Source organism: Gammaproteobacteria bacterium (assembly GCA_032250735.1).
GTDB lineage: Bacteria > Pseudomonadota > Gammaproteobacteria > SZUA-152 > SZUA-152 > SZUA-152.
Map to the genome: position 1 here is coordinate 1 of JAVVEP010000013.1, position 93,162 is coordinate 93,162.

93 protein-coding genes and 1 tRNA gene are annotated in these 93,162 nt (G+C 56.7%); 39 read left to right on the forward strand and 55 right to left on the reverse strand.

Annotation, left to right across the window (positions count from 1 at the left end; genetic code table 11):
* Window positions 1-29: 29 nt before the first annotated feature.
* The 3 genes from RRB22_08965 to RRB22_08975 form a co-directional block, all read right to left on the reverse strand.
* Window positions 30-488 carry a hypothetical protein gene (locus RRB22_08965; GenBank protein MDT8384533.1) on the reverse strand — a complete coding sequence of 153 codons (459 nt, stop codon included), beginning with the start codon at window positions 486-488 and terminating at the stop codon, window positions 30-32.
* Complete coding sequence (locus RRB22_08970) at window positions 485-1,120, reverse strand: transcriptional regulator (GenBank protein ID MDT8384534.1); 636 nt, start codon at window positions 1,118-1,120, stop codon at window positions 485-487. Before RRB22_08970 ends, RRB22_08965 begins: the two co-directional genes overlap by 4 nt.
* Before the next feature lie 155 nt (window positions 1,121-1,275).
* Window positions 1,276-1,635, reverse strand: a complete 360-nt coding sequence (locus RRB22_08975; protein MDT8384535.1) for a hypothetical protein — start codon at window positions 1,633-1,635, stop codon at window positions 1,276-1,278.
* On the opposite strand from RRB22_08975, the gene RRB22_08980 reads away from it, so the two are divergent.
* Together RRB22_08980 and RRB22_08985 are read left to right on the forward strand one after the other, a co-directional pair.
* A complete protein-coding gene (locus tag RRB22_08980; protein ID MDT8384536.1) occupies window positions 1,634-2,044 on the forward strand; it encodes an MbcA/ParS/Xre antitoxin family protein in 411 nt (136 codons plus the stop codon). The genes RRB22_08975 and RRB22_08980 overlap by 2 nt on opposite strands.
* On the forward strand, window positions 2,044-2,742 hold the full coding sequence (locus RRB22_08985) for an RES family NAD+ phosphorylase (protein MDT8384537.1): 699 nt from the start codon (window positions 2,044-2,046) through the stop codon (window positions 2,740-2,742). The genes RRB22_08980 and RRB22_08985 overlap by 1 nt, the downstream gene beginning before the upstream one ends.
* Window positions 2,743-2,866: 124 nt before the next feature.
* Here the strand turns inward: RRB22_08985 and RRB22_08990 are convergent.
* A tRNA-Ser gene (locus tag RRB22_08990) sits at window positions 2,867-2,954 on the reverse strand.
* Window positions 2,955-3,187: 233 nt separating this feature from the next.
* Between RRB22_08990 and RRB22_08995 the strand changes: the two genes are divergently transcribed.
* Entirely contained in the window at window positions 3,188-3,859 is a 672-nt protein-coding gene (locus RRB22_08995) for a Bax inhibitor-1/YccA family protein (GenBank protein MDT8384538.1), read from the forward strand.
* Window positions 3,860-4,019: 160 nt separating this feature from the next.
* Here RRB22_08995 and RRB22_09000 read toward each other — a convergent pair whose 3' ends face one another.
* Window positions 4,020-4,613, reverse strand: coding sequence for a hypothetical protein (locus RRB22_09000; protein ID MDT8384539.1), 594 nt, complete (start codon window positions 4,611-4,613; stop codon window positions 4,020-4,022).
* 348 nt (window positions 4,614-4,961) lie between these two features.
* Between RRB22_09000 and RRB22_09005 the strand changes: the two genes are divergently transcribed.
* Both RRB22_09005 and RRB22_09010 read left to right on the forward strand, forming a co-directional pair.
* On the forward strand, window positions 4,962-6,059 hold the full coding sequence (locus tag RRB22_09005) for a hypothetical protein (protein ID MDT8384540.1): 1,098 nt from the start codon (window positions 4,962-4,964) through the stop codon (window positions 6,057-6,059).
* Between the two features lie 71 nt (window positions 6,060-6,130).
* Entirely contained in the window at window positions 6,131-6,559 is a 429-nt protein-coding gene (locus RRB22_09010; protein MDT8384541.1) for a tetratricopeptide repeat protein, read from the forward strand.
* A 101-nt stretch (window positions 6,560-6,660) separates the two neighbouring features.
* Here the strand turns inward: RRB22_09010 and RRB22_09015 are convergent, their stop codons facing one another.
* Complete coding sequence (locus tag RRB22_09015; GenBank protein ID MDT8384542.1) at window positions 6,661-6,858, reverse strand: hypothetical protein; 198 nt, start codon at window positions 6,856-6,858, stop codon at window positions 6,661-6,663.
* Window positions 6,859-7,520: 662 nt separating this feature from the next.
* Here RRB22_09015 and RRB22_09020 point away from each other — a divergent pair.
* Window positions 7,521-8,195 carry a Fe2+-dependent dioxygenase gene (locus tag RRB22_09020; GenBank protein MDT8384543.1) on the forward strand — a complete coding sequence of 225 codons (675 nt, stop codon included), beginning with the start codon at window positions 7,521-7,523 and terminating at the stop codon, window positions 8,193-8,195.
* A gap of 78 nt (window positions 8,196-8,273) precedes the next feature.
* Here the strand turns inward: RRB22_09020 and RRB22_09025 are convergent, their stop codons facing one another.
* The 5 genes from RRB22_09025 to RRB22_09045 all read right to left on the reverse strand — a co-directional run bounded on the left by RRB22_09025 (window position 8,274) and on the right by RRB22_09045 (window position 11,471).
* A complete protein-coding gene (locus RRB22_09025) occupies window positions 8,274-8,612 on the reverse strand; it encodes a TusE/DsrC/DsvC family sulfur relay protein (GenBank protein ID MDT8384544.1) in 339 nt (112 codons plus the stop codon).
* A gap of 105 nt (window positions 8,613-8,717) precedes the next feature.
* Complete coding sequence (cas6, locus tag RRB22_09030; GenBank protein MDT8384545.1) at window positions 8,718-9,404, reverse strand: type I-MYXAN CRISPR-associated protein Cas6/Cmx6; 687 nt, start codon at window positions 9,402-9,404, stop codon at window positions 8,718-8,720.
* 29 nt (window positions 9,405-9,433) lie between these two features.
* Window positions 9,434-10,141, reverse strand: a complete 708-nt coding sequence (locus RRB22_09035; GenBank protein MDT8384546.1) for a hypothetical protein — start codon at window positions 10,139-10,141, stop codon at window positions 9,434-9,436.
* Window positions 10,142-10,221: 80 nt separating this feature from the next.
* Window positions 10,222-10,449 (reverse strand): sulfur relay protein DsrC, encoded by a 228-nt coding sequence (locus tag RRB22_09040; GenBank protein MDT8384547.1) that lies wholly within the window; start codon window positions 10,447-10,449, stop codon window positions 10,222-10,224.
* A 107-nt stretch (window positions 10,450-10,556) separates the two neighbouring features.
* Complete coding sequence (locus tag RRB22_09045) at window positions 10,557-11,471, reverse strand: TauD/TfdA family dioxygenase (GenBank protein MDT8384548.1); 915 nt, start codon at window positions 11,469-11,471, stop codon at window positions 10,557-10,559.
* A gap of 726 nt (window positions 11,472-12,197) precedes the next feature.
* Between RRB22_09045 and dsrA the strand changes: the two genes are divergently transcribed.
* The 21 genes from dsrA (at window position 12,198) to RRB22_09150 (ending at window position 32,370) form a co-directional block, all read left to right on the forward strand.
* Window positions 12,198-13,421 carry a dissimilatory-type sulfite reductase subunit alpha gene (gene dsrA, locus RRB22_09050; protein ID MDT8384549.1) on the forward strand — a complete coding sequence of 408 codons (1,224 nt, stop codon included), beginning with the start codon at window positions 12,198-12,200 and terminating at the stop codon, window positions 13,419-13,421.
* A 76-nt stretch (window positions 13,422-13,497) separates the two neighbouring features.
* On the forward strand, window positions 13,498-14,571 hold the full coding sequence (gene dsrB / locus RRB22_09055; protein ID MDT8384550.1) for a dissimilatory-type sulfite reductase subunit beta: 1,074 nt from the start codon (window positions 13,498-13,500) through the stop codon (window positions 14,569-14,571).
* 26 nt (window positions 14,572-14,597) lie between these two features.
* Window positions 14,598-14,990, forward strand: a complete 393-nt coding sequence (tusD, locus tag RRB22_09060) for a sulfurtransferase complex subunit TusD (protein MDT8384551.1) — start codon at window positions 14,598-14,600, stop codon at window positions 14,988-14,990.
* Window positions 14,991-15,002: 12 nt separating this feature from the next.
* A complete protein-coding gene (gene tusC / locus RRB22_09065; protein ID MDT8384552.1) occupies window positions 15,003-15,410 on the forward strand; it encodes a sulfurtransferase complex subunit TusC in 408 nt (135 codons plus the stop codon).
* 48 nt (window positions 15,411-15,458) lie between these two features.
* Complete coding sequence (tusB, locus tag RRB22_09070) at window positions 15,459-15,767, forward strand: sulfurtransferase complex subunit TusB (GenBank protein ID MDT8384553.1); 309 nt, start codon at window positions 15,459-15,461, stop codon at window positions 15,765-15,767.
* A gap of 63 nt (window positions 15,768-15,830) precedes the next feature.
* Window positions 15,831-16,163 carry a TusE/DsrC/DsvC family sulfur relay protein gene (locus RRB22_09075; protein ID MDT8384554.1) on the forward strand — a complete coding sequence of 111 codons (333 nt, stop codon included), beginning with the start codon at window positions 15,831-15,833 and terminating at the stop codon, window positions 16,161-16,163.
* Between the two features lie 210 nt (window positions 16,164-16,373).
* Window positions 16,374-17,090, forward strand: coding sequence for a respiratory nitrate reductase subunit gamma (locus tag RRB22_09080; protein MDT8384555.1), 717 nt, complete (start codon window positions 16,374-16,376; stop codon window positions 17,088-17,090).
* Between the two features lie 15 nt (window positions 17,091-17,105).
* Window positions 17,106-18,608, forward strand: a complete 1,503-nt coding sequence (locus RRB22_09085) for a (Fe-S)-binding protein (protein ID MDT8384556.1) — start codon at window positions 17,106-17,108, stop codon at window positions 18,606-18,608.
* Window positions 18,609-18,677: 69 nt separating this feature from the next.
* Complete coding sequence (locus tag RRB22_09090) at window positions 18,678-20,654, forward strand: NAD(P)-binding protein (protein MDT8384557.1); 1,977 nt, start codon at window positions 18,678-18,680, stop codon at window positions 20,652-20,654.
* Between the two features lie 45 nt (window positions 20,655-20,699).
* Window positions 20,700-21,092 (forward strand): Hdr-like menaquinol oxidoreductase cytochrome c subunit, encoded by a 393-nt coding sequence (locus RRB22_09095; protein ID MDT8384558.1) that lies wholly within the window; start codon window positions 20,700-20,702, stop codon window positions 21,090-21,092.
* Complete coding sequence (locus tag RRB22_09100; protein ID MDT8384559.1) at window positions 21,089-21,859, forward strand: 4Fe-4S dicluster domain-containing protein; 771 nt, start codon at window positions 21,089-21,091, stop codon at window positions 21,857-21,859. The genes RRB22_09095 and RRB22_09100 overlap by 4 nt, the downstream gene beginning before the upstream one ends.
* A gap of 100 nt (window positions 21,860-21,959) precedes the next feature.
* Window positions 21,960-23,177 carry an NrfD/PsrC family molybdoenzyme membrane anchor subunit gene (gene nrfD / locus RRB22_09105; GenBank protein ID MDT8384560.1) on the forward strand — a complete coding sequence of 406 codons (1,218 nt, stop codon included), beginning with the start codon at window positions 21,960-21,962 and terminating at the stop codon, window positions 23,175-23,177.
* 116 nt (window positions 23,178-23,293) lie between these two features.
* Complete coding sequence (locus tag RRB22_09110; protein MDT8384561.1) at window positions 23,294-24,295, forward strand: glycosyl transferase family protein; 1,002 nt, start codon at window positions 23,294-23,296, stop codon at window positions 24,293-24,295.
* Window positions 24,296-24,447: 152 nt separating this feature from the next.
* Entirely contained in the window at window positions 24,448-25,866 is a 1,419-nt protein-coding gene (locus RRB22_09115) for a cobyrinate a,c-diamide synthase (GenBank protein ID MDT8384562.1), read from the forward strand.
* A 60-nt stretch (window positions 25,867-25,926) separates the two neighbouring features.
* A complete protein-coding gene (locus tag RRB22_09120) occupies window positions 25,927-26,259 on the forward strand; it encodes an iron-sulfur cluster assembly accessory protein (GenBank protein ID MDT8384563.1) in 333 nt (110 codons plus the stop codon).
* A gap of 40 nt (window positions 26,260-26,299) precedes the next feature.
* Window positions 26,300-27,913, forward strand: a complete 1,614-nt coding sequence (locus RRB22_09125) for a histidine kinase (protein ID MDT8384564.1) — start codon at window positions 26,300-26,302, stop codon at window positions 27,911-27,913.
* A 98-nt stretch (window positions 27,914-28,011) separates the two neighbouring features.
* Entirely contained in the window at window positions 28,012-28,668 is a 657-nt protein-coding gene (locus tag RRB22_09130; protein ID MDT8384565.1) for a response regulator, read from the forward strand.
* A 28-nt stretch (window positions 28,669-28,696) separates the two neighbouring features.
* A complete protein-coding gene (locus RRB22_09135; protein MDT8384566.1) occupies window positions 28,697-29,164 on the forward strand; it encodes a rhodanese-like domain-containing protein in 468 nt (155 codons plus the stop codon).
* Window positions 29,165-29,221: 57 nt separating this feature from the next.
* Window positions 29,222-29,935: a response regulator transcription factor gene (locus RRB22_09140; protein ID MDT8384567.1), complete on the forward strand. Its 714-nt coding sequence runs from the start codon at window positions 29,222-29,224 to the stop codon at window positions 29,933-29,935.
* Between the two features lie 41 nt (window positions 29,936-29,976).
* Complete coding sequence (locus RRB22_09145; GenBank protein MDT8384568.1) at window positions 29,977-31,530, forward strand: ATP-binding protein; 1,554 nt, start codon at window positions 29,977-29,979, stop codon at window positions 31,528-31,530.
* A gap of 168 nt (window positions 31,531-31,698) precedes the next feature.
* Complete coding sequence (locus RRB22_09150; GenBank protein MDT8384569.1) at window positions 31,699-32,370, forward strand: spondin domain-containing protein; 672 nt, start codon at window positions 31,699-31,701, stop codon at window positions 32,368-32,370.
* A gap of 206 nt (window positions 32,371-32,576) precedes the next feature.
* On the opposite strand, the gene RRB22_09155 is transcribed toward RRB22_09150, so the two are convergent.
* Window positions 32,577-33,551 (reverse strand): SUMF1/EgtB/PvdO family nonheme iron enzyme, encoded by a 975-nt coding sequence (locus tag RRB22_09155; GenBank protein ID MDT8384570.1) that lies wholly within the window; start codon window positions 33,549-33,551, stop codon window positions 32,577-32,579.
* A gap of 320 nt (window positions 33,552-33,871) precedes the next feature.
* On the opposite strand from RRB22_09155, the gene RRB22_09160 reads away from it, so the two are divergent.
* Window positions 33,872-34,732, forward strand: coding sequence for an HDOD domain-containing protein (locus tag RRB22_09160; GenBank protein ID MDT8384571.1), 861 nt, complete (start codon window positions 33,872-33,874; stop codon window positions 34,730-34,732).
* Window positions 34,733-34,773: 41 nt separating this feature from the next.
* On the opposite strand, the gene glk is transcribed toward RRB22_09160, so the two are convergent.
* The 6 genes from glk to RRB22_09190 all read right to left on the reverse strand — a co-directional run bounded on the left by glk (window position 34,774) and on the right by RRB22_09190 (window position 41,521).
* Window positions 34,774-35,823 carry a glucokinase gene (glk, locus tag RRB22_09165; protein ID MDT8384572.1) on the reverse strand — a complete coding sequence of 350 codons (1,050 nt, stop codon included), beginning with the start codon at window positions 35,821-35,823 and terminating at the stop codon, window positions 34,774-34,776.
* Window positions 35,820-36,596 carry a 6-phosphogluconolactonase gene (gene pgl, locus RRB22_09170; GenBank protein ID MDT8384573.1) on the reverse strand — a complete coding sequence of 259 codons (777 nt, stop codon included), beginning with the start codon at window positions 36,594-36,596 and terminating at the stop codon, window positions 35,820-35,822. The genes glk and pgl overlap by 4 nt, the downstream gene beginning before the upstream one ends.
* A 54-nt stretch (window positions 36,597-36,650) precedes the next feature.
* A complete protein-coding gene (locus RRB22_09175) occupies window positions 36,651-39,437 on the reverse strand; it encodes a response regulator (GenBank protein MDT8384574.1) in 2,787 nt (928 codons plus the stop codon).
* A 257-nt stretch (window positions 39,438-39,694) separates the two neighbouring features.
* Window positions 39,695-40,411 carry a tetratricopeptide repeat protein gene (locus RRB22_09180; protein MDT8384575.1) on the reverse strand — a complete coding sequence of 239 codons (717 nt, stop codon included), beginning with the start codon at window positions 40,409-40,411 and terminating at the stop codon, window positions 39,695-39,697.
* Window positions 40,412-40,446: 35 nt separating this feature from the next.
* Entirely contained in the window at window positions 40,447-41,001 is a 555-nt protein-coding gene (locus RRB22_09185; GenBank protein ID MDT8384576.1) for an AP2 domain-containing protein, read from the reverse strand.
* Window positions 41,002-41,146: 145 nt separating this feature from the next.
* Window positions 41,147-41,521: a hypothetical protein gene (locus RRB22_09190; protein ID MDT8384577.1), complete on the reverse strand. Its 375-nt coding sequence runs from the start codon at window positions 41,519-41,521 to the stop codon at window positions 41,147-41,149.
* 448 nt (window positions 41,522-41,969) lie between these two features.
* On the opposite strand from RRB22_09190, the gene RRB22_09195 reads away from it, so the two are divergent.
* Window positions 41,970-44,321, forward strand: coding sequence for a DUF1631 domain-containing protein (locus RRB22_09195; GenBank protein ID MDT8384578.1), 2,352 nt, complete (start codon window positions 41,970-41,972; stop codon window positions 44,319-44,321).
* A 110-nt stretch (window positions 44,322-44,431) separates the two neighbouring features.
* Window positions 44,432-46,009 carry a PAS domain-containing sensor histidine kinase gene (locus tag RRB22_09200; protein MDT8384579.1) on the forward strand — a complete coding sequence of 526 codons (1,578 nt, stop codon included), beginning with the start codon at window positions 44,432-44,434 and terminating at the stop codon, window positions 46,007-46,009.
* Between the two features lie 101 nt (window positions 46,010-46,110).
* On the opposite strand, the gene RRB22_09205 is transcribed toward RRB22_09200, so the two are convergent.
* From RRB22_09205 to ald, 9 genes are all read right to left on the reverse strand, one after another.
* Window positions 46,111-46,446 carry a DsrE family protein gene (locus RRB22_09205; GenBank protein ID MDT8384580.1) on the reverse strand — a complete coding sequence of 112 codons (336 nt, stop codon included), beginning with the start codon at window positions 46,444-46,446 and terminating at the stop codon, window positions 46,111-46,113.
* Between the two features lie 41 nt (window positions 46,447-46,487).
* Entirely contained in the window at window positions 46,488-47,891 is a 1,404-nt protein-coding gene (gene cysG / locus RRB22_09210; protein ID MDT8384581.1) for a siroheme synthase CysG, read from the reverse strand.
* 148 nt (window positions 47,892-48,039) lie between these two features.
* On the reverse strand, window positions 48,040-49,317 hold the full coding sequence (serS, locus tag RRB22_09215) for a serine--tRNA ligase (protein MDT8384582.1): 1,278 nt from the start codon (window positions 49,315-49,317) through the stop codon (window positions 48,040-48,042).
* A gap of 224 nt (window positions 49,318-49,541) precedes the next feature.
* Complete coding sequence (locus RRB22_09220) at window positions 49,542-49,853, reverse strand: DUF190 domain-containing protein (protein ID MDT8384583.1); 312 nt, start codon at window positions 49,851-49,853, stop codon at window positions 49,542-49,544.
* A gap of 11 nt (window positions 49,854-49,864) precedes the next feature.
* Window positions 49,865-50,236, reverse strand: coding sequence for a fluoride efflux transporter CrcB (crcB, locus tag RRB22_09225; GenBank protein MDT8384584.1), 372 nt, complete (start codon window positions 50,234-50,236; stop codon window positions 49,865-49,867).
* Between the two features lie 50 nt (window positions 50,237-50,286).
* Window positions 50,287-51,636 carry a replication-associated recombination protein A gene (locus tag RRB22_09230; GenBank protein MDT8384585.1) on the reverse strand — a complete coding sequence of 450 codons (1,350 nt, stop codon included), beginning with the start codon at window positions 51,634-51,636 and terminating at the stop codon, window positions 50,287-50,289.
* A gap of 71 nt (window positions 51,637-51,707) precedes the next feature.
* Window positions 51,708-52,355, reverse strand: a complete 648-nt coding sequence (gene lolA / locus RRB22_09235; GenBank protein MDT8384586.1) for an outer membrane lipoprotein chaperone LolA — start codon at window positions 52,353-52,355, stop codon at window positions 51,708-51,710.
* A 174-nt stretch (window positions 52,356-52,529) separates the two neighbouring features.
* Window positions 52,530-54,791, reverse strand: coding sequence for a DNA translocase FtsK 4TM domain-containing protein (locus RRB22_09240; GenBank protein ID MDT8384587.1), 2,262 nt, complete (start codon window positions 54,789-54,791; stop codon window positions 52,530-52,532).
* A gap of 112 nt (window positions 54,792-54,903) precedes the next feature.
* Window positions 54,904-55,968, reverse strand: a complete 1,065-nt coding sequence (ald, locus tag RRB22_09245) for an alanine dehydrogenase (GenBank protein MDT8384588.1) — start codon at window positions 55,966-55,968, stop codon at window positions 54,904-54,906.
* Between the two features lie 170 nt (window positions 55,969-56,138).
* Between ald and RRB22_09250 the strand changes: the two genes are divergently transcribed.
* Together RRB22_09250 and trxB are read left to right on the forward strand one after the other, a co-directional pair.
* On the forward strand, window positions 56,139-57,413 hold the full coding sequence (locus tag RRB22_09250) for an ATP-binding protein (GenBank protein MDT8384589.1): 1,275 nt from the start codon (window positions 56,139-56,141) through the stop codon (window positions 57,411-57,413).
* A gap of 171 nt (window positions 57,414-57,584) precedes the next feature.
* Window positions 57,585-58,541, forward strand: a complete 957-nt coding sequence (trxB, locus tag RRB22_09255) for a thioredoxin-disulfide reductase (GenBank protein ID MDT8384590.1) — start codon at window positions 57,585-57,587, stop codon at window positions 58,539-58,541.
* Between the two features lie 89 nt (window positions 58,542-58,630).
* Here trxB and RRB22_09260 read toward each other — a convergent pair whose 3' ends face one another.
* Complete coding sequence (locus RRB22_09260; protein ID MDT8384591.1) at window positions 58,631-59,308, reverse strand: flagellar brake protein; 678 nt, start codon at window positions 59,306-59,308, stop codon at window positions 58,631-58,633.
* Between the two features lie 78 nt (window positions 59,309-59,386).
* Between RRB22_09260 and RRB22_09265 the strand changes: the two genes are divergently transcribed.
* From RRB22_09265 to infA, 5 genes are all read left to right on the forward strand, one after another.
* Window positions 59,387-60,583, forward strand: coding sequence for a GNAT family N-acetyltransferase (locus tag RRB22_09265; protein ID MDT8384592.1), 1,197 nt, complete (start codon window positions 59,387-59,389; stop codon window positions 60,581-60,583).
* A gap of 29 nt (window positions 60,584-60,612) precedes the next feature.
* Window positions 60,613-61,380 (forward strand): leucyl/phenylalanyl-tRNA--protein transferase, encoded by a 768-nt coding sequence (gene aat / locus RRB22_09270; GenBank protein MDT8384593.1) that lies wholly within the window; start codon window positions 60,613-60,615, stop codon window positions 61,378-61,380.
* Window positions 61,381-61,399: 19 nt separating this feature from the next.
* Window positions 61,400-62,122, forward strand: coding sequence for an arginyltransferase (locus RRB22_09275; protein MDT8384594.1), 723 nt, complete (start codon window positions 61,400-61,402; stop codon window positions 62,120-62,122).
* Between the two features lie 361 nt (window positions 62,123-62,483).
* A complete protein-coding gene (locus RRB22_09280) occupies window positions 62,484-62,720 on the forward strand; it encodes a hypothetical protein (protein ID MDT8384595.1) in 237 nt (78 codons plus the stop codon).
* Window positions 62,721-63,137: 417 nt separating this feature from the next.
* Window positions 63,138-63,356 carry a translation initiation factor IF-1 gene (gene infA / locus RRB22_09285; GenBank protein MDT8384596.1) on the forward strand — a complete coding sequence of 73 codons (219 nt, stop codon included), beginning with the start codon at window positions 63,138-63,140 and terminating at the stop codon, window positions 63,354-63,356.
* A 117-nt stretch (window positions 63,357-63,473) separates the two neighbouring features.
* Here infA and clpA read toward each other — a convergent pair whose 3' ends face one another.
* From clpA to gspG, 11 genes are all read right to left on the reverse strand, one after another.
* Window positions 63,474-65,738, reverse strand: coding sequence for an ATP-dependent Clp protease ATP-binding subunit ClpA (gene clpA, locus RRB22_09290; GenBank protein ID MDT8384597.1), 2,265 nt, complete (start codon window positions 65,736-65,738; stop codon window positions 63,474-63,476).
* A gap of 123 nt (window positions 65,739-65,861) precedes the next feature.
* Entirely contained in the window at window positions 65,862-66,182 is a 321-nt protein-coding gene (gene clpS, locus RRB22_09295; GenBank protein MDT8384598.1) for an ATP-dependent Clp protease adapter ClpS, read from the reverse strand.
* 149 nt (window positions 66,183-66,331) lie between these two features.
* Window positions 66,332-67,588 (reverse strand): NADP-dependent isocitrate dehydrogenase, encoded by a 1,257-nt coding sequence (gene icd, locus RRB22_09300; GenBank protein MDT8384599.1) that lies wholly within the window; start codon window positions 67,586-67,588, stop codon window positions 66,332-66,334.
* A 248-nt stretch (window positions 67,589-67,836) separates the two neighbouring features.
* The gene (locus RRB22_09305; protein ID MDT8384600.1) at window positions 67,837-68,643 is read right to left on the reverse strand and encodes a type II secretion system protein N; all 807 of its coding nucleotides are present in this window, start codon (window positions 68,641-68,643) and stop codon (window positions 67,837-67,839) included.
* Between the two features lie 104 nt (window positions 68,644-68,747).
* Window positions 68,748-69,236: a type II secretion system protein M gene (locus RRB22_09310; GenBank protein MDT8384601.1), complete on the reverse strand. Its 489-nt coding sequence runs from the start codon at window positions 69,234-69,236 to the stop codon at window positions 68,748-68,750.
* Complete coding sequence (gene gspL, locus RRB22_09315) at window positions 69,233-70,564, reverse strand: type II secretion system protein GspL (protein MDT8384602.1); 1,332 nt, start codon at window positions 70,562-70,564, stop codon at window positions 69,233-69,235. The genes RRB22_09310 and gspL overlap by 4 nt, the downstream gene beginning before the upstream one ends.
* A gap of 14 nt (window positions 70,565-70,578) precedes the next feature.
* Window positions 70,579-71,583, reverse strand: a complete 1,005-nt coding sequence (gene gspK / locus RRB22_09320; GenBank protein MDT8384603.1) for a type II secretion system minor pseudopilin GspK — start codon at window positions 71,581-71,583, stop codon at window positions 70,579-70,581.
* The gene (gene gspJ, locus RRB22_09325; protein ID MDT8384604.1) at window positions 71,583-72,197 is read right to left on the reverse strand and encodes a type II secretion system minor pseudopilin GspJ; all 615 of its coding nucleotides are present in this window, start codon (window positions 72,195-72,197) and stop codon (window positions 71,583-71,585) included. Before gspJ ends, gspK begins: the two co-directional genes overlap by 1 nt.
* Window positions 72,194-72,628, reverse strand: a complete 435-nt coding sequence (gene gspI, locus RRB22_09330; GenBank protein MDT8384605.1) for a type II secretion system minor pseudopilin GspI — start codon at window positions 72,626-72,628, stop codon at window positions 72,194-72,196. The genes gspJ and gspI overlap by 4 nt, the downstream gene beginning before the upstream one ends.
* Before the next feature lie 4 nt (window positions 72,629-72,632).
* Complete coding sequence (gene gspH / locus RRB22_09335; GenBank protein MDT8384606.1) at window positions 72,633-73,208, reverse strand: type II secretion system minor pseudopilin GspH; 576 nt, start codon at window positions 73,206-73,208, stop codon at window positions 72,633-72,635.
* Window positions 73,209-73,267: 59 nt separating this feature from the next.
* Complete coding sequence (gene gspG, locus RRB22_09340) at window positions 73,268-73,714, reverse strand: type II secretion system major pseudopilin GspG (protein ID MDT8384607.1); 447 nt, start codon at window positions 73,712-73,714, stop codon at window positions 73,268-73,270.
* Window positions 73,715-73,903: 189 nt separating this feature from the next.
* Here gspG and rrtA point away from each other — a divergent pair, with 189 nt between their 5' ends.
* Entirely contained in the window at window positions 73,904-74,515 is a 612-nt protein-coding gene (rrtA, locus tag RRB22_09345; GenBank protein ID MDT8384608.1) for a rhombosortase, read from the forward strand.
* A gap of 28 nt (window positions 74,516-74,543) precedes the next feature.
* Here rrtA and RRB22_09350 read toward each other — a convergent pair whose 3' ends face one another.
* From RRB22_09350 to RRB22_09420, 15 genes are all read right to left on the reverse strand, one after another.
* Entirely contained in the window at window positions 74,544-74,918 is a 375-nt protein-coding gene (locus RRB22_09350) for a ClpXP protease specificity-enhancing factor (protein MDT8384609.1), read from the reverse strand.
* Window positions 74,919-74,939: 21 nt separating this feature from the next.
* Window positions 74,940-75,560, reverse strand: a complete 621-nt coding sequence (locus tag RRB22_09355) for a glutathione S-transferase N-terminal domain-containing protein (protein MDT8384610.1) — start codon at window positions 75,558-75,560, stop codon at window positions 74,940-74,942.
* A gap of 389 nt (window positions 75,561-75,949) precedes the next feature.
* The gene (locus RRB22_09360) at window positions 75,950-76,687 is read right to left on the reverse strand and encodes a cytochrome c1 (GenBank protein MDT8384611.1); all 738 of its coding nucleotides are present in this window, start codon (window positions 76,685-76,687) and stop codon (window positions 75,950-75,952) included.
* Window positions 76,684-77,919, reverse strand: a complete 1,236-nt coding sequence (locus RRB22_09365; GenBank protein ID MDT8384612.1) for a cytochrome bc complex cytochrome b subunit — start codon at window positions 77,917-77,919, stop codon at window positions 76,684-76,686. The genes RRB22_09360 and RRB22_09365 overlap by 4 nt, the downstream gene beginning before the upstream one ends.
* The gene (gene petA, locus RRB22_09370) at window positions 77,919-78,515 is read right to left on the reverse strand and encodes a ubiquinol-cytochrome c reductase iron-sulfur subunit (GenBank protein MDT8384613.1); all 597 of its coding nucleotides are present in this window, start codon (window positions 78,513-78,515) and stop codon (window positions 77,919-77,921) included. Before petA ends, RRB22_09365 begins: the two co-directional genes overlap by 1 nt.
* A 305-nt stretch (window positions 78,516-78,820) precedes the next feature.
* Complete coding sequence (locus RRB22_09375) at window positions 78,821-79,855, reverse strand: hypothetical protein (GenBank protein ID MDT8384614.1); 1,035 nt, start codon at window positions 79,853-79,855, stop codon at window positions 78,821-78,823.
* A gap of 66 nt (window positions 79,856-79,921) precedes the next feature.
* Window positions 79,922-80,461 carry a cytochrome c gene (locus RRB22_09380; protein ID MDT8384615.1) on the reverse strand — a complete coding sequence of 180 codons (540 nt, stop codon included), beginning with the start codon at window positions 80,459-80,461 and terminating at the stop codon, window positions 79,922-79,924.
* A complete protein-coding gene (locus RRB22_09385) occupies window positions 80,458-80,985 on the reverse strand; it encodes a quinol:electron acceptor oxidoreductase subunit ActD (protein ID MDT8384616.1) in 528 nt (175 codons plus the stop codon). Before RRB22_09385 ends, RRB22_09380 begins: the two co-directional genes overlap by 4 nt.
* The gene (gene nrfD, locus RRB22_09390; protein ID MDT8384617.1) at window positions 80,986-82,398 is read right to left on the reverse strand and encodes an NrfD/PsrC family molybdoenzyme membrane anchor subunit; all 1,413 of its coding nucleotides are present in this window, start codon (window positions 82,396-82,398) and stop codon (window positions 80,986-80,988) included.
* A gap of 72 nt (window positions 82,399-82,470) precedes the next feature.
* Window positions 82,471-83,313 carry a 4Fe-4S dicluster domain-containing protein gene (locus RRB22_09395; protein ID MDT8384618.1) on the reverse strand — a complete coding sequence of 281 codons (843 nt, stop codon included), beginning with the start codon at window positions 83,311-83,313 and terminating at the stop codon, window positions 82,471-82,473.
* A gap of 2 nt (window positions 83,314-83,315) precedes the next feature.
* Window positions 83,316-85,532: a molybdopterin-dependent oxidoreductase gene (locus RRB22_09400; GenBank protein MDT8384619.1), complete on the reverse strand. Its 2,217-nt coding sequence runs from the start codon at window positions 85,530-85,532 to the stop codon at window positions 83,316-83,318.
* 69 nt (window positions 85,533-85,601) lie between these two features.
* On the reverse strand, window positions 85,602-86,225 hold the full coding sequence (locus tag RRB22_09405; protein ID MDT8384620.1) for a cytochrome c3 family protein: 624 nt from the start codon (window positions 86,223-86,225) through the stop codon (window positions 85,602-85,604).
* 696 nt (window positions 86,226-86,921) lie between these two features.
* A complete protein-coding gene (locus tag RRB22_09410; GenBank protein MDT8384621.1) occupies window positions 86,922-87,359 on the reverse strand; it encodes a universal stress protein in 438 nt (145 codons plus the stop codon).
* A gap of 142 nt (window positions 87,360-87,501) precedes the next feature.
* On the reverse strand, window positions 87,502-90,573 hold the full coding sequence (locus RRB22_09415; GenBank protein ID MDT8384622.1) for a fused MFS/spermidine synthase: 3,072 nt from the start codon (window positions 90,571-90,573) through the stop codon (window positions 87,502-87,504).
* Window positions 90,574-90,909: 336 nt separating this feature from the next.
* On the reverse strand, window positions 90,910-91,074 hold the full coding sequence (locus RRB22_09420) for a hypothetical protein (GenBank protein ID MDT8384623.1): 165 nt from the start codon (window positions 91,072-91,074) through the stop codon (window positions 90,910-90,912).
* Window positions 91,075-91,853: 779 nt separating this feature from the next.
* Here RRB22_09420 and RRB22_09425 point away from each other — a divergent pair.
* The gene (locus RRB22_09425; protein ID MDT8384624.1) at window positions 91,854-92,819 is read left to right on the forward strand and encodes an alpha/beta hydrolase; all 966 of its coding nucleotides are present in this window, start codon (window positions 91,854-91,856) and stop codon (window positions 92,817-92,819) included.
* Window positions 92,820-92,828: 9 nt separating this feature from the next.
* On the opposite strand, the gene RRB22_09430 is transcribed toward RRB22_09425, so the two are convergent.
* On the reverse strand, window positions 92,829-93,162 hold a 334-nt coding region (locus RRB22_09430), incomplete at its 5' end, for an ATP-binding cassette domain-containing protein (protein ID MDT8384625.1).

Below are 93,162 nucleotides of genomic sequence, written 5' to 3' on the forward strand. Positions count from 1 at the left end.
CCTTCCTGTTTCAAAATTCCCGGTGGTTTTTACCCACTAATTCTGCTGAAGAGCCCTAATTTTGTTGCTACGAAAAATACCGGCGTGACCAGTTGAATCGTTAAATCTTTCTGTAACTCATATTTTTCTGCCGCTTCTAATGCTTTTCTATACCAACGATTACTGTAACCAAGGATTTCTTCATCATCAGGCATAAAATCTACAATTAAGCCATCAAGACGCATACGGCAGTTAATATCGTCTTCCATTGATTCTTTAAAACCGCGAGCTCTAAGTCTCTTTTGAAAATGAATCCATGCTGGATAACCGATTACATGGGTAATTAAATCCACATCGTCAGTATAACGAACGGCTTCTTTAGTAACCTCATCCGTTAACAAAAGTCCCGTTGTGCAACCTCCTAAAAAGGCAACCTCCTGTAGCAAATCATCACCAAGCGCCTTTGCCACCAGCACTAACATTCCTTGCGCCTGATTGTAAGCATTCATTCCCGTAATCTCTTTTCCAAATCTTCAACAGCAAAAGCGCTTTCACGACCTCCACCTAGGCGAATAGCATCAACCAATGCAAGGAACCCATAAAGGCGAGGATCTTGTTTAACTGCCATAGGCACAGTCTTATACAATGGCTCAACGGCTTGTCCCTTTTCTTTCCCTATAGCATCAGGCCACACATAAATGTACTCCCCTGCCGTCATCAATTTACCCTCAAGAACCGGAGCTGCAATCGAGGTCGGGATACCCCTGACTATTGCCGAAGGTCTAGCTGGGTACACATACTTAATTCCATGTGCGATAAACTCTAAAAGCGCACCAACATTGGCCTTAGGAAATCCGCTTTTTCTGTCCAGCTTGGCCATCCCCACAGAAATACTTCGTTTCAATGAGGCATTCACTTCAGATTTACTTACCCCGGTTGAGGCTGCAAGACCACGATTAGAATAAGCTTCTGAAAGCAATTGCTCATATCCTTGAGCAAGAAAATTTTCATCCAACTCCCAGCCCTCCCAGTCATAAACATAACCCTTCGCAGGCTGAACCATTCCACTGTCCAGGTATTCCTTGGACTGCTGATCCAAACTAACCAATTTAAGCAATATGAAAATATCTTGACTTTTCATAATTAATCAACTCCGTACGTCCTCCGTCCTCAAACAAAGGACAATCCTGACTAACAAGATAGGCATTGTCAAGCTATCAATAGGATACGGAATGACTACAACGCTGTGGCCAAAATTACTGGACCACTACAGTTTAAACGGGACTGAAAGCGATGTTAATTGATGGAAAGTGATTGAAAAATGTGGCGCAGAACGAGGGATTGATGCGCGCCATCCCTGGCGCCCACCCCGGCGGGGCCGCCTAAAGCGGGCTCAAGCCATCCTCTATCACATTTATTTATATAACCATTTACAGGAACCCTGAAATCTCTGGAATTCTTCATTCCACAGGATCCGGTAACATTGACGAATAAACACCCGGAATATCCCAAATCTTCCCCAAAGTTGCGCAACATTTGAACCGCAGGGACCACTTCATACCCCCTCCAATGCGTTGCAATTACAACAGCCTTTGCTATATTAAAAACAACCTTGTTACTTTTTGTAACAGCTTGTTCTTCAACGAGGTGTACCATGCTCGCTACTCAACATGCTCAAAAACAGAGAACAACAGAGCGTTCAGAACAGGATCGCACTGAATTAGCCAAAATGATCATGAGGCTGTTTGCCCACTGGGAACTCCCAGCAAGGGATCAGCTGGCCTTATTAGGCTTATCACCACGCAACCGCGCCGCACTGGTTAACTACCGGGCCGGAAAGCCCCTGGCCAACAGCCAGGATTTATTGGAGCGAGTCGGCATCCTCCTGGGTATCCACAAATCCTTACGCTTACTGTTTCCCCACAATCGCGAATTGGCCTATGCCTGGATGAAGCAGCCCAATAAGGCCTTCGATGGAAAAACACCAACCGATGTGATTACCGACTACGGTTTCGCTGGTTTATACATGGTACGTGCTTATCTTGATAAAGCACGCGGACAATAATGGACACGCTTTTTGACGGCATTACCATCACGGATTTTCATGATGATACCTTCCGCAACATTGTCTCCATGCGCGTGTCAGAAAACCTGTTTGATGACATTACCGATACGCCCGAAACTGCCGATTTAGCAACCGCTGTAGAAGTCGGCGCAAAACCGCACACACATACTTCACACCAGCCGATCATCGATCGCCCCTTCGAGGAAGCGACCTACCATGAAGCGATTAAGTATCCCTTCGACACCTGGACGAAGACACGATACTCCGATGGTACCTATGGGGTGTGGTACGGAACTGATTCACTGCAAACCAGTATTTATGAAACAGTACACCACTGGCGCAAAGGCTTACTTGAAGATGCTGGCTGGGAAGATGTTGAAGGCGTAATCAGCGAGCGCAAAGTTTATAACGTGAGAATTGATGCAGGCTTACTTAACTTCCTGCCCAGGCTCGACGCCTTCCCTTCACTCATAGACCCGGAGCATTACCACTATACCCACCAGATCGGCGCACGCATTAAACATGACGGGCATCCCGGCCTCATCAGTCGATCAGCCCGCTGTGAGGGTACTGTTTATGCCATCTTTAACGCACGAGTATTATCAAACCCAAGGCCCGCATGCTTTCTCTCCTATCGTATTGAATCCGGGTCGGTAAGCATTGAGCGCCAGCCAGGTGAAATCATATTGAGAATATAATCGTACGCGGCCACCTGCGGCTGTCCCGTTTGTCTTTCCTGACAAACGGTTGAACCCGGGTTCAAATCCAGATCCCGCCCTTCGCCGCATAAAAAAGGCCCCGACAGGCGGGGCCATTTTTATGTGGCGGAGAGCGAGGGATTCGAACCCCCGGAGGGTTGCCCCTCAACGGTTTTCAAGACCGCCGCTTTCGGCCGCTCAGCCAGCTCTCCGGTTTGATGCATTGTGACCTTGCCGGCGCTGATTGAGACGGGCGGCCACTTGAAATCGACGTATCCGCCCCCAGTTCAGGCAAGGCCGGCAATCATACTGAATCGACCCGGCTATTGCCAGAGCAATGCAGCGGGTTTGACCCGCATATAGACGGAACTTATACTCCCGCACTGGTCAAATTGGACTGAATAACAATACATTAGCACCTACAAACCGTGGAGGTTTACCCCTGATGAATCCGAATCCTACTGTTATCTCCGGCGCCTCGTCCTCGGCGTTGGCGACCAACAAGCTGATCCGAAATACCTACATGCTGCTGTCGATGACCCTGCTGTTCAGCGTCGTGACGGCGGGTGCATCGGTGGCCCTGAATCTGCCGCACCCCGGCCTGATCATTACCCTGGTCGGCTATTTCGGTCTGTTGTTCCTGACCCAGAAATTCAGCAACAGCGCCCTGGGTCTGGGCTTTGTGTTTGCCCTGACCGGCTTTATGGGGCTGACACTCGGCCCTATCATTGGCCACTACCTGAACATGCCTAACGGCACGCAGACGGTGATGACGGCGCTGGGCGGTACCGGTGCGATCTTCCTGGGTCTTTCCGGCTATGCGCTGACTACCCGCAAGAACTTCAGCTTCATGGGTGGTTTCCTGATGGCCGGTATCCTGGTGGCCTTCCTGGCCGGTCTGGGCGCGGTGATCTTTCAGATGCCGATGCTGTCGCTGGCCGTGTCCGCCATGTTCGTGATGCTGATGAGCGCCCTGATCCTGTATCAAACCAGCTCGATGATTCACGGCGGCGAGACCAATTACATCATGGCGACGGTGACGCTGTATGTGAGCATCTACAACCTGTTTACCAGTCTGCTACATCTGCTGAGCGCCTTCGGTGGTAGTGACGACTAAAAGCGACGACAGAGAGCGACGACCAAGCGGTCCTGGCTTGCCTTCTGAGGCGTAGTCAATACAGCACAATAAACAGCCGTTAATAAAAAGCCCCGCATCCCTATTCAGGCTGCGGGGCTTTTTTATGCCCTTTACTCAGGCGCGCTGGCTATGCTTTGGCTCAGGCCGGCTTTATCGAAAACACATCCCGCACCACGGGACGGATGCGCTCGACCAGTTCCGGTGCCTCAATATCCATCACCTGTTCCAGCACCCACTTGTCGTCACTGATCGCCATGATCTCGGCTACATTTTTTGCCAGATAGCGCAGGAAATCGTAGCCGGGGCCGTCGTCATCAAATCCGCATTCGGCATAACTCGCCAGACGGTCGTTGAGCCGGGCAATAAATGCCGCGCGGTAATCACCCGGCCCCAGCAGCTCAAGCTGGTTGGTCTCGATGGTGGTGGCAATTTCGTTGGCGATACCATTGATGAGCACGGCGCGGTCCTCCTCGGGCACCTCGCCGTAGATCATCCGGTCGGTGATGTGCAGCATAAAGATACAGAACTCGGCGATCACATCAATGGCCTGGGTGTCTTCGCGAAAACGGAAGTTCTGCTTTTCCATGCGCGTGAAAGCCTCCTTGGCCAGCTTCCAGATATTGATGGCCACCACGCTGCACAGGTTCGCCTGCGTCTTTTCCCGGGCAGAACCTTCACGATTGCGCGCCGAGCGTTTGGAACGATGCCAACGTGTCTTGAGTCTTACTGCCATATCTTTCCCCGGTTAATGGATCACTGCGGCTATTGTAAATCCGCGGGCGCAGATAAGGTAGTTTATCGGCCCTCTCATGGTGTCTGCGGCGCTCATCCCAACCTGCCGGAGGTGGCAAAAAGCCCTATAATTTGGTGGTTTGCAGTCACCCTCAGGCTCGCTAGACTGTAACCTGAGTCCGTGGTTTAAACGTGGATGCAGGGTGCAAGATATTGGTTTCACAGGGGATCAAAAAATCTTAGCTTCACCCTTAGGTTAAGCGGGCATTTTTTGATCCGCTGTGCAATCAAGAGCTTGTGCCAGGCGCCGCGGTTAAGCCACGGATTCAGGTGTAAGTTGAGGTCACCCATGCTCGATTTAAAAGCACTCACTGAGTCGGTTCAAAAAAACTGCCATATCTCCGATGCCCAGTACGCCGGGCATTACACCCTGTGTGTCTTCCTGCTGAAGATGCGCGAGTACTATCGCTGGGAGAAGGCGATCCCCCAGTCCCAATCGCTACCCAAAGAGGCCGTGGGTATCTGGCTGACCCAACGCGAACATGAGTGGGATGCACTGGACTCCCTGCCGCTCTCGGCGATCACCATTGGCGACGAGTCATTCGGGCCCTTCGAGTCCGCGGCCATCAATCAACGCCTGAATCCGCTGGGCTATGTCTACAGTGGCGGCATCGGGGTGTTTCATAAACCCTATTTTTTCCTGGGCAAACTGGAGAAAAAGGAAACGCAACACGGCATCACCCTGCTGGTATCCTCGGAGGAATATGCCCGCGACCTGGTCGCGCCCCCGGCCATGTTTCAGGACAACACCGTCTTTATCCGCAAACAGTGTTTGCGACGCGCGATCTGGGAGCGCATAGAGGAATGGCTGTTGAAAAGGCCGGCGGAGTCACCCGTCGCCCGCACCCTGGCGTGTTATGCCCCGCAAGGCCAGCTCGATGCGATCATCAAAACGGCGGGCGAGTTCTCTCCCGGCGCGCACAGTGAGGCGATGGAATCGATACTGGACCGGATTACCGAAAACGAGCTGGAATCCGTCTTCCTTCATGAGACTGGCGAGGCCCAGGCACAGCGACTGCTGGGGCCGCAATGGCAGGCCCTGCTCAGTGAGCTGCCACGTTCACAGGCGGAACTGATCGCCCGCGCGGTGCGCGATCATCTGGCCGACAGCCTCACCACCCTGCCCCGCCTGCTGGAGACCGAAAACGCGGCCTCCCTGCATTACTATTTCGCCAATTTTACGGGCATGCGCCGGGAACTGTTTCCACAGGCCGTACTGGCCTATCAGGCATGGGCCGAGTCTGGTAACCTCGAACCCCTCAAACGGCTCGGCCAGCATGGTCCCCAGCGCTGGCTATCATTGGCCCGGCAGATCCTTGCCCTGCACGATACACACCGGACTTCGCTGGCCGCGGACATTGAGGCGCTGTTGCTGACGAATCCTTAACAGGCTCTTTACCCGCCGTAATCCCAAAACCACTACACCCCGCAACCCACCACACACCAATGAGTACATCCATGAACGATACAGACCTGGAGTTACAAAGCGGTATCGCCGCCTTCGAAGCCAAAGATTTCACCAGCGCAATGCGCCTGCTTTCCACCCTCGCAGACCAGGGCGTCGCGGAGGCGCAATATCGCATGGGCATGATGCTGCAAAACGGCCTGGGCCGCGTCAAGAATACCGAGGCCGCCATCCGCTGGATGCGCGCCGCCGCCGAGCAGAATCACGCCTACGCACAGCATGGCATGGGGGTGATGTACCTGTACGGGGAAGGGGTCGAAAAGGATGAGGCTATGGCGGTGCAGTGGTTTCGCCGTGCGGCAGAGCAGGGGCTTCCCGGCGCGCAGATGACCCTGGGCATGATGTACGAAAATGGTCAGGGGGTGGAAAAGGATGAGCTCGAGGCCCGACGCTGGTACAAGCTGGCGGACGAAAACAGCTAGCTGCGCCCAGGTCGATACCAAAATTTCCGCTCAAAAAAAAGGCCACTCAGATTGAGTGGCCCTTTTTTTCGACAACTTTTCGACAGTTGAAACGGTGCGGCTTATTTATTTACCCATTCCGAAAAATTGTCACTGTTCTTGTCTTCGCCATCGGCATAACCGGCTTCGTAGGCGTCATTCACACGCTGCTCTTCCACTTTTGGATTTTGCAGATAACCACTGGCCCAACCAACAATATATTCACGGGAAACGCTGGCTTTTTCCATTTTATCAATGGCGGCGTAATAGTCTTGGTTCATTCGATTCTTCTCCCGGTCGTTCGTCGTTTGAATTACAGTAAATTAGATTATGCTTATGGTACCCTATCGAAACGATTTTGCAATCCGTTTTTCTCACTCCATTCCACCTATACATTCTACCTATAGAGGACGAATGTGAAAAACGACACGCTAATTGATTCAGGCCCCCAGTCCAGGGCATTGATTTGACCCGACGCGGCGACAAATTCATACTTTCTACTCGCAGCTATACCGGCATTTTAGCCTCGAAATCGGCCCGCTACCGAACAAGTTTGTTAACTTTAACCTGAATCCGTGGCTTAACCGCGGCGCCTGGCACAAACTCTTGATTGTTCACCACATCCATGTGGTTCACCCCTACGGGGCTTACGCGCCAAATCGCTCCTGGCGATTTGGTCCACAGCGGATCAAAAAATGCCCGCTTAACCTAAGGGTGAAGCTAATATTTTTTGAAACCCCTGTGGAATCAATATCTTGCACCATGCATCCACGTTTAAACCACAGATCCAGGTTGAATAAAATCAATAAGATAAAATATAAGGCTTTCATCCAAGGCCAAGGCGAAAACCCTGCTCTGAATGGGCCTATATCGATCACCCCGGGCCTTACAAACCGGACTCACGATTCCGGCCACCCACGGCCAGCACCTGCGGAAGGATCACATGCTACTCCAACTCGACAATATCCTCGATGCCGGCAAACTCAGCAATATCCAGGCGATGCTGGCCAAGGTCAGTTTTATCGATGGCAAGCACAGCGCCGGCCTGGCCGCGAGCCGCGTCAAGAACAACCAGGAAATGAAACAGGGCACACAGCAGGCGGAGTATCTCGATCATCTGCTGATGGGCAGTCTGGCGGAGAATGCCGATTTTCGTAGCGCCGCCCTGCCCTATCGGGTGGCCCAGCCGGTGTTTGCGCGTTACACCCAGGGTATGCGCTACGGTAATCATGTGGACGATCCGATCATGGGGGGCGGCGCGGAGAAGTTTCGCACCGATGTCTCCGTCACCGTGTTTCTCAATGAGCCCGAGGACTACGACGGGGGGGAGTTGATCATCAGTACCTCGTATGGCGAAAAGGCCGTGAAACTGCCGGCAGGGTCTGCGGTGATCTATCCTTCAGCGAGTGTTCACCGGGTGGCGGAGATTACTCGCGGTGAGCGCCTGGCGGCGATCGTGTGGCTACAGAGCATGGTGCGCGACCCCGCCCAACGTGAATTGCTGTATGAGCTGGATCAGGCCCGCAACACCCTGTTGGGCCGCGATCCCGATGCACTGGAAACCCAACAGGTCGACCACTCCTACGTGAACTTGTTGCGGATGTGGAGCGAGGTGTAGGAGTCTGTTAAGTATCGCCAATAAAAAAGGCCCGGCATCTGTCGATGACGGGCCTTTTTTACGCGAGCAGGCTAACAATCAATAGCCACCCTTGCGACGCGATTCCGGCAGGCCGGCAATACGTCCACCCTGCTTGCTCGGATCCTTGGGAAACAGTTCGTAAATATCTTTCTGCCCAATCTTTTCGTTCCATTTCTCGGACATCGCCTTGACGATAGCACGGGTATTGGGCTGGTTACCGGCGTTATTGATGTATTCGTCCCGCAAATACTCAATCAGGTCCCAGTGTTTATCCGTGAGTTCAACGCCCTCTTCTCTGGCAACATGCTCCGCCAGGGCCTTGCTCCAGTCTTCATGATTGATGAGGTAGCCGCCGGGAGTCGTTTCAATGCTCTTACCGTCAATCTCAATAGCCATGCTCTTTGCTCTCCTTTATTGGTCAATTGTTGAAAGTTAGTGGGTGTCAATAAATCCGGGGTTAAAGATCAGAGGTTAAAAAACCAGGGTTAAAAAAACCAGGAATTAATCATTTTGCTTGCGTAGATCATCAATGCCTTTATGCGGAATAAAGAGCCCGCAGCCCAGATGCCGATAGGGGCCTATGCCCTTCTGCTGCAAGCGCAGGGATTCGTCCACTTCCAGTCCCGCAATCATCAGGCTGCGGGTGCGAATACGGGCATCGGGCGTACCAATAAAGTGTTCTGTACCGCACATCATTTTACGCGGTTTGATATCCAGCGCCTGCAGCTGCGCATAGACCCAGTCCAGCACCTGTTCCTCTACCGCCATGTCCTGATCGGTGGCAATCGCGCGAGAAAACAGGGTGGTGAGGGTCACCAATGGGCGCTCGGTGGCGGACTTTACTTCCAGGGTATTGCCCGCCACATCCAGCACGGCGCCTTCCAAGATCTTGGCATCACTGACGCGATGTGCGGGCACACGCAGTTCCAGGCGCGTACGTTTCGACAGATGCAGCAGGGCATTGGGGTCTTCGGGCCTGATCCAGCCGTTACCAGAGGTGGCAACATTAATGGCATGCAAACCGGCCTCGGGCTCATCCACCAGCCAGGGCAGGCTTGCCTGCACGGCCTGGGACAATGCATAAACATGGTCTACCGGCAGGCTGCGGCAGTTCAGGCCGAACACCAGATCCACCACGGCATTATCCGTGTTGACTGTTTGCGGCTGTTCGTCGTCTTGCCAGTACATGTCTAACCTTTAATAGATTTCATTGGGTTTTACTGGTCAGGCAATGATGCCCAGATCGCATCACGATCCACCCACCAGTCATCCTGCACCAGTACATCCACGACATTACGCAATCGTGGCAGAAATTTTTCCGGCTCCTTGAGTTCCAGCTTGTCCAGCCAGTAATCAAATTGCTCCTGCTTTTCCACCTCACTGTGACGCCGCGCGACGGTTGCCAGCATATGGTTGGTGAATAACAGTAAATTGTCGCGTTGTTTGCCTTCCGATCTCAGATCAACCAGATAGCGTGCAACAATCGCGGCCACCGCCGCGCCATCGGAATCCGTCGGCGTTTCATCAATAATGTGTTGCAATAGGGCAACCGACAATTCGACATCAATGGGGAAGGTCACCGCCAGCCAGACGCCCTGCCCCAGGGCCGCCAGTGAATAGGGTTGATCGGCCAGAAACATGACATTGCAGGCAGCGGCGGCGGATTCCCAGTCCTGCCCGGCAACAAACACATCAAAGGCTTCGCGCGCGGTATCAAAGGCCTCTTCACGCCGCGCCAGCTCCACCAGAATTTCGGCGATACGCAGCAATACCGCGGCACGCTGTACCGGCTGATAGCCTGCCGGCAGCTCCATCAGCTCCTGACGCGCAGTCGCCAGATCATGTTCTAATTGAGGAATCGAGACAGCGGCCTCATCACCACTGTCCGCATCCCGCATGCCCATATTGTCATCCAGATATTTCATAATATTTCTCGCTCACTCAGGCCCGCGCGGCGATCACGGCCTGCCGACTCAATGCACATTCGAGGATGCAGGGCATCCCCCTAGTCTTCTTCGGTACAGCCTTTATAGGCACCCATCACAGAATGCACGCCGGCAAAGGCGCCTTCTACCTTGTCTTCCCAGTTGCCGGGCGTATCGGGATAGCTGGGCTTGATATCGATCTTGAGATGGATCTCGCCCTGCTTGGCCTTCTCGTCAATCAGCTGCAGCAACTGTTCAAACGATTCGTAGTGTGGATTCTGGATCAATAATTCACTCAGATAAATCATCGTGATTCCCAATGTTGATGTTGTCGATGCAAATAAAGGTACCATTTAAAGCTGATCCGGCGGTTCGCCTACTACATCCGGTTATACCACGTGATCATAGCATTCGGTCACAACACTCGATCATAATAACGGGCGCGATACATCAATCGCCCCGCTTCAGCATCCGCATCATTCTCAAAGGCGCTGCGGGTATGCAGGACATTGTTACTGATAATGCCTTCACCGGCGGCGAGACGCCTTTTAAAACAATATGGCGATTGCTCCGTCAACAGCCGCTCGACACATTTTACCGCCGCCTGTGTATCGGCATCGGCTTTCCACACTATGGACCGGGTGCGTGCAGTGTACCGCATGTGCAAATGGCCGCTGTGGGGATCCACTGAAAATACCGGCCCGGATTGGGCAGGACGAATTTCGGTGCCGGCCTCGATATTGGCAGGAATGGTCATCACGTCCTCCTGCATCAAGGCCGCAACATGGTTCGGGTTTTCATCACGCAGCTGCAGATACAACATCTCATGATCCATCAGGGCATTCTCGCCACCCCGTGCTGCCGGGCGGGCACAGTGCAAGACCATGGCGTGAATGGTGCGCGATGGCGGATTATAGTAACCGTCGGTATGCCAGCTAATGGCGCGATTACTATAAGGAATATATTCATGCTGGCGTGGCTGGGCGGAGACCTGCAGGGCAGAGATGCCGTCATCCTCGGCGTAGAGATTCTGGTCCAGACGCGACAGGCCAAATTGCCGCCCCATGCGGGCCACCGCCGAGCTGTCCGATATCCGCTCATCGCGAGGCCCTTTGCTCACATAAACCGCCATATTGGCGCGGGCACAGCTCCGGCGCAGGGCACTGCGCTCGGCGTCGGTCAAGTCAAACGGATCGGCCACCTCCACCACCAGCTGCTCCAGGTCGTGTGGATAAGACGACAATTTCTGCTCACGCCACGCGGCATAGGCGCGTTCGTCGCCCAACGCAAAGGGATTTCCATCCATGACGGGATTCAGCTTATCGACCATTTTATTGCAGCCTGTTTTCGACATATTTTTCAACATATGACATATGTAGTGTGATCCATTAAAGCATCGTCGCCAGGGCGCCGACATCACATCGCCTGACGGGCTTATAACCTACAACGGACCACATCTTAAAATTACCATATAATCATATTAGCGTCTGTTAATATTTAGAGAAATAGTCTACAGTATCCTGATGGGTGGTTGCATATACCGTTCGAGATGAATGCCGAAAGGCAACATCAACGAGCATGGGCCATCATTCTGCAACTATAGACAGATAGCTATAGACAGGCAGTTATAGACAGACAGGCGAGGGATAATATCCCGGGACATCGCGTTGCGGGCCCGAATTGGCCATGCATACCGGACGGATCTAGCAGGCCGAGGGGTCCCGCGTCCAGCTCCAACAGGGGCAGTATCACCAAAGGGATAGCCGCTACGCAAAGTCCCTTCCCCTTCTGGTCAATTTGCACCTTGGCGTCTGTCTCATACACTTCATTGCTACGAAACGAATCATTGTAAGGCGCTCTCCATGCCGACCAGCGGGTAGAGTGAAGAAAGTAACAGGCGGTGCGTCACCCTGATCGGTACGCAAAATGTCGAACGAGTTTGAATTCAAACGAGGAGAACTGGGCCATGGCCGAGCAAACACCGAAGAATCCTGAAGTACACAGCACTTATCTCCCCAAGGAGAAAAAGTCGACCAAACCTTTCCATGACACCCCCATGATCGACACGCTGGAATCCGGCCCGTGGCCAAGCTTCGTCACCGGCCTCAAGCGTCTGGCCATGGCAGAGACTCACGGCAACATGATGGTCGACCTGCTGGGTCAGCTCGAACACTCTTACAATACCCGTCTCGGTTACTGGAAAGGCGGTACCGTGTCCGTACTGGGTTACGGCGGCGGTATCATTCCCCGCTTCACCGAGCTGATGGGCGAAAATGGCAAGCCCATGTTCCCCGAATCCAAGGAATTCCACACCGTGCGCGTGCAGCCACCCGCCGGTAACCACTACAGCACCACCATGCTGCGTCAGCTGTCCAACTCCTGGAACAAGTACGGCTCGGGCCTCATCGCCTTCCACGGCCAGACCGGCAACATCATGTTCATCGGTACAACTTCTGACAATGTCCAACCCTTCTTTGATGAAATCAATGACTACGGTTGGGATCTCGGCGGCGCCGGCCCTTGCGTCCGTACCGGCATGTCCTGCGTCGGTGCAGCCCGTTGCGAACAGTCCTGCGCCAATGAACAGAAGATTCACCGGATGCTGGTGAACAACTTCCTTGACGACATGCATCGCCCCGCCCTGCCCTACAAATTCAAATTCAAAGTGTCCGGTTGCCCGAATGACTGCATGAACTCCATCCAGCGTTCCGACTTTGCCGTGATCGGTACCTGGCGCGATGACATGAAAGTCGATCAGGACGAAGTGAAGAAATTTGTTGCTGCCAAAGGCCGCAAATACGTCATCGACAGCGTAGTGAATATGTGTCCTACCAGCGCCCTGTCACTGAATGACGACGACACCCTGGCCGTGGACAACCGCAACTGCGTGCGTTGCATGCACTGCATCAACGTCATGACCCGCGCCCTGTCACCCGGCGACGACCACGGCGTCACCATCCTGCTGGGCGGCAAACGCACCCTCAAGATCGGCGACACCATGGGTACCGTGCTGATCCCCTTCAAGAAGCTGGAAACCGAAGAGGATTACGAAAGCCTGGTTGAGCTTACCGAGGAAATCATTGATTTCTGGGCAGAAAACGCCCTGGAGCACGAGCGCGTGGGCGAAACCATCGACCGCATCGGGCTGGTCAACTTCCTCGAAGGCATCAATGTCGATGTCGATCCCAACATGATCTCCGAGGCACGTCAGAGCAGCTATGTGCGCATGGATACCTGGGACGAAGAAGCCGAGAAGTGGAAAGAGCGGCAGGCAGGCTAACCCCTGGGCTCGCCTGAGCAGACTGTACTTGCACGCTAAACAACGCATCAACAAATTATTTGATTGGAGATAACAGATGAGCGCAAAACCACGCTTTCCCATCGAGAGTGGTGTACCGGATCCCTTCCAGTACATGCACCCGGCCTATATCAAAAACTACGGCAACTGGGCCTATCATGACCGCCCACGCCCTGGCGTACTGCATCATGTCTCTAAAACGGGTGATGAAGTCTGGACCGTGCGCGTGGGCACCCAGCGCCAATTAGGCCCGTACGAGATCAACCTGCTGTGTGACATCATCGACAGGCTGGCCGACGGTTATGTCCGTTTCACGATCCGCTCCAACATGGAAGTGACCGTCACCGACGAAGCCAAGGTACAGCCCCTGATCGACGCCTTTGAAGACGCCGGTTATCCGGTGGGCGGAACCGGTCCCTCCGTGACCATGATCTCCCACACCCAGGGCTGGTTGCACTGCGACATCCCCGGCACCGATGCCTCCGGCGTGGTTAAGGCACTGATGGATGAGCTGTACGAGGAGTTCAAGACGGAAAGCATGCCTAACCGCGTGCACATGACCACTTCCTGCTGCCAGATTAACTGCGGCGGCCAGGGCGATATCGCCATCAACGTGCAGCACACCAAGCCACCCAAGATTAACCATGACCTGGTCGCCAACGTCTGCGAACGTCCGACGGTGGTGGCGCGATGCCCGGTTGCGGCGATCCGCCCTGCCATGGTCAACGGCAAACCTTCACTGGAAGTGGACGAGAAGAAGTGCATCTGTTGCGGCGCCTGCTTCCCACCCTGCCCGCCGATGCAGATCAATGACCCGGAACATTCCAAGCTGGCCATCTGGGTGGGCGGTAAACACTCCAATGCCCGTAGCAAACCGATGTTCCACAAACTGGTCGCTGCCGGCATCCCCAACAATGCACCCCGTTGGCCTGAAGTGACCGCAGTCGTAAAAAACATTCTTCATACCTATAAGAATGATGCCAAAGACTGGGAACGTATTGGTGACTGGATCGAACGCATCGGCTGGCCGCGCTTCTTCGAGCTGACCCAGCTGCCGTTCACCAAGTTCCATATCGACAACTGGACCGGTGCCCGTAAAACGCTCAATGCCTCGACGCATATCCGTTTCTAACGTCTACAAGAGGCTAAGCGTAAACTATGAAATTTTCTGTAATGATCAGCGAAGGCCCGTACACGCATCAGGCGTCGGACACGGCCTATAACTTCACCAAAGCGGCTCTGGAGAATGGACACGAATGTTTTCGTGTCTTTTTCTACCACGATGGCGTCAACAACGGCACTCGCCTGTCGACGCCGCCAACGGATGATCGTAATGTGATCAACCGCTGGTCGGAACTGGCCGCAGCGCACAATCTGGATCTGGTGTTATGCGTTGCCGCCGCCCAGCGTCGCGGTATCGCAGATGCCGACGAGGCCAAGCGCAATGGCAAAGATGCCGACAACATCGCACCGGGTTTTCGCATTTCCGGCCTGGGCCAGTTAATCGAAGCCGGCATCCAGAGTGACCGTTTGGTCACCTTTGGCGACTAGGGGAAGTAAGCAATGTCTGAAACGAAAAAATTTTTATACGTCAATCGTAAGGCTCCCTATGGAACCATTTACGCGCTGGAATCACTGGAAGTGGTGCTGATCGGCGCCGCCTTTGAACAGGATGTCGCCCTCGCCTTTTTGGACGATGGCGTCTATCAGCTCACCAAAGGCCAGGCTACCGACGAGGTAGGCATGAAGAACTTTTCACCCACCTACCGGGCACTGGGCGATTACGACGTCAACAAAATCTATGTGGAGCAAGAGTCCCTGGATGCGCGCGGTCTAAGCCTCGACGACCTGCAAGCTCTGACCTATGAAGACGAAGATGACGATTATGCCGAAAAGGATTCCATCAAAGTGGTATCCGCAGCCGAGCTGGCCAAAATCATGGAACAGTCCGACGTCATACTGAGCTTCTAATTCGAGATTGAACGCGAGCTTAAACGAGCTTAAAGAAGGAAGAGATACATGTCACAGCTACACACGGTAAACAAATCGCCTCTCGATCGCAATGCGCTGGAATCAGCGATCAGACACGCGACGAAAGGCAACGCCGTCCTCATGATCGAAGATGGCGTTTACGGTGCCATGAAAGGCACACAAAAGTCGGCAATGGTATCCGATGCAATGGGCGATATTTCTTTTTATGTCATGGGGCCCGACCTCAAGGCGCGAGGAATTGATGAAGGCCGCATTATAGATGGCGTCAAAGTGGTTGATTATAGCGGTTTTGTAACGTTGGTTGCAGAACACGGCATAACACAATCCTGGCTCTAGCATTTTAGTCATTAAGCAAATCCAACCAAAATTAACTGAAAATAAACTGAAGGAGAGATTAACATGGCCCTAGAAGTAGCTGGCAAAACCGTCGAGACCGATGAAGAAGGTTACCTGGAAAACCGTGACGAATGGGACATGGATGTTGCCAAAGCCATCGCCGCAGCAGAAGGTCTTGAAATGACCGACAGTCACTGGGAAGTGGTGAACTTCCTGCGTGAATATTATGAAGAATACCAGATTGCGCCTGCGGTTCGCGTGTTGACCAAGGCCATCGGCAAAAAACTGGGCAAGGACAAAGGCAACAGCAAATATCTGTACGAACTGTACCCTTACGGCCCTGCCAAGCAGGCATGTAAGATTGCCGGTCTGCCCAAGCCTACCGGTTGCGTGTAATTACGCAGCACTGAGTTGTTCGCACTATCTGACCGGGCTGGTTTTATTTGCCAGCCCGGTTAGCGAACCACCACACAACAGGTCACGTTACTAAAAATCAGTCTGTTATCGACAATGTTTTGTATCGCGATAGCGCGCTTATTTTTATTTGCAGCTTGTTAGCAATCAAGATTCATTAATTAAACCCTTTTGTTAACCACAGGTTTACTCATGACGCTTTCAGTGGTTTTTGCCATCTTGTTTTATGCTGCAGCACTGCTACTAATTGGCGGACTGGCACGCAAAATAATGGTTTATTCGCGCACACCTGCGCCACTCAAGATCCCCACCACACCCGCCCCCACCACCAAATCCGGCGTGGTCTGGCGCATGACCAAAGAGGTCACGGTCTTTCAAAGTCTGTTCAAGTCCAACAAATGGATCTGGTTGTTCGGCTGGGTGTTTCATGTCGCCCTGGCCCTGGTGCTACTGCGTCACCTGCGCTATTTCCAGGAACCCGTGTGGACCGTTGTCACCCTGATTCAACCCTTCGGCAAGTATGCCGCCTTTGCCATGCTGATTGGCCTGGGCGGATTGTGGGCGCGGCGTTTTCTGGTTGACCGCGTTCGCTACATTACCAATCTGTCTGACCACCTGATGTTAGCACTGCTAGTGGCCATCGGACTCAGTGGTCTGGGCATCAAGTATCTTGCACACACCGATATCGTTGCGCTGAAGACCTACATGTTAGGGTTGCTGTATTTCGACCTGCAACCACTCCCCAGCGACGGTTTTGTGTTACTCCATTTGAGTCTGGTGATCATCCTGATGGTGATATTTCCCATCAGCAAACTGCTGCACGTACCAGGGCTGTTTTTCATGCCAACGCGTAACCAGGTCGATAACCCCCGCGAAGTTCGCCATACGGCGGGCTGGACGGCAGAATAAAAACGAGGTTTAAACGTGGCAGCCGACTTCGACACACCCGAGCTATTCAACAATATCGAGATCATCGATACGCCCAAATATGAGGCGGACACGATGGCTCATAGTAGCCCCTATGTGGCCAAGGCCGTCCACAATGAAAAACTCGGCTTCCCCGGCGAGCTGGTGGATAACTGGGAACAAAAAGCCGTTAGCCGTCTGGGAGAACTGGTGGATGGCTCACGGGCCCTGCGCACCTTTCTCGACAGCTGCGTGAAGTGCGGCGCCTGCACCGACAAATGCCACTACTACCTCGGCACCAAAGATCCGAAAAACATGCCGGTGGCACGCCAGGATCTATTGCGCAGCATTTATCGCCGCTACTACACCGTGTCCGGCAAGTATTTTCCCAAACTGGTGGGCGCGCGCGACATGGACAAGAGCGTACTGGACGAATGGTACAGCTACTTCCATCAGTGTTCGCAGTGCCGCCGCTGCTCCGTATTCTGCCCTTACGGCATAGATACCGCAGAAATTTCCATGGCCGCACGCGACATCATGGACACGGTGGGCAAAGGCCAGAAATACTGCAATGAAATCCTCGGCAAGCTGCAGACCGTCGGCAATAACCTCGGCCTGCCAAAACCGGCCCTGCTTGATACGCTGGAAGGCCTGGAAGAGGAAGTGGAGGAAGATACCGGCGTCGCCGTCAAATATCCGTTAGATGTTAAAGGCGCCGATGTACTGCTGATCACGCCGTCGGCCGACTTCTTCGCCGAACCCCATATTGACGGGCTCATCGGTTACGGCAAGGTCTTCCATCAGGCCGGCATCAGCTGGACGCTGTCCTCATATGCCTCGGAAGCCGCCAACTTCTCCATGTTCATCGGCAGCGGCGACAACCTCAAGAAGGTTGCCCAGCGTATTCGCGATGCCGCCGAAGAGCTCGGCGTCAAGCGCATTATCGTCGGCGAGTGTGGCCATGCCTGGCGCGTGGCTTACAGCTTCTGGAATACCCTGATCGGTCCCTTCGACTTTCTGGACCCCCGCTATCCTGCACCACAGCACATCGTTGAATTTACCTACGATCTGATTCAGCGCGGCGCATTGAATCTTGACAAGGAGGCCAACGATCATCGGCGCATCACCTTCCACGATTCCTGCAATGTGGCGCGCGCCTCACGCATGGGTAACATCCCCGGCGGACAGTTCATTCTGCCGCGCGCATTGATCAAGGCTTCCGCCAACCACTTTTTTGACATGGCGCCCGAAACCATCCACGAAAACACCTTCTGTTGCGGTGGCGGCGGCGGCCTGTTGACCGACGATCTGCTGGAGCTGCGCATCAAGGGCGCGATGCCGCGCATGCAGGCCCTGAAGCAGGTGGTGGATGAACACAATGTAAATTCCATGGTCGCCATTTGCGCAATCTGCAAGGCCCAGTTCAATAAGGCATTGCCGGCGTACCAATTCCCCATGGATATGATTACCAGTTTGCACCAGGTGGTGGGCGACGCCATCCAGCTGGGCACCAAAGACTAGATTTCGACCATTTTATAAACGATAACGATTTGAACCAATCGACACCCAGTGGATTAGGAGACTGACGCTATGGCTACGCCGGCAGACGAAGTAAAAAAAGACTACACCTTCCGCAAATTTAAGGATGGCGACCATGAGATCACCCGTTGGAGTGAGCAGATCTTTGTTGCCGATCACTCGCACAAATGTCCAACCTATGTACACCAGACTCCACCCTGCCAGGGCAGCTGTCCCTCGGGCGAAGACATTCGCGGCTGGCTGAACATTGTACGCGGCATTGAAAAACCCACGGAAGGAATCGACTGGAAAGAATACGCCTTTCGCCGTTCAACCCAGGCCAATCCCTTCCCGTCGGTCATGGGCCGCGTCTGCCCCGCCCCCTGTCAGGATGGCTGTAACCGCAACCAGGTTGACGACTTTGTGGGCATCAACGCCGTCGAGCAGTTCATCGGTGACAGCGCGCTGGATGCCGGCCTGAAATTTACACCGGGCCCGGATACCGGCAAAAAGGTCGCCATCATCGGTGGCGGCCCCTGTGGCCTGGCGGCCGCTTACCAGCTGCGCCTGCGCGGCCATGCCTGCACCATCTTCGATGACCACGAAGACCTGGGCGGCATGATGATGTACGGCATTCCAGGGTATCGTACCCCGCGTGACGTGCTGCACGGCGAGATGAATCGCATTATCGAGATGGGTGTGGAAACCCGCCTGAAGACCCGCGTGGGTGAAGACATCACCCTGGCCGAACTGGAAAAGCAGTTTGACGCCGTGTTATTCGCCATCGGCGCGCAGTCCGGTCGTGACCTGCCGGTGGACAACTTTACCGAAGCCAGCAACTGTCTGTCGGGTGTTGCCTTCCTCGCCGCCTTTAACCAAGGCCGCCTGAAAGGCGTGGCCGGCAAAGTGGTCGTTATCGGTGGTGGCGATACCTCCATCGACGTGGCATCGGTGGCCCGCCGTATCGGTAAGATCACCGATATCCACGAAAATGATCGCCCGGAAAACATCATTCTGGGCCAAACGGCTCACGATGTTGTCGGTGTTGCCAACCGTGAAGGCGCCGAGGTTGCACTGCTTTCCCGCCACCCCATCTCCAGCATGACGGCCGCCAAACATGAAATTGACGATGCGACCCGCGAAGGTGTCGAAATTATCGATTCCATCGACCCGGTCGGCGTCATCATGGGCGCCAATGGCCGCGCCACTGCATTGCGCGTGCGCAAGCTGCAGTGGGAAGGCAGCAAGATGACGCCTATCGAAGGCTCTGAATATGATATCGAAGCCGATCTGATCGTCTCGGCGATCGGTCAAACCGGCAACCTGAAAGGCATGGAAGAGTTTGGTAACGCGCGCGGCCTGATCGACGCCGATGCAAATTTCCAGGTGCCGAATAAACCCGGCTTCTTTGTCGCGGGCGATATCGTGCAGCCGCATTTGCTGACCACGGTGATTGGCCAGGCATCGGTGGCTGTGGAAAGCATCGACCACTACCTCAACCATAAAAAACAGGGTAAACGTCCGAAGGTTGATGTACATCACTTCGACCTGTTGAACAAGTTGCGCGAAACTCACCACGAACCTGCCCACTTCGACCCTGAGGGCGATGCCAAGGTACGCGGTATCGACCGTGGTCTACGCGGTACCTCGGATGCGGATTTTGCGATCCACAATTACGAAGACCGCTCCGCGCATCAGATTATTTCCGCTGACAAGCTGTTCCTCGGTCATTTCAAAAACGAAGAACGCCATGTCCGCACCGAAGAGGTGCCGAGCGCCGAAGAGGTGCTGGGTCACTTCGAGGAACGCATGAATGCGTTGACGGAAGAGGAAACGATCGCCGAGGCCAAACGCTGCATGAGCTGCGGCATGTGTTTCGAATGCGACAACTGCGTGATTTACTGCCCGCAGGATGCCGTGTTCAAGGTCGATAAAACACAGTCCACTACGGGTCGTTACGTCGATACCGATTACAACAAATGCATTGGTTGTCACATCTGTGCAGACGTGTGCCCTACCGGCTATATCCAGATGGGCCTTGGTGAATAAGGCCTGGATTGAAATACCGATGGCAAATGTACTGGAGTGATGAGCTTGAAACCTTACTGGCGTCCTTTTATATCGTTGTTTATTTTCGTCACGCTGGCGACACCGGCTCTGGCCGGTGCGCCACGTCCCGATATCCCTGATGCGATAAAGGGAGAACAGTGCGTGGAAGACACCGACTTTATGCGCAGGAACCACATGGATGTGTTGCTGCATCAGCGTGACGAGACGATGCATAAGGGTATTCGTACCAAAAAGCACAGTCTGAAAGAGTGTTTCACCTGTCACGTGGTAAAAGACGCCAACAACACGCCAGTATCCGTCAGCAACCCAAAACATTTCTGCCGCGAGTGTCATGACTATGCCGCAGTGAAGGTTGACTGTTTCCAGTGCCACACCTCTGTACCGGGTGGGCGCAAGGCAACGGGGGCAAGATTATGAGCAATACACCGCAACAACAGGCCGGCGAACCGGCGGAGCAGAATCAGATCGACAGCTATCGCCGTAAACTCCTTGGTGGTGGCGCCGCCATTGCGGGCGCTGCAGCCCTCGGCCCTGGCGTGTTCTTTACCAGCGTGGCACGTGCCAAACCTGCCGACCAGGCGGTCAGCAGTGAGGTGCGCTGGGGTTTCCTGATCGACGCCAACAAGTGTGCCGATAATTGCGACAAATGTGTCACCGCCTGCAATGACGAGCATAACCTCACCGGCTTCGGGCGTCCCGAAACCGATGCCCAGTGGATTCGCGCCGTCACCCTGCGTGACCGGAAAACCGGACACACCACCAAGCTACCGATGATGTGCCAGCACTGTGCGCACCCGCCCTGCGTTGACGTCTGCCCCACCGGCGCCTCCTTCAAGCGGGCCGACGGTATTGTGCTGGTGGACAAGCACATCTGCATTGGTTGCCGCTACTGCATGATGGCCTGCCCCTACAAGGCACGCTCCTTTGTGCACGAAACCATCACCAACCAGCAGGAATATTCGCCGCGCGGCAAGGGTACCGTCGAAAGCTGCACCCTGTGCGTGCACCGTGTGGACAAGGGCGAGATTCCCGCCTGCGCCGAGGCCTGTCCGGAAAAGGCCATTCTGTTCGGGAATCTGAATGATCCCGGCAGCGACATCAGCCAACGCATGGCCACTGAGGCATCCACCGAGGTTCGCGGTGATTTGCGCCTGGATCTGGGCGTGCGTTACCAGGGTATTTAAAGCACAGTGCTAAGGACTAAGAAGGACTAGGTTCAGGCGATACGCAATGGCGTGTGCCGGAATGACGATATGAAAAAGAACCAGTGGTGAGCAAAAACAAATGAAACCAACGACCTTTCGTGAAATTGACGGTACCAGCAAGGGCTACTACGTCCTGTTAGGCCTGTTGGGCCTGATACTCGCTGCAGGCCTGGGCTCCGCCTACTACATGGAACACAACGGCCACTGGGTCACCGGCATGAATAACCAGATCGTCTGGGGCATGCCGCACGTGTTCGCGGTGTTCCTGATTGTCGCCGCCTCTGGCGCACTCAACGTCGCATCCATCTCCTCCGTTTTCGGCAAGACCTCGTACAAACCGCTGGCGCCGCTGTCCGGCCTGCTGGCCATTGCCCTGTTGATCGGCGGCCTGATGGTGCTGGTGCTCGACCTCGGTCGCCCCGACCGCCTGATCGTGGCCATGACCTACTACAACTTCAAGTCCATCTTTGCCTGGAATATGATCCTGTATAACGGTTTCCTGGCCATTGTGATCATCTATCTGTGGACCATGATGCAGCGCAAGATGAACAAATATTCCAAAGTGGCCGGATTTTTTGCCTTTATCTGGCGACTGGCATTGACCATCGGTACCGGCTCCATTTTTGGCTTCATCGTGGCCCGCCAATACTATGATGCCGCGATCATGGCCCCCATGTTTGTGGTCATGTCCTTTTCGTTTGGGCTGGCCTTTATGCTGATCGTCCTGCTGGCCACCTATCAGTGGACCGGCCGCGAGATCGGTAGCCATATCGTCTCCCGCCTGCAACGTCTGCAGGGCCTGTTTGTCGCAGCAGTATTGCTGTTTGTGGTGATCTTTCATCTCACCAACCTCTACGCAACCCAGCATCACGGCGTCGAGAATTTCATTCTCGCGGGCGATAATATTTACAGCGGCCTGTTTTGGGTCGGTTACCTGCTGCTGGGCACCGTGTTTCCATTGATCATCTGTTACGCACCGGCCTTCCGCGCCTCTATCGGCTGGACCGCAGCGGCGGCGGTCATGGTGATCGCTGGCGGCCTGTCACAGATGTACATGATCATCATCGGCGGACAGGCCTACCCCATGGACCTGTTTCCGGGCAAGGATGTCAGCAGCAGTTTCTATGACGGTGTGGTGGCCAGCTATGCACCCAGCGCACCGGAAGTCGCCCTGGGTCTGGGCGGCACCGCAGTAACCTTTATCGCGGTGATGATCGCCATCAAGGTGCTGCGCTTCCTGCCGCTCAGTCTGGCCAATTCCCAGACCGATCCGCACTATTCAGCAGAGGAAAGATAAAAGATGAAAGATGAAAGTAACTGCATAGCAATCATACCTGCAACGGTTCGGAACAATGGCGCCGTTACCGACCTTTCTCTTGTCCCTTTTCTCTTTCCACTTTGCCCTTTCCTCTGATGGCTACTGAACATCCCTTCGCACAATATGTCCGCATCCTCGGCAAAGGCAAAAACGGCTCGCGGCCGCTAACCCAGGACGAGGCCTTCGAGGCCTTCCGCATGATCCTGGCGGATGAGGTGCACCCCGAACAGCTGGGCGCCTTCCTGATGCTGATGCGGGTCAAGGAAGAAACGCCGGAAGAGCTGGCCGGCTTTATCCGTGCGGTGAAGCAGACCCTGGTGATCCCCCCGGATGCGCCGGAGGTCCATCTGGACTGGTCCAGCTATGCCGGCAAGCGTCGCCACCTGCCATGGTTTATCCTCTCCAACCTGCTGCTGGCGCAGAACGGCATCAACATTTTCATGCACGGCGCCAGCGGCCACACCGCCGGGCGCATGTACACCAAGGATGTGCTGAGCGCCCTGGGGATCGCCCCCTGCACCTCGCTGCAGGAATCGGCCGAGCGTATCCGCGCAACGGGTTTTGCCTATCTTGACCTCGAATACCTCAGCCCCAAACTGCACACGATCATCGAACTGCGGCCCATTCTCGGCCTGCGTTCACCCGTGCATACCATCGCCCGCATGCTCAACCCGTTTGACGCCGAGTACGTGATGCAGGGCATCTTCCACCCTGGTTATCGCCCCATGCACCAGGAGGCCGCCCTGCTGCTCAAACAGCCCCACCTGGCGGTCATCAAGGGCGATGGCGGTGAGATCGAGCGCGACCCGGATACCGCCTGCCTGGTACAAAGCGTGCACCATGGCGAACTGTCCGATGAAGAGTGGCCCGCCCTGTACACCAAGCGCCACGTCAAGGATCCCGAGCTGGATGTACAGCGCCTGCGCGCCGCCTGGCAGGGTGACGACAGCGACGAATACGGCATTGGTGCGGTCATCGGCACCACCGCCATCGTCCTGAAAATGATGGGCCGCGCCCCTGACATCGCCACTGCCGAGGCGCAGGCCAGGGCCCTGTGGGAGGCGCGGGCGAAGGAGAATTTCGGCGCCGCCGCCTGAGCGCGGCTTGAAAAGTCCCCGCGCGTTGAAATCCGGTTTACAACCCCCATTTAGCCTGTGTAAGCCCTGGCACGGCGGCAAAGGCCGGCCGGCCTCGCCGGTAGCCGGGGTCTTTTCCACCGCCTGTTTTCAGCCCTGATCCGTCTGACGCCATGTCCCAACTCTTTATCTCCGCCGCGCACAAATCTTCGGGCAAAACCACGCTCAGCATCGGCCTGTGCGCCGCCCTGCGTCAGCGCGGACTGCGGGTCCAGCCCTTCAAAAAGGGCCCCGATTACATCGACCCGATGTGGCTGACGCGCGCGGCCGGCAACGCCTGCTACAACCTGGACTTCCACACCCAGAGCCATGCGGAAATTCTCGCCACCGTGGGCCGCTATCAGCACAGCAGTGATATCAGCCTTATCGAAGGCAACAAGGGCCTCTACGACGGGCTCGATCTCGACGGCAGCAACAGCAACGCCGCCCTCGCCACGCTCCTGAAATCGCCGGTCATTCTGGTGATCGACGCCCAGGGCATGACCCGCGGCATCGCGCCACTGATCCTGGGCTATCAGCAGTTTGAACCCGACATCAACATCGCCGGGGTGATCCTCAACCAATTAGGTGGCCGTCGCCACGAGTCCAAACTCCGCGCCGTGATCGAACACTACACCGACGTACCGGTGGTGGGCGCGGTGCAACGTGACCCCCTGCTCAACATCCAGCAACGGCATCTTGGCCTGATCCCCAGCAACGAGGCGCAGGCGGTGGAACAGCAGATCGATGAGCTGGCCCGGCGGATTGCCGAACAGGTTGACCTCGACCGCCTGCAGCACATCGCCCGGCAGGCGCCGCTGCCGGAGCTCCCACCCGCAGCAACACCGCCGTTGCCGACCGTGGATATCCGTATCGGTATCGCCCAGGATGCCGCCTTTGGTTTTTATTATCCCGACGACCTGCAGGCCTTCCGAGAGGCCGGTGCCGAGCTGATCGGTATTGACACCCTGCACGATGACAGCCTGCCCGCGATCGATGGCCTGTTCATCGGCGGCGGATTTCCCGAGACTCAGATGCAGGCCCTGGAGACCAATCGCCCCCTGCGCATGGCCATCCGTGACGCCATCGAATCCGGCCTGCCGGTGTACGCCGAATGCGGCGGGCTGATGTACCTCTCCCGCAGCCTGCGCTGGGACGACCAGCAGTGCCAAATGGTGGGGGCACTGGACATGGATATTGTCATGCACCCGCGACCGCAGGGCCGGGGATACGTCAAACTGAAAGAGACCGGCGACGGTCTTTGGGCGGGCGGCCCAATGGCAAAGCGGGCGACCGCCGATGTAGGGCAGGAAGGAGAACAGGCGGCCGAGGCCATCATCCACGCCCACGAATTCCATTACTCCGCTCCGGGGGCGCTCGCAAAAAACACACGTTTCGCCTATCGTGTACTGCGGGGACACGGCGTCGATGGTGAATCCGACGGCATTGTGTACCGCAACGTGCTGGCCAATTACAGCCACATGCGCAACGTACAGGGCAACCCATGGGTAAAACGCTTTGTCGCGTTTGTGCGCAGCCAGCGCAATAAATAACCGTATCTAGCCCGCAGCATTTTAAAATCCATTCACTTTGCAAACCGAGAAAACTGACACATGGATATTATTAGCTTTTCCCCCGCCGCCATCGCGCAAATAAAAAAGAACGTGCAGGAGGCCGAACATGGCAACCTGGCGCTTCGCATTGCCGCCCAAATGACCGCCGATGAAACCGTGCACTACGGCATCGGTTTCGATGAGACCAAGGAGGATGACGTCACCATTGACGGCGATGGTTTCAGGGTCGTTGTCAGTCCCGACTGCGTTGAACTATTGAATGGCGCACATGTCGATTTTGTTGAGATCGAGGAAGGCAAGCATCACTTCATCTTCCTTAACCCCAATGATCCCAGCTACAAGCCGCCCACCGAGATAGAGATTACCGAGTAGGCAATTCACGGTAAAAAGGCAATAGCGGCAACTTCGACACATGTCAAACAAAATCACCTCCGATACAGACGCGCAAAAAACCGGGCCGTCATGCCGCGCACTAAATACCAGCGAGCTTTACACCCCGCTCACGGGACTGGCGATCACTATGCTGGCACTGGTGGCTTGCAGCCTGGGAATCTATTTCTGGCCCGCCCAGAAAGACGGTTTATTTATCCTGCAGATCATCCTCGCCATTTGCGGCCTGCTGTTCATCACCCACATTGTGCGCTGTGTGAGCACCCGGCTCGTAACGCCGCTGAGCCTGCTTAACGACTGGGCGCAACGCATGTCAAGCGGAGACTTCAGCGCACGCCTGCCTAAAATCGAAGGCAGTGAATTTTCCGGCCTGGCAAAAAACATCAACCAGTTGGGAGAGTCGTTACGATCGCTAACGCTCGAGATGGATGACAAGGTCAAACGCCAGACCATCACCATGCAACGCAAAACACGCTCACTGGAAATCCTCTATGACGTGGCCGCGCGTAGTAACTCCGCAAAGGATATCGATGAACTACTGATCACCTTTCTCAACACCTTAACCGAAATTGTCTACGCCCACGCGGGCACCGTTCGCCTCGTCACTGACGATCACCAGATGCGCCTGGTCGGCAGTGTCGGACTGGATGAAGAAAGCATCGAGAAAGTCCGTCTGGTGCCGATTGAACACTGCCTCTGCGCGCAGGAGTTTTCCAAGAACATGGTGCTCTGCCAGAATCATTTCAACAACTGCAGAAACGTCGTCAGCGACCTGCTGTTCGCCGGCGACAAGCTCGAAAACATTGCCATCCCCCTGCGCTACAACAACCGCACCCTGGGTATTTATAATCTGTTTGTGGAAAAACTCGGCCTTACCGAGCGCGCAGATATCAAGGACATACTCACCAACATTGGTCAACACCTGAGCATGGCCATTACCAAGTCATACTGGGATGCCGAGTCCCATCGCCTGTCGATCATGCAGGAGCGCACCATGCTGGCCCATGAGCTGCACGACTCGCTGGCACAGACACTGGCCAGCCTGCGCTTCCGCGTCAGCATGCTGCAGAAAACCCTCGGCCACGGAGAGCCAAAAATCAGCGATGCTGCAGCGGAGGTGGAGCAGATCAAGTCGGAGCTGGATGACGCCAATTTCGAGCTGCGTGAATTACTGGCGCATTTCCGGATTCGCATGGATGAACGCGGCCTGATCCCGGCGATTGAAGGGCTCATCGAGCGTTTCCGGAGCCAGGGCCGCATCCAGGTCTTTTTCCAGAATGAGTGCCCTGACCTGCGGCTGCCTCCCGTGCTTGAGGTACACCTGCTGCATATCATCCAGGAGGCCCTTGCCAACATCCGCAAGCACAGTGCGGCAAAACATGTGCGAATACTGTTAACCTGTTCTGAACACCACCTCATTCATCTATTGATAGAGGATGACGGCATGGGTATTGACGCCGAGATCAGCGCTGCCATACCGGGGGAACATGTCGGGCTGACCATTATGCGGGAGCGCGCCCAGCGTATCGGTGCCGAACTAACCATAGAAAGTGACCCGGGAGAAGGCACACGAATCGAACTGGAGCTGTGCTATGCTGGCAGGCCTGCGGATACAGATAAGTCGCGGCGTTGGTGAACATGCCCCGCTAAGCTTATGGCAGTATTGATCGGATTTCTGCCGGCACCCTAGCCGGGACAATGGCTGAGACAATGGCTGAGACAATGGCTGACAAAATGAAAGTACAGTTGATCGATGACCACACCCTGTTCAGGCTGGGCCTGAAAAACCTGCTGGAGCGCAGCGGCATTGAGGTGGTTGCGGCGGCCAGCACCGGGCAAGAGGGTCTGGACATGGTGCACGACGCCAATCCGGATGTGATCTTGCTCGACATGCGCATGCCGGACATGGATGGGCTGGAGGTCCTGCAGAAATTACGCAATGCCGGTGTGACCGCCCCCATCTCCATGCTCACCACCAGCAACGAGGAACGGGACCTGGTGGAATCCCTGCGTAACGGCGCCCAGGGTTACCTGCTCAAGGACATGGACCCGGAACAGCTGGTGGCCGCCCTGCACGGCATCGTCAAGGGCGAGACCGTCGTTGCGCCGCAACTCGCCGGCACCCTGGCGCGGGCACTACAGGGCAATGCCGAGACCGTCGACACCCGGACCCCCCTCTCGGATCTCACCCCGCGGGAAACGGAGATCATTGAGCACCTCGCCATCGGCCAAAGCAATAAGGTCATCGCCCGTGAGCTCGGCATCACCGATGGCACGGTCAAGCTGCACGTAAAGGCAATACTACGAAAACTGGGGGTCAGCTCGCGCGTCGAGGCCGCCGTGATCGCCGTCGAACAGGGACTCGGGCGACGGCGCATTCCTGGCCCATAAATCCCCACCCACCGAGCACATACCTGCCATGAAAAGCTACGACGACCTGGTAAATGACTGCCTGCAACGAGTACAGGAAGTATTCCCCTGGGACCTGTCCGATGAACTCGAGGCCGACCGTCCCCTCTTGCTGATCGACGTCAGCGAGGCCGGGGAATTTTCCCGCGCGCACATTCCAGGCTCCCTCAACGTACCGCGCGGCATCCTCGAATCGGCCTGTGAATACGACTACGATGAGACCGTGCCGGAGCTGGCCGGCGGCAGGGCGCGTGAAATTGTGACCATCTGCCGTTCCGGAAGGCGCAGTGCCCTGGCCGCCGACACCCTGTTACAGATGGGCTTTGACAAGGTCCGCTCGCTCAAAACCGGACTGCGCGGCTGGAATGACGGGGAATATCCCCTGGTCGATGACCAGCAACGACCCGTGGATCCCGACCTTGCCGAGACCTATTACACCACCCGGCTGCGGCCTGAGCAGAAAAGACCCAACACCTGAACGGCGCGTGATGGTTTTGTGACAACTTGCGACTAGTATTTCGTCAACAGCCTCCCTATGAGCAAGCCCCCCATGAAACAGTTTCTGGTCGTCGAGGATAATGACGATATCGCCAACCTGGTCTCCCTGCATCTGCAGGATCTGGGCGCCGAGGTGCAGCTTGCCAGCGATGGCAATGTCGGCCTGTCTCTGGCGCAGAAAAAACGCTTTGATCTCATCATCCTTGACCTCATGCTACCCGGTATCGATGGCCTGGAGATCTGTCGTCGGCTGCGCGGTAGCGACAACAACACCCCCATCCTCATGCTGACGGCCAGGAGCGCAGAGCTGGATCGAATCGTGGGCCTGGAAATGGGGGCCGATGACTACCTACCCAAACCCTTTAGTGTGCGCGAGCTGGTGGCGCGCGCCAAAGCCATCCTGCGCCGGGTAGAGACCCGCAACGCCCCCGGCACATCGACCCAACGTCTACGGGCCGGTGAATTGTCCCTTGATCAGGCCCGGCGAGAGGTCATCATTGCCGGAACGCCTGTCGATCTCACCGCCCGCGAATTCGATCTGCTGTGGCACTTCGCCACCCACCCCGGACAGGTCTTCACCCGCAGCCAGTTACTGGACAGCGTATGGGGCTATGGCCATGAGGGCTATGAACACACCGTCAACTCACACATCAATCGCCTGCGCTCCAAGATCGAGAAAGACTCCTCCTCTCCGCTTTACATTCTCACGGTGTGGGGTGTCGGATATAAATTCTCCAACCAGCTCGGCTAGATATGTCAGAAATACACAAAAGGCATAACCAGAGATAACCCATGTTCCGCACCCTCTACAGCCGTATCGCCGCCGTGCTCTTTCTGCTGGTAATTATCATTGCCTATGTGGTCTACAGCATGGTGCTGTATTCGGCGGAAATGTATCAACAGGAGTTGACCCAGAAGCTCAATGCGACACTTGCGGCACACATCGTTGCCGAGGAACCCCTGTTCACCGAACATCACGCCGACGATAACAACGGGCAGATGCTACACGAAACCCGCATCAACCAGGCGGCCCTGCAATCGCTGTTTCACTGGCTGATGGTGATCAACCCCAGTATTGAGCTGTACCTGCTGGATGCCGGTGGAAAGATACTCGCCTACTCCGCACCGGAAGGGCATGTAAAACGGCAAGCGGTTTCGCTCGCCCCGATCCAACGCTTTCTCGCCGGCGATGCCACCTATCCCCTGGTCGGCGATGACCCGCGTGGCGCGGGAGACAATCCCCGTCAAAAGGTCTTTTCCGCCGCGCCGATCCCGGCAAAGGGCACCCCGCAGCCTGCGGGCTATCTGTATGTCATTCTGGAAGGTGAGGCCTTCGACAGCGTGACCGATATGGTGAAGGGCAGCTATATCCTGCGCTTCACCACCACCGGCCTCGGAGCCAGCCTGTTACTGGCCCTGGCCGCGGGACTAACCGCCTTTGGCCTGTTGACGCGCCGCCTGCGCCGTCTGACGCGCATCATGGCGGAGTATGGCGAAATGGGCAGTGCCTCCAACCCTCACTCCAGAAATCATCCCTCCACGCGCTATCCCGTCGCCGCACAGGCCAGCGACGAGATCGACCGGCTGGGCTTAAACTTCAACCGAATGGCCGATCGTATCGACCGCCAGATGGAGACCCTGATGCAGACCGACGCCAAGCGCCGGGAGATGGTGGCCAATGTGTCCCATGATCTGCGCACCCCACTGACCTCACTGCACGGCTATCTCGAAACACTGTTATTGAAAGACGCATCACTCAGCGCAGCGCAACGCCGGCAATATCTGGAGATTGCCACCGCCCAAAGCACCCGGCTCACAAAACTGGTGAGCGATCTGTTCGAACTGGCGAAACTGGACTCCAGCGAAACCGTACTCAGTGTCGAGCCGTTTTCGCTCACCGAGCTGGTGCATGACATCGTGCACGAATTCCAGTTAGAGGCGGAAAGCCGCGGCATCAGCATCCAGCTCGATTTCGTCAAGGGCTTGCCCCACGCCTATGGTGATATCGCCCTGATACAGCGGGTGCTGGAAAACCTCATTGAAAATGCCCTGCGCTATACCCCCGCAGGTGGCTGCATCACCCTGTCGCTGACCGGCGAGTCCGACAACATTATGATCAAGGTGGCCGACACCGGCCAGGGCATCCCGGAAGAGGAGATTGAGCACATCTTTGAGCGCTTTTACCGGCTGGAAAAGAATCGCACCGCCAGCGCAAAAAATGCCGGACTGGGACTGTCTATTGTCAAACGTATTGTCGACCTGCACGGGAGCCGTATCGAGGCCGCCAGCCGACCGAATCACGGCACCACGTTCAGTTTTTCCCTGCCGATCTATCAGGCCGGTTAACCAAACCTCGAGCCACGTCCTACCACCCTGCCTGTTAATCAGCACGTGACCAAATCGTGATGAGTTCGTGACGTTCAGGTGATCCCTCTCGGTGATGATGTGCTGACGACAAACGGGATGTTTGTCGTCAGCTTATTACCACACAATTCATCCAGAGGAGAAAATACCATGAAACTTACAACCGGCTTCTGTCAGTGGGTACTGTTAACCGGCATCGCTTTGAGCGCCGCCAGCGTTCAGGCCGACGATAACAAAGGGATGTATGCCGTCACTGTCACCAACTTAACGCGGGGTGAGACATTCACGCCCATCATGGTGGCCACCCATACCGAGGGAACACATGTGTTCACCCTGGGGGAGCCCGCCAGCGATGCATTGGCCGCGCTGGCCGAGGGAGGAGATATCGGACCGCTATCGGCCATGCTGACCGGCTCCGGGGCCGCCTATGATGTCGCCACCAATGGCGCCCTCTTGGCGCCCGGTGCGAGCACGACCATCATGGTCAAGATGCGCCGTGACTTTGACCACCTGACCGTCACGTCGATGATGATCCCCAGCAATGATGCCTTCATTGCCGTCAATGGCATAAAGGGTCCCAGGAATCAGCATCGCCCGAGCACGGTCATGTCGCCTGCCTATGATGCCGGCAGCGAGCCGAATGATGAACTGTGCGCCAACATCCCCGGTCCTGTGTGTGGCGGTGAGGGTGGATCACCCCAGGCGGGTGGTGAAGGTTATGTGCACATTCACGCCGGCATTCAGGGCATTGGCGATCTGCACAGTGCCGACTACGACTGGCGCAATCCTACGGCCAAAATAGTGATCCGGCGTATGAAATAATCGGTATGGCCTTCTCCTCTCTGTCGAGGGGAAGGTCTGTTACGCCTGAAGGCGCAATGATCCGACGGGACAAGGTGCGGCGCCGTAGCTGTGGGGAAGACAGCCGGCCGCCTCGCTATCGATAGTTAGGCCGAGTTTTTTTTCACAGGCTCTCAGACATTCCGCATACCCCCTGTATCGGTTTGGTGTCTTGATCACAGCCGTTTTTACTCGCGGGCATTGCGCGCACAGCGAAAACCCACATCTTCGCTCTGCGTGGTCGGCAAGGCATTACCCCGCATTGCGCTGCGGAAAAAATACGACAGGGAATAGTGTCCCACGCCACCGCCGCCACCGCGGATCACCTTATACGTCTCACCGAATTCCTCGGTGTGGTAATCGCTGTTTGGATAGGGCTGATACCAGCTGGCCGTCCACTCCCAGACATTACCGGCCAGGTCGAACACGCCGTAGACCGACTTGTTGTTGGCATAGGAGCCCACCGGCGCAATCCCGCCCTCCCAGTCGGCGTCATCACCGATATTGGCCTTGCCCGTGTCCCATTCGTTGCCCCAGGGATATTCATTCCCCTGCGGCCCCCGTGCCGCCTTTTCCCACTCGGCCTCAGTGGGCAGGCGTTTACCCACCCACTGGCAATAGCTATCGGCGTCGAACCAGGTCACGCCGGCCACCGGCAGCCGATCCTTGCTGGCCTGATCATCACTCATGGCCTTCAGCAGGGCCGCCCTGCTCATCGTCCCGGTATCGCGGTCAAACTTGAAGTATTCGGTGGCAATCCAGCGCAGGCTTTCCAGATCGGTAGCCTGCAGGCGTTCCTGCAGCAAGTTATAACCATTCTGGGTCCACGGAAAGGGCTCGGCACGGGCGGTGGCCCGCACAAACTGTTTGTACTGGACATTGGTCACTTCATAGGTATCGATAGTGTAAGCCGGTAGCTCGCGCTGATGCTCGGGATGCTCATCCAGGAACAGCGGCTTGACCAGACCGTACTCCTGTTGTTTGCCTGAGGTATCCGTTTTATTGCTGCCCATGATAAACGGCCCGGCCGAAATCAGGCGTTCAGCGGTGACATCCGTCTTGATCGGCGATTTCTGCCCCGAATCGCAGGCACCCAGACCGACCGATATCGCCAGAAACACCATTTTTCCAATGTTTACAGGGGGTTTGAGATATCGAATCATTATCTTCTACAGACCTTTCGCACGTCGGTGATATGAATATTCATTATATCCAGGCTCTGAATGTTACCCCAAACATCCATTAAGAAACCGCTAATCTTACCGATAAGATTACTGATATCAGCTATGGTCAAGGCGTGATTGAAACAGGCGGTGGTGTAGCACATGCCAGTGCGCCGAAAGAGATTCAGCATAGACAAAAGATTCATGCAAAATCCGGCTTTATTATTTTGTAACGACAGGCTTCACCAAACAACAATGCTGTCAACAAGGAATGCCGCAGCGATAGGGGTAATTCCATGTATCTGCACGGGAAAACGGGCTTGCTTACCAACCTGCGCCAACGCATAGAGGCCACCACCAACCTGCCAACGATGCCGGAAGCGGCACAGGCGTTGCTGCGGCTCAATTCCAATCCCGATGGCAACATCAACGACCTCATCGCCATCATTGAAACCGATCCCAGCATTGCCGCGCAGGTGATGCGTTACGCCCACTCTGCCTTCTTCGGCTATCGCGGGGATATCCATTCCTTACACCAGGCCATCACCGCCGTACTCGGCTATAGCCTGACGATCGATATCGCCCTGGGCCTGTCCCTGGGCAAGACCTTTGCCATCCCCAATGCCGGCCCGATGGGGCTGCATGCCTTTTGGCAACACAGCCTTTACAGCGCGGCATTGGTCGAACGCATGATTCAGATCATGCCGCGTCAGCATCGCCCACTCCCCGGACTGGGTTTTCTGAGCGGTCTGTTGCACAACTTTGGCGTCCTGCTCATCGCCCATCTGTTCAAGAAAGAGGCCGGCATGTTGCGACAGATCATCGTCGCCAACCCGGATAAATCCGTGGTTGAACTGGAGCGCCAGATACTGGGGACCGACCACATGGAGGCGGGCGCATGGTTGATGCGCAGCTGGAATCTACAGGCGGAAATTCAGGTCGCCGTTGCCGAACATCATGATGAGCTCTACAACGATGTGCATGCCGCCTATGCGCGGCTGACCCTGCTCGCCGACCGGCTCCTCAAACGCCACGACATCGGTGACGCCGAATCGACGGATATCCCCCCCGCCCTGCTCATCAGCCTCGGCATTACCGAGGCGCAGGCGGAAGAGCAACTCAATAACATTATCGCCTCCGCGCAGAGCCTCAACCTGCTCGCAACACAATTTGCCGCCTGAAAGCCTGCGAAAAAATCCACCGGCGCGATACAGCGCGTCCATCACAGACGACTGGCCACCCGCAACGCCCCCTTCAACCCGACCTGCGGATTCGTCACCAGCTTCACAGGTATCTTTTTCATCAGTTCGGTCATCGGGCCCTTGTTCTGGAACGCCTGGAGAAAGAGTGCGCTGTCGAGTCGCGAGCGGATTTTCGGCGCAATGCCCCCCGCAATAAACACGCCCCCCAGCGCCAGACAGGTCAGCGCGAGATTACCGGCCTGGCCAGCATAGATTGCAACAAACAGATCCAGGGCATGCTCGGCCAGCGGATCCTCTGCCCGCAATGCCGCCTCGCTGACCACTGCTGCCGCATCCCTTTCCGCCATGGCCTGAGTGAATGCGCCATTCACCTGGCCGGGATATCTGTCGGCAAAATAATAATACAGGTTCACCAGCCCATGACCGGACAGCACATCCTCGACACAGACGCGCCCCGGCTGTTTTGTGAGACCAGGCTGGCGCAATAAAAAGGCGGCCACATCGAGCTGCTCGGCGTTGGCGGGCGCAAACTCGCAATGACCACCCTCGGAGGCCAGCACATCATAATAACCAGAATCGGCATCCCCCCTCCACAACAGCAGCCCCTGACCCAGCCCGGTGCCGGCACCGATCACCACGCGCGGCAGGGGGAGCGGCTGTGGGGAGGCCTCTCCCCTCTGCAAGGTGAGCAGTTCATCATCCGTCAACGCCTCCAGACCATAGCCGACCGCCTGAAAATCATTCATCAGGCGCAACTGCTTGAACGTGAACTGCGCGGCCAGTCTTTTCGTCGACAATACCCAGGGCAGATTGGTCACTTTGGCGAGCGTATCGCCCTGGCTATCGCGCATCACCGGCCCGGCGACCGCGATGCAGGCGAGGGTCGGTTTTGGCACACCGGCCTGCTGCGCCGCTGCCAGAAAATCCGCGAGTAGTTCATCGAATACGGGATAGTCGGCGCTGGAATAATTGCGCTCGTACAAGACGTCCAGCGGTGTGTGCTGTGACGGGCCCGCCGCGATTTGCAGCAGCGTCTTGGTGCCACCGATATCACCGGCCAGGAGCGTCATGGGTGAGCATCATCCGCGCTGTTATCGGCGACATCATCGGTAAGCAGACGCGCCGCGGCCCGGTCGAGAAACCACTGAAGATCCCCCGCTGGCTTGACGCCCTGAACGGGGTAGCGAACCTCATCGGCGGGCAGTCTGGCGATATCGGCCAGTATGCCGGCCTTCGTCGCGCCGACCACCAGCATCGCAACATGGCGTGCCGCATTCAGCGTCGGGTAGGTCAGGCTGATTCTCCACACACCCAGCCTGTCAACAAACTGCGCGGCGACAGGCCTTTTGTGCTCATCCAGAATCTCGGTATCCGGAAACAGGGAGGCCGTGTGACCATCCTCCCCCATTCCCAGCAACACCAGGTCAAACACGGGATTGCCATCGGCATCTTTCGCCAACTGCTGTTCAAGCAATCGTGCATAAACCGTCGCATTCTGTTCGGGGGTACGCTCAGGGCTATACATCGGATGGATCTGCGAGGCCGGAATGGGCAGCCGGGAAAACAGGGTTTCACGGGCCATTCGGTAATTACTGTCTTCATGCTCCGGTGGCACGCAGCGCTCATCGCCAAAATAGAGATGCACCCTGTCCCACGCGACGCTATCTTTGACATCGGTTTGCGTCAGTCGGGCATAGAGCTGTCGTGGTGTCCCTCCCCCCGCCAGGGCGACATGAAACGCGCCATGATCGGCAATGGATGCCTCGGCAATCTTTTGCCAGTGACGAACCAGGGCGTCCAGCAAGGCATCAGGGGCATCAAAAATATGCACATTACCCTGCACGGTAGCCTTCCTTTCTTAATGGCCAATCGGAAAATGGGCTGTTAATCCGCCAAATCAATGGGGAGCACTTCCCGTGACAGGCACATCATCCCGGGCGGATTCACTCAGGCTCTCCTTGATGCTGTCATACACCTCACGCAACAGGTCATCATGGCTAAACGCTGCCTTGTTGACGACTCTTGCGCCACTGCCATGCAATAGCGCCTGCTCGGCATCGGTCAGGTCTTTTCCGCTCACGATCAACACGGGAATATTTCCCCAACGAGGGTTATGGCGCAGCTGGCCGAGAAACTCAAAACCATTCATCTCCGGCATAACGAGGTCCAGGATGATCAGCGCCGGTGGGTTTTTGGCGATTTCCGAAAATGCCGACGCCGCCGCAGGCACTGCACAGACGTCCCAGCCCTCAAGCCTCAACATGTCGCGCAGTGACTCGCGCATCGAATCATTGTCGTCAATCACCAGTAACGGGCCAGCCTGCTGGCTGCGGACACTGCGTTTCAACACGGCCCACAGGCGTTCCTTGTCGATGGGTTTGGACAGGTACTCTGTCGCCCCTAACGAATATCCCAGACTGCGATTTTCAACCATGGTCACCAGGATCACCGGTATAGCTTTCAGCTCGGGATCACTCTTTAGGATTTTCAGCACAGACCATCCATCCAGCCCCGACATCATGATATCCAGGGTAATCGCATCCGGCTTAAGCTCGCGGGCCAGGCGCAGTCCCTCTTCACCACTTGCGGCAGCCTGTACCGAAAAGCCTTTCTGCGCGAGAAAATGTGTCATGATCTGCCGCACGGATGAATCATCATCAATCACCAGCACCATGCTGACCTTTTCACGCCGATCCGCATGGTTTCCTCCCCGTTCGGCCGAGAAACGATTGCCCGCGGCAACCGCATTGGATCGCCAGGACAACTCTTTGGGATCATTACTATTGATGGGTTGCTGGGGCAGGTCCGCACCCTTTTTGACGGGAAGAATAATAGTAAACGTGGAACCACCCCCCAGCCTGCTGACCAGCTGGATGCCGCCACCCATCATATTGCACAGATGCTGACTGATCACCAAACCCAGGCCGGTGCCGCCAAACTTGCGTGTCGTTGAAGGATCAGCCTGGGAAAAGGCCTCGAACAGTTTTTCCTGCTGTTCCTGCGACATGCCAATACCGTGATCCTCGATATCGAAATAGATATCCTCTTTACCATCCAGCATCTTCCGGCGAACGGTCAGTACCACCTCATCATCACGCGAGAACTTACTGGCATTGCTTAACAGATTAAACAATGACTGGCGAATCTTGGTGATATCGGCAAATAAATCGCCGATATCCTCCGGGCAGTTCACGCGAAACGTATTATTATTTTTATCAAACAGTGGCTGAATGGTTTCCGCCACGGACTGCACCATTTCCCTGACATTAAACCATTCTTCATACAGATCCATCTTGCCGGTCTCGATTTTTGTCAAATCAAGAATGTCGTTAATCAATGATAGAAGATGTTTTCCCGCCGAGTGAATCCTTTCAAGATCAGCGGCATTGTCAGGTTTGTTCCGCTCATCGATATCATCCATCAGCATTTCACTGTAGCCAATAATGGCGTTCAGTGGCGTACGCAACTCATGACTCATATTGGCCAGAAACAGGCTCTTTGATCGGCTCGCCTCCAGCGCTGCATCCCGAGCCGAGGCAAGATCCAGCGTGCGCTGTTTGACCAGATCCTCCAGGTGGTCACGGTGTTTCTTTAATTCCTTTTCGGCAAATTCACGATCATTGATTTCCTGGCTAAGGTCGGCATTTCTGGACACCAGGGTATCGTAAAGCTCCTTTAGCTCGTTGGTCATCTGGTTAAAGCCCAGCGCCAGTTCACGAATCTCCCGATTGCCGCTCACGATAACAGGCTCGCCTAACTGTTTTTTGTCATTGTGAATACTGCGCAGCCGTTCGCCCAGTCTGTACAGGGGGATCAGTGTCGTTTGATTAAGAATACCAATCATGATCAGTGCCAGCAGCACACCCACACCCAGCATGATGGCGACATAGACATTACGCGTTGTCGTAAGCTGGGATTCAAATTTGCTGATGTCTCTGACAACCGCCACCGTAAAGGCCCGTTCACCCAGCTGCGTTACTGGACTAAAACTCGCCACCACAGCACTGCCCGAGACGCTTTCCTCCGGCCACTGTTTGGATGAATATGCCGTCAGCCCATCGATGTATGTCATGCGTAGCGGCATACCGAGGCTGGATTCGATTTCTCGCAGTGAATACACCGGATCAGTCACTACCTTTAAATAGCCCTTGATGGACAGGCCACCGATCGGCACGAGCAGGCTGAGATACGGCCGGTCATTCACTAGACATAGCTCAGAGATCGTTTTCAGGCGCTGCGGCCCCTGACGCTGAGCCGCACGGCGCTGTAAGTCAGGACAGCCTGAATCCACCGAACCGCTTTCCGCGACGGCCCTGGAGATACGCATGAAATCCTTGTCGTAAACCGCCAGGCTTTCCAGCTTAATAATACCGGCAGTGACAAAATACTGATGGAACTGAGACTGCAAATGCTCGTTCAGGCGGGTGGCATCACGCTCCCGAAAGAGTTTGCGGAAATTGTCTTCTTCCTGCACGGCCTGCCCAAGGTCATGTGAGACACGCAGCAGATCGTTTAACAAGGTATTTACCCGCAGACCGATAATGTCCTCAAACGCCGTACGCTGGCTGTCGATCGCATGTTCACGATAGGTCTCGGCAATCAATACCGCCAACACAACGCCCAGCACGCCCATCACCAGCACGCTGCCGACCAGATTGGCCCTCAATGACAACCGATTAAACATCACACCTCACGTTTAATTATTCTCACCTACCGTTATATTGGCTGTCTTAGCGCAGCCATAGACAAGTCGATACAGATTTATAATAAATAATGATTTAGATTGCTATTTTTCTGCTATTGCCCGGCCACCGTCCCGCCACTTCTGCAACGGAAAAGCATCCTCCTGCAATGCGATAGCTTATTAAGTGGAACGCTACAGTCTACATCGGCGACAGGCACAAAAAGTTGATTACGGCCAACGGTAAACAACATCAATACTTAGTGTGATGACCCCTCGGGCACCAGGGGTTCTCTAAATGACCCGTGTGTGGCAGGGGCGCGACCGAATGGCATCACATATTGCTGGAAATATTCGCGGCCGCGTTGTTTCAGCGCATCCAGCATGGCCGCGCCATTCTCCTGCTCTTTCAGTGCCTCTTCAATGAGATTCTTGTTTTCGAAGGCCGTTTTATAACCCTGGGCAGCGGCCACATGAAACCATAAATAGGCCTGCTCAATATCCTGTGCTACTCCAAGGCCATTGGCATAAAGGAACCCCAGGTTGATCTGCGCCAGCCCATGCCCATGCTCGGCCGCCTTGCGATACCAGACATAGGCGTACTGCGGGTTTGCTTCGACACCCTCACCGGTGTCGTACATATAGCCCAGATAATACTGGGCATCCGGCACCCCCTGATCGGCCGCGCGCCGAAACCAGGTGTAACTCGCCGCAAGATCCTTCGCCGTCCCCTTACCGGTGCGATACAGCATGCCAAGATTATGCTGTGCCTCGGCATTGCCTGCCTCCGCCAGGGGGACAAAAAGCCCAAAGGCCCTGGCATAATCCTTGGCCTCTACGGCCTTGAGCCCCGCCTCGATACCCATGTCATTCGCTGCCGGCTCGTCCCCGGCATGCACAACACTTAGTGACACCAGTAACGTGGCAACAACAAGGCTGGACCAGCCCATAAAACCAAACCGACGAAGGAACTGCATAGATTGACGAATACCGCGATTGACTGGCTGACTGATTAAACTGCAATGGATTCTGACTTCATCCACTTTTGCAACACACGATTTGGCGCTGGTGGCTTCAGCCCGCGGGGAAGGCTGATACCAATGGCGTCACACCGAACGCGCAGGGCCTTTCGAAATGCACCTTCATAACCATACTTGCGAACCGAAAAAGACACATTACGCTGGACCCCTTTTTCCATAAAACGCGCACTCCAGTGCACACGCAGGCTACCTGCCTTGTCTGTGACCGACAGTGTCACACCGACCATGCCGCTGGTGCTGCGGCGGTCGACGCTGTGCTCACGTGTTTTACGCATGTGTACCGGCACAATCTTGTGCTTTTTCACCACAGTGTCACGATGTTCCTGCGCCTTGGCTTTCGCCTTGGCCTTGCCGCCATGCACGCCATCGGAAAACAGCTTGGATTCAACCGGCTTGGAATCCTTATAAACACGCACCCACCAACCATGCGTATTACCGTGATCCATGCGGGTGATATAGGTTAACCCCAGCCCAGTCGATTTCTGGGGAGACTTGGTTTTTTTGCTGGTTTTCTTTACCGTAGCCACTTGTCTGACTCCTTTAATATATTTATGAGAAATTGAGCTGCTCTGACACAAATGCAAGCAATTTATCGATACTTTTTTATTAATAGTACTTATTGATATTACTTATCGATACTACTTATCGACAACAGGTTCCATACTACGTCTGCTATGAATTCTTCGAATCGCTGGCCGATCCACCATTTTTAGCCTCTTCTCGCTTCCAGTAATCATCACTGACGCGGCAATCCAGAAGCGCCATCGCAGACACCGCGACGATAGATACGATAATGAGGTAATGCGTCAACACCAGATCGCCCACATTGAAATAGATAAACCCCGAACAGGCCGCCAACACCGAATAGACAGCCAAACGTATCGGCACAATATAGGATTTGGGCAGCGCACTGCCTTTTCGCTCATTACTCGCCATTGTTAACCCCACAGCCTCTGCCGCTGTACTGCCTTTGTTGGCAAAAACCACGCAAAATGAAAAAGTAAAAAGCCGTGTTTGTGAATATAGAGCATCGATAACAAGGTGCAAGCAATTTGGCAATCTTTTTCTAGTTGGCTTTATGCCGGACCAGGATGAAATCAAAGGGAAGCATCATACCACAAAGAGTATTTTGTCCGGGAGACTGTCAAACTTTGAGTGTCTAGGCTGAAAAAGCGGTAAATGGGAATTTAGAGGCCCATAACCACCGAAAGTTTCAGCAGACAGGCCCACTATTTCATCTCAAGTTCCCGTTATTCCATCCCCGCGCGACCATTTTCTCGCACCACACCAGCCCAGTTCGATGGGCCGCTGACAAACAGCAGGCTCTCAAACCAGATCCCGTCAGGCCCAAAAAAAAAACGCCCGCCCGATTTGTGAGCGCTATCACACGAATAGGCTGGGGGTGATCACCCCAGCCGGCCGATAACAGCACTAGAATCGCTATCACCCGACAACACACCCAATGCGGGAATACCCTACCGCCAGGCAAAAAACCATGTCTATAAACCGCAATATCATTGACTTCGATCGCAACCGTCGTTCCAGTGAGCCCCTGCGGGCCATAACCTTGCCGCAGCTGGCCATTTCCGCTCAGCGGACCGCCAGACACCATTTGCGCCAATTGCTCCCGTACTTTTTTTCCCGCATCGATGACAGCCTGTTCAAACTGGCGGATCAGGCCGGAAACCACCAGCAGCAGACGCTGTATTTCGATGCCATGCGGGAGGTCCGACTGCAAAACGGGCCCATGCAAAAGACCTATTTTGAGACGCTGGTAAAGGGCTTTGAGGCCGCCCTGTCCCAATCCGCCCCTGAGCATAGGAACCCCTCCGCCCTGGACCCGATAAGCCTGATGGAGGACGACGAGCTTGAAGAGTCACTGGCCATCAGCAATATGGTCAGCAGCGCCGAAACCCGTACCCGCGAGGCCCTGTTCGGGCTGACCGCGCGCCTGAATTACCTGATTGAAGATATTGAAATCACCCATGACAACAACCCGCTGCACCCCAGGGTCCTGATTGAGGCCTTCGTTCCCGCTGCCCAGCTGATGGATGCCGACATCAGTGTGCGGCTGATCATTTACAAGCTGTTTGATAAGTTTGTCGCGCAGCAGATCGGCCCGATCTACGATGCCATCAATGCCGACCTGATCGCGGCCGGTGTGCTGCCCCGCATCAAAAGTGAGATCCAGAAATCGGAAAATGCCCCCGCCCGACCGCCGGCAATGCCCGCCAGCGCGGCTGCCGGCACGCCCTTCACTGGTGCGGCAAACCTGTCCGCAGGCGGGGCCCAGCCTGCCCACACCGCCCAGGTCGGCAATATATTCGAGTCCCTGCAGCAGCTGCTGTCCCTGACCCGCGGCGCGCCGATCGGCGGCAGCACTACCGGAGCAGGGCCTGGCGGTTACGATTCCATCCCCCCTAGCAACGACACCACGACCTGCGCGCCGCAGGAGGTATTGCACGCCCTGTCCAATCTACAGATCAATAGTGACGCTCTGGTACAGCAGGCCTGGACGCAGCAGCAATCCAGCGCCGAGCTCATCAAGGCCTCGGTATTGGCGGCCCTCGGCCAGGGCGGCGATGCCAGCAAACAGATCGGCCAGGCGGACACCGATGTCATCGATATCGTCAGCATGTTGTTTGATTTTATTCTCGATGACCCCAGCCTGCCGGATCATTTCAAGGGCCAGATCGCGCGCCTGCAGATCCCCATGCTCAAGGTTGCCATCCTCGACAAGCAATTCTTCACCAAAAAGTCACACCCGGCCCGTCAGCTGCTCAATGAGCTGGCCTATGCCGGCAGCGGGCTGGACGATGAGATCCCCGAGGAGAATGCCGTCTACCAGATGGTCTGTTATGTGGTGAACTCCATCCTCGCCGAATTCGAGGAAAACACCGAGATCTTTATCACCCTGCATACCGAGTTTGCCGAATTCATCGACAACGAGCGCGCGACCAACAAGCTCGCCGGGGAGATGCTGGAGAATGCCAAAAGCCTGGTCGCCAAAGAGATTCAGCGCCGTGTGACGGACAACCGCGTCCCGCCGCTGGTCAGCACCCTGCTGATCGATGCCTGGAAAGATGTGCTCACCCACCTCTATTTACGCGACGGCAACAACAGCGTCGGCTGGAACACCGCCCTGCAGGTCGCGGACGACCTGATCTGGAGCGTGCAGCCAAAACTGATCGTCGGCGAACGCCAGCGGCTCATCAAGGTAATTCCACGGCTGCTAAACGGTCTGCGGGATGGCCTGACCCTCATCCGCTTTGACCCTGCCGCCACCGAGCAGCTGTTTGCCGGCCTGGAAACCCTGCATCTGGACAGCCTGCGCGGCGGCGTGACGACCGATCGGCCGCAGGCGCTACCCGCCTCGACCCACGCCGACATGGACAATGATGATTTTGGCGTCGACATGTCCTCGATGCCCGAGTCCGCTGACAATCACGCCGACGAGGAGGACGACATCATCGCGAGAATCATGATCGCCTCCACCCAGGACCGGCCGTGGGAAGACAGCGAGCTCAATGCCAGCCGCTATGCCGATGAGATCAGGGATATGGCGCTGGGCACGTGGGTCGAGTTTATCGCCGCGGATACCGAACGCCGCAGCCGTGGCAAGCTGGCCTGGAAATGCGACTTCACCGGCGAATACACCTTTGTGGATCGCAAGTACAAGGTGGTCGCCGATCTCTCCAACCGCAAACTGATCGAGGAATTTGAACTGGGCCGCGCCAGCTTTGTCGAGGACGTGCCCTTATTCGACCGCGCACTGGATTCCGTCATCAGCGGCATCAAGCACGCACTGGATCGTAATCCCACGGAAGCGGAACCGCCCGTGCATTAAGCCGTTCAACTTTCCCTGTAGCGCGCCGATAGGGCTACTGTTAGTCAGCCCTGGCGCATAACTGTCACAGCAAGAAAGGGGGCGACGCCGCTAACGGGAGCCCTCCTTTTTTGACCTCGCATAACCACAAGCAACCTTCAGCGGCCGGATTCACCACCGACTATCCGGCCCTTGCGCGGCTGCGTGAGACCCTGTCCCCGCTCTGCGAAGACAACCCCGTTGCCATGTGCATCACCAACCGAAAGTCCCAGATATTCTACGCCAACCAGGCCTTTCTCGATCTTCTGGCCAATCGACCCGCGCTGAATACGATCCAGGGAAAGGCCCTGCACCGACTTTTTCCGCAGGCCTCATGCCGTGCCATCGAGCGCATCGAGACTCTCATTGGCGCCAAAAAGAGCCAGTCTCTACACAAAATCCTGCACCTGGGCGCAGCGCCTACGGCGACCGCCATGGCGCTGCGCATCCAGATGCTGCATAACCCGGATGACCAGCGCATCGAAGGGGCGCTGATCACCCTACAGCAGGATGCCGACTGGTATAAGGCCCATTTTGAAGAAGAAAAACAGACCTTCACCGCCCGCATCCGCCAGCTCTCCACCGACCTGATGGACAAGCGCTCCCTGGTCAAAATCATGCTGGAGCGCAGCCCCATTGGCATCGCCCTGCTGGACAACCAGCGTCGCGTCATCCAGATCAACCGTACGGCGGAAAAAATTCTCGGCATCCCACGCCGCGAGGCCTTCGGTCTTCGATGCAACAACCTGTTTCACTGTTTTGAACAGGGCCAGCAGTGCCCGCTACTGGACGGCGGACAGGACATCGACCAGCAGGAGACGGCCTGTGCCCAGACGGGAAAGGGCCACCACACCTTCCTGCGCAGTGCGGTACGCAGTCACGAGCGCGATGAGGACATCATCATTGAGACCTTCATCGACGTCACCGATATGATAGGGGCACGACAGGCCAGGGAAGAGGCCTATCGCGCCAAGGATGACTTTTTTGCCAAGATGAGCCACGAGCTGCGCACCCCGCTGAACGCGGTAATCGGCTACAGCGAACTGCTGGCGGATGAGGATTACCCGCTCAACCCGGAAGAACAGCGGGAGTTTGCCGGTGCGATCCAGCGTGGCGGCTATGACCTGCTGCACCTGGTCGACCAGGTGCTGACCATTTCCAGGCTAAAGGAAAACAAGCTCGAGAGTGATGCGCAGGATCTACACCCCGGGCAGCTGATGGATGAAGTGGCCATCACCATTCGGCCACTGGCGGACAAAGGCCACAATCGGTTCTCCATCCGGCATGACGACAGGCTTGGGACCGTCTATGCCGATCCCGAACACCTGCGCGCCATCCTGCTTAACCTGCTCAGCAATGCCTGCAAGTTCACCAGCCACGGTGAGATCACGCTCAGCACGCAACGCCAGGCAGAGGCAACAAGGGACTGGGTGCTGTTTCGGGTGACGGACACCGGCATCGGCATAACCGAGGAGCAAGCCGGCAGAATCTTCAACCGCTTCGAACAGGCCGATAACTCCGCCACCCGGAGTTACGGTGGTAGCGGACTGGGGCTTTCGATCGCCAGGGACCTGTGCGAGATGATGGGTGGGCAGATTGAGGTGCAGAGCCAGCCTGGCCGGGGGACGACGTTTACCGTTAGACTGCCCGGGCAGCGACCGACAGGCTAATCAGGACTTTTATATTAACAAGGCACATGGAAAGGATACCTTTCCATGTGCCTTGTTAATACATCCGGCAGGCTTCTGCGCGACTCGATAACGGGTACGCACTAAAAGCTGATCACCTTGTCGGCCGCCTTGACCAGGGTATAGAAATTCTGCATGGAGCCCATCTCACAGCCCAGCTCTTCACGCAAAAAGGGCATGCTGTCTTCGCGATTGTCGCAACACACCCCACAGCCCATCAGCTTGCCGCCAAACTCATCAAAGATGTCGATCTGTTCTTCGATGTCATATTTCACCGAGGCCAGGCTCATGCACTCCACGCCCTTGCCCATCAGGAACATCGTCACCTCATCGTCATAACCCAGGCAGGTATTGGCAAAACGCCAGGCATTCCACGCCGTCTCGGGATCATTGGAATACAACACCACCAGCACGTTCATACCCTCTCCCCGCTATCCCCAACCCGACAACACGACCCTTTTCAGGATTCACCCACCGATTTGGCGCCACCAAACCAGGCCAGTTTTTTGTGCAGCGCAACCACCTTACCGACGATGATCAGGGTTGGCGGTTTGATGGTGGTGGCATCCATCAACTCCGGCATACTGGCCAGCGTCCCCACCAGCACCTTTTGTTCCCGGGTGGTCGCCTTCTGTACCAGGGCGATCGGCATATCCGCCGGCATACCATGCTCGATCAGCTTGGCGCACAACGTCTTCACCCCCAGCAGGCCCATGTACACCACCAGGGTCTGATGCGGTTGTGCCAGCATCGGCCAGTTGAGATTCATGCTGCCATCCTTGAGATGCCCCGTCACGAAGGTGACAGACTGCGCATAGTCACGGTGGGTCAGGGGGATACCGGCATACGATGCCGCGCCCGCCGCAGCGGTGATACCCGGCACAATCTGGAAGCGCACCCCCTCCTGCATCAGGGTGTCGATCTCCTCGCCGCCACGCCCAAAGATAAAGGGATCACCGCCCTTCAGGCGCAGTACGCGCTTGCCCTTCTTGGCGAGGCGGGCCAGCAACAGGTTGATGTCCTCCTGCGGCAGGGTATGTTTGTCACGCTCCTTGCCCACGTATACCAGATCGGCATCGCGGCGCGCCATATCGAGGATCTCTTCCGACACCAGCCGGTCATACACAATCACGTCCGCCTGCTGCAACAGACGCAGCGCACGGAAGGTGAGCAGGTCAGGGTCACCCGGACCGGCACCCACCAGGTAGACCTCTCCCCGATCCTCCTCGACCTGGGCGGCATCCACGGCGCTGTGCATCGCCGCCCGGGCCGCCTCTTCCTTGCCGGCAAAGATCAGTTCGGCAATCGAGCCCTGCGCCACATCTTCCCAGAACCGGCGACGCTTGTTGCCGTCGGTCAGTCTGGATTTCACCGGGTCACGGAATTCGTTCATCAGCGAGGCAAGCCGGCCGTAGGCCGAGGGGATCAGGGTCTCCAGACGGGCGCGCAGCAGACGCGCCAGCACCGGCGAGGCGCCGCCGGTAGACACCGCCACCTGCACCGGCGAGCGATCAATAATCGACGGCACGATAAAACTGCACAGTTCCGGCTGATCCACCACGTTGACCGGAATGCAGCGGGCGTGGGCCAGTTCGGAAATATGCTGGTTGACGGCCCGGTCATCGGTGCCCGCCACCACCAGTACACAGGCGTCCAGATCGGCGTCCTCGAAGGGTCGCGCCTCATGGCTGATCTCGCCATTGGCGACACGGTTTTGCAGACTCTCGCACAGCGTGGGTGCGATCACCTGTACCTCGGCACCCGCCCGAAACAGTAACGACACCTTGCGCGCCGCCACATCACCACCCCCCACGACCAGACAACGCTTGCCATGGAGATCAAAAAAGACGGGGAAATACTGCATAGTTGAACCTTTAATAATGTGTAGGGTGGGCAATGCCCACCAATTTCAACTTACGTTAGGGCCACTCCGGTGGGCAGTGCCTTCACGCCTACGGATGCACCCTACTACGATTAGTTAGACGACACCGATCTGTTAAAAACCCAAAATACTAGGCGGCCGGAATCAGCGCCAGACCGCCCATGTATGGCTGCAACACCTCGGGGACCGTGATGCTGCCATCGGCCTGCTGATAATTTTCCATCACCGCGACCAGGGTACGCCCCACGGCCAGACCGGAACCGTTCACGGTGTGCACCAGCTCCGGCTTGCCGCCATCGGGGGTGCGATATCGGGCCAGCATGCGTCGCGCCTGAAAATCCTCGAAATTCGAACAGGAGGAGATCTCACGATAGGTCTTCTGCGCCGGCAACCAGACCTCCAGATCATAGGTCTTGGCACTGGAGAAACCTATATCCCCTGTGCACAGGGACATGACGCGATAGGGCAGCTTGAGCGCCTGCAGGATACGCTCGGCATGGCCTGTGAGCTCTTCCAGGGCGGCATAGGATTCCTCGGGGCGCACCACCTGTACCAGCTCCACCTTTTCAAACTGGTGCTGACGAATCAGGCCGCGCGTATCCCGGCCATAGGCGCCGGCCTCGCTGCGGAAACACGGGGTATGGGCGACAAACTTCCGCGGCATGCACTCATTTTCAATGATCACATCGCGGACGATATTGGTCAGCGGCACTTCGGCGGTGGGAATCAGGTAATACCCCCCATCACCCATCTGAAACAGGTCTTCCTCAAACTTGGGCAACTGACCGGTGCCGCGCAGACTATCGGCATTGACCAGGTACGGCACATAGGTTTCCGTGTAGCCATGCTCGGCGGTATGGACATCTAACATCAACTGGATGAGGGCGCGATGCATCCGTGCCAGCGGCCCACTGAGCAGGCTGAAACGACTGCCCGCCAGTTTCGCCGCGGTCTCGAAATCCATGCCGTCCACCAGGGCACCCAGATCGACGTGGTCTTTTACCTCAAAATCGAAATGCCTGGCTTCACCCCAGCGACGCACTTCCTCATTATCATTTTCATCTATACCCAGCGGTACGCTGTCGTGCGGCAGGTTCGGCACCGCCATCAGGATATCATTCAGCTGCACCTGCACCTCGGCCAGCTCGGCCTCCGCATCACGCAGCTTATCCCCCAGATCCGCCACCGCCGCCAGCAACGGGCCGGTATCTTCACCGTTGGCCTTTGCCTTGCCGATGGTCTTGGCGCTGTTGTTGCGCAGGCGCTGCAGATCCTGGGTGCTGACCTGTAGCTCTTTGCGCCGATTTTCCAGCGAAGTCAGTCGATCGACGTCCAGGCTAAAACCACGCCGCGACAGTTTCTCGGCAACGGCTTCGAGATCATTGCGTATCAGCTTTGGGTCTAACATATATTTAGGTTCTCTCTGCTATTTTGTTCATGGGCTAAAAACCCGCCGCGCAAGCCAAGCCTGTTGTTACTAACAAGTCACATGAAGAAGATACCCTTCAATCAAGACCGTCAGCAGCAGGGATGCTGCTGTCGAGCGTACACGGATGTATTCTCAGCGTGTCTTGATTGAAGGGTATCTTCTTCATGTGACTTAATAACAATTAGCGGATAATCAGTGGTGAATCAATTATCGACCGACAGGTGCACGAGCCAGCTGACGATGTGACCGGCGCCAAGCCGGGGATAAAGCGACTCGATCATCGCCGCGGCCCTAACGGGTTCGTCAAAAAACTCGATTACCATGGGTAGATCCAGCGACACGTCCAGTAACGATGAGGTGTGCATCGCGCCCGATGGGCCAAAGCCGGCAATCCCGCGAAACACCGTTACCCCGCGCACGCCGCCCTCATCATGGAGCTGTTTCAATAACGCGTTCAGATGGGCCTCGGCCTCGGTGAGATACACACGCACCATGGTGACCTCGATGGTTTTCATCGCCCTCTCCTTCATACCGACCTCCCTGCCAGCACACCCAGCCAGGTGGCAACCAGACATAAGGAAACACTCAACAGCACATTCAATAATGCCTTAAACACTTCACCCGCCTCCACCAGATTCAGCGTTTCCATGGAGAAGGTGGAGAAGGTGGTAAACGCGCCCAGCAGGCCGATCAGCAGTGCCGCGCGCCAGTGCGGCCCCAGCGCCAGCTTGTCCACCAGCATCACGTACAGGAATCCCATCAACAGGGAACCCAGCACATTGACGGCCAGGGTGCCGTAGGGAAAATTACGCCCCAACAACCCATAAATGCCGTTAGACATCCAGAACCGAAATAATGCACCGAGCGCACCGCCGATTGCTATTGCCAATACCTGCATAGGTTGATCGATTTCCCCGCTCCGGTTTAAACCATTTACTAACAAGGCGATTAGTCCGTCTGCTGCGGATTTTTATTCAATTGCCGCAGGTAACGCAAACGCTCGCCGATCCTGATTTCCAGGCCACGTTCCACGGGACGATAGTATACCCGCTCGCCCAGGGCCTCCGGAAAATATTTCTCCCCCGCCGCAAAGCCGTCCGCCTCGTCATGGGCGTAACGATAAGCCTTGCCGTAATCCAGTTCCTTCATCAGTTTGGTGGGCGCATTGCGCAGGTGCAACGGCACCTCCTGCGAACCCTCCCTGCGGGCATCACCCATCGCCGCATTGAAGGCGGTATACACCGCGTTACTTTTCGGTGCGCACGCCAGATACAACACGGCCTGCGCCACGGCCAGTTCGCCCTCGGGGCTGCCGAGACGCTCCAGCACATCCCAGGCATTCAGGGCCAGTTGCAGACCGCGCGGATCGGCGTTGCCGATATCTTCCGAGGCCATGCGCACCACCCGGCGGGCGACATACAGCGGGTCACAGCCGCCATCCAGCATGCGCGTCATCCAGTACAGGGCCGCATCCGGATTGGAACCGCGCACCGATTTATGCAGCGCGGAGATCTGGTCGTAAAAGGCCTCGCCGCCCTTGTCAAATCGGCGCAGGCCACCGGCCAGCACCTCGTTTAACAGCGCCTCGTGCAGGTGTTCGACGCCATGCTCATCCGCCTCTGCCAGATCGCCGGCGATCTCCAGCAGATTCAAGGCCCGACGTGCATCACCATCGGCGGCACTCGCCAGGGCGTCACGCTGGGCGTCCTCGACCTGCAAGGCGCGGGCGCCCAAACCGCGTTCCACATCCGCCAGGGCCTGATCGATAATGCGGCGTATCTCCGCCACGCTCAGGGATTTGAGCACGTACACCCGCGCCCGCGACAGCAGCGCGTTATTCAGTTCAAACGAGGGATTCTCGGTGGTGGCGCCGATGAAGGTCACCGTGCCGTCTTCCACAAAGGGCAAAAAGGCATCCTGCTGGGACTTGTTGAAGCGATGCACCTCGTCCACAAACAGCACCGTGGCGCGGCCCTGTTCATTACGCAGACGCCTGGCGGAGTCGATGGCGGCGCGGATATCCTTCACCCCGGAGAGCACCGCCGACAGACTAATAAACTCCGCCGCGGCGCTGCGCGCAATCATCCGCGCCAGGGTGGTCTTGCCGGTACCCGGTGGCCCCCAGAACACCATGGAATGCAGCTTGTCCGACTCGATGGCCAGCCGCAGCGGTTTGCCCTCGCCGAGCAGATGGGTCTGTCCACAGTATTCCGACAGGTTACGCGGGCGCATGCGATCCGCCAGCGGGTGACTGCGCGGGTCGTCGTTAATGGCGAAAAGGTCGATAGAGTTTTGCATGTGTCAAATAGCGTCGAAATGCAGGGCCTTGCTAGTGGCGTAAACCGCAAGTAGAAAGTACTGCCTTGTCTCTAACCAGAATCACCCACCACATCCACCCCCTTGGGCGGCACGAAACGGAAACGCTCCTCGGGCAGGCTCACCCCGGTTTGCACATTGGTAAAGACCAGCCGGGTCTGCTGGCCAAAGCCGTCCACCAGTTCCATGCTCAACAGGTGCTGCGGGCCGAAGCCGAGGCGTATCTCCTTGAAACCGGTGTCCGCCTGCTTCGGTATCAGACGCACCCACTGCAGCGCATCCTCGCGATCGGTGATCGCACTGACCTCAAAGCGTTCGCTCACATCCCCGGTGCCGCTGAGCAACAGGGCCGGGGTGTCGCCCAGCGCCGCGTCCATCGGTTTGACGATCACCTGCTCCAGGTCCACATCGTAGATCCACAGGCGCTGACCATCGGCGACAATCTGCTGCTGGTAGGGCTGGATATAGTCCCAGCGAAACCGGTTCGGCCGCTGCAACAGCAGGGTGCCACTCGACTGCTCGGGCTGGGCAAATGCCGCGGCCTGCACGGTCTGCACAAAGTCCGCGCGCATACTGCCCTGCTCGGCAAAAAAGGCCTGCAGGCGCTCAGTGACCGAGGCCGCCGGCAGGGAGAGCGGCAGCAGCAATAGACAGCCGAGCAAAAGCGGGCGCAGGGAAAATGTTTTGTGGTTACACATCATGATGATTTACTCATTCCTTCCAGACATAGCGGAGACGTTCAACAGGGACAGATTCGTTCACAACGGGGACAGATCTATTTTTTCGCCAAGGCTGGAGGAGCTGGACGATGATGCTCGATGAAAAAATAGATCTGTCCCCTGACCGGTGCGGTCCCCTGACCTGAGGATTAAAAATCAATCCTCCGGCGGCGGCGGTGCGATGACCTCGCGCGAGCCATTTGACTGCAGGGGGCCCACCACACCGGCGCGCTCCATGTCCTCAACCATGCGGGCGGCGCGGTTGTAGCCGATGCGCAGGCGACGTTGCACGCCGGAGATGGAGGCCTTGCGGGTTTCGGTGACGATGCGCACCGCCTCGTCGTAGAGGGCATCGCTTTCCGAGCCCTCCTCCTCCAGGCCAGGCATGCCCATGTCGGCGCCGGCGGGCGGGCCTTCGAGAATCTCATCGATGTATTGCGGCGTACCGCGTTTGCGCCAGTCGGCCACCACGCGGTGCACCTCGGCATCGGACACAAAGGCGCCGTGCACACGATTGGAAATCGACGTGCCCGGCGGGATGTACAGCATGTCGCCGTGGCCCAGCAGCTGTTCGGCGCCGCCCTGGTCGAGGATGGTGCGCGAGTCCACCTTGGCCGAGACCTGGAAGGCGATACGGGTGGGAATATTGGCCTTGATCAGTCCCGTCAACACATCCACCGAGGGGCGCTGGGTGGCAAGGATCAAATGGATGCCGCAGGCGCGTGCCTTTTGCGCGAGGCGGGCGATGAGTTCTTCGACCTTTTTGCCCACGGTCATCATCATGTCGGCCAGCTCGTCCACGATCACCACGATCTGCGGCATGTGTTCGAGGAAGCGCTCGTCACCCTCCATGATGGGTTTGAAGAACGGATCTTTAATGGGTTCACCGGCCTCGTTGGCATCTTTGACCTTGCGATTAAAACCCGCCAGGTTACGCACGCCCTGATTGGCCATCAGTTTGTAACGCCGCTCCATCTCCGCCACACACCAGCGCAGCGCGTTGGCGGCGTCCTTCATGTCGGTCACCACTGGCGACAGCAGATGCGGAATGCCCTCGTACACGGACAGCTCCAGCATCTTGGGATCGATCATGATCATGCGCACGTCGTCCGGCGTGGCGTTATACAGCATGCTTAGCACCATGGCGTTGAGGCCCACGGATTTACCCGAACCGGTGGTACCCGCCACCAGCAGGTGCGGCATCTTGGCCAGGTCGGCCACCACCGGATGGCCGGCGATGTCCACCCCCAGGGCCATGGTCAGCGGCGAGCTGGCCTGTTCGTAGACCTGGGAACGCAGTACCTCGGAGAGCCGCACGATCTCCCGGATCTCGTTGGGAATCTCCACCCCGATGGTGTGTTTGCCGGGGATCACCTCCACCACGCGCACGCTGATGGCCGACAGGGAGCGCGCCAGATCCTTGGCCAGGGTGGTGATTTTGCTGACCTTGACGCCCGGCGCCAGCTCCAGCTCGTAACGGGTCACCACCGGGCCGGGATGCACCGCCACCACCTGCACCTCCACGCCGAAGTCGGCCAGCTTGATCTCCACCTGACGCGACACCGCCTCCAGCGCCGCCGGGGAGACATCGCTCTTGCGCGCCCCCGCCGGGTCCAGCAGCGACAGCGCCGGCAAGCTGCCCTCCACCGGCGCATCAAACAGCGGTACCTGACGCTCTTTTTGTTCCCGATCGGAAATCTGCGCCACCGGCTTGATCACCGGCTCAATGCGCAACGGGGCGCGCTTCTCGGTCTTCTGTTTGGTGGTCTGCATCGCCGCCTCGCGCTTGGCGCGGGCACGGCGGCCCTCGATCTCATCGCGCAGGTTGAGAAGCCACTCGCGCAACCAGGCCAGCGTGCCCAGCGTCAGGCGGCCGGTGCTGTCCATCAGCCGCAACCACGACAGGCTGGTGAGCAGGGTGATACCGGTGAGAAACAGCGCCAGCAGAAACAGGGTCGCACCCAGCGGATTGACCACAGCCACCAGGGCATTGCCCACCACGTCACCCAGCACCCCGCCGGAGCCCTCCGGCAGCTGGGAGAAATCGGCAAAATGCAGTTTGGCCAGACCGGCTCCCGCACCCAGGGTAAAAAAGAATCCCAGGGTACGCAGTGCGCCGTGGCGCAGATCCATCGGCCCTTCGCGTTTGCGGCCCATGAACAACAGCCAGCCCCAATAGGCCACGCCCACCGGCACCAGATAGGCGAGATAGCCGAACAAGAGCAGAAATACATCGGCAAACCAGGCGCCCAGCACGCCGCCCGCGTTGGCGATGTGGCTCACCGTTTCGCTGTGCGACCAGCCGGGGTCGCGGACATCGTAGGAACTGAGAGACACCAGCAGGTACAGGGCGGTGGTGCCGAAGATGATCAGCGCCCCCTCACGCAGGCCCCGGATCATGTGTGCCGCAAGCGGCATCTTGTGCTTTGCCAGCTCTGCTTTGGTCTGTGCTTTTGCTTGTGCCAAGGTCGCCTTGTGCCTCGTTCTGGACGATAACGTGGGGGCATAATCGCAAGCCCCTCTTAATCGCCTATGTTAACCCTTTCAGCGCCGAATGTACGACCTCTCCGTGCCGGAGATTGATGCCGCGCCGCAGCTCGGGGTGTTGTTGCCAGTCCGGCCGGGCCAGACGGGCGACATAGGGAATCAGCGCCGCCGAGAGCGCCTGTGAGGCGGTACGCGGCACCGCGCCCGGCATGTTGGTGACGCCGAAATGGATCACCCCATCCACCACAAAGGTGGGATTGGCGTAGTCCGTGGGGCGGGTGGTTTCGATGCAGCCGCCCTGGTCGACCGAGATATCGATGATCACGCTGCCGGCGCGCATCTCGGCCACGGTCTGCGCGCTCACCAACCGGGTCGCCCGCTGACCGGCGATCAACACCGCGCCGATCAGCAGATCCGCCTCCACCACCGCCTGATGCAGGGCATCGGGATAGGGATAGAGCCCGGTGACATTGTTGCCCAGGGCGCGCATCCGGGCCAGCTTGTCGCGATCGCGATCAAACACCGTGACCTCGGCCCCCATCGCGGCGGCCAGCAGCGCGGCACTGCCGCCTGCCACCCCGGCCCCCAGCACCACCACCCGGCCGCGCTCGGCGCCCGGCACGCCACCCAGCAGGATGCCTTCTCCCCCCTGCGGCTGGTGCAGCAGATGGGCCCCCACCTGCACCGCCACCCGGCCAGCGATATCGCTCATGGGCGCGAGCAGGGGTAACAGACCGGTATCGGTCTCCACGGTCTCAAAGGCCACCGCAGTGACCCCGGTCGCCTGCAGGGCGTGCAGCAGGCCGAGGTCTGCCGCGAGGTGCAGATAAGAAAACAGCAGCTGATCCTTGCGCAACAGCGCCACCTCCACCGGCTGCGGCTCCTTGACCTTGACGATCATCTCCGCCGCGTCATAAACGGCCGCGGCCGTGTCCATCAGGGTCACGCCCAGGTCCGCATAGGCCTGATCCGGGTAGCCGCTCAGGCGGCCGGCGCCAGCTTCCACCAGCACCTCATGGCCCTGCTCCACCAGCTGTCCGGCAGCGGCGGGGATCAGGCCCACCCGGCCTTCCAGCACGCGTATCTCTTTGGGTACACCGATTTTCATACCGCATTCCTTGTTGTCATGTTTCGGGCCAGGCGCAATCCCGTGCAGTATAACCAGAATCCAACGGGCCCTGTAGCAACCGACAGAATCACCTAAAGCACTGCGGGTTTATTGACGATATGGCAGAAGGCAGGCCGTTGACCTGCACACATAACAGGATATGGGCTCGCATGCTCCAGCGTTTCCGACATCGCCAGGATACCGAACACGAACAGGCACTGATCCGTGTCGGCCTGGCCGGCTTCGCGCTGATTTTTCTACTGGTCTCCTATCAGGTGACCGGCAAAACCGAACACCGCACCGAAGTGCTCATCGCCGCCCTGCTGTATCTGGCCTTCTCCATCGGCCTGGTCGCCGTGCTCTGGTTTCACGCCACACCCTCTCCCAGCCGACGCCTAACCGGAATTATCATCGACATGGGCATTGTCACCTATGCCCTGTCGGTCACCGGTGATATTGGCGCACCGCTCTATGGCGGCTATCTGTGGGGCATCATCGCCAACGGCTTTCGCTTCGGCAAAAACTATCTGTACGCCGCACAGGCAATAGCCGTGGCGGGATTCTGCTGGGTGATCGCCACCGGGGCGTTTTGGCAACAGTACCCCATGTTCGCCATCGGGCTGCTGATCTGGTTGATCGTCATCCCGCCCTATATCTCGATTCTGCTGAATCGGCTCAGCGAGGCCGTATCCAAGGCCAAAAAGGCCGACATGGCCAAAAACCACTTTCTGGCCAATATGAGCCACGAGTTGCGCACACCGCTGAATGCCATTCTGGGTTATAGCGAGATACTGGGCGAGGAGATGCGCGATAGCGGCCAAACCGGACATGCTCGCGACCTGAAGAATATTCACAATTCCGGCATCCATCTGTTGGGGCTGATCAACGAGGTCCTCGACCTATCGAAGATTGAAGAAGGCCGGATGGATGTGTTTTATGAAAACATCGACATCCATGAATTGACCCACGATGTCGCCGCTACCATTCGACCGCTGGTGGAAAAGAATGCCAATCAGTTTGAGATTGATGTGGCCAGCGGGATTACCACCCTGCGCACCGATGTCAACAAGCTCCGCCAGGTGCTGTTCAATCTGCTGAGCAACGCCTGCAAATTTACCCACAACGGACACATCCGTCTGGCGGTGAGCCAAAAGACCATGGGGCACGACGAGCAGAGTAAGGAGTACCTGGTCTTCAAGGTGACCGACAGCGGCATCGGCATACGGGCAGAAAAGATCGAATCCATATTTTTACCGTTCCATCAGGAAAGCCAGGACATCAGCAAGGCATTTGGCGGCACCGGCCTGGGCCTGACCATTAGCAAACGCTTTTGTGAACTCATGGGCGGCAAGCTGCTGGTGAAAAGCGCCAAGGGTGAAGGCTGCTGCTTCAGCGCAGTGTTACCCATTCCCCCCGCGGAGATCTCAAAGGCAACATCTCTCTAAAACCGGCCCACGCGATCGACGGCCTCTGGCGGCGGGCCATTAATTTTGCCCGCCGCCCTCCCGCTGCGCACGGATTCGTACTATATTGGCAGTCTGCTGACTGCAAGCCATGCGCCGTTTACGCACGCTGCGACCACCCCGAAATTCACCGTCTTTTGTAGGAGTTTTTAAATGAGTGAGACCAAACACTGCCGCCTGATTATTCTTGGTTCCGGCCCCGCAGGGTATTCCGCTGCCGTCTACGCCTCACGCGCCAACCTCAACCCGGTGCTGATCACCGGCCTGGAACAGGGTGGACAGTTGATGACCACCACCGACGTCGACAACTGGCCCGGCGACAATGACGGCGTGCAGGGCCCGGAGCTGATGGATCGCATGCGCAAACACGCCGAGCGCTTCAACACCGAGATGATCTTTGACACCATTAACAAGGCGGACCTGAGCAAACGCCCCTTCACCCTCACCGGCGACAGCGGCGTGTACAGCTGCGACGCACTGATCATCGCCACCGGCGCCTCGGCCATGTATCTGGGCCTGGAGTCGGAAGAGGCCTTCAAGGGTCGCGGCGTTTCCGGCTGCGCCACCTGCGACGGCTTTTTCTACAAAAACAAACCGGTGGCGGTTATCGGCGGCGGCAACACTGCGGTGGAAGAGGCGCTGTATCTGGCCAACATCGCCTCCCACGTGACCGTGGTGCATCGCCGCGACAAATTCAGCTGTGAGAAGATTCTGGCCGATCAACTGATCGAAAAGACCAGGACCGGCAACATTTCGGTCCAGTGGAACCACACCCTGGACGAGGTGCTGGGCGACAACATGGGCGTTACCGGGATGCGCATCAAGAGCACCCAGGACGACAGCACCCAGGAGATCGCGCTGGACGGCGTGTTCATCGCCATTGGCCACAAACCCAACACCGGCCTGTTTGATGGTCAGCTGGACATGGAACACGGCTACCTGAAGGTAAAGAGCGGCACCCAGGGTAACGCGACGGCCTGCAGCATCGAAGGCGTGTTCGCCGCCGGCGATGTGGCAGACCACATCTATCGCCAGGCGATCACCTCCGCCGGCACCGGCTGCATGGCGGCGCTGGACGCAGAACGTTACCTGGACAACCTGGCGGGATAAGATCGAGAAGCAGCAGGGTCCGCGGGGAAACTCAGAGCCTGTGAAAAAATCGACGGCCGTAGCGAGGGCGTCGAATTTTTCACAGGCTCTCAGCCCTGTCCGCGAGCGATACGCTGGTAGACAAAGGCATGCACCAACACCGATTGCGCGCGATCAATCAGACGCAGTTCGACACCGTGATGGAAATAGCGCTGACCGACCTTTTCACCCCGCTCGGTGCGGATATTGCGCACGATGGCCTGCAGGGTCACCTCTTCCACCTCATCGGCCACATCAAAACTCATCGACACCAGCAAGCCCTGACCGGTTTCCACCAGGGGGCTTTTGGCGATCAGCAAGGCGCCACTGGTGCTCATGTCCTGGATGGTCACCGGCTGGGATGGCTGGGCGGCATCGGCCGCAAACGAATCCGCCAGACAGGGATGCACCGTGGCCGGCATATTCAGGTCCACCCGCAGCGCCTTGCGCACGGTGACCGCCTGCACGTTTCTGGGGAAACTCAAATGCAGATGGGGATACGGCCGGGCAACGGAACAGATCACGGTCACTGAGAAACCCACGATCTCATTTCCCGACATCAGGCGCACGATCAGCGACTGCCCCTCACTGATGGGCAGCACGTGTCCGTCCACCATCGGCGTGGTGACCAGCAGGCTCTTGCCGGCCAGGTAGCCGATTACCTTAACGTAATAGCGTGTGCCCTGATCGGCCGCCACCTGCAGCTGCAAATTATCACCAATATCCAGGGCCAGCTCTTTTCCAGACATGCGTTGATCACCCGTTCCGACTAAAATTTATCATTGAATCCGACCCACAAAAGATAAGGCCTCGTATACCGTTTACCTATGTCACCTGTCAATTCACCCACCCGCAGCCTCATTATCGGCAGCCTCGACGAAGTCTCAAGCGATTCTTGGAATGCACTATCCGGAACCGATATCCCGTTTCTGCGGCATGAATTTCTCAGCGCCCTGGAAAGGCATCACTGCGTGGGGGAATCGACCGGCTGGATTCCGCAACATGTGCTGATCTACCACAATGACAGCTTGCTCGGGGCAATGCCGCTGTATCTAAAAACCAATTCCTACGGCGAAATGGTGTTTGACTGGGCCTGGGCGGAAGCCTACCAGCGCAACGGCATGGATTACTACCCCAAGTTAGTCTCCGCCATCCCCTACACCCCGGCCACCGGCCCACGCCTGCTGATTGCGGCCGCCGCGGAGCGCGAAACGATTGCGGCGCAACTGATACAGGCCGCGCTGGAACACGCCAGCAATCTCGGGCTATCTTCGGTGCACTGGCTGTTTCCCCACCAACAAAACCGCCAGCAGCTCGAACAACAGGGCCTGCTGATGCGCCTGGGGTGCCAGTTTCACTGGCACAACCTGCCGGGAGAACAAGGCTATCGGGACTTCGATGACTATCTTGACCGCTTCACCTCCAGCAAGCGTAAAAAGATTCGCCGCGAACGACGCCTGGTCACCGAAAGCGGCGTCACCCTGCGCCGACTCTATGGCCATGAACTCAGCGAACAACAATGGCAGTCAGTGCATCGACACTACCGTTCCACCTTTGATCGGCTGAGTGGCTATGCAACACTGTCACTGGATTTTTTCCGCGACATCAGCCAGACCCTGCCGCAACAGCTGATCGTCGTCATTGCCGAACACCATGGCGACACCGTCGCCAGCGCCATTTGCTATCGGGATGACACCACGCTCTACGGTCGGCACTGGGGATGTGATGCCCATTATCAGAACCTGCACTTTGAGGCCTGCTATTACCAGGGGCTGGAATACTGCATTGAACACCAACTACAACGCTTCGACCCCGGCGCCCAGGGCGAGCACAAAATCAGCCGCGGCTTTCTGCCCACCCCGACCTGGTCGGCGCACTGGATCGCGGACCCCGCCTTCAAAAAGGCGATCAGTGATTTTCTGCACCGCGAGACCCAGGGCATGCAACACTATATTCAGGAGCTGGACGAACATTCACCGTTTAGACGTGACGCGGATGTTTCATCCAGCAGCGAACCGCAATAGCATCGGTATCAGCTGACATAAGGATGCCTATGCAAGCTACCGCCCCCTACTGGATTCAGCCTCACGACACGGGCCTCGAATTCCCCGATGTGCGCCTGGCCCTGGACGAACCGGATGGCCTGCTCGCGCTCGGCGGTGATCTCAGTACGGCCCGGCTGGCGGCCGCCTACCGCAGGGGCATCTTTCCCTGGTACAGCGACGGCCAGCCGATTATGTGGTGGTCACCCAACCCCCGCTCGGTCCTGTTTCCACGCGACCTGAAGATCTCCCGCAGCCTGCGCAAGACCCTGCGCAAAAACCGCTTCCAGGTCAGCTTTGATCGGGCCTTTGCCGAGGTCATCGAGGCCTGTAGCGGCCCCCGCCGACAGGACAACGACCCCGGCACCTGGATCACCGCCGCGATGAAATACGCCTATCAACAGCTGCACTGGCAGGGGCTCGCCCACTCCGTGGAATGCTGGTGTGATGGCCAACTGGTCGGTGGTCTCTATGGTATCGCCCTGGGACAGGTGTTCTTCGGCGAGTCCATGTTCAGCCGGCAGGCCGACGCCTCAAAGGTGGCCTTCGTCACCCTGGTGCAACAACTCGCGCGCTGGGGTTTTGCGCTCATCGACTGCCAGATCCAGTCCCGGCACCTCGACAGCCTGGGCGCACACACCATCAGCCGCGAGGCATTTACCGCACTGCTCGATCAGTATTGCGAGCAGCCGGGCAAGGCCGGCCTGTGGACCACGGAGAGTCCTGACTCCCCGTTCTCCACCGAGGCGGCAACCACAGCCTCAACCGATGGGCACTGAGTCCCCTGGAGTGGCTAAATTGCCGGTCGATCTGGCCTTCTTCTCCAGCCCACCGCACGCCTGCGGTTATCTGCCCGGCCAGACGGCGGTCACTGTATTTGCCGACCCCGACGCCGCGATGGACAGCGTCAAGTACAGCGCATTGGCGGAAATCGGTTTTCGCCGCAGCGGCAACCACGTCTACAGACCGCATTGCCCTGGCTGCCAGGCCTGCACACCGGCACGCCTGCCGGTGATGCATTTTCGGCCCAACCGTAACCAGCGCCGCACCTACCAGCGGGCCCCCAATTTTTCCATTACGATCGGCAAACCGGTGTTTCGCGATGAGGCCTTTGCGCTCTACCAGCAATACGTCAGCCGCCGCCATGCCGGCGGCGGGATGGATGATGCCGATCCGCACCGCTATCTGGAATTTCTCAGCAGCGACTGGTCGCAGACGGAGTTTGTGGAGTTTCGACATCACGGTCGGTTGATCGCCGTTGCCGTACAGGATGTGCTCGCCCAGGGACTGTCCTCTGTGTATACCTTTTTTGACCCGGATTTCTCCTCGATCAGCCTTGGGCGCTACGCCCTGCTCTGGCAGATCTCGGAGGCGCGGCGCCGTAACCTGCCGTATCTCTTCCTCGGCTACTGGATCAGCGACTGCCAGAAGATGTTTTACAAACAGGAGTACAGGCCCCTGGAACTGTTCCTGAAGGGCCACTGGCAGCGCTTTGGGCGTCACCAGCCCCTGCCTTTCTGAGCCTCTTTCTGGACCCCTTCCTGTACCCGATAGACCCACCATAAGGCAGGTTCAACAGCCCCTCCCAACAGCCCCGCCCAAACCCCGTCTGCCCCGAATATTGCATCCGTTCGCCGAACGACCACCAGCCCGGCGCAATGTGTGAAATATGCGCACTACGTCCAAATAAATTTTCAAGCCCATCCGGGTCTGGACGATAACTCAAAGTAAGAACACCGAGGCAGAACAGCAACCTAAGACACAAAGTAATAACAGTAACTTGGAACAACTTTATTTTGAGGCAGTCAGTGCAGGGTTAAGTTGGAAATTTTGACAACTGGGGCTAGTGGTAGCGGTTCCTCACCTATTGAAGGAGCACGTCATGTTGAGCTTTATCTATAATGTTAGCCAGCAGTTTGAAAGAGAACACGGGTTCAGCCCGAATACGCTGTATATGAATTACGCCCACCTGGAATGCCTGAAGCAGCAGCTGGACAATCCCAATGACTTTGAGGCCGTCACCTCCCTGCTGGGAATGGAACTGGTGCTCGCACAGGAATCGGTGCATCCCTCGGTCGCCTGGCACTCCGAGCCCTGGAAACAGGCCGTCAACTGCTAACCCGCGTTGCTTACCGCGGTATTGGGTCTGAAACCAAAAGATTTTGCTCCCTCCCCGTAGCAACCACCACAGAGGCCTCGTGCCTCTGTTTTTTTTGGGGGGGTGTGGCGCCGGGGCCTGGCGGACTCAGGTTGCCGGCTTTTACAACCTTTTCCCGACTTTACCCCCGCTTACTTTGAATATTTGACCATTTTAGGGCATTATGCCGCGTGGATTTTGCGTGGCTGTCGATCCAGCCCGTCTTTCTGATCACTCAGCTGAACATTCAGCTGAGTGATCATGGAACGATCAATGGCACGCTGACTACGCGCCCGGATCACGCGATTAGCCCCGAACACAGCTCACAAATTTTTGCTATAAAGCAGATCTACGGCGCTGATTACAACCGATTACAACTTAAGAGCACAGCAAGAGAATATGGCAAAAGAAGAAGGCATCGAGATGGAAGGCACGGTAATCGATACGTTACCGAATACCATGTTTCGCGTGGAATTGGAAAACGGCCACGTGGTCACCGCTCATATCTCCGGAAAAATGCGCAAACACTATATCCGCATCCTCACCGGCGACAAGGTCACTGTACAACTGACCCCCTACGATCTATCCAAGGGTCGCATCACCTTCCGCGCCCGCTAACCCCTTCGCCGGGCGACAGGCGAGACAGCGATCGGTGCAAGGTGCCTGGGCATGCACTTTGCACCGCACCGAAACCGCAGGGAACCCCCTCGACTGAAGTACCCACTGAAGTACCCACTACAGCACTTCGGTAACAGGTTCCTCTTCATTGATGGTGAAGGTCAGGCCGGCGCTGTCGGTTGACACCTTGACCAGCCCACCGTTAACCAAACGCCCAAACAGCAGCTCTTCGGCCAGCGGCTTCTTGATGCGTTCCTTGATCACACGGGCCATCGGACGGGCGCCCATCTTCTCGTCATAGCCATTCTCCGCCAGCCAGACCCGCGCGCTGGTGTCGACCATCAACTCCACCTTCTTGTCTTCCAGCTGGGCCTCCAGCTCGAACAGGAACTTATCGACCACGTGCGAAATGGTCACGTGATCCAGCGGCTTGAACGGAATGATCGCATCCAGTCGATTGCGGAACTCCGGCGTGAAGGTGCGTTTGATCGCCTCCAGGCTATCCGTGGAATGATCCTGCTGCCGGAAACCAATGGTCGGCCGGCTCATGGCATCGGCGCCGGCATTGGTGGTCATCACCAGGATCACATTGCGGAAATCCGCCTTGCGGCCGTTGGTGTCGGTCAGCGCACCGTGGTCCATCACCTGCAACAGCAGGTTAAAGACATCAGGGTGCGCCTTTTCGATCTCATCCAGCAACACCACGGCATGCGGGTGTTTGTTGATGGACTCCGTCAACAGGCCGCCCTGATCGAAGCCCACATAACCGGGAGGCGCACCGATCAGCCGCGATACCGTATGCCGCTCCATGTATTCGGACATGTCAAAACGGATCAGCTCAATGCCCATGATCTTGGCCAGCTGACGGGTCACCTCAGTCTTGCCCACACCGGTCGGCCCGGCAAACAGGAAGCTGCCGATCGGCCGGTCTTCATTGCCCAGCCCGGCCCGCGACATCTTGATCGCCGTCGCCAGGGTATCCACCGCCTCATTCTGTCCGAACACCACCAGCTTGAGATCACGATCGAGATTACGCAGCCCTTCCTTGTCGGAGGTGGACACCTGCTTGGGCGGGATGCGCGCCATCTTCGCCACCACGGCCTCGATGTCTTTCACACCCACGGTCTTTTTACGCCGGGAGGGCGGATTCAGACGCTGCACGGCACCGGCCTCATCAATCACATCGATGGCCTTGTCCGGCAAATGGCGTTCGTTGATATAGCGGGTCGCCAGCTCGGAGGCGGTACGCAGCGCCTGATGGGTAAAGCGCACCTGGTGATGCTCCTCGAAGCGGGATTTAAGCCCTTCCAGGATCTGCACGGTCTCTTCCATCGACGGCTCGGGCAGGTCGATCTTCTGGAAACGCCGCGCCAGTGCGCGGTCCTTCTCAAAAATGCCGCGGTACTCCTGGTAGGTGGTGGAACCGATGCACTTCAGCTCACCCGAAGCCAATACCGGCTTGATCAGGTTGGAGGCATCCATCGCACCACCCGAGGCGGCGCCCGCCCCGATAATGGTGTGAATCTCGTCGATAAAGAGGATGGCGCCCGGCTCCTTTTTGAGCTGCGCCAGGACGGCCTTCAGGCGTTTTTCAAAATCACCACGGTATTTTGTACCGGCCAGCAGGGCGCCCAGATCCAGCGAATAGATGACGCCATTGGCCAGGATCTCGGGGACCTCGCCATCGACGATCTGTTTGGCAAGCCCTTCCGCCAGGGCCGTTTTACCCACCCCGGCCTCACCCACAAACAGCGGGTTGTTTTTGCGACGGCGACACAGCACCTGCAGGGTGCGCTGGATCTCATCCTTGCGGCCGATCAGGGGATCGATCTTGCCCTGCATGGCCAGCCGGTTCAGATTGGTTGCATAACTCTCCAACGGACTCTTGGCGGACGCATCCCCTTCCTGCCCCTCTTCGGCGCTCGAGAAGGGTTCAGCGTCGCCCTCGTCCACTTTCGAAATACCGTGGGCAATATAGTTCACCACATCGAGTCGGGCGACATTTTGCTTGCTGAGGAAATAGACCGCCTGTGACTCCTGCTCGCTGTAGATGGCCACCAGCACATTGGCGCCGGTCACCTCCTTGCTGCCGGAGGACTGCACCTGAAATACCGCGCGCTGCAGCACCCGCTGGAAGCCGAGGGTCGGCTGGATCTCGCGGTCATCGCCTTCCGGCAGCAGCGGCGTGGTTTCGTGTAAAAATTCGGTGAGGTCTCGCTTTAATTCATCGAGATCGGCGCCGCAGGCCTGCAGCGCGCTGTTGCTGGTGGGATTATCGGTCAAGGCAAGCAGCAGGTGCTCCACCGTCATGAATTCATGACGCAGTTCTCGTGCCTCCTGAAAGGCGAGATTGAGGGTGACCTCGAGTTCATGACTTAGCATAACGTTCCCCTACAATGTGCCCCGGAAAGGGGCAGTTACTACAATAATCCCTTCTCTAAAATCCTATCTTCCTAGTCGGACCAAATCCCGTTCACTTTAGCCAGCAATGCACAGGATCGGCGCTCAACTCGCCACTTCCATTTCGCACAGCAGCGGATGGTTATTGCCGCGCGCATATTCATTGACCTGCGCCACCTTGGTCTCGGCGATCTCCCGCACAAAGATGCCGCACAGCCCCTTACCCTGGGTATGGACATGCAACATGATGCGCGTGGCCTGGGCGCGATCCTTGGAAAAAAACCGTTCCAGGATATGCACCACAAATTCCATGGGGGTGAAGTCGTCGTTCAGCAGCACCACCTGGTACATCGGTGGTTTTTTCAGCTTTGGACGCGATTCCTGTACCGCCAGGCCGTCGTCGCGGTGTGTGTCTCTGTTTCCCATAAACCTAATTCTAGTCGAAGCCCGAGGCGATACTATGTCCAAGAAATCGTTTAACAAATCGTTTAACAAATCTGCTTAACTGCCTCGTTGAGATGGGGTCGGATTGGCAATAATGCAAGCGGCCCCCAGCCCAGCGAGATCTCCCACAACTACATATTGGCAACCACCGCCGCGGCAAACCCGGAGCAGCTCACCAGGGTCGCGCCTTCCATCAGCCGTTCCAGGTCATAGGTCACGGTTTTGGCCTGAATGGCGCCAGACATGCCCTTGACGATGAGATCGGCGGCCTCGGTCCAGCCCATGTGGCGCAGCATCATCTCGGCCGACAGAATCAACGAACCGGGGTTCACCTGATCCTTGCCCGCATATTTCGGGGCGGTGCCGTGGGTGGCCTCAAACATCGCCACGGTGTCGGACAGATTGGCCCCCGGCGCAATACCGATGCCGCCCACCTGCGCCGCCAGAGCATCAGACACATAATCGCCGTTGAGGTTCAAGGTGGCGATCACATCATATTCCGTCGGACGCAGCAGGATCTGTTGCAGAAAGGCATCGGCGATGACGTCTTTCACCACGATCTCCTCACCGGTGTTGGGATTCTTGAAGCGGCACCACGGACCGCCGTCGATCTCGGTGGCGCCAAATTCGGATTTGGCCAGGGCGTAGCCCCATTCCTTGAAGGCGCCCTCGGTGAATTTCATGATATTGCCCTTGTGCACCAGGGTCAGCGAGGGGCGATTGTTGTCGATGGTGTACTGCAGCGCCTTGCGCACCAGGCGCTGGGTCCCCTCGCGGGACACGGGTTTGAGGCCGATACCGGAGCTGTCGGGGAAACGGATCTTGGTCACCCCCATCTCGTTGCGCATGAAGTCGATGACCTTCTTCACCTCGGGCGTACCCTCCTGCCACTCGATGCCGGCGTAGATGTCCTCGGAATTCTCGCGGAAGATCACCATGTCGGTCTTCTCCGGCTCTTTCAGCGGACTGGGCGTACCGGTGTAATAGCGCACCGGCCGCAGACAGACGTACAGGTCCAGCTGCTGGCGCAGCGCGACATTCAGCGAGCGCATGCCGCCGCCGACCGGCGTGGTCAGCGGGCCCTTGATGGAGACCACATAATCCTTCACCGCCGCCAGGGTTTCGTCAGGCAGCCACACATCGCCACCGTAGCGCTTGTTGGCCTTCTCACCCGCGAACACCTCCATCCAGGCGATAGAACGCTCGCCGCCGTAGGCCCTGGCCACCGCCGCATCCACCACGGTCTGCATCGCCGGGGTGACATCCACGCCGATGCCGTCACCCTCGATAAACGGCACGATGGGGCGATCCGGCACATTCAGGGAATGGTCCGCATTGACAGTAATCTGGGCGCCATCGGCAGGGACAGTGATTTTATCGAAAGACATGGATACTCCGTTGTAATTTACAGGTCGGTCATTTATGGGTTGTTTATGAAGGGCTTAGGGATTCGTTGGGATCCGTTATGGACAGCGGCGTTAGCGCCGGAACACACGACATCCTGCACGCAGGGCCGCGAGGGCATCCTCCAAGACACCGGAAAACGGGAAGAATATTAGCATGTTATGAATTTGGCGGCGACCGATGTCGGCGCCGGCCTGGGCGCACAGCACGCTATATGCCACGACACACGCCGCTAAAACAGACCCAGGCTCGCCAGGCTGCCCGCGCGTTTGAGTTTGATCCGACCATCGGTGCCGGCCCGCCCCAGCGACCGCAGGGCGGCCTCGAGATCCGGCGCATTACGGGCCGCGAGACTGCCGTTAAATTCATATTTCCCGTCCGCTGTCAGCGTCAGCAGGCCATCCAGCGACAGCGGGCCGCCGCCATCACTCACCACCCCTTTTATCGCCTGCTCGGCATTCTCCAGTTGCAGCGACAGATCGCCCAGCGCCACCGGTTTAAAGATATTCAGGCCGGCACCCTGCCAGGCGACACTGCCCTCCGCCGACACCAGATTCTGTCCATCCCAGTGCAGCTGGGCCAGGTTCAGGCTGACGACGCCCGCGGGGCGCACCGCGGCGGCTTTGGCCAGTGCCGCCACCCACTGGGCCGGCAGGCGCGCCTCCAGCTGTTCGACGCTGACACTGCCATCCAGCCCGAAGGCGGTCTGCGCCCGGGCATACCCGGATTCACTCCCGGATGCAGATTCCGGCAGCTGAAAGCCCCAGCCCAGACCTACCTGACCGAACAATAGCGACCACGGATGCAGCGTCCATTGCAGATCGCGCAACGGCTGCCCCTGAATAAGCGCCACCGCGGCCCCGCCGGACCACACGCTGCCGCTGATACCCGACAGGGCCACCGCCCTGTTTGCCTTCGCGCTGCCCTGCCAGTGGGCATAGGCCCGCTCTGCGGGAAACGTCACCACCAGGGCCACCAGATAGATCAGCAGACCAAACACCACGAGCGGAAAATATTGAAAGCGCACAGAAAATTTCATAGAAAACGTTACATCACCCTTCTGGTTAACGACAAGTTGGCGCCGCACTGAATGCGGAATTCCGGGACCGCAATCGGGCTGTAGCGATGCCGTGACGACCTGGCTCAGGCATCGGCCTCAAACACCAGGCGCACATCCACCCGGCCGGTGACCTCCAGGGCCTGAAATACGCTGCTCTCCACGTGCACGCCGTGGCGGGTTTCCAGCAGGCTCAGCCAGCGCACCACGTCGTCAAAGCTGGCGGATTCCAGCCACACCCGCACCTTCTGCTCGCCATCGGGCTGGACCCGTTTCAGCGCCGGCCCCAGTTGAGCGGTCTTGGCGGTCCGATCCACCAGGGTCAGCAGCGACTGGCCGCTGGGCGGTTTGGCCGGCTGGGTACTGCGGCCGCGCAGCTGCTTCACCTCCTGTGCCGCACCGCGCATCCAGGCCAGCAGCGATGTCTGCTCGGCGGTGCTCAGCCGAAGGCTATCGACCTTATTGGCCAGGGGTTCCCAGATCCCCACATACAGCAACAACACCAGCAACAGGGGGGCCGCAATCAACAACAGGCGACGTTCATTGGCCTCCAGGCCGGCAAACCAGGCCTTCATTTTCCGCCTCCTGTCGAGGGCAGCCACTGCAAGGTCAGGCGGCTTTCCACCTTGCCCTCCCGCGAAGAGGCCGAGACGATGTCGACCTGCAGCCTGGCCTCGTCGTGCAGCCGTTGCTTGAGTTTATCCAGACTCTGCAGGTCCGGCATTTCCACATCCACATCCAGCTGCCCGGTCTTGAAACGCAGGGTGCGCAGAATCACGCCATCGGTGTCTTTAAACACGACGCCGGCCTGGGCCAGCAAGGGCAACAACCCTCCATCCTGGCCGCCACCACTGCGTAGCTGTTCCAGGCCGCGCTGCATCTGCACCCTGGGATTCACCACATTACGCGCCCCTGGAAAGGCATCGCGATACACTGCCTCAATCTGCTCTTTCAGTTCACTGCTGCTGGCCGACAGGCGGCTGTACTCCAGCCCGAACATGCCCACCTGCAGCAACAACCATAACCCCAGCACAACGATCGCCGGTCGCCAGGGGCGCAACAGTTTTTCCAGTTGCTGTTTGCGACTGTAATCACCCTGCAGCAGATTAATGGCGTGCTGCTCGTCAAAGCTCTGCGCCAGGGCCACGCTGCGAGCCTCATCCTTCACTTCTAACGATAAGTCGATACTATGGGTCGCGCACATTTCCGCCAGGCCGCGATAGGCATCGGAATTCTCAAAATCACTATCACTGCAGATGATCACCCGCAGGGCGCCGGGAAGGTGATCGCGGGCGTCATCGAGACAGGCCTGGGTTACCGCTAGCAGATTATCCAGCTCGCAGCCCAGGCCGGTCTGGGCACCGGTGCGCAACAGCCCCGTCTGGCCATCAATCAGCATCGACCAATGGGCCTGCCCGGCCGCATCGACCGGTTCCCACTGCACGCCAAACATCTCCGGCGTCATCACGTCGGCCTGCAGGCCGGCGGACCTGAGCTGCGTCAGCCAGGCCTCCAGGCGCGCGCGCGACACTACGGCATTGGTCACCCGCCCCTGTTTGTCCTGCTGGCCGATGGCCACGTGCAGCCGATCAAGGTCCTCGGCCAGCTGTTCTTCCAGTGCATAGGGCACCGCCCGGGCCAGTCGCTGAGCCTTCATTGCGGGGAGATCAACCTGCGCCAGCAACACCTCCGCGCCGGGCACCAGCACGCTGACTCGCGCGCCCACGGCCTGGGCAGCGGCCTGCGCGAGATCGCCATGAAACAGACTGCCGGCGGGACGATCATCGTCGCGCAGCACCCAGCTGGCGGGGGCTACCGCGGCCGCTTCACCCGCCGCCATCTCGGCGCCCGCCAAGTGGCCCACTGGGGGCTCAAACAGTTGAATGAAAAGTTGTTTACGCACGTCTGCCTCTACAATTAGTACGAACCGATGCCCCGCCGCACCACGTTGATATCATTACCGACTCTCGCCAGCAGACTGTACATGCGCAGGCTCGTGCGGCCAATAGCCGCATCACTGGTGATCAGAAAGTAGTCACTGCTCACCCCCACCAGCTTTGGATCCAGCGTAATCTGATAATCGCTCAGTAACTTGGTCACAAAATCCTCCGGCTTTTCAAACGGCGTGGCACGGCGATACTGGGCCAGCTCTTCGGCGATTCGCGCCGTGATGTCTTCATGCAGGCTCATCAACACCAGCTCCGGCGCCGTATTCACATTCACTGTCGTCCCCGATGTCGCCGTGGCCGCCTGTGGCAGGGTGGCGATCAGCGGCGCCAGGGCGGCCACATCCCGCAACGAGAATCCGGCCACCGCCGCCAGTTCAGTGGGGCTGACCATCCGCCGATTGGCCGCCCGATACGGTACATCCAGACTCAGATAGTTCATATCTTCGGCACCATCGGCCAGGGCATTTAGGTCGGGATCAATCCAGTCGGCCACCCGGTTGACCATAAAGGGCGAGAGCTGCACGTCCTTTTCCACGAGACTGACCTGGGCAAGGATCCGCTGCAATACCCTGATCTGTTCCTGATTCGGCGTGCTGTTGCTGCCCGCGTTAGTATCGATGAGATTATTCAGATTAAAGCGCCCCTGCAGGTCTTCGATACTGCCGCTGATCATGCCGCCTTCTATGGGCACGGGCGGCAGCTGGGTGGCCCAGTCCTCGTCCAGGGTATCGATCTGCGTGGTCTGCCGGTCCTGTCTCAGGATCTGCGACCCCCAGGCCTCCGCCGCCAGGGCGTACATGTAGGCCTGATCGGCCTCCAGCATGTTGCCGGTGCGGCGGATATCCAGCTGCTGGCGCGAGGCCATGGCCACGGCGGCGACTGTCACCAGGGCCGAAATCAACAACGCCGTAATCAGGGCCACGCCCTGCTGTCTGTTGTGCGGAGCCTTCCGCTTGTGGTGATGCACCGACATTAACCCGGCACCCGAAACAGGCGGGTGATGCGGCCTTCGGCCGTGGTCTCCAGGGTGACCTCCACGGCCCTGGCTGAACCCGGGATGGCCTGCCCCCCCGTCTGACCGGCCGGCCAGCTGGTCTGCCAGTTATTTGCGCTATCGAGAAACCGCAGCTCCAGCTTGTCGACGCCATCCAGCAGGACGCTTTCCAGCGGTTGGCTATCCTGGGCGCGATCCAGCACATTCCAGTAGACCCGCACCAGCTCACCATCGCGCAGGCCGTAGGCCACACGCTGCAGATCACTGCGGGCACGGCCTGCCGGATTGCGCCAGCCGGTGCGGGTCAGCTCGAGCTGATAGCGGCCGGTCTCTACGCCCAGCATGGCCGCTTGCAGATCACCATATTCGTCACGAATCGAACGGTCGATGGCTTGCTCAACATCGCGGCCCAACCATAAAAAGACCATTTGCAGCTGGGTCAGTCGTTCGGCATGTTGATTGGTTACCTGGCGGGCCAGCATCACGCTATTGAGACCGCTATAGGACATCGCTGCCAGCAGGGCGAAAATGCCCAGCGCCACCAGCAATTCGAGCAGCGTGAAGCCGTTTTGAGCCGGCCGGCGACTGATCATGGCTGGCCCAAAAATCCCGTCAGGGTCACCAGCGGGGATTCATCGTCCTCTGCCGGTCGCACCATCACATCCACCCGACGGATAGACTGATTGGGTGTCTGACTCACCTGCACCGCCCAGAACCATTCGTGCCGCGCCATCAGCGAGCTGCCCTTGGTGGTCCTGATTGCGGGCCATGCTTTGTCAATCTGCAGCTCGGCCATCTTATTCATCGCGACCCAGTGGGCATAGGTGCGCTGTTGCAGGCCGGAGGCATTGCTAGCATTGCCGGACACGGCGCTGGCCGCGGCGGCCAGCGAAAAGGCGATCACCGCCAGGGCCACCAGCACCTCCAGCAGGGTAAAGCCCCGGCAGCGCGCAGAACCAAAAAGACCTGGACGGAGTGCATGACCGTGACCCCGGCGCAGGCCGGCATTAAGCGGCATTGGCATGACCTTAGCTTCCATCGTCATTCGCCCTGGCCAACACCAGCTTGCCATTGATTGAACCTTGCAGAGAATAGGTCTCAACCTCGTCCGCACTCAGGCTCAGGCTGAAGGGGGTGAGTTCGCCGCTGGACAGGATAAAGATCCGCGGCAGATTATCCGGGTCTGCGAAACTGGCCTCGACACCTTCCAGCGTCAGTTCGAGTTCCACGTTCTCGGGCAATGGCCGTTCGCGGAACATTTTATCCTGCTCCACCCGTTGCCAGCCGTTACTGCCCAGTTCCAGAAACTGATAACGATCATGATTGAATTCCAGCGCCAGTTCACGCCCCTGCAACACCGTCTCTTCCGCAGCCAGCTGTATGAGGCCGTGTAGCCGCTCCGCCTCATCCTGCACAATACGACTGCTGTTCTGGCCAATAGACAGGCTGGCGAAGCTGATAACAATACCGATGATCACAATCACCGCCATCAATTCAAGCAGGGTAAAACCGGCCTCGCAGCGACGACCCTGAAATGCACGGTGCGACTGGTGCGCCGCATTACAGAACAGCCGCGATTGCGCCGGTAATGGAGAATGGGTCATGGCGCGCTCATCCAGCGGCGAAGATGACACTGGAAACGCTGGCAGCCGTCCCCTGAAAACTATTGCAGATTCCAGTTACCAATGTCGGCATTGATATCTTCTCCACCGAGCTGCCCATCGGCACCGAATGTAAATATATCGATATCACCCTGCACGCCCGGCGCCAGATATTGATAATCATTGCCCCAGGGATCCTTGGGCAAACGAGGGATATACTGCTTCCAGTTACGTGGTTCGGGCGATGTGCCGGGCTTGGTCACCAGCGCCTCCAGCCCCTGATCGGTATTGGGATAAACAAAATTGTCGAGCTTGTAGAGATTGAGCGCACTTTCCAGGGCGCGAATATCCTGCCGGGCCTTAACCGCCTGCGCCTCTGCGGGCCGATCCATCACCCTTGGCACCACAATGGCGGCAAGAATACCCAGGATGACCACCACCACCATCACCTCGATCAGGGTGAAGCCGGTCTGCCGTCGGTATAGAAAATTCACTGAATTAGTTTGCACGTCTGTCTCCATTCTTTACACTGGTCTTGATGTTTCTGGTTTACAAGCGTTAAAGGGATGCTTTATCGCAATCATACCACTAGTCAGGTTGCCAATTGATGACTGATGATGACTGAGGCGCAACAATCCGGGGAGGGCCCGCACGGCGGTTCTCTATCCTAACCACACCATCATCGAAAACACACCACCATGACGCTATCACAATTTCGCGCCTCCCGTTTGGCGCACCTTGGACTGCCACTGACCCTGGCCCTGTGTATGACGCTGGTCGCACTGGGCGGTTCCGAGCTGTCCGCCCTGTTGCGTTTTGAGCGGGAGGCGATCCTGCACGGACAGCTGTGGCGTCTATTCAGCGGCCATTTGACACACCTCGGTTGGTCGCATTTATGGCTGAATATTGCCGGCCTGGCGCTGATCTGGGGGCTGGTCGGCCGCTGCTTCAGCCTCCGGCAGTGGCTATCCATCAGCGCCGGGCTGGCGCTGGGCATCGGGCTTGGACTGCTCGTCTTCAACCCTCAACTGGCCTGGTACGTCGGCCTGTCGGGGGTGTTGCATGGCATGCTGGTGGCGGGCGGCATCGCCGAGGTTCGCGCCGGCCGAGGCAGCAGTTATGTGTTGCTGATACTGGTCGGGGCAAAGCTGGTATGGGAACAGGTGGCGGGCCCCCTGCCGGGCTCTACGGCCGGCGCCGGCGGGGCGGTGATCGTCGATGCGCACCTCTACGGCGCACTCTGTGGGATCATGTTTGGCGGGATATTGAAGCCCGCCGGGCTCCGCGATAGACCGGACCGAGCGAACTAACCGGACTACCAACCAAACCAAACGAAGCTTACTTCACCACACGCAGCGTAGGACCGCTGGGTTTATTGGGCTCGGGGGTAGGATCCTCATCCTCATTGAATACCATGCCCCGGCCATTTTCACGCGCATATATCGCCAGCGCCGCCGCAATCGGTACGCGCACGTGCATGGGCTTTCCGCCAAAGCGCGCATGAAAGCCCACCTCATCCCTGGCCATATCCAGATTCTGCACTGCCTCCGGGGCAATATTGAGAATAATCTTACCGTTGCTGACGTGTTCCTGCGGGACATAGACGCCGGACAGCTCGGCGTTGACCAACATATACGGGGTCATGTGGTTATCCACAATCCATTCGTAAACAGCGCGCATTAAATAGGGCCGACTGGAGGTCATATCACTCATCGCTAGCAGGTATCACATACGTTATTCGCGAATCTCACGCTCTTTTGAGGTCAGGCTCGCCTGGAAGGAGTCCAGCGCAAACAGGCGTTCGCCATAGGCGGTAACCAGTTTGGCGCTGCTGGGCAAGGTGACGCCGTACAGCGGCAGGCGCCACAAGATAGGCGCGATCGCGCAATCCAGCAGCGATAACTCATCGCTCATGAAATAGGGTTTTTGCTCGAAGATGGGGGCGATAATAGTAAGGCTGTCACACAGCTCCTTGGCCACCTTTTCCTTGTCGCGTCCCTTCGACAGCTTGCCAACCAAAGAATCCCAGTCGCGCTGAATACGATGCAGGGTCATGCGGCTTTGTGCGCGGGAGACGGGGTCAACCGGCATCAGTGGCGGATGGGGAAAACGCTCATCCAGATATTCCATGATCACCTGCGCGTCGTAGAGCACCAGGTCACGATCCACCAGGGTCGGCACGGATCCGTAGGGATTGAGCTCCATCAGGTCTTCAGGGGGGGATGAAAGGTCAACGTCGACGCCCTCAAAGTTGATGCCCTTTTCGGCCAGGACGATGCGTACACGATGACTGAAAATATCGTTTACACCGGTGAAGAGATTCATCACGGATTTTCTATTGGCGACGACTGCCATTTTGCGTTCTCCAACAACTGTGCTTTGGGTGATTCGGGAAAAGAGGCGCAGTATACCCGAATTATAGGGATACTCCCGGAATCCCCCGTAAGCGGCTGATTTGATTGGAAATAGATTTCCGGCATACAGACGGTAATGACTGTGTTTACCGCGCGAACCATGCACACCCTCGGAAGACGGTTACGCGGGAGAGCTTCCGTCACAGCAGCAGATCGGTGAGCACGTCGACGGTGGAAAATTTCCGGCGGGAAGAGACCCGCCAGGACGGGGCGTGGTTGCTAAAGGGTTCGAAATAACGTCGAGACAACCTAAGGCGTGCCGTCAAACTTTCGCAACGACAAGATTAGCACCCAACCAGAACTATACCGTGTTCACGGACCAGAGGCGATTCAGTGGACATCCTTCCAGTATTCCTTTTTCAGCAGATAGACCAGCACCAGGAACCCGGCCATAAACAGCAGTACCCACTTACCCAGCGCCAGGCGCTGAAGCTTGCTGGGCTCACTCAGATAGGCGAGGAAAGTCACCAGGTCTCGCACCACCGCATCATATTCCTGCGCAGTTAATCTGCCGGCCTCGACAAGTTCAAAGCCCACGATCATATCCCGTTCCGTACCATATGCATCGACCGCGCGTTGCATTACCGGTGCCTGCAAGCCCTGTAACTCCCACAGCACATGCGGCATACCGACATCCTTGAAGACGCGATTGTTGACGCCCCAGGGACGGGACTCATCGCGATAAAAAGCACGCAGATAGGTGTACAGCCAGTCAACACCGCGTGCACGTGCGATCACCGACAGGTCCGGCGGCGACTGACCGAACCAGCGACCGGCATCCTCTTCATCAATGGCAACCTGCATCACATCACCGATCTTGGCGCTGGTGGTAATCAGCTGACTGCGCACATCGTCATCCGTCATGTCCAGATCCTGTCCGATGCGACTGTATCGCATCAAGGCGGCAGAATGACAATTCAGACAATATTCAACAAATGTTTTGGCACCGCGTTTAATCGACTCACGATCTTCGATCTGAATATTGGCCGCATCCAGCGCGATGCCATTACTACTTGCCATCACGGTCATTGGCAGCAACAAAACAACAAGTACAGCGATTCTCATCATTTCGTCACCCTCTCAGGGATGGGCCTGGTTTTGTCTAACCGGGTGTAGATAGGCATCAGCAAAAAGAACGCAAAATAGACGATGCTGAAAATACGGGAGAACAGGGTCGCTGTCGGCGTTGCGGCCACCGTGCCCAGATAGGCCAGACCGATGAAGCTGACCACAAAGCTCGCCAGGGCCGTTTTGAACAGGAGCCCCCGCTGGCGAATCGACTTGACGGGCCCCCGATCCAGCCACGGCAATAAAAACAACACCACAATCGATGCCCCCATCGCCACCACACCGAGAAATTTGTCAGGCACCGCCCGCAAAATGGCGTAGAAGGGCGTGAAGTACCACAACGGTGCGATATGCTCCGGCGTCTTCAGGGGATTGGCCGGCACAAAATTATCTTTCTCCAGAAACCAGCCCCCCATCTCCGGCGCATAGAACAGCACTACAGCGAAGATCATCAAAAACACCACTGCCCCAACGGAATCTTTCAGGGTGTAATAGGGATGAAAGGGAATGCCGTCTACCGGTACGCCATCCTTGTTCTTGTGCTTTTTGATCTCGATGCCATCGGGATTATTGGAACCGACGGAATGCAGAGAGATCATGTGAAACATCACCAGACCGATCAATAGCAGCGGAAAGGCGATCACATGGAAGGCGAAAAAGCGGTTCAGGGTGGCGTCGGCCACCACAAAATCGCCCCGTATCCATAAGGCCAGCTCATCACCAATATAGGGGATGGCGCCAAACAGGGAGATGATGACTTGCGCGCCCCAGAAGGACATCTGCCCCCAGGGCAACAGATATCCCATAAAGGCCTCGGCCATCAACACGGTGAATATCAGCATGCCGAACAACCACAATAGTTCACGCGGTGCGCGGTACGAGCCGTATAGTAAGGCCCGAAACATGTGCAAATAGATCACCACAAAGAAAAACGACGCGCCGGTGGAATGCATGTAGCGAATCAGCCAGCCCCAGTTCACATCACGCATGATGTATTCCACTGAGGCAAAGGCGGTGTCGGCGGTTGGCTTGTAGTTCATGGTCAGAAAGATACCCGTGAGCAGCTGCATCACCAGCATCAGCAGGGCCAGAGAACCGAAGTAGTACCAGAAATTCAGGTTTTTGGGGGCATAATACTTGACCATGTGGTCGTGCCAGAAGGCCGTCACCGGAAACCGCTCGTCCGCCCAGTCACGTAGGGCCACAGCGCGATATTTCATGTTTTCAAACATCAGATGGCCTCCGGATCAACACCCACCATCAGGCGGGTCGCCGAGACATAATGATAGGGAGGGACAACCAGGTTGGACGGTGCGGGCACACCGGAAAACACGCGGCCGGCGAGATCATAACGAGAGCCATGACAGGGACAGAAGAAGCCGCCCTTCCAGTCCGGACCCAGATCAGGGGGCGCAAATTCTGGCCGATAGGTCGGCGCACAGCCCAAATGGGTACAGATACCGACCATCACCATGTATTCAGGATTGATCGAGCGATGGGGGTTTTTGGTGTAATGCGGCTGTTGGGACAACTCGTCAGAGCCCGCATCCCGCAACTTATCCGTCAGGGTTTCCATACCGGACAGCATGGCCTGATTACGCCGCAGCACCCATACGGGTTTACCTCGCCATTCGACGGTCATCAGCTGACCGGGCTGCAGCTTGCTGATATCCACCTCAACCGGGGCGCCGGCGGCCTTCGCCTTTTCGCTGGGATCCATGGACAACACAAACGGTGCGGCCACATAAACGGCGCCAATCCCACCCATTGCCGCCGTTGCCGCCAGCAACATGCGGCGTCGGCCCTGATCAATTTCATTCGAACTCACATACTAGCCCTCGATAGCTTGATATCCGCAAGGGAGCCTCAGTAATCACTATATCTGCCCGTTAACATTAGGCTTTTACACCAAAAACACCCGGATTAGCCAGGGAGCATAGCAGAGAATATCTCGCCAAGAACATTGTTTATTTTAATATTATTATAAGCTAATGCGCTGATGGCAGGCCTGTTCCATGAGCCTATCTGACCTCGGGCACAAAAAAAGGGCTCAGAGAGCCCTTTTTGTTCCATCCAACGTTTCTATCCAGAACGACGCTTAGCCGGTATCAATCCGGCTAACCGCTGTCGCCATTAACTGCGCACCAGACCGTAGCGGGTCATGACCGTCCGCACGGAGAGCCAGCCGGCCACGGCGATCACCACCGTGACCACAATGTCGAATATCGAGGTCATCGGGATATGATAAAACTCCGGTGACACCGAGCCTGACACCCAGGTATAACGTTCGATCCAGGTGCCGAGCATGATGCTGGCGGCGACCAACAGGATCACCCGGGGGTTGTGTCGATTCGGTGTCCAGACCGCAAAGGTGACGAACGGCACCATAAATTTCAGCACCAGGAAGGTCCACCACAGTGGGGCCAGGTCATGCTGCATCATGCCGTAGAAGCGATCCATCTCTTCCGGCAGCCGGCCGTACCACATAATGAGAAACTGCGTGAAATAGAAATAGGTCCACAGGATCGTGAAGGCCAGCATCATTTGTGCGAGATAGTTAAACACAAAAGGCTTGTAGGGTTTTGCCACCTTGCCGGAGCGGTGCAGCATAATCAGCAACACGGCGAGAAACGCCAGGAAGAAATGGAACATGCTGACAAACTGATAGACGCCGTAACTGGCGCTGTGCCAGCCGGGAATCATCGTCATCTCAAAGTCCCAGGCCACCATGGTGCCATACAGTACGTAGACGCCCGGAATGCACAGGGCAATATTGCGAAATGTCCGATGCACCGCCGGTGAATCATCAATCGAGGTCTTGTGCTGATATTTGATAAACAGGCCGAAGAAACCGGCAACCACCAGAAAACCCACTATCTGCCGGGTCACCAGGAAGCCATAATCATGCCAGCCATTCAGGTGATTACCCTCTTCATGTGCCTGTGCCAGCCACTGGAAAGTGCTTTCACCACTGCCCAATAGTACCAGCAACAGCACGCCGGCCAGCGGGAACAATCCCGCCGTTGCGACGGCAAAATAGCGCACCTGGAAACGCCACTTGCCGTTTGCCAGGTGCAGGATAGACGCAAATGTCACCCCCGCCAGCGCCAGATACAGCACCACCAGGAAATTTGTGGTCAGAACAGACCAGCTACCAAAGTTCTCCATTTACCTGTTACCCCTTTTATCTTTTCTCTGTGTCATTGCACTAGTCATTGCGCGAATCACGGCGGACTATTTTGCAGCGACGGTGGTTTCTTTCAACAAACCATTTTTGACATAGTTCACAACGTGCCAGCGTTCTTCAACTGACAGGTCGTTGGAGCCACCCTGTTCACCCGGCACCCCGTAGGCCGGCATCACGAAACTGCCAAAAGTGATCGTGCCCCAGAGCCAGCCTTCGGTAAGCGTCTTTTGTACGTAATCATCGGTTAGATCAATGGCGCCGATTTTCCCACTCACCGGCGACTCTGCCTTACCTGACAGGCCGTGACATGCCGCACAATAAATGCGGAACAGGTTGCGTCCCTTTTTCAGCGAGGCGGCGGTCACTGGAATCGGATTGACCAGATCTTTGGCTTCATCGCGGTTCGCGACCTTGGTCGGAGTACCCATCACCGGGACAGAGCGGGCGGGAAAGGGCGTCATCACCCCCTCCTGTGGTTTTATGCTGGGCTGGTTCATCATGTCCTGTGACCACGGCCATGCAAGCGCCACTGATGGAATAGTCAACACGGCCAGAATTAGCGCTATGCGTTTCATCGAATGGTTCATCGTATGACCTCTTCTCGAATTTCCAATACCTTATGCTTTTGAAAAAGCGCTCTCACCGACTCGCTAATTGACTCATCGACCTCAACCAGAATGGCCACCTGGTCAAGGCTGACTTTTTCGCTATACAGTGCACTGCGCTTTTTAAACAGGCCTGACAGAAACAGAAACGCAAAGAACGTGCTCCAGACGCCGAAGAAAATCAGCATCTCATACATCAATACAAAATTTGACGGCAAGGGAATAACCGGCTTGCCACCTTGCGGCTGCACCAGGAAGGTGGCCTGTGCGCCGGACAGGAACAGAAACCCGAATGTCAGGCCGAACAGGGCACCGAACAGGGTGAATTTCTGGATGTGTACCGGGCGCTCACCCAGGACCTCCTCCACCTCAGGATGTTCGATAGGTGATTTCATGGTGACATCATCTACCGTCAATCCAGGGACCTCATTACGGCGAATATCAGCGATGGCGTCATGCGCCTCATCAAAATCGCTGAACAGGCCCATCATTCTTTTTTTAGTCATTTATGCACCCTCCCCGCCGGTAGTCTGAGTTGCCGGTTTGGCATGATCGGTCATGCGCGCCAGATCTTCTTCACCCGCAGAACGTTTGCGATGAAAGACCATCTCTTTCACCTCATACATCGATACCGACGGAAATACTTTTACAAACACCAGGAACAACATGCCGAACCAGCCAAAGCTGCCGAACACAATGGCCCACTCCACGATACTGCCGTACATGACATCCCATTGATGTGGCTCGTGTGACATCGACAATGTCGGCGCCACGATCATCCAGCGTTCAAAGAACATACCCAGATTCAGGAACAGCGACACCACAAACATGGTCGGCATATGCCGGCGCAGGGAACGGAATGCCAGCGCGAACGGCAACACCGAACCGCAAAAGATCATCGTCCAGAAAATCCAGGCATAGGCACCCGTGGCCTTGGAGATAAGCAACTCCTTGTTATACACATCATGGCCGTACCAGACAGAGGCAAACTCGACCAGGTTCAGGTAAGTCCATACCATGGCGATAGCGAAGGTCAGTTTGCAGGTTTTTTCCATGATCGGCAGGGTCATGTATTCCTCAAAACGGAAGAAATAACGCAGCAGCACAAACAGGGTGATAATGGCCGCACAACCCGAGTACAACGCACCGGCCACAAAATAGGGCGGGAAGGTGGTGACGTGCCAACCAGGCATGATCGACATTGCAAAGTCCGCCGATACAATGGAATGCACCGATACCGCCAACGGGATCAGGAAGCAGGCCATCAACAGATAGATCTTGCGGAAGTTGCGCCATTGGCGGTCACTGCCCACCCAACCCAGTGATAGCATGGTGTACAGCTTTTTACGCCAGCCAGTGGTGTTGTCACGACAAATCGCCAGATCCGGTATCATGCCGACAAACAGGAATAGCATGGAAGCGGAAAGATAGGTGCTGATCGCGAAGGCATCCCATACCAGCGGCGAACGGAAATTCGGCCAATGACCCCGATCGCTGACGTAGGGCAACACCCAGTACATATTCCAGACACGACCCAGATGGATGATAGGAAACAGGCCCGCGGTCATCAGTGAGAACGTGGTCATGGCTTCGGCAAACCGATAAATCGGCTTGCGCCAGTCGGCGTGAATCAGATGCAGGATAGCCGACAATAAGGTGCCGGAGTGACTCATGCCAATCCAGAACACGAAGGAGGCGATATACATATCCCACATGTGCGGGTTGTTGAGGTTAGAAGGCCCCATACCCACGGTGTACTGGATGTATTCCGCCACGGCGGCACAGGCCACCATTGCCAGACACACTATCAGCGTCACCCAATAGGCCGGGCGTGGATTTTCCATACTCTTCAACACATCAGTGTTGATTTTTGCCCAAGCAATCTGCTCGTTAATGTCTTTCTCTGTCACCATCGTCATTGTTATATCACCTTAATCTTTTTTGACGGCCGTACTTCTTTAAAGGGTTCACAAAGGATCTTTAAAAGAGGTTTATACATTTTCACGAACACGTTCGAGATACATCACTGACGGATCGACGTTGAGTTCTTCGAAAATCCGGTAGCCACGTAAATCGGCATTCTTCTTCGCATTTTTTGTCTGCTGGTAAACACCGCGCTCCACCTGATGCTTTTTCCACAGTTTGCTCACCATGCTGTTCTCATCCATGGCGTCACCGAACACAATGGCAGACGTCGGACAAGCCTGTGCGCAGGCCGTCATCGCCTCACCGTCTTCAACCGGGCGATCCTCCATGTAGGCCTTATCCTTGGCGGTGCGGATACGCTGCACGCAGAAGGTACATTTCTCCATTACACCTTTATCACGAACGGACAGATCCGGATTGAGCTGCTGCTCCATCGGTTGCGGCCATGCAGATTCGTAGTAAGAATAGAAATTGAAGTACCGCACGCGGAACGGACAGTTATTTGAACAATAGCGTGAACCGATACAGCGGTTGTACACCTGCGCGTTCAACCCGTCTGGCGTGTGATAGGTCGCGGCAACCGGGCACACCGGTTCACAGGTCGCGGCACCGCACTGCTGGCACATCATTGGCAGAAAGCTGGCGCCCTGTTCCGGATATTCTTTATCAGGCTGATCCCAATAACGCTCGATACGCAACCAGTGCATGGCCTGGCCCTTTTCAAAACGCTCTTTACCGACCACGGCAAGATTGTTCTCCGCATAACAAGCGGTAGAACAGGCATTGCAACCGGTGCACAGATCAAGATTAATGGCCATTGCCCAGCGGTGTTCATATTTATGATGACCACCTTCCTCGGCACCTTTACGGAAGTCTGACCAATGATTAAGAATATTGTCTAATGACATGGTTATGCTCCCTCCGAACGCTTGACCTGCTCAACGGGCACGGTCACCACCAACTTACGCCCTGCTTGACTATCACCGCTGCCGGTACCCATTCGTACAATCGACAGTGCATCTGCCTCACCTATTTTCTTCACCGTGACGCGCGTGCTGAACATGGCCAGCTCACCCGTCATCGCATCCGTTGTCGCATCAAGGATTTTCAGCGGATTCACGCCCAGGCCCTTCGCATAACGACCATAGGCCTCATGCCCCTGACCCAACGGCACTGCGACGGCATCATGATGCACGCCCTTGAGCAGTACCACCCGCACATCAACACTGCCCTGCGCTGAGCTTATCCGCACCAGATCCAGATTCGCGATTCCCATTTTGGCGGCGGTATCCGGGTGCATTTCGGCCCACGAATCCCACACCACCTTACTGATGTGGTCGGGCGCTTCCTGCAGCCACGGCAGGTTCGCATGCCGTCCGTCGAACAAACCCATGCGCGCCGAAGGCACCAGTGACAAGCCATCCGCAGCGCCTTCCGTCACCGGCGCGGCAAACGATACGACTGTCGACTGCAGTTTACGCGCGCCGGACTCGACGTTGATCACCCCGGTTTGCAGGGCGGTGTTCCAGAACTCGTTATTATTCTGCGCAGATTGCTTCACATCGGCCGGCATCGCGGCAAAGGCATTACGCAGATAGGCGTAATAGTCCTCAAACTGCGCATATTCTTCACTCTTTCGTTGTTTCAACAGAGATAGCAGAATGTCGCCCAGCCCTCTGGTTTGCGAATGCAGCCTTTCCATCAACGGCTGCTGCACATGAATCGCATTCGACTCCGCCTGATTGGCCGGCACCTGCGTTCCCCAATCTTCAAGATAGGAATCCACCGGCAACACCAGATCGGCGGCCATTACGGTTTCATCCGGGAACTGCGCGATCGCGACCTTGAAGCCGATGTTGGCCATTGCCTCACCCAGGCCCAGAGCCTGCGGCGCGGAATAAACCGGGTTGCTGCCATAGAAGATGGCGGCATCCAGCTGTTGCGCCTTCGCATCCGCAGCAAAGGCCAGCAGGTCTGAGGTGCCTCCCTGCCTGGACATCAGCTGCGGGAAGGGGAAATCGCCGGCCGACTCGATGGTCTTGCCGACGTTGCCCAATATATGGTTCAGCAACATCACTGCGGCGGTTGCCGCATAGCCGTGCGCATGGCCCTCTACCGTCGCACCGGCGAGCACCAGGCTCGGTGAACGCTCAGACAGCAACTGGGTCACGCGCTGTATACGGTGTCCCGCGACACCCGTGGTTCTGGCGACACGGGTAATGTCGTGATCATCAATCATCGCGCGCACGTCGGAAGGAATGCCCGCATCGCTCAGCTTAAGCTTGTTGAGCAGCAGATTCGCCATTCCCAGCGCCAATATACCCTCGGTACCCGGCTTGATGGCCAACCACAAATCGGCATTACCACCCGTCAGTGACATCTTCGATTCGATTTGCACCAGTAGGCCGCGTTCCTTATTGGTGCGGAAGGCGGCGTACTGCCCTGCGTAATGCACCGGCGACTGGCCCGCGCCGAGGAAGTCCGCGCCAAAGGAGACCACCATCTTCGCCTTGTCCAAACGCAACCGCGGTGTTGCCTCACCCAGCATGTCCGTATTGACGGCGCGCGACACGGCGTTATTCACCACCTCATGCACATAGTGTTTTGTCGAACCCATGGCCTCCAGGTGGTTGGCGACCAGCGCAGCCTGATGGCCGCTCATTGTGCCGGTAAACCAGCCAAATCGATCACCGCTGACGGCAGCCAGTTTCTCTTCCAGCACAGCCATTGCCTGATCCCAGGTCACGGCCGCCAGGCTACCACCGGTGCGTAACATCGGTGTGGTGATGCGATCCGGATTGTAATGGCCCTGCACGCCGGCCTGTCCCATCATGCACAGCTTGCCCTTGTTCAAGGCCGCATCGGGATTACCTTCCAGCTTTAACACCCGACCCTCGCGTACGCGCCCATGGATGCCGCAGCCGGCCCCACACTGGGTACAGGTTGAGGCATACCATACACCCACACCCGGAATGACATACTCCTCAGGCATCAGGTAAGAAACGACCTCTTCCTTACCTTCTTCCAGGGTGACGGTGGAGGGCAGATCGCAGCCGCTCAACGCAGCGCCAGCACCACTCCAGCCCATTACTTTCAGGAAACTTCTACGGTTTATCTTTCCGATCATAGTCGTTTTTCCACTCTATTAATTCGCCTACTCAAAACCACCTACGCCCAATCCTGCTGCGCGGGATTATTATTTGTGACACTTCCAGCAATCACCCGGCGCGCCAAGCTCTTTGTTTTGAATGTGACAACCAACACAGAAACCCATATTCAGCGGTTTAACTTTGTTGGCCACCGTCATGTTTTCCACTTCACCATGACAAAACGCGCACACTTCCTTCACGTTTTCCACGGGAAGCTCACGATCAAACACCATTTTTTTCAAGTGTTTTTCATGCGTAAAGTGCACAAAATCCGGCACGTCATGCACCTTTTTCCACAGCGGGGGAGTTTTGTCTTCCCAGTATTTGGTGAGCGCCTGAATACGCGGCTTGTCGGTGGCGATAACCTTGTGACAACCCATGCACTTACTGGTGGGAGGGATGCCAGCTACCTTGCTGCGTCGCGCATAGGTATGGCAGTACATACAGTTAATACCGTTATCCTTAACATGTATGTTGTGAGGAAACTCAATGGGCTGGGGGACATCCTCCCCCTTATGAGTTCCGCCGGGAGGCACGACGTCATACTTGGCAGCCATCGCCACTGAAGACAGCAACAACATCGCCAGACAGATGAGTCCGACAATCCCGGTCCCAGCGACATCCCCAAAACTACGGCGTTGCGCATTCGGATTGATTAAACGGTTCTTCACTACCATCTCTTTCCTCGATACGTGTTGGTTATGCATTTAACAACAAATAACTACAAATGGTTTAACAAGGTATTGATTATTCACGGGCAATCAGGCCCAAACACAGAAAACCCGGCCACATCGATCAGCTGACCGACGCAGCACTCGTCTAACACGGCTCACGCCGCCGATTGGAAATTTCCTGATTTCTGCTAAATCAAGCCAGCTGAAGCAGCCGCTTGTTCTCCCTCGATTCTTGGCAAGTCGTGCTCGCCTATTATTTATTGATGACGACCTTCCTCAACAATGGACGTCAACTCCTCGGCTGGTTCACACTATCACGCCTGAAATGCGTGCCCTGTACCGGGCATTTCTACATCTCATACCGCGCCAACGGAGCATTCTGGTATATCAGAATATTATTATTAATCTAATAAACTTAATTATCAGTTTTATCTATGGCCACGATGCTAGACTAATCCCGTCGGACGTGTCAACGCAATTCTAAGAAAAAAACTCAACAATTAATTTCCATAATAATCACTGCCTTGCACTAGTATGACCCGGGATGCAAGGACCCGTTTTATGCGGAAAATCACCCTGTTTTTTATCATGCGCCAGCAGGCGCACCGGCACGAATTCACCAACTTCAAATAGCCGCACGTCCACCAAACAGCGCTGCGGACTCAACACCCCGGCGCCGGACAAAACCGCCATTCACCCACCCACCCGTACCGCCAACACATCACAGGGGGCGTGATGCAGCACCGCATTCGCCACGGAACCCAACAAGCGGGAGATTCCGTGGCGGCCATGTCGGCCCAGCACAATCAGATCCGCCTGCTGTGCCTGCGCATACTCAATGATCTCTGATTTCGTTGAACCCTGCACCACCGCCTGGTGCAGGCGCTCAACCCTGATTTGCCCTGCCAGCGCCGCCAGGTGATTCGTTGCCTGAAGCACTAGTTGCTGTTCGATGTCTTGCTGCTGCGGCAGCACCAGCTCATTCGCCAGATCGACAGGAATATATTCCACGACATGCAACAAGCTGAGCTGCGCATGATAAAAATTGGCCAGTTCAGCCGCCCGCGATGCGACAATGATATTTTCATCGCTAAGGTCAACCGCACACAGGATATGCTGGTAATCACTCATGCCACCTCCTTTGACCGACCGTTAGCCTGACGATCACATCTGCCGCCAAAGACCGCCCACCCGGTTACATCAACTATAGCTATAGCGAAACAAAATCCTCTGCACCGACATATTCCAACTATTCCAGCCGGTATTACCGCCGTCACGAAGCAGCGGCCAATTTCTCCACCTTGGCGCGTAATGTTTTCAGTTTATAGCTGGCCTCTGGGTTCAAACGATCAAGCCGCCTGAGCAGATCCTGCGAACGACTCCCCTGCTCGGCCTCAACAGCCTCGCTCAGCAATGTCTGAATGCGCACAATTTCCTTATCCTGCTGCTTGATGATCAGGCGCGCCATGCGCTCAAGCTGCGGGGCATCATTGATGGCGCCATAATAGCCTGCCAGCAGCCGCATCTGGGGAAGCTCTGGCGAAACATGCTGCGCCAGGGCATGCAGGGCGGCACCGGCCGCGGTCAAATCCCGCTTGGCCAGGGCCGACAGACGCCACAGCTTTTCCGCATCGTATTTCGCATTCAATACGATAAGCTCATCATAATGCCCCCGCTCATACAACAAACGGGCTGACAGCGTGCGGCGTAAACTCTCCATCTCCACCTTGGGCATTACGGCGGCGGCCTCTTCATAACGGCCGCGATCCGCCAGCGACAATGCCTGCTGTATATAGGTGCGATCCGGCCAGTGCGGGTGCTGGGCAAACAGGGCATCCGCCTCATCAAATTCAAAGCGGTGCCAGTGTTTTTCATACTCAATGCCACGTGCCTTGATCGGATCGAGGTCCCGCAACTGGTCCGCCGCATGCTGCGCCATCTCCAGCTCATTCCATTCAGAAAGATAAAATGTGCCCAGGTCATAAATGCGCTCAACCGCATCGGCGCCAAAATGGGGGCGCAGGTTAAACCGATATTCCCCTCTCAAAAAATCGTAGGGGTTTTCTTCGGGCGGTGGATCATTATCCATTGCCGACAGGCGCACCTCCGAAAGAATATTGGTATCAGTATTGGCAGGCACCGTCATGGACGCCGCCAGCGCCTCTTCACGACTGAGCGAGAAGTACCACATCAAGTCACGGGCCGAATAGATGTCATAGTAATTCAACGCAGCCTTGATTTTCGTCCCACTCATGCGTTGTTCGATTTGTGCAAAATCAAATATCAGCGGCGAGCCAGAGCCGTACATAATGAAGTCGCCCGTGCTGAGATTAGCAAAGCTCATACCATGCGGAAACACCTCATAAAATGCCCGCATCAGGGATTTCAACGTGGTCGCATCCATGTGAAACAGGTTCACCCATTGGCTGTATATGCCGCCTTCATTGAGCCGTGAATTGACCAACTCAAAAAAGTTTTTGGTAAACACATTTGCTGCGCGCGCCAGCCAGGGATGTGATGGTTGTGCAGCGATAATGTCGTAGCGAGTGTTTTCGGTCAGCAGGGTATTGCGCGCATCGTTGAGCGTGAGGGTAACGCGCGGGTCCTCCAACGCAGGAATCTTCCCGCCCAGAATCGCACGCCCCGCCTCCACCACCGCCGGCTCCAGCTCAACCACGCGGATCGACTCCAGCTGGGTAAAGGTCAGTGCCTTGGTGGTAATGCCGCCACCGAAACCCACCACAAAGGCCGACTTGGGGTTTTCATGCACCAGGTACGGCACCAGACCCAACAGGCTTTCCACCAGCAGCACATTATTTTCGTCCTCAAGATCGATAAAGGATTCATTGAGGCCATTATTTTGCAGCTTCACATGCCGATCGTCATAAGTCACCATGCTGATGACACCGGCCTTACCCTCTTTCAGAAACAGATACTTTGGCTCCTTGCCGGTATAGGCCTCTTCATCATATTGCACCGAGCTGATCAGATCCTTGTAACTGAGATGTGGCAGCAGCCAGCTGCCCAGTAGCGCGATCAACGCAACAGAGGTGATCGCCACCCTGGCCAGCTGTGTTTTCAGTGCCGGCACGAACAGGAAGGGCAACAACAACAGCACAATCGCCATGGACGTCAACAACACATCGGTGCCGTAATAGGGAATCAGCCAGAACCCCGCCATTAAGGAACCAAAAATACTGGCGACCGTGTTGACCGCGTAGGCCTTGCCGATACGTGCCCGCACGCCCTGCAGGTTGCCGCAATAGAGTTTCAGGTTGAGGGGGAACAGCACGCCAAACAGAAAGGTTGGGGGGAACAACAGCATAAATACAAACGCATACTTCACGCCATGCTTCAGCCACGGTTCCACCGGGAAGTGATTAATCGCCTGATAGATAGGCGGGATCCAGGTCAGACCAGCACGGGTCAGCAACAAGGAGCCACCCAGCAACACCAGTCCGAAGGCCATCCACAACTCCGGACGTTGCATGCGCTCAAGATGGGATTTAATGGCCCATGAACCGGCAGCGATACCGGTGAGGAAGATGGTCAGAATCGCCGCAAAACCATAAATAGTGGTTCCGGTGAAAATTGACAGATACTTGGTCCAGCCCACCTCGGTGGCGATCGCCACCAGGCCGGTGGCAAACAGCACCATCAAGGCCCGGCCACGCAGGGGTGCCTCCTCCACCGCTGAGACCGATGTCGCTGAAGCGGGCACCGCTGCCGATACTTCAATCGGGGGCAGCTCAATCTTTCGATTGAGATATACCGCCAGCACCACAATCAGCAGGTTGAAACTGAAGGCAATATAGACCGCACCGTCCAGACCCCAGTTAGGCACAAAAAAGAAACCGGCCAGCGCCGCCCCCAGCACCGCACCCGCCGTATTCAGGCTATAGAGCTGGCTGACGCGCAGACCCACCTCATCTTTACGACGGATAAGGATCGATGCCATTACCGGAAAGGTTGCGCCCATGCACACGGTGGGGATCAGCAGCAGCGCCGTGGTGACCGCGAACTTGTTGGGGATCGTCGCGCCCAGCGCCGGCGTCGCCGCCATGATGGCATCCAGATTCAGCAAAATAGGCAGCAGCGCCAGGCCCGACAGGCCAATAATAATCTCCAGCGCAATATACGGTTTGAGATCATTGATACGATTGCGGGTAATCCGTTCGGCCAGATAACTGCCCAGCGCCAGGCCCAAAAAGAAGGCCGCCAATACCGTGCTAATGGAGGCGCTGGTAGAGCCCATGCTCAGCCCCAGCAACCTGACCCAGACCACCTGATAAGTGAGACTGGCGATACCGGATAACAATAAAAACGTGGCCGTAAGCAAAAACATAGCGGGAAGTCCTTTTATTTTTTTTAATGTAATCTGACGCTGAGGTAGACCGGCAAGGCTCGGGGATTATGTCACAAAACCATCCAATAAAAACCGCGCTCAACACTGCCTCCATCGCCAACAGTCCCTGTCAACCGCTTGAATTTACAAACATTAAATCCGCTATCGGGCGACCATGCCTGCCCCACAAAAAACTACATATAGCTGTTTATTATTAAAAGATCGGTTTTGCCTATTAAACGGCCATTTTTGGCTATATTTTGACCATTCACCGGAGGTTAAGGCCCTGTGCCGTCAGGGAAAACCAGCACAAGCATCCTTTATCACCCTTTAAAATCAATAAGTTATGGCCAGCTTTTTTTCTTCATGAACCCCTTCACAAGATTGACAACCAAGTCCTGCCTTGCTAACTTCTGCAACGTCATTGATCTTCTGGGTGGTGAAAATCACCCCGGTGATTAATGACACAGAACGATCAGCAGTGGTAGCGTTGATCAACACTGTGCTAGTTTCATGTACTGTCAATACACATGTATTGTCGTACCTGCAGCTAGTCATCAATGTTTGTTACTTACTTACTCTGGAGGTCACTATGGGTGGCGGAATGGGTGGTGGTGGCGGCGGCGGTGGCGGCGGTATGGGCGGCGGAATGGGTGGCGGCGGCATGGGCGGCGGTGGTGGTGGTGGCGGTATGGGCGGCGGAATGTAATCCGACGCAAAACCATACTGTTACACACAACCAGTATAGCTAGACATCTGACAACGGATGTTGTTGCGCAAGCAACGCCTGTGTAGCCTGCTAACCTGCTCACGCAGCTTTGCAGCTTCACCAATGTGGCTTATACCCCACGTTAAAAATAGAAGGGAACTCTATTTCGGTAGGGTTCCCTTCTTGTTTTTAAGCCCCTTATTTTTTAAGCCCCTTATTTTTTAAGCCCCTTATTTTTTAACCCTCTTGTTTTTGTACCCCTTGCTTCCAGACTCCTGCATCTTTGCCTATCTGAAAATTTCCGGCGCTTCGAGTACGCCACTTCACAGACTCTCAGCCCCACGCTTCCTGGCAGCGACCTCCCCTGATCACCGGTGATCATTGCGGATTTCTGACATGCCCTCAGGCCATGGCTAAACGCGGTCACTGCAATCGTTTCATGCCCGTTGCCCTGACGCCACGGTTAAGAAATTTTCGCCATCGAACCTGTTTATTTCTTGAATTGTCATGCGACGGGCTCTAGCATCACGTCTGATCATTTACTCAACCCACCGACTCATGGAGGAGTGCCATGCTTTTTCTGACCAACCGTGAACCCAAAGGCTCGATTCGAACCAAAAGGGGACGCGATTTTCATTTTGATTTAACCAAAAACAGCCCCGCCAACTCGGTCTATTTTTGCCAACGAAAAGGCAAGGATAAATACACCGAGTTGGGCTCAACGAATTTCATGGCGACGCTGCAAAAAAGCACGGCCAAGCAGCTGCTGTTATACATTCACGGTTTTTCCAACCTGCCCGAACCGGACATCTTTCCCCGCGCAGCCAAGTTGCAGTCGCTGTTTGACCAGAAGGAAAAAGACCTGGTGGAGGTCATCCCCATCATCTGGCCCTGCGATGACGACAAAGGCATCATTCAGGATTACTGGGACGACCAGAAGTCCGCGGATCAAAGCGCCTATTCATTCGCGCGGGCGCTACAACACTTCATGAATTGGCGTAACCAGCAGGCTGAAGGCGCTCCCTGCCTGAAGCGCATCAATGTTCTTGCCCATTCCATGGGTAATCGGGTATTGCGCGAAACCCTGGCGAAATGGGATCAATATGATCTGGCATCCGGCGTGCCATTACTGTTTCGCAACACAATTCTGATGGCGGCCGATGTCGTTAATGAAACCCTGGAAAAAAATGAGCGTGGTGCGTTGATCAGCCACGCCTCAAGAAATGTTTCGGTGTATTTTGCATCGGATGATCTGGCGCTGCGTTCCAGCAAGATTTCCAATCTGAAAAACAATGTGGCATCACGTCGATTGGGACACACCGGACCGGAGGACATGAATAAAGTGCATACCAATGTCTATGCCATCGACTGCGACAACTTCAACAACACCTATGACATGCCCAAGGGACACAGCTATTTTCTGGAGGACGACACGCAACACCCGGGGCAGGTGTTTGAGCATCTTTTCAATACGATTTCAACGGGACGCGTGCAGGTTTCAGACGAGCGAAGACGTCATCATATTTTGCCGGGGTAAGGCGCCGACCTATTCAGCCTCCGTCGTCTGCCACTCCACCGCCTCGCGGTAGCGTGGATGACTGGCCATGAGTTCCTCATGCCGGCCGATACTCAGACTGCCATCACCCTCAAAATAGATGACGCGGTCGGCGGAGCGGATGGAGGAATAACGATGCGCAATCAGCAGGGTGGTGCGGTGCGCCCGTAGCTCATCGAGCGCCTGCACAATCACCTGCTCAGACTGGCTGTCCAGTGCTGATGAGGCCTCGTCCAGAATCAGAATCGGCGCATCACGCAGAAAGGCCTGCGCAATGGCCAGGCGCTGTTTCTGCCCCCCCGACAGTTCGGTACCCCCCGCGCCC

Coding starts and splice junctions, on each gene's coding strand:
- RRB22_08965 (MDT8384533.1), bottom strand. CDS start 488: ATGAATGCTTACAATCAGGCGCAAGGAATGTTAGTGCTGGTGGCAAAG.
- RRB22_08970 (MDT8384534.1), bottom strand. CDS start 1,120: ATGAAAAGTCAAGATATTTTCATATTGCTTAAATTGGTTAGTTTGGAT.
- RRB22_08980 (MDT8384536.1), top strand. CDS start 1,634: ATGCTCGCTACTCAACATGCTCAAAAACAGAGAACAACAGAGCGTTCA.
- RRB22_08975 (MDT8384535.1), bottom strand. CDS start 1,635: ATGGTACACCTCGTTGAAGAACAAGCTGTTACAAAAAGTAACAAGGTT.
- RRB22_08985 (MDT8384537.1), top strand. CDS start 2,044: ATGGACACGCTTTTTGACGGCATTACCATCACGGATTTTCATGATGAT.
- RRB22_08995 (MDT8384538.1), top strand. CDS start 3,188: ATGAATCCGAATCCTACTGTTATCTCCGGCGCCTCGTCCTCGGCGTTG.
- RRB22_09000 (MDT8384539.1), bottom strand. CDS start 4,613: ATGGCAGTAAGACTCAAGACACGTTGGCATCGTTCCAAACGCTCGGCG.
- RRB22_09005 (MDT8384540.1), top strand. CDS start 4,962: ATGCTCGATTTAAAAGCACTCACTGAGTCGGTTCAAAAAAACTGCCAT.
- RRB22_09010 (MDT8384541.1), top strand. CDS start 6,131: ATGAACGATACAGACCTGGAGTTACAAAGCGGTATCGCCGCCTTCGAA.
- RRB22_09015 (MDT8384542.1), bottom strand. CDS start 6,858: ATGAACCAAGACTATTACGCCGCCATTGATAAAATGGAAAAAGCCAGC.
- RRB22_09020 (MDT8384543.1), top strand. CDS start 7,521: ATGCTACTCCAACTCGACAATATCCTCGATGCCGGCAAACTCAGCAAT.
- RRB22_09025 (MDT8384544.1), bottom strand. CDS start 8,612: ATGGCTATTGAGATTGACGGTAAGAGCATTGAAACGACTCCCGGCGGC.
- cas6 (MDT8384545.1), bottom strand. CDS start 9,404: ATGTACTGGCAAGACGACGAACAGCCGCAAACAGTCAACACGGATAAT.
- RRB22_09035 (MDT8384546.1), bottom strand. CDS start 10,141: ATGAAATATCTGGATGACAATATGGGCATGCGGGATGCGGACAGTGGT.
- RRB22_09040 (MDT8384547.1), bottom strand. CDS start 10,449: ATGATTTATCTGAGTGAATTATTGATCCAGAATCCACACTACGAATCG.
- RRB22_09045 (MDT8384548.1), bottom strand. CDS start 11,471: ATGGTCGATAAGCTGAATCCCGTCATGGATGGAAATCCCTTTGCGTTG.
- dsrA (MDT8384549.1), top strand. CDS start 12,198: ATGATCGACACGCTGGAATCCGGCCCGTGGCCAAGCTTCGTCACCGGC.
- dsrB (MDT8384550.1), top strand. CDS start 13,498: ATGAGCGCAAAACCACGCTTTCCCATCGAGAGTGGTGTACCGGATCCC.
- tusD (MDT8384551.1), top strand. CDS start 14,598: ATGAAATTTTCTGTAATGATCAGCGAAGGCCCGTACACGCATCAGGCG.
- tusC (MDT8384552.1), top strand. CDS start 15,003: ATGTCTGAAACGAAAAAATTTTTATACGTCAATCGTAAGGCTCCCTAT.
- tusB (MDT8384553.1), top strand. CDS start 15,459: ATGTCACAGCTACACACGGTAAACAAATCGCCTCTCGATCGCAATGCG.
- RRB22_09075 (MDT8384554.1), top strand. CDS start 15,831: ATGGCCCTAGAAGTAGCTGGCAAAACCGTCGAGACCGATGAAGAAGGT.
- RRB22_09080 (MDT8384555.1), top strand. CDS start 16,374: ATGACGCTTTCAGTGGTTTTTGCCATCTTGTTTTATGCTGCAGCACTG.
- RRB22_09090 (MDT8384557.1), top strand. CDS start 18,678: ATGGCTACGCCGGCAGACGAAGTAAAAAAAGACTACACCTTCCGCAAA.
- RRB22_09100 (MDT8384559.1), top strand. CDS start 21,089: ATGAGCAATACACCGCAACAACAGGCCGGCGAACCGGCGGAGCAGAAT.
- nrfD (MDT8384560.1), top strand. CDS start 21,960: ATGAAACCAACGACCTTTCGTGAAATTGACGGTACCAGCAAGGGCTAC.
- RRB22_09110 (MDT8384561.1), top strand. CDS start 23,294: ATGGCTACTGAACATCCCTTCGCACAATATGTCCGCATCCTCGGCAAA.
- RRB22_09115 (MDT8384562.1), top strand. CDS start 24,448: ATGTCCCAACTCTTTATCTCCGCCGCGCACAAATCTTCGGGCAAAACC.
- RRB22_09120 (MDT8384563.1), top strand. CDS start 25,927: ATGGATATTATTAGCTTTTCCCCCGCCGCCATCGCGCAAATAAAAAAG.
- RRB22_09125 (MDT8384564.1), top strand. CDS start 26,300: ATGTCAAACAAAATCACCTCCGATACAGACGCGCAAAAAACCGGGCCG.
- RRB22_09130 (MDT8384565.1), top strand. CDS start 28,012: ATGAAAGTACAGTTGATCGATGACCACACCCTGTTCAGGCTGGGCCTG.
- RRB22_09135 (MDT8384566.1), top strand. CDS start 28,697: ATGAAAAGCTACGACGACCTGGTAAATGACTGCCTGCAACGAGTACAG.
- RRB22_09140 (MDT8384567.1), top strand. CDS start 29,222: ATGAGCAAGCCCCCCATGAAACAGTTTCTGGTCGTCGAGGATAATGAC.
- RRB22_09145 (MDT8384568.1), top strand. CDS start 29,977: ATGTTCCGCACCCTCTACAGCCGTATCGCCGCCGTGCTCTTTCTGCTG.
- RRB22_09150 (MDT8384569.1), top strand. CDS start 31,699: ATGAAACTTACAACCGGCTTCTGTCAGTGGGTACTGTTAACCGGCATC.
- RRB22_09155 (MDT8384570.1), bottom strand. CDS start 33,551: ATGATTCGATATCTCAAACCCCCTGTAAACATTGGAAAAATGGTGTTT.
- glk (MDT8384572.1), bottom strand. CDS start 35,823: ATGACGCTCCTGGCCGGTGATATCGGTGGCACCAAGACGCTGCTGCAA.
- RRB22_09175 (MDT8384574.1), bottom strand. CDS start 39,437: ATGTTTAATCGGTTGTCATTGAGGGCCAATCTGGTCGGCAGCGTGCTG.
- RRB22_09180 (MDT8384575.1), bottom strand. CDS start 40,411: ATGCAGTTCCTTCGTCGGTTTGGTTTTATGGGCTGGTCCAGCCTTGTT.
- RRB22_09195 (MDT8384578.1), top strand. CDS start 41,970: ATGTCTATAAACCGCAATATCATTGACTTCGATCGCAACCGTCGTTCC.
- RRB22_09205 (MDT8384580.1), bottom strand. CDS start 46,446: ATGAACGTGCTGGTGGTGTTGTATTCCAATGATCCCGAGACGGCGTGG.
- cysG (MDT8384581.1), bottom strand. CDS start 47,891: ATGCAGTATTTCCCCGTCTTTTTTGATCTCCATGGCAAGCGTTGTCTG.
- serS (MDT8384582.1), bottom strand. CDS start 49,317: ATGTTAGACCCAAAGCTGATACGCAATGATCTCGAAGCCGTTGCCGAG.
- RRB22_09220 (MDT8384583.1), bottom strand. CDS start 49,853: ATGAAAACCATCGAGGTCACCATGGTGCGTGTGTATCTCACCGAGGCC.
- crcB (MDT8384584.1), bottom strand. CDS start 50,236: ATGCAGGTATTGGCAATAGCAATCGGCGGTGCGCTCGGTGCATTATTT.
- RRB22_09230 (MDT8384585.1), bottom strand. CDS start 51,636: ATGCAAAACTCTATCGACCTTTTCGCCATTAACGACGACCCGCGCAGT.
- lolA (MDT8384586.1), bottom strand. CDS start 52,355: ATGATGTGTAACCACAAAACATTTTCCCTGCGCCCGCTTTTGCTCGGC.
- RRB22_09240 (MDT8384587.1), bottom strand. CDS start 54,791: ATGCCGCTTGCGGCACACATGATCCGGGGCCTGCGTGAGGGGGCGCTG.
- ald (MDT8384588.1), bottom strand. CDS start 55,968: ATGAAAATCGGTGTACCCAAAGAGATACGCGTGCTGGAAGGCCGGGTG.
- RRB22_09250 (MDT8384589.1), top strand. CDS start 56,139: ATGCTCCAGCGTTTCCGACATCGCCAGGATACCGAACACGAACAGGCA.
- trxB (MDT8384590.1), top strand. CDS start 57,585: ATGAGTGAGACCAAACACTGCCGCCTGATTATTCTTGGTTCCGGCCCC.
- RRB22_09260 (MDT8384591.1), bottom strand. CDS start 59,308: ATGTCTGGAAAAGAGCTGGCCCTGGATATTGGTGATAATTTGCAGCTG.
- RRB22_09265 (MDT8384592.1), top strand. CDS start 59,387: ATGTCACCTGTCAATTCACCCACCCGCAGCCTCATTATCGGCAGCCTC.
- aat (MDT8384593.1), top strand. CDS start 60,613: ATGCAAGCTACCGCCCCCTACTGGATTCAGCCTCACGACACGGGCCTC.
- RRB22_09280 (MDT8384595.1), top strand. CDS start 62,484: ATGTTGAGCTTTATCTATAATGTTAGCCAGCAGTTTGAAAGAGAACAC.
- infA (MDT8384596.1), top strand. CDS start 63,138: ATGGCAAAAGAAGAAGGCATCGAGATGGAAGGCACGGTAATCGATACG.
- clpA (MDT8384597.1), bottom strand. CDS start 65,738: ATGCTAAGTCATGAACTCGAGGTCACCCTCAATCTCGCCTTTCAGGAG.
- clpS (MDT8384598.1), bottom strand. CDS start 66,182: ATGGGAAACAGAGACACACACCGCGACGACGGCCTGGCGGTACAGGAA.
- icd (MDT8384599.1), bottom strand. CDS start 67,588: ATGTCTTTCGATAAAATCACTGTCCCTGCCGATGGCGCCCAGATTACT.
- RRB22_09305 (MDT8384600.1), bottom strand. CDS start 68,643: ATGAAATTTTCTGTGCGCTTTCAATATTTTCCGCTCGTGGTGTTTGGT.
- RRB22_09310 (MDT8384601.1), bottom strand. CDS start 69,236: ATGAAGGCCTGGTTTGCCGGCCTGGAGGCCAATGAACGTCGCCTGTTG.
- gspK (MDT8384603.1), bottom strand. CDS start 71,583: ATGTCGGTGCATCACCACAAGCGGAAGGCTCCGCACAACAGACAGCAG.
- gspJ (MDT8384604.1), bottom strand. CDS start 72,197: ATGATCAGTCGCCGGCCGGCTCAAAACGGCTTCACGCTGCTCGAATTG.
- gspI (MDT8384605.1), bottom strand. CDS start 72,628: ATGCCAATGCCGCTTAATGCCGGCCTGCGCCGGGGTCACGGTCATGCA.
- gspH (MDT8384606.1), bottom strand. CDS start 73,208: ATGACCCATTCTCCATTACCGGCGCAATCGCGGCTGTTCTGTAATGCG.
- rrtA (MDT8384608.1), top strand. CDS start 73,904: ATGACGCTATCACAATTTCGCGCCTCCCGTTTGGCGCACCTTGGACTG.
- RRB22_09350 (MDT8384609.1), bottom strand. CDS start 74,918: ATGAGTGATATGACCTCCAGTCGGCCCTATTTAATGCGCGCTGTTTAC.
- RRB22_09355 (MDT8384610.1), bottom strand. CDS start 75,560: ATGGCAGTCGTCGCCAATAGAAAATCCGTGATGAATCTCTTCACCGGT.
- RRB22_09360 (MDT8384611.1), bottom strand. CDS start 76,687: ATGATGAGAATCGCTGTACTTGTTGTTTTGTTGCTGCCAATGACCGTG.
- RRB22_09365 (MDT8384612.1), bottom strand. CDS start 77,919: ATGTTTGAAAACATGAAATATCGCGCTGTGGCCCTACGTGACTGGGCG.
- RRB22_09375 (MDT8384614.1), bottom strand. CDS start 79,855: ATGGAGAACTTTGGTAGCTGGTCTGTTCTGACCACAAATTTCCTGGTG.
- RRB22_09380 (MDT8384615.1), bottom strand. CDS start 80,461: ATGAACCATTCGATGAAACGCATAGCGCTAATTCTGGCCGTGTTGACT.
- RRB22_09385 (MDT8384616.1), bottom strand. CDS start 80,985: ATGACTAAAAAAAGAATGATGGGCCTGTTCAGCGATTTTGATGAGGCG.
- nrfD (MDT8384617.1), bottom strand. CDS start 82,398: ATGACGATGGTGACAGAGAAAGACATTAACGAGCAGATTGCTTGGGCA.
- RRB22_09395 (MDT8384618.1), bottom strand. CDS start 83,313: ATGTCATTAGACAATATTCTTAATCATTGGTCAGACTTCCGTAAAGGT.
- RRB22_09400 (MDT8384619.1), bottom strand. CDS start 85,532: ATGATCGGAAAGATAAACCGTAGAAGTTTCCTGAAAGTAATGGGCTGG.
- RRB22_09410 (MDT8384621.1), bottom strand. CDS start 87,359: ATGAGTGATTACCAGCATATCCTGTGTGCGGTTGACCTTAGCGATGAA.
- RRB22_09415 (MDT8384622.1), bottom strand. CDS start 90,573: ATGTTTTTGCTTACGGCCACGTTTTTATTGTTATCCGGTATCGCCAGT.
- RRB22_09425 (MDT8384624.1), top strand. CDS start 91,854: ATGCTTTTTCTGACCAACCGTGAACCCAAAGGCTCGATTCGAACCAAA.